The organism is Streptococcus suis YS56, from assembly GCF_000440115.1.
Lineage (GTDB): Bacteria > Bacillota > Bacilli > Lactobacillales > Streptococcaceae > Streptococcus > Streptococcus suis_L.
Genome location: NZ_ALMY01000029.1, coordinates 1 through 89,337 on the forward strand (window position 1 = coordinate 1; position 89,337 = coordinate 89,337).

An 89,337-nucleotide genomic window follows, 5' to 3' on the forward strand; every position below is an offset into this window, starting at 1 on the left:
GAAAAATACTTAAAAAATCCAATTCTATCAAGCGATTGAAGCGGATCGTGGAAAAATAAAGTGATAAAGTCGGGCTTGGAAGAATCCTGTGCTCAGATTATGCAAGATTTTTTCAGACAGAGGCGAGAAAAGCAAAAAGCTGAGAAAGAAGCCTTGAAGGCACAAGCCGCTTCGGATAGTTAGTTTGTAGTCCAAACTTGCACTTTCATCAATTTGTGTTATAATAATAAACGGAGCAACATTCGTGCGTGAAGCGGGTCAGGGGAGGAATCCAGCAGCCCTAAGCGAAGTCGGGTGTGTGCTCTTTTTGCGTGCAGTCTAAAAACCCTTTGGAATAAGGGAGCGTTTAGAAATAGGAGACAGCCTTTGTAGGTATTTTTGACTCCGTCTAGGGACTGATTTTTGAAATTTTCTATTGATTGATAGGAAAAAAAGAGTAAAATAGATTTCCACTTAAGAAAACTTTTTGTTAGCTCTGCTATTCTACTGAAGAAAAAGGAGGAAGGCCTATGTTTATATTTGCTTTTCCAGGTATGGGTAAAACGACACTTGCTAAGAAACATGCCAATGTAGTGGATTTAGAGCTGTCTGACATTAAGTACGATAATAGGAGCGTCAGCCATTTGACCAAGGAAGAACGGAAATCTACTCCTCGGCCTATTAAAGACAAGAATTATAAAAATATCTATGTAGACAAAGCCTATGCCTTGCATGAGGAGGGTAAGACTGTCCTTGTTGCAATGAATTTCCTACTGAGAATGTTATTGGTAATGCTTGTCCGTGGAGCTGTCCCGTTCCATATCTACATTCCGCATCCTCGTCTGAAAGCGGAGTACAGGCAGCGCTACATTCAACGTGGAAATAATGGTAAGTTTATTTTTGAAGTCATGACCATTTGGTATCCAACCCTTCTGCCTCTCTACCTACTGTCTAAGGTATGTCCCAGCTATATCAGCGTTACCCAGCAAGACGAGTATTTAGAAGACTATTATACAAGTGCGGTTTGCAAACAATTTTCAGAAAATAACATTCGAGCGAACTCCATTTCATGAAAATGAATGAAAATTGATAAATCCCTTGAAAAAAACATGATAAAGCGTTATCATATTATGGTACATAAATGGAGGAAAAACATGACACATATTACATTCGATTATTCAAAAGTCTTGGGCCAATTCGTTGGAGCTCAAGAAGTAGAATACATGCAACCACAAGTTACCCTAGCTGACCAAATGCTCCGTCAAGGAACTGGTCCTGGTAACGACTTTATCGGCTGGTTGGATTTGCCAGAAAACTACGACAAAGAAGAGTTTGCTCGTATCAAGGAAGCTGCAGCTAAAATCCAAAAGGAAAGTGAAGTTTTGGTGGTTATCGGTATCGGTGGTTCTTACCTTGGTGCTAAAGCAGCTATTGATTTCTTGAGCAATGCCTTTGTAAACTTGCAAACACGTGAAGAGCGTAAAGCTCCACAAATCCTTTACGCTGGAAACTCTATCTCATCAAGCTACCTTGCTGACTTGGTGGACTATGTGGCAGATAAGGATTTCTCAGTTAACGTGATTTCTAAATCAGGTACAACAACTGAGCCTGCGATTGCTTTCCGCGTCTTCAAAGAATTGCTTGTGAAGAAATACGGTCAAGAAGAAGCTAACAAACGTATCTATGCGACAACTGACAAGGCAAAAGGTGCTGTTAAGGTTGAAGCGGACGCAAATGGTTGGGAAACCTTTGTTGTTCCTGATGATGTCGGTGGCCGTTTCTCAGTCTTGACTGCAGTTGGTCTTTTGCCAATCGCAGCAGCTGGTGCAGACATTGATGCCCTTATGGAAGGTGCAAACGCAGCTCGTACGACTTACACTTCAGATAAAATTGCTGAAAACCAAGCATACCAATATGCAGCTGTTCGTAACATCCTTTACAGAAAAGGATATGTAACAGAAATCTTGGCTAACTACGAGCCATCACTGCAATACTTCAGCGAATGGTGGAAACAATTGGCAGGTGAGTCAGAAGGTAAAGACCAAAAAGGTATCAACCCAACATCTGCTAACTTCTCAACAGACTTGCACTCTCTTGGACAATTCATCCAAGAAGGAAACCGCAACATCTTTGAGACAGTGGTACGTGTTGACAAGCCAAGAAAAAATATCTTGATTCCTGAAATGGCAGAAGACCTTGACGGTCTAGGCTACTTGCAAGGTAAGGACGTTGACTTTGTAAACAAAAAAGCAACGGACGGCGTACTTCTTGCCCACACAGATGGTGGTGTACCAAACATGTTTGTGACCCTTCCACAACAAGATGAGTTCACACTTGGTTACACCTTCTACTTCTTTGAATTAGCGATTGCTATCTCTGGTTACCTCAATGCGATCAACCCATTTGACCAACCAGGTGTAGAAGCCTACAAGAAAAATATGTTCGCTCTTCTTGGCAAGCCAGGATTTGAAGAACTCGGTGCAGAATTGAACGCACGTTTGTAATAGAATGAAACTGAGGCTGGATTTAAGCCTGGCCCGCTTATCAGAGTTCGTGTTAACATCTCAGCGCAGTGGTTGATTGGGTTTAACAGTCCAGTGGACTGTTAAAGGTTGGAGATAAGATTTGCGAAGCAAATCTCAGCAGTTCGTGTTTCACACTCCAAATCTGACCTAACGACTGTTGCGAACAGAGTTCGCTTCATTTCCAACCTCAAAAGGTTCACTGAACCTTTTGAGCTGTGCGGGGGTGTGAGGACGAACTCTTTTCTATGTCTTGAGTTCTATCACACTCCCAGTTTTTCTTTCCTTTAGAAATGTGGTAGAATAGACTGTATGAAAAGAGAGTTTTTTGTAGTAGGAGATGTTCATGGTAAATTTGAACTCCTACTTGATATGTTGAAGAAATGGAATGAAGAGCGGCAACAACTGATTTTTCTAGGCGATTTGATTGACCGTGGAGAAAATTCAAAGGCCTGTCTAGAGTTGGTGCGACAGTTGGTCCGTGAAAAAGGTGCTATCTGTTTAACTGGTAATCATGAACGGATGTTTCTAGCTTGGTTACGCGATCCAGTTGATCGCTACGACCACTATCGGAGAAATGGTGGAGATACGACCATCAATTCCCTACTGGGGCGTCCCTTGGATGCACCGGTAGATGGCCTGGTAGATGCCAATGCGGTGATGGAACAATATGAGGACCTGATTGATTTTGTCAAATCTTGCCCCTATCACATAGAGACCGAGCACTATATCTTCGTCCATGCAGGGGTTGATTTGACCTTACCAGATTGGCGTGAAACCAATAATCATGATAAGGTTTGGTTACGCACCCCTTTCCATGAGGCTGACAATACCACAGGGAAAATGATTGTCTTTGGACACACCCCTGTTTACAATCTCTATCAGACCAAGCTCCGCATCAGTCAAATCTGGACTAGTCTGGATGGGAAAATGGGAATTGACGGAGGAGCTGTTTACGGCGGAGTTCTACACGGGATTGTGCTAGATGATACAGGTCTGGTGCAGGACTACATCGTCGGAGCTGTCAATCCGAGAAAAGAAATTGAAGATTAGATAATGATTGAAAATTAGGAGATAAAACTTCTAATTTTTTTAATTTTATACTTGACAACGCATATATATATATAATGGTAGTGTAAAACATTTTTTGGAGGTTTATATGAAAAAACTTACTTTCCTAACTTTGACTGCACTGTCAGTGTTTGCACTTGCTGCGTGTTCTACTACTGAACCAAGTAAAAAAGAAGCTACGGATACTTCTGGCAGTGTTTCGCAGTTTAGTTCTGAACAAGCAACTAGTACAAGCTACAAGGTAGGAGATACAATTGTATTTAAAGATGTAGCAGAAATTACAATTACGAATATTGCATGGACTGACGAACGAAATGAAGTGAGCGATATTGTTGCGAATAAAGTGCTTTTGGTAACCTATAATGTCACTAACTTGACTGATAAAGATTATGTTGTCGGTGAAGATATGGATTTGTATGTAAACAATAAAGTGACTGAAAGCTACCCAGTTGGAACAATACTCGAAACAATCGCACCTGGTAGAAGTATAGAAGGCGCAACAACCGCCTTTGCAGTAAACGAAGAGGGAACTTCTGAGTTAGAGGTTAAACCAGGGTTCCAGTTTAGTACAGATATAAAACCAGCAGTTGTAAAATTTGATTTACCACAATAACTTTAGGAGGCTAACTTAGCCTCTTTTTCAATTTTTTTATATTTCATCATCAAATTTTCAGAAAATTTTGATATAATAGAAAAAATATTATTTATAGATTGGAAAACATTATGACTGCACAAAAAATGACTGCCCAAGAAATCATTGCCTTTATCGGTAATGCTGTGAAGAAGACAACTGTTAAAGTCACTTTTGAAGGTGAATTGGCTGGCCCTGTTCCTGCTGAGGTGACAAAGCTTGGCAATGTCCTCTTCGGTGACTGGAAGGATGTCCAGCCACTTTTGGCAAACTTGACTGAAAATGTAGACTATGTGGTTGAGCAAGACGGCCGCAATTCGGCTGTGCCTTTGCTGGACAAACGTAATATCAATGCCCGTATCGAGCCAGGTGCCATTATCCGTGACCAAGTGACAATCGGTGATAATGCCGTTATCATGATGGGTGCGGTGATTAACATCGGTGCGGAAATTGGTCCAGGTACCATGATTGACATGGGTGCTATCCTTGGTGGTCGTGCAACGGTTGGTAAAAACAGCCACATCGGTGCAGGTGCGGTTCTTGCAGGTGTTATCGAGCCAGCTTCGGCTGAACCAGTGCGTGTTGGCGACAATGTTTTGGTCGGTGCCAATGCCGTTGTCATCGAGGGTGTACAAATCGGTAGCGGCTCTGTTGTCGCAGCGGGTGCTATTGTGACCCAAGATGTCCCTGAAAATGTTGTGGTAGCAGGTGTGCCAGCTCGCATCATCAAGGAAATCGACGCTCAAACCCAACAAAAAACAGCCTTGGAAGAGGCTTTGCGGACACTCTAAGAGGTAGTTATGCTAGATTTAATCGCGACACGCCGAGCCCTCCACCAGATTCCAGAGCTGGGCATGGAGGAGTTCAAGACCCACGCTTTTCTCATGGAGACCATTGAAGGTTTACTTCAAGACTGTTCTTTTGCTCAAGTGCGTACATGGAAGACAGGTATCTTGGTCTATCTGATAGGTTCTGCTCCTGAAAAGACCATCGGCTGGCGGGCAGATATTGACGGCCTGCCTATCGTGGAGGAAACGGACCTGGACTTCAAGTCCCTCCACCCAGACAGGATGCATGCCTGCGGACATGATTTCCACATGACCATTGCCTTGGGGCTTTTGGAGAAAATGGCAGAGCAGCAACCAAGAAACAATCTTCTCTTTTTGTTTCAGCCTGCGGAGGAAAATCTAGCAGGTGGTATGCTTATGTATGAAGCGGGTGCTTTTGGAGATTGGTTACCAGATGAATTTTATGGGCTCCATGTCCGACCAGACCTCAAAGTCGGTCAAATGGCCACCAACCGTGCGACCCTCTTTGCTGGGACCTGTGAAGTCAAGATACGGTTTACAGGAAAGGGTGGCCACGCAGCATTTCCCCATACCGCCAATGACGCCTTAGTGGCGGCCAGCTACTTTGTGACCCAGGTCCAGTCAGTGGTCAGCCGTAATGTCGACCCAATCGAGGGAGCGGTGGTGACCTTCGGCTCCATGCACGCAGGCACGACCAACAATGTCATTGCTGAAACGGCCTTTTTGCACGGCACCATTCGGGCCTTGACTCAAAATATGAGCCTCTTGGTGCAAAAGCGGGTGCGGGAAGTGGCAGAGGGAATCGCCCTGTCCTTTGGAGTGGACTTGGAGATCGAGCTCAATCCAAGCGGTTATCTGCCTGTGGAGAACAATCCCCAGCTGGCTGACGAGCTCATGACTTACTTTGATGGTGTTGACGGAGTGGAGATGATTGATTGTCCACCTGCCATGACGGGAGAGGACTTCGGTTACCTGCTTAACAAGGTGCCGGGTGTTATGTTCTGGCTGGGTGTGGATACGCCTTATCCCCTTCACAATCCTCGTCTCAGTCCCAAAGAGGAAGTGCTTCCCTTTGCTGTGGATAAGTTGAGCGATTTTTTGAAAATGAAAGCAAACTAGACTGGGGTTTCCAGTCTTTTTCTGAAAAGAAAGGAGTTCCTGTGGATAAAAAAGAAATTCGGCAAGAGGTCTTGCAGAGTTTGAAAGACCTAACTAGTAGTCAGCGAGCAAGATGGAGTCAGCAACTAACAGAAAGGCTCCTTTCATCTGACACCTATAAGTGCTCAAAGTCGCTTGGGACCTACCTTTCCATGCCCCATGAGTTTGACACTTCTTACCTGATTGAGCAGGCTCAAAAGGACGGCAAGCAGATTTTCATCCCTAAGACCTATTCACAAGGGCGTATGGATTTTGTAGAATATAATCCTGATGATTTGGTGAAATCTAGGTTTGGAGTTTGGGAACCTGGGACTTATTCACAACCTGTGGATAAGTCTGTGGTTAAGTTGATCCATGTTCCTGGTTTAGCTTGGAATCAAGCGGGTTTTCGAGTGGGCTATGGAGGCGGTTTTTATGATCGCTACCTAGCAGATTATCAGGGGGAGACGGTATCGACCTTGGCAGACTTTCAAGTCTATGATTTTGAACCAGATGTATTTGATATTCCAGTAAAGGAGTTGTTGATTTTTGAAGAACTTTTTTGATAAGCGCTATCCTGTGACCAATGCCTTGTTGGCAGTCACGGCTCTTGTTTTTCTTTTGATACAAGTGTTTCGATTTGGGCAGACCACCACAGCCTATACGATTTTTGAATTTGGTGGCATGTACGGTGAAATGGTACGATACGATCCGAGTCAGTTGTGGCGCTTGATTTCCCCTATCTTTGTCCACATTGGTTGGGAGCATTTTATCTTTAACAGCATTACCTTGCTTGGTTTGGGTTATCAATTAGAAGGACTGTTTGGGTCACGGCGCTTCTTTCTTCTCTATCTCTTGTCTGGGATAATGGGCAATCTTTTTGTTCTCTTCTTTACACCAGATGTAGTTGGTGCAGGTGCTTCGACCTCGCTCTTTGGTCTTTTTGCCGCTATGGCACTGTTGAGGAAATTTAGTCGTAGCCCTTATCTACAGGTTCTTGGTCAACGCTACATGGTCCTTGTGGGATTGAACTTGGTCTTGGGACTTTTCAATCCAACCATTAGCATGGCTGGGCATATTGGAGGCGCAGTAGGTGGTTGCTTGGTTGTGATTTTCCTTCCTCCACTTGTGGAAAAAAATCTCTTTACAGGGAAACAGATTTTTTACAGTTTCATTGGATATTTGGGCTTGCTTACCTTGCTATTAGGGATATTTTATTTGAGATAAGAAAAAAACTAGCATCATGCTAGTTTTTATTGTTATTCTGCGTCTTGGAATTGCTTAGCAAGATTGATGATGTAGCCTTTGACATCATCTTTGACCTGTGGATGGGTTAAAGCATAGTCGATGGACGTTTTCATAAAGCCGAATTTATCCCCAACATCGTAGCGTTTGCCTGTAAATTCACGGGCAAATACGCGTTGCGTTTTATTGAGAGTGTCAATGGCATCTGTCAACTGGATTTCATTTCCGGCACCAGGTTCTTGATTTTCCAAGATATTAAAGATTTCAGGAGTGAGCAAGTAGCGGCCGATGATGGCAAGATCAGATGGAGCATCTTCTGGTTTTGGTTTTTCCACAAAGGTTTCAACACTGTAAAGACCGTTGACTCCTTCACCATGAGGTGCGATGACACCATATGATGAAACTTCTTCATGTGGAACGGGCATCACTGCGATGGTAGAAGCATGCGTTGCTTCATAGTCTTCAATCAACTGTTTGGTGATTGGCTTAACAGACTCATCGGTGATATCCATGAGGTCATCGCCTAGCATCACGACAAAAGGTTCATTTCCAACAAAGGCTTTGGCTTGCAAGACGGCATCTCCCAATCCTTTTGGATAGCTTTGGCGGATGAAGTGAAGTCGGATGGCAGTTGCATCATCAACCAGTTTCAAGAGGTCATTTTTACCTTTTTCTTTTAGGTTGTATTCCAGTTCAAAATTCGAATCAAAATGGTCTTCAATGGAACGTTTTGATTTGTTAGTTACGACCAATATATCTTCGATGCCAGAACGAAGCGCTTCTTCGAAGATAAATTGGAGGGTTGGCTTGTCAACGATTGGCAACATTTCTTTGGCAAGGGCCTTAGTTGCTGGAAGGAAGCGTGTTCCCAAACCTGCTGCAGGGATAACGGCTTTTCTAACTTTTTTTGTCATGGTGCAATCTCCTTATTATTTTGTTAATGATTACTTTATTAAGACCATTCGTTTTCCTGGCGGAATTCACCAGACATGATTTCTTGGATTGCATCTTGGATGCTTGCCCCTTGGTAAATCACGCTGTAGATGGCTTGAGTGATAGGCATGTAAACATTCAATTCTTGAGCCAACTCATAGGCTGCTTTGGTAGTGGAAATCCCTTCGATAACCATGCCCATGTTGGCTTCGATGTCTTCGAGTTTCTCTCCCTTACCAAGCAAATCCCCTGCTCGCCAGTTACGAGAGTGAACAGACGTTCCTGTCACAATCAGGTCACCGACGCCAGAAAGTCCGCTGTAGGTCAGTGGGTTGGCTCCCATTTCCACACCAAGTCGGGTGATTTCAGTCAAACCGCGGGCAATAATCGCCGCCTTGGCATTGTCACCATAGCCCAGACCGTGAAGGGCACCCGCACCCACGGCGATAATATTTTTCAGAGCTCCAGCTGTTTCTACGCCGATGACATCGTTGTTGGTGTAAAGGCGGAAGTAGTTGTTGCTGAAGAGGTTTTGCACATAGGTGGCCGTTTCCAAGTCTTTAGAAGCAGCAGAAATCAAGGTCAAGTCACGGACAATGGTTTCTTCCGCATGGCTTGGACCAGAAACTACAACGATTTCCGAGCGGAGTTCCGCAGGAATCTCTTCTTCCAATACTTGAGAAAGACGCTTGTGGCTATCTGGCTCCAGACCTTTTGAGGCGTGCATGATAACCACCTTGTGCTTGAGGGCTTGGGCCACTTGTTTGGCAACTAATCGAGTAACCTTGGTTGGTACAACAAAAAGTACTGCGTCAACACCGTCAAGGGTTTCAGTCAAATCCTTGTAGCCTTTGATATTTTCATCTAGGATAACATTTTTGAAATAGCGTTTGTTAGTATGTTCTTTATTGATTTCGTCAATCTGTTCGGGAATATTTCCCCAAATACGGACAGTATGACCGTTATCGTTGAGAACTTGAGCCAATGCAGTCCCCCATGAGCCAGGTCCCAAGATAGCAATGGTTTGTTTGGTCATAGAAAATCCTTTCTAGTTGATTTGCTTTGCTTACATTATACCATAATCTATAGATAAAATCTTGTAAGTCATGTCAAATATTGCTGTAAGGAAGAAAAATATTAGCAGAATCTGTTTAAAAAAATTCATCCATTTTCAGAAAACAGGAGTTAAAATGATTGACAATAGTTCTTAGGGGAACTATAATAGTTCTCATGGTAATTATTTTCGCAGAAAGGAGCAATCATGGGACACACCATTGCGGATTTTCGGAATTTACTCAATCAAATTGAACAGATTAGTGAAGCCATTGCCAAGGAATACGATGTGGAGCACCTAGCAGGTCCACAGGGTTGGGCCTTGTGTTTCATAGCGGAACGGTCTGAAGTTGAAACCTTTGTCAAAGACATTGAAGCCGAGCTGAAGATTTCCAAATCCGTTACCAGTAATCTGGTCAAGCGAATGGAGAAAAACGGCTTTATTCAGGTTTTGCCATCTCAGGTTGACAGACGCTACAAGCAGGTGGTCTTGACAGAGAAAGGTCAGAGCAAGATTTGTCACCTAAAAGCCTTTCATGAGGAAATGCACCGCTCGCTTTTTCAGGGAATTCAGAAGGAAGAATTTCATCTGATCAAGCAGGTGGTGGATCAATTAAAAGAAAATATTCAACACTATAAGGAGAAGAATCATGTTTAAAGAAGCCATTTTACGTTACAAATGGTATGCCTTGGCATCAGTCTTGCTGACATCTATTGTTGTAGCGACGACTTTAATGCAGCCAAGTTATTTGCAGGATGTATTGACGGCTGTCTTGGCAAATGATAAGGATGAGATTGTCCGTGTGGGTAAGTTGCTCTTGGTGATTGCGGGAATTGGTCTTTTGGCTGGTCTGGTTAACACTATTGCTGCGGCGAAAATTTCACAAGGGGTGTCTGCGGATATTCGTGAGCAAACCTTCCGCAAGATTCAGAGCTTTTCTTATGCTAACGTCGAAGAGTTCAATGCGGGGAACTTGGTTGTTCGGATGACCAACGACGTGACCCAGATTCAAAACTTGACCATGATGCTCTTTACTATCTTGCTACGGGTTCCCCTCCTCTTTATCGGAGCCTTCATCATGGCGGTACGGACCATGCCAGAACTCTGGTGGATGATTATTCTCATGGTGGTCTTGATCATGGTCATCATGGCAGTTGTCATGGGGCAAATGGGGCCACGCTTTGGTAAATTCCAGTCCCTCATGGACAAGATGAACAGCATTGCCAAGGAAAATCTCCGTGGGATTCGTGTGGTTAAGTCCTTTGTCCAGGAGAAAAATCAATATGCTAAATTTAAAGAAGTATCCAATGAGCTTTTGGATCTCAACCTCTTTATTGGTTATGGTTTTTCTATCTTGCAACCTTTGATGATGTTTATCTCCTATATGGCGATTTTTGTGTCGCTTTATCTCGTTTCAGGGATGTTAGACACTAATATCGAAGCAGTTGGGGGCTTTACTTCCTTTATGAGCTACCTCATGCAAATCATGTTTGCCATTATCATGGCTAGCTTTATGGGGATGCAGGCTTCACGTGCTGCTATTTCCATTAAACGTTTGAGTGAGGTTTTAGATACAGAGCCAGCAATGACCTTTAAAGAAGGTGCAAAAGAGGACTTGGATGGACGGATTGTCTTTGACAATGTCAGCTTCACCTATCCGCATGACACTGAGCCAACTTTGAAAAATATCTCCTTTGAGATTGAGTCTGGTCAAATGGTCGGTGTGGTCGGTGCGACGGGTGCGGGTAAATCCACTCTTGCCCAGCTCATTCCGCGTTTGTTTGATCCACAAGAAGGGACTGTGTCAATTGGTGGACGTGATTTGAAAGACATCAGTCAGGAAACCTTGAGAGATACAGTGTCTATCGTTTTGCAAAAAGCTATTCTCTTCTCAGGGACCATTGCAGACAACCTGCGTCAAGGTGCACCTGGTGCAGATTTGAAACGTTTGGAGCGGGCCGCAGGTATTGCCCAAGCCAAAGAATTTATCGACCGCTTGGATGATACCTATGAGAGCCAAGTAGAAGAACGTGGAAATAACTTCTCAGGTGGTCAGAAACAGCGGATGTCCATTGCGCGTGGGGTGATTAGTGATCCTAAAGTCTTGGTGCTAGATGATTCGACCTCAGCTTTGGATGCTAAATCAGAGAAGTTGGTACAAGAAGCCCTCAACCATGATTTGAAGGGGACAACGACGGTCATCGTTGCTCAGAAGATTTCTTCTGTTGTCAAAGCTGATAAGATTTTGGTTCTTGATGAAGGTCGCTTGATTGGTCAAGGAACACACGCAGAATTGGTAGCGACAAATGATGTCTACCGCGAAATCTACGAAACACAGAAAGGGAAGGAAGAATAGATGAAAACACTTAGATTTTTCTGGTTTTATTTTAAACGCTATAAGCTGTCCTTTGCTGTGATTTTTCTAGCTATTGTGACGGCGACTTATTTGCAGGTTAAGACACCTGTTTTCCTTGGAGATGCGATTGCAGAGATGGGGAAAATTGGTCAGGCTTATTTTGCTTCGGTGCAAATGGGTCAGTCAGATTTCAAGCCTGACCTAGCTGATTTTAATGGGGTTATGCTCAATCTCTTGTTGGCCTATGTGGCGACGGTGGTATCAACCTTGATTTATACCCTGCTCTTTACACGCATCGTTGCTCATTCAACCAACCGCATGCGAAAAGGTTTGTTTGGCAAGTTGGAACGCTTGACAGTTGCCTTCTTTGACAGCCACAAGGATGGGGATATTCTTTCTCGTTTTACCAGTGATTTGGACAATATCCAAAATGCTTTTAACCAGTCCTTGACTCAGGTAGTGACCAATATCGCTCTTTACATCGGTATGGTTATCATGATGTTCCGTCAGGATACTCGTTTGGCTTTGGTAACTATCGCATCTACGCCAGTTGCCTTGATTGCCCTAGTGATTATCATTCGCCTGTCACGGAAATATACTGACAAGCAACAGGCTGCGGTGTCTAAACTCAATGCCTACATGGATGAGAAGATTTCAGGGCAAAAAGCGATTATTGTACAGGGTGTGCAGGAAGAGACGATTGATGGTTTCTTGGAGCTCAATGAAGAAGTTCGTCGCACAACTTTCAAGGGCCGTTTGTTTGGTGGGATTCTCTTTCCATTTATGAACGGAATGAGCTTGGTTAATACTGCCATTGTTATCTTTGCAGGCTCCAGCATTGTTCTCAACGATAGTTCACTGGAAACAGCTGCCGCACTTGGTCTGGTCGTGACTTTTGTTCAATATTCGCAACAGTATTACCAGCCAATCATGCAGATTGCATCTAGCTGGGCAGAATTGCAATTGGCTTTCACAGGTGCTCATCGTATTCAGGAAATGTTTGATGAGCCTGAGGAAGTCCGCCCGCAAAACGCTCCGCTATTTACCGAATTAAAAGAAGGTGTTGAAATTAAGGACATCGACTTTGGCTACCTGCCAGGTCAGAAGGTCTTGGACAAGGTGTCCATTTCAGCTCCTAAGGGCAAAATGGTGGCGGTCGTTGGTCCGACGGGGTCTGGTAAGACTACCATTATGAACTTGATTAACCGCTTCTACGATGTCAATGGTGGTAGCGTGGCCTTTGACGGTCGCGATATTCGGGAATATGATTTGGATAGTTTGCGGGATAAGGTCGGCATTGTCTTGCAGGAGTCAGTGCTCTTCTCTGGTACTATTGCGGACAATATCCGCTTTGGCGATGAGAGCATTTCGCAGGAAATGGTGGAAACCGCAGCTCGTGCCACCCATATCCACGACTTTATCATGAGCTTGCCAGAGGGTTATGAAACCTTTGTGACCGATGATGAGAATGTCTTTTCGACAGGTCAGAAACAACTGATTTCCATTGCCCGTACGCTCTTGACAGATCCACAGGTCTTGATTTTGGACGAAGCAACTTCAAACGTTGATACGGTGACGGAAGCCAAAATCCAAAAGGCCATGGAGGCTATTATCGCAGGACGGACCAGCTTCGTCATTGCCCACCGCCTCAAAACCATTCTTAATGCGGATGAAATCATCGTCCTCAAAGACGGAAAAGTGATCGAGCAGGGCAACCACAGCCAGCTCCTTAAACTCAATGGCTTCTACGCCGAACTCTACCACAACCAGTTTGTGTTTGAATAGTAAAAAATAACAGCCAAGATAAGCAGGCCACAATCCTTAAACTTTTAGGATGTGGTTTATCTTGGCTGTTTTTGTAGTATCATTACTGTTCAAGATGGTTGGTTTTGGTCTGATTGAGCCAAGCATAAGCAATTCCAATAAAGAGGCCGGCTCCAAGCCAATTTCCAAAGAAAACAACAATCCACTGACGAAGAATATTCACGGTGGTAAAGGTATCTACATTAGTACGAGCAGCATTAAAGGCTAAGAGCATGAATGATGCGAAATTAGCAACTAAGTGTTCGTTGATAAGGAAAACAAACATAAAAATAGCAGATACAATAACAAAGAATTTGGCGGATTGTTCCTTGAGTAGCATATACCCAAGGATAGCCATATTCACAAACATATTGGCAGTAATTCCCTCAAAGAAGTTACTCCAGTCGGATTTTCCTAGTTTGATGGTGACAGCGTTGACAACAAAACTTTCGTTAGATAAGTTAAGGTAGGAGAAGGACTGATTGAAAAGCCAAGCCAGAATGGTAGCACCTACAAAGTTGAAGAAGGTGCAGTAAAGTAACATCAGCGTTACTTTTTTCCAAGTAATTTGCTTATAATAGGCACCAGTCGTTAGATACATCATATTAGATGTAGCCAATTCGCCACCAAAAATAAGAACAAAAATCAGTCCGATAGCAAAGATAAAGGTAAAAACAAAACGCGATAGACTTGGGAATTGACTGGAGATGACATCAGCTCCAATAATACCAACAGCTGTTGACATGGTCAAATAAGCTCCTGCATACATGGAGCGTAAGGCATAACGGCTTAGACTTTCATCAAAAAGGGATTCTTTTTTTGAAACTGCAACCGAAATTTTTTCTTGAAATGGGGACATGGGGCCTCCTTGTGACATAATCATCAAAAATTTATTGAAAAATATAGTGGAAAGGGAGCCCCTTCCCACTAGTTTTTATTTGTTAGTGAGCAGATGCACCAGAATTGGCATCTGTCGGTGTGGAAGCTGTATGGGTACTACCTGTATCTGAAGCACCAGAGGTTGCATCAACATGGGCAGGAGATGCGGTGTTTCCTGTCCCCCCCACCAAGCGTTGTCCAGTGGTTTCAAGATACCAATCTAACCATGGCTTAAAATTAAAGATAATTTCATTGATGCCAGCGTAGGACCCGTCAGGATAGTACATAGCTTGGTAGTTATGAGTATTGATAATTTCAGGTGGTGTGCCTGGGACGATTGTTCGAACGTACTCTTGGTTACCATTACGTAAGGTTCCAACAACCCATTCGACATTCTTCATACGAGCAGGAGGTAGCGTACCGTGGACAGTTGACAGGCGATTTCCTACTTGAGCAAGTACCCGTTTACCCAACATGGTTTCAGGTTCTTGGTGGCTATTGTTGTAATAGAGGAACTGATTGTTATCATCTGCATAGGTCAACTCAAATGGCATGGCGTTGAGGAACATATTGAGTTGGTTAACTGTTAAAAGACCGTTATCTAATTTAACATACGTATCTCCCTCGACAGCGTTGACCAATTTAGAAGCCTTATCCAGCCAGTCTGGGTCATCTGGGTCCACACCTGTGATGGTCGTTGCGATTGGATGGGTACAGTCTAAATCTTCGGGTGCAATTGGCTTGGGTTGCTTCAATTTAGATACAACGCCGACATACTTGATAAAGTTGTCTAGACAGCTTTCCAAGAATTTCACAGTCCCTTCATTGATAATGTTCCCTTTATCATCAAAAGCTTCTTTCGCTTTACCAAGGAGGAATTCATTACCTGGTAACGTGTAGGCATTGACACCTGGAGCGTCCAAAATTTTTCTCAAGTGGACTTGAGCACGAGACGTTCCTTGGTCGTAGTAAGAAGCCCCGATAATCATAACTGGTTTATTTTCAAATGGATGTAAATTGAAACTGAGCCACTCTAGAGTACTCTTAAGAGCAGGTGTGATGGTGTGGTTGTGCTCAGGTGTAGCAATGATGACACCATCAGCACGTGTGATTTTGTTGTAAAGGTATTGGATCGCAAAACTATTAGACTGGTCTTCGTCCTGATTGAACATTGGGACATCTTTGATTTCCAAAAGCTCTAATTCAAATTTTACTTTAAAGTGGCGTTGAATAAATTGCAATAGCATGCGGTTATAAGATTGGTCTGCATTAGACCCGACAATTCCGACAAATTTCATGATTATTCCCCTCTCTTACAAGTTTTCCCAGTCAAAGTTTTCAGCTTCTTTTTGAAGTAACTCTTTGGCGCTAGACAGTTTACTTGTCATCTTGACAAAGAGACGGAAGTCATCAAAGATGGCATCCAGTTTTTGACTGATTTCTAAATCAATGAGCTCACCGTTTGTATCAAAGGCTTTCATGGAATGAGATAGTAAGAACTCATCTGGTAAAACAGTAGCTTTGAGTTCAGGAGCATTGAGAATTTGGCGCAGTTGCAATTGAGCACGGGAAGAACCGAGTGTTCCGTATGAGGCACCTGTAATCATAACCGGCTTGTTAAGCATAGGGTAGACTCCATATGATACCCAAGCTAGTGCATTCATAAGAACAGCGGGGATCGAGTGGTCATACTCAGGTGTTCCGATGATGACACCATCAGCACTTTCAATCTTCGCAACTAATTCTTTAACACTTTCTGGCAGTTCACGATTAGCCGGTTTATTGAAGACTGGAAGGTCCTTGATTTCAACCAATTCAATATCTGCCTTGTCAGCAAAATGCTGTTTGATGTACTGCAAGAGTTTGCGGTTGGTTGAGCGAGCGGAGTTGGTTCCGACAAGTCCTAGAAGTTTCATAGCATCTTCTCTCTTTTCTAAATGTAATATCCTTATCATACCAGTTTACAGGGTGGAAAGCAAGCGTTTTCCTAAACCATACAGAAAATGTTTAAACAATCACGAACTCTTTTGGTATAATAGTATTATGAAAAAAATTGTTTATCTAGTAGCTGGTTTTGTTAGTCTTGCTATTGGCATGATTGGGATTGTTCTACCTATCATTCCAACAACGCCTCTTTTACTTTTGGCTGGATTTTGTTTTGCTAGAAGCTCTAAAAATTTTGAAAAATGGCTACGCAATACAAAAATTTATCAATTTTACGTAGCGGATTATGCTGAAACCAAAGCCATTTCCCGTAAACGGAAAAAACAAATTATCTGGCAAATCTACATACTCATGGGGATTTCCATTTGGTTGGCTCCTGTACTATTTGTCAAAATTGGACTTGGCTTGCTGACAGTCTTTATTACTTACTATCTTTTTTGGGTTATACCAGAGAAATAGATCCAGACTTGCGGACGAAATCATCGTTCTCAAAGACGGAAAAGTCATCGAGCAAGGCAACCACAGCCAGCTTCTCAAGCTTAATGGTTTCTACGCCGAACTCTACCACAACCAGTTCGTGTTTGAATAATATCCTTCGAAAATCAGAGCCAGACTTTGTTGCTGGGACGGCTTCAATGAAGGTTTTCAGTCTGATTACTGGAAATTATAGTCATTTAGTTTATCTTTGATTACTTCGTTAACTCGCTTTGCCGTACTCCAGTACAGCCTGCAGCTCGTTGCCTTGTACTAAAAGCAAACTAAACGACTATATGTGAAGAACAGAGGTTTATTTACATCTGCGTCGCATAGTCCGATTTTGATTTTCATTGAGTAAGAACGTGAACAGCAAAAACCAGTCAATCTATTTCTGTGATTGACTGGTTTTTAAGTATGTGTTCTACAAGACTTCAAGTTTAAGATAGATAACTTGATGCATTCAGTCTTGTATAGATTTTCTTGGAATGTTTTCTTGTTCATCTGATGTAGTTTATTTGCAATTTCTTTGTATGACTAGGTGTCATTTTTGGTTACTAAGAGATAAGCAACTGAAAAACCGACACTAATCCCTAAGGTAATCCACCATTTGAAGGGTTGGTGCAAGATCCAAGAGCGAAGTCCACTAAGTAGGAAAACAACTAGGTGTAGACCAATCAGAGTGAAAACTGTCGATGTTTTATGAAAGAGCTTGGTTCGTTTCATAACTGTTTTCCTTTCCCCAATGCTCTATGTGGGATTAAAATAGAAAAGAAAGTGAACTTGCCAGAGCAATAAGTAGGAAAATCCCTTTCCAAATTGGGAAATCTTTCTGAATGAACTTGTCCCCGTACAATGCAAGGGCTAGAGAAATCCAGAGAATGATTATTTTCAAGTAAACCATGGTGAGCACCTCCTAAGAAAGGGGTTGAATTTATCTGTGAGATTAGTAGATAATCAAGATATTTATGTTGGTTATGTCCATTCCCATTTATTTAGTTTTTGGAACAAGAAAATTCAAAATCGCAGCAGCTCGTGTTGCTGGGTGCTGTCTGTTTATTTCAAGGAATAACTCTAAAACTTCTGGAGTCAATGAGTTGCTTATTGCGAGAGGCGAAAGTTCTTGTTTTAAGTAAGAGATGACCTTTAAAAGGTATTCGTCATGTTGAAAGGGCAGTTTGTGCATGTTGTAATATCGTAAGCTCTTGGACCGATAAGATTTGTGTGTTAAGGATAGTCTCAATTTGCCCTAATAAAGTTTTGTTCGTTTTGATATCCATTATTGTCTATCTTTACATATATATCACAAAATTCGAAGACTAAGTATTGATTCCCAGTACGACAACAAATGTTGCAAGATAGGCTATGAAAAGCAAAAATAGGCTATAGAGACCAATGATTCCCCATTTTTTTGCAGGAGATACTTGCTTTTTATTTAATGTTTTAACTAGTTTATAACCTAGGAATAAACAAGCAAGGAATAGAATGAGTGCTAATAGTTTTATGATTAAAAAAATGATGAATGTAGCAGCCATGGTTGCACCTCCTAGCTATGTTTTATGAAAGAGGGAGGAATAAGGCATAGGCAGCACGAGCATAAACTCCTTTATAAGTAGAAGTGTTAGTGCTTGCAATAATTGGTTTTAAACGATTAATGAATTCGCGATTACATTGTCTGTTATCTGCTCCAAAGCCTTTAAAACAAGCGTCGTGCCATAAGCAGGCGGAGTCTAAGTTATCAATTGGTTTAGTAAGCCAGCCATTATTTCCCATTCCACAGAAATTACCGTAGGAACCGATTGGGAAAATAGCTCTATCCATATTTTCTATGGCTATCTTTTCTCCGTTTTGTTCGACATCAGCAACAATATCATTGATTGCTATACCAACAGAGACTGCTTCATCACTAAGTTCTAATGAATAAGCTTTATCAATATCAATGACAGGTAGACCATTTTGATTGTAAGTTGTTACTTGTTGTAATTCATTAATAAAGCGGTAATCACTAACCTCTTCAGCAGAAACTGGTATAGTAAAAGCGATGATACCGATAATGAGAGCTATTATTCTTGTGAGATATATGATACATATTTTTGATAATTTACTTTTAAGCATAATTTTTCTCCTTGTAAAATTTGATAAGTAATGATGTTAATAAAGAAGTATTGTAATTTGTCATCTACTCCCACCCTCTCCACCCAACATATAGTTTCCGGTTATTATCCTCCTTTCCAGAGTGGTGAGATGGTAGTAGCTTATTTATTTGTTGATACCAGTGGCTATCCAAATCCATCCATCTCCTAAAAGTTGAGGGGCTAGTAGGATGGCTGAGTAAGTTAAAAGCAAGAGATAGTTTTTCCAAGTTTTCATAAGAATGCCTCCTATCATTTTGTTTGTTTTTCTTTACTATTATGGTATCATATAATGAATGATATTGATGAAAACGCAAACAATTCTCACATTTTTTGGAGGTCTTGTATGAAGTGGGATTTTGGGACAGTCTTAAAAGAGATTCGTAAGTCCAAAGGGCTTAGTCAGCAGGAAGTTTGTGGAGATGCCTTGTCACGAACAACCCTATCAAAAATTGAAAACAACAAAGAATATCCTACCATTGCCCACTTTTCCCATATCCTCCGTCAGCTGGATATGACCTTTGCAGAATTTGACTATATCTGCCATGCCTATCAGCCTTCGGAGCGTTCGTCTATCATCTATCGCTTCGAAAATATGAGAGGACAATTTTTTTCTGAATCAAACTGTTATGATTTTTTGTACCAAATAGAGCAGTATTTGAAGAAGCAAGAAGATATACGGGTTCAACGGATAGAACAACAGATACGGTTAGCCCTCTCTATTTGTCAGACAGGAGATGGGGAGCGAACCAGACAGTTGGGGCAAGCACTTAGGAAGGAATTGGAGAAGTCAGACACTTGGTATTTAGCGGATTTTCGTAAGTTGGGGTTGGTGCTTCCGATCATTCCTGTATCTCATTTGAAAGGCTTTGTAGATAAAATCTTGCTTTCCTTGGACAAGTATAAGGACTTCAGAGATGTACAGGTTAGCCAGTTTGCTTTTCTCTATAATCTATCGACCGTTTTACTGAAAAATGGGGAGTATCAACTTTGTGTTTCAGTAATGGAAAGAGTTTACACTATGGCTCAGGAAAGTATGCGGATTGATTATGTAGGTATGGCTAATGTCCGTATGGGTATCTTTCGGCAGGATAGAGGGATGGTGGACAAGGGGCTTGCTATTCTCCGAGCTGCAGACTTGCTGGAGCTGGTTGAACAGTTGGAGAAAGAAGTTGAGGAGCATTGGGAGATTTTTGGCTCGGAAGAGGTTTGAACTGCTTGAGCTAGTTTATAGTAGTAGCACCTGTTGGTCAGGTGTTTTTTGCTGAAAATCGCAGGCTTTGATGAATTAGTGTATAATAGACCTATGGTTGGGATATGAATTCGCCTTCCCTCGCAGTGTCTATCTTCGCAAGGTTGACCAAGACTTGTGGCTACGTGCAGCTCGCTTTGATGACGAGTATGCCTTTCCCTTAACCACACTTTTTGCATTTGTGACGAAAAATGCGAATGAATTTGTAGTGGGGAGTGAGCTCTAAATAATTAAAGAGGCAAATATGAAGGAATTACAATTTTTAATTTACCGAGCAGAAAATGACCAAGAAAAGGCTAGTGTTATTGTCAGTGACGAGACGATTTGGGCCAGTCAGAAGGAAATGGCAAGATTGTTTGATGTTGGTGTACCAGCTATCAGCAAACATTTGAAAAATATTTTTGAAGAAGGTGAGTTGGATGAGGGAGCAACTATTTCCAAAATGGAAACAGTTCAAATCGAGGGGACTCGCGAGGTCATCAGGCAGGTTGATTATTACAATCTCGATGCCATCATTTCCGTCGGGTATCGTGTCAATTCTCAAAAGGCTACTAAGTTTAGGCAGTGGGCAACAACTGTGCTTCGAGAATACATGATTAAAGGTTTTGCAATGGATGATGAGCGTTTGAAGCAAGGCGAAAACCTGTTGGAAAAAGATTATTTCCGTGAGCTCTTAGAACGAGTTCGTTCTATCCGTGCTAGTGAACGACGAATTTGGTTACAAATCACAGATATTTTTGCAGAGATTGCGATTGATTATGACGCTAATAGCTTGATGACTAAGCAATTCTATGCTCATGTGCAAAATAAATTTCATTATGCGATTACAGGTAAAACAGCTGCAGAAATTATTTATGAAAAGGCAGACCACACCAAAGCGAACATGGGGTTGGTAACCTGGAAGCACTCTCCTGACGGACGTATTTTGCAATCGGACGCTCTTGTGGCTAAAAATTATCTGAACGAAAAGGAAATTCGTTCGCTGGAACGTAGTATTTCGGGCTACTTTGACTATCTGGAGCGACAAATTGAGCAAGGAAAAACTCAGACCATGCAAGATTTGGCAGATAGCATTGATCGATTTTTAGCCTTTCAAGATTATGAACTTTTAGAGGGGGATGGTCAAATTACAAGGCAGTCAGCCAAGGAGAAAGCTCGGTCAGAATATGCAATTTTTAATAAAACCCAAAAGATAAATTCTGATTTTGAAAAATTACTAGAAGATTTATCCTCAAAATAAGCATTCGAAAGGAAAAATATGAAAATCCGTGGATTCGAACTGGTTAGCCAGTTTACTGATGAAAACTTATTGCCAAAACGTGAGACAGCCCATGCAGCAGGCTACGACTTGAAAGCTGCGGAGACGGTTAGCTTGGAGCCAGGTGAGATTAAGCTGGTTCCAACGGGTGTCAAGGCCTATATGCAGGCCAATGAGGTCCTCTATCTCTACGACCGTTCGTCCAACCCTCGCAAGAAAGGATTGGTCCTGATTAACTCAGTCGGAGTCATCGACGGCGACTACTACGGCAATCCAGCCAATGAAGGTCATATCTTTGCCCAGATGCGAAATATCACAGAGGAAACTGTCGTGGTGGAAACAGGCGAGCGAATCGTACAGGCTGTTTTTGCCCCCTTCCTCTTGGCTGACGGTGATCAGGCCGACGGCGTTCGGACGGGTGGATTTGGCTCGACAGGGAAATAGACTACTATGCAGATTCTCTTTGTGCGGCATTCCGAGCCTGACTACAGTATGTTTGACCAGCATGACAACCCTCGGCTGTACGCAGGTTTTGGACGGGATCTGGCTTCCCTGACTGAAAAGGGGAGGGCTTTGGCCCAGGAAGTTGCCAGCAGTCCTGTTTTTGCTCAGGCTCAGGTGGTTATCGCTTCAAGCGTCACGCGAGCCTTGGAGACTGCAACTTACATTGCTCATGCCCAGCAACTACCTCTTCTGGTCGAGCCCTTTTTTCATGAGTGGCGACCAGACCTACTGGGGCAAAATGCCAGTCAAGATGAGGCTGTCTTAGCTCATCGATTATTTTTGGAAAATAGCGGAGCGGTGCCCGAGTCTTCACCTGTTCGCTATGAGACTGCTGCGGAGATGAAAGAGCGATTTTTACAGGCCCTTGAAAAATACAAAGCCTATGACCGAATTGTTATCGTCTCTCACGGTATGCTGATACGCCAGTTTGTCCCCAAAGAAACCATAGCCTACTGCGAAATCCTAGAATATACTCTATAGGAGGAAATCATCATCGCTAAGAAAAAAACAACCTTTGTCTGTCAATCCTGCGAGTACCACTCACCCAAGTATCTGGGTCGCTGCCCCAACTGTGGATCCTGGTCTAGCTTTGTCGAGGAAGTGGAAGTCGCTGAAGTCAAGAACGAGCGGGTCAGCCTGACAGGAGAGAAAACCCGTCCCATGAAGCTCAATGAAGTTTCCTCCATTCAAGTGGCCCGCACCAAGACCAACATGGAGGAGTTCAACCGCGTCCTCGGTGGCGGTGTGGTGCCGGGCAGTCTGGTCCTGATCGGTGGCGATCCAGGAATCGGGAAATCCACCCTGCTCTTACAGGTTTCTACCCAGCTTTCGACCATTGGCACGGTCCTCTATGTGTCGGGGGAAGAGTCTGCCCAGCAGATTAAGTTGCGGGCCGAACGTTTGGGCGACATCGACAGTGAGTTCTATCTCTATGCGGAGACCAATATGCAGAGCATTCGGACAGAGATTGAGAAGATAAAACCAGATTTTTTGATTATCGACTCTATCCAGACCATTATGAGCCCTGACATCTCCAGCGTGCAAGGCTCTGTCAGTCAGGTCCGTGAAGTGACCAATGAACTCATGCAGATTGCCAAGACCAACAACATCGCAACCTTCATCGTCGGCCACATGACCAAGGAAGGCACCTTGGCTGGACCGCGGACCTTGGAGCACATGGTGGACACCGTTCTCTATTTTGAGGGCGAGCGGCAGCACACCTTCCGTATCTTGCGGGCGGTCAAAAACCGCTTTGGCTCCACCAACGAAATCGGCATTTTTGAAATGCAGTCGCAGGGTTTGGTCGAAGTCCTCAATCCTAGTGAAGTCTTTCTGGAAGAGCGTCTGGACGGGGCGACTGGCTCTGCTATTGTCGTGACCATGGAGGGCACCCGCCCTATCCTTGCCGAAGTGCAGGCTCTGGTGACGCCGACCATGTTTGGCAATGCCAAGCGGACCACGACAGGATTGGACTTCAACCGTGCCAGCTTGATTATGGCGGTTTTGGAAAAACGGGCAGGTCTGCTCCTCCAAAACCAAGATGCCTACCTCAAATCAGCAGGTGGTGTCAAACTGGATGAGCCAGCTATTGACCTAGCGGTCGCAGTTGCCCTTGCCTCCAGTTACAAGGATAAGCCGACCAACCCACAAGAGTGCTTTATAGGCGAAATTGGTCTGACAGGCGAAATCCGCCGCGTCAATCGGATTGAACAACGGATTAACGAAGCCGCCAAATTGGGCTTTACCAAGGTCTATGCCCCCAAAAATTCCCTGACAGGTATCAAGGTGCCCAAGGAAATCACCGTTATCGGCGTGACAACCATTGGCGAAGTCTTGCAGAAAGTATTCAACTGATGAAATCATTCGGGAGTGACAGTTAGTCGCTCCTCTTTTTGCGACAAATAGTCGGGAATGTGGTAAGCTAGGTCTAACCTATTTCTGAAACTTTCAGAAATTCTCATCAGACAAGGAGGTCCTATGTCTTATTTTCAAAACTTTATGAAGGCCAACAAGGCCTATGTTGACCTGCATGGTGATTACCATTTGCCTCTTCGTCCAAAGACCAAGGTGGCTATCGTGACCTGTATGGACTCACGGCTTCACGTGGCGCAGGCCTTGGGCCTGGCTCTGGGTGATGCCCACATTTTGCGGAATGCGGGTGGGCGCGTGACGGAGGACATGATTCGCTCGCTGGTTATCTCCCAGCAGCAGCTCGGCACAAGGGAAATCGTGGTGCTCCACCATACAGACTGCGGTGCCCAGACCTTTACCAATGAGGACTTTGCGGTCCAACTCAAGCGGGATTTAGGAGTGGATGTGGCTGGTCAGGACTTTCTTCCTTTTACAGACATTGAAGAAAGCGTGCGGGAGGATATTGCTATCTTAAAACAATCTCCGCTCATACCCGACGACGTTGAAATTTTCGGTGCGGTTTATGATGTGGATACGGGTCGTATGACAGAAGTTATCTAGTCTTTCAGTTTATCTTTTATTACGTCGACGTATGAGGAAACTCCGTTTCCTTATTTCCAGATTCAAATAATTTGTGATTATTTGAACTCGCTTTGCTGTACTCCAGTACAACCTGCAGCTCGTTGCCTAGTACTAAAAGCAAACTGAAAGACTATATAATAAAAATGGGGAACTGATAGTGCAGTTTCCCATATTTTTTATAAAAATACTTGACAGGGTTTTGTTTTAGTTGTAGAATTGTGTTATAAAAACAGTACAAAACAAGGAGACCTTCTCATGTCAGATAATCGGATGAAATATACTATCGATAGTAATATGCAGTTTCCTTTGGTGGAAATCGCCTTGGAAGCTGGGGAGTCAGCTTATATCCAGCAGGGAAGTATGGTTTATCATACACCTAGTGTTAGCTTAAATACTAAGCTCAATGCGCGTGGTGGTTCTGGTTTTGGCAAGCTCATGGGGGCCATTGGTCGTTCTATGGTGTCAGGTGAGTCTATGTTTATCACGCAAGCTATTTCCAATAGTGACGATGGCAAAATCGCGCTTGCACCCTCCACACCAGGCCAAGTCATTGCTCTTGAACTCGGTGCCAAGCAATATCGCCTCAATGACGGAGCCTTCTTGGCCTTAGATGGTTCTGCTCAATATAAGATGGAACGTCAGAGTGTTGGTCGTGCCTTCTTCGGTGGTCAGGGCGGACTTTTTGTCATGACAACTGAGGGTCATGGAACGCTTTTGGCCAATGCTTTTGGGTCTATAAAAAAATTAGAACTGACAGGTGGCAGTATCACTATTGACAACGCCCACGTGGTTGCTTGGAGCCGAGACCTCAACTATGATATTCATCTCGAAAATGGTTTCCTCCAGTCCATTGGTACAGGTGAAGGGATTGTCAATACCTTCTCAGGCTACGGGGAAATCTATGTGCAAAGCTTGAATATTGAAACCTTTGCACAAGTTATCGGCAATCATATCGTTGGCACAGGTGGTGATGGTGGTGGCGGTACTACGTCTCTGCTTGATGCGATTTTTTAAGATGGAACCAGCTTCGGCTGGTTTTTTATATGCCTGATGTTACCACTTACCCTTTCATTTTTACCACTTACTGAAATGCCCTTGTAATTGTGGTTGGAATTGGTATAATAGACCTATCAAAAAGGAGGGAGCTATGAAAGTTAGGATTGAATTTGATGACAGCTTGGATCAGGTTGAAGTGGTCATCCGAGCCAGTCAGTTAGGGCCAGAAGTAGAAGCGATTCAGCGGGCTCTGCAACAGGTTAGCCGTCCCTCGCTTGTTTTTTACAAGGGGAGCAGCGAGTATTTTCTTTCATTGGGTGACATACTTTTCTTTGAAACGGACGGAACCAAGATTTTTGCTCATACAGGCGATGATGCCTACGAGGTTAAGATGAAACTCTATGAACTTGAGGAGTATTTGCCCATCTACTTTTGTCGGGTAGCTAAGTCAACTATTGTCAATAGCAAGGTAGTCTATTCGCTAGATAAGTCCTTCTCGGGCACCAGTCGGATTTCCTTCTACAAGACTCACAAGGAAGTTCACGTGTCGCGACATTATTACCATTTATTAAAAGAAAAGTTACAGGAAATGAGGTAGGAAGATGAAAAAATATGGTTTAGGAATTGCTTTGCTGGTCTTGGCAGGCTTGGTCTTGTTTCAAGACTACTTGCCGGCTATTGAGCTTCCTCTTTGGAAATTAGTATTGGTAGTCGGTTGGAGTTATCTTCTCCTAAAGGCAATAATTAGAAGACAGTTAGTTACAAGCTTTGTGTGGGGAACTTTGGTCTTTATTATTTTGAACAATCACTTTGACTGGGTGGACATTGATACCTGGACAGTAATTCTGGGATCGATACTAGCTTGTGCAGGATTGAAGTTACTGATAAAACCTAGGAGGAACAGGGATATGATTGATACAAAAAGTTTTGGAACAGGGGTGATTGGCGACAAGGGGCGGGAAACAGCTTTTGGCTCTTCAACTCGCTATATTCACGACGATAATTTTCTCCATGATAGTGTGGAAGTAGCCTTCGGCTCTAGTACAGTTTACTTTGATCAGGCGGTTATTTTAGGCGATAAGGCTGAATTCCATATCGATGCTGCCTTCTCAAATGTTACACTCTATCTGCCGGCCAACTGGCGAGCAGTGGTGGAACTGGACAGTGCTATGTCAACAACCAATAACTATGCGACTGAGCAGGGAGAAAAGGCCCTCCTTGTTACAGGTGACCTAGCCTTCTCAAACCTAACGATTTATTCTGCATAAAGTGGCAAGAGGAAAGTCTATCCAGGCTCCTCTGCAGAATAAAAAGTCGGAATATTCTGGAAATTAAATAAAGAAAGGGATTATCATGAAAAAGATTTTGAAAAATGCGACTTACCTATGGGTACTGACTGCGGATATGCTGTCCAATTTTGGTGATGTGGTCTATTATCTGGCCTTGATGAACTATGTCTTGCTGGTGCCCAACAGCCGTCTGGCGCTGGCGATCGTGACCTTCTCAGAAATCTTTCCTAGCTTTATGGGGCTCTTTACGGGCTATCTGGCAGATAAGACGATCAACAAAATCAGCACTATTAAGTTGACCCTCCTCTTTCGCGTTGTACTCTATCTCATCCTCGGTTTCTGCATGGGCTTTGAGCCAGCCCTCTGGATTGTCGTGGTGGCTGCAACTTTCAATGTCTTTGCAGACTTCGCTGGCTTCTATGAAAACGGCCTCTATACACCTCTGGGATTGCGCGTAGCGCCCAAAGAAGAGCGGGAGCAGTACTCGGCCTTTCGCCAGACCGTTACCAGTCTCCTCAACATCGCCTTTCAGGCCCTCTCTGCCCTCTTGGTCGGCCTCCTCTCCTACCAAAACCTCGCCTTTCTCAACGCTGGCACCTTTTTGGCTGCTCTCCTCATCATGCAGCTGCTAACGCCGGCCTTTCGCAAACTCCTGACGGAGCAGCCTTTGAAAATAGCAGAGCAGCCGAGCCAGCCCGAGCAGGCAGCCAAGGGTCCAGGCATTCTAGCTTCTTTCAAGCAAGCAATCGTGGAGCTTCGCAAGATTCCCGAGTTCCGTCTGGTCCTGATTACCAGCCCCATTATCAACGCCTGCGGAGCGATTCTCTATCCTATTCTTGTCCTGCTGATTAGCGAAGACCCAGCCCTCGTTTTCCTCAATGTTGAAACAACCCTTGCCCTGACCATTCTGATTTTCTTTGTCGGCAACATCTTGGGCTCGACCTTGGTCTTTACTCTCTTCAAAAAGACCAGCATGGTGACGCTTGAAGTGGCTGCCACTTTCTCTCTACTGGGAGTATTTGTCGGAATGTTGCTTCACCAACTGCCAATTATTTTCTTCTTCCTTACTACAATGGGAATTAGTTCTGGAGCTAGTGGCCCTAAGTTTAACGCTAAGTTTGTCAACTCCATGCCAGAGGAGCAGCTGGCAACTATCGGCGGAGCGGTATCGACCTATTTTATGCTAGGTCAAGCTTTTACTCGACTACTGGTATCAGGTCTGGTCTTAGTATTGACTGTCAATCAGATTAGCGGACTTTTCCTAGCGGCAACTGGCTTGTTGGTCCTCTATGTCCTCTACTGGCTGGCACGGAATCAAAAAACACCTCAAAATCAGTCTGCGTAGGCTGATTTTTCTATCTTCTTATGCTTATCTATGCTATAATGTTCTTGATTGCTACTCTTCGAAAATCAAATTCAGACGTCGTTGACTTGACTTGATGAACTTCAGTTCTATCTTCGTCTGCATCGCCTAGTCTGATTTCGATTTTCATTGAGTATGAAAATTTTACAGGAGAGAAACATGACTAAACCAATTCGTGTGCGTTACGCACCAAGTCCGACAGGACTGTTGCATATCGGAAATGCCCGTACAGCATTGTTCAACTATCTTTTTGCCCGTCATCACGGCGGTACTTTCCTTATTCGTATCGAAGACACAGACCGCAAACGCCATGTGGAAGACGGCGAGCGTTCTCAGCTAGAAAACCTGCGTTGGTTGGGTATTGACTGGGATGAGAGTCCAGAAACTCATGAGCAATACCGTCAATCAGAGCGTTTGGATATTTACCAAAAGTATGTTGATCAACTTTTGGCAGAAGGTAAGGCCTACAAATCTTACGTGACAGAAGAAGAATTGGCGGCGGAGCGTGAGCGTCAGGAAGCTGCGGGTGAAACTCCTCGCTACATCAACGAATACCTTGGTATGTCTGAAGATGAAAAAGCAACCTACGTTGCAGAGCGTGAGGCAGCTGGCATTGTCCCAACTGTTCGCTTGGCTGTCAATGAAACTGGCATCTACAAGTGGAATGACATGGTTAAGGGCGAAATCGAGTTTGAAGGGGGCAACATCGGTGGCGACTGGGTTATCCAGAAACGCGATGGCTATCCAACCTACAACTTTGCCGTTGTGGTGGATGATCATCTCATGGAAATCTCGCACGTTATTCGTGGGGATGACCACATTGCCAATACACCCAAGCAGCTTATGGTCTATGAGGCATTGGGCTGGGAAGCACCAGAATTTGCCCACATGACCTTGATTATCAACTCTGCTACGGGTAAAAAGTTGTCCAAACGTGACACCAATACTCTGGCCTTTATCGAAGATTACCGCAAAAAAGGCTACTTGCCAGAAGCTGTTTTCAACTTTATCACGCTTTTGGGTTGGACACCTGGTGGCGAGGAAGAAATCTTCTCCAAAGAGGAGATTATCCAACTCTTTGACGAAAAACGCCTCAGCAAGTCACCAGCTTCCTTTGATCCGAAAAAGTTGGCTTGGATGGGCAATGAGTACATCAAAAAAGCTGATTTGGAGACCATTTTCAACCTTGCCAAACCATTCTTGGAAGAAGCTGGTCGTTTGACAGACAAGGCAGAAAAATTAGTGGAACTTTACAAACCACAAATGTCATCTGCGGATGAAATTGTTGGTTTGACAGACCTTTTCTTCTCTGATTTCCCAGAATTGACAGACGAGGAAAAAGAAGTCATGGCAGGCGAAACGGTACCGACTGTCCTCAATGCCCTCAAGGAAAAATTGGAAGCCATGACAGACGAAGATTTCCAACCAGATAACATCTTCCCACAAATCAAGGCCGTTCAAAAAGAAACAGGCATCAAGGGCAAAAACCTCTTCATGCCTATCCGTATCGCCGTTTCAGGTGAAATGCACGGACCAGAGTTGCCAAATACCATTTACCTACTCGGCCGTGAAAAATCCATCCAGCATATTGATAATATGTTGAAGAGTTTGTAAGATAAATAATCCCCGCTGTCCTGTGATAGCGGGGATTTTGCTAAAAGTTCTGTAATTTTTCCTCAATCTGCTGGAGTAGGTTTTCTAAATTTTCCCTCTGTTCTTGGAGCAGGAGGATTTGTTTTTCACGGTCGACAATTTCATCCAGTATGACCTGTTTGTTTTCTTCAAGCTGTTCGAGGCTACCGCATTTTGTGTCGTGAAGTTCTTTGATACGGATAATGGCTTTCACAGATAGGCCTAACTGGCGAAGTCCTAGGATATTTTCTAGGTTGTTGATTTCTTCTTCATTCCAGTAGTAGTTACCGTTAACCAGCTGAGGTTGTAGCAATCCTTGTTCGGTGTAGAAGCGAAGCGTATCACGTTTGATACCAAATTGTTGCATAACTTGTCCTGTTTTCATAATCTCCTCTTGACAGTGCCTTACCCCCTCATGATACATTGATGGGGAAAGGAGTTCTATATGCTTATTCTTAAATGCTTGATTGTGCTTTATTTGGGGCTGTTGCCGCTATCTGCTTGGGTATATCGCAAGCAACTTCCCAGCTGGTTACTGGTTTTATATGCTTGCCCAGTATTGCTCAGTTTGTTGGGCTGGCAGACAGTTTGGGGATTTATTCTCGGTTTATTTTTGGCTTGCGGTGTGCGTGTCTTAGGTGGTCGCATTCTTTTTGGGAGAAACCATCTCAGTCACTTTTTATCTCATGTTGTACTGAGTTTCATTCTCGCTCTTACCCTGTTCTTGTTCTAAAAACAAGCTCTCCACATAGTCCTTCTGTCTTGGGATAACCTGTTCATTTTCCAGGAACTCTTTCAACTTTTCTTGTGGGACCCAGATGTAGTTGCTGGTTTCTGCGGCTTGGAGTTGGATAGCAGATTTGTCCCAGTCGGTTTCAGCCCAGTAGCAGTGGAAGATACACTGGTCATCATGGGCAACAAAGTGTGTATGGTGGCGGAGTTGGGTCGCTGTCAGTTCAATGCCTGTTTCTTCGCGGACTTCGCGTAAAATGGCCTGCTCTGCTATTTCCCCAAACAAGGCCGAGCCTCCTGCTGTCGCTTCATAATAGTCAGGGTAGGAGGGCTTGGTGCTGTCGCGCTTCATGAAGAGGGTGCTGCCGTCGCGGTGGCGGATGATGCACTCGACGACCAGGTGGTAGAGACCATCGGGAATGGCTTCGCCGCGTGTGAGGGTATGGTCGGTCAGTTGGCCGTCGGCTGTGTAGGCGTTCCAAGTTTCCATGTTTTGCTCCTTTTTAGATTGGTTATTCATTATAGCAAATCTGGAAGTGTTAGACAAGCATCTTGCGGATGTTTGGACATCGCAAAAATTCAAGAATTATTGAGCTAAAAGCTGACTTCGGTCAGTTTTTTCTTTTGTTCCTTTTCAAATCAAGGTTGAAAATATACAAAAAATTTTTAAAAATGTGTATAATTATGTTGCAAAAAGTATAAATATACACTATAATAGTCACTAAGTTTTATAAAAAAACAATAGAAATGAGAATGCTTATGTCAAAAGAAAAATTAATCTTAGCTTATTCAGGTGGCCTTGATACTTCAGTTGCAATTGCTTGGTTGAAAAAAGACTATGATGTCATTGCGGTTTGTATGGATGTTGGAGAGGGTAAAGACCTCGACTTTATTCATGATAAGGCCTTGTCAATCGGTGCTATTGAGTCCCATGTATTGGATGTAAAAGAAGAATTCGCTCAAGAATATGTCCTACCTGCCTTACAAGCCCATGCCTATTATGAGCAAAAATATCCGCTGGTATCGGCTCTTAGTCGTCCCTTGATTTCTAAAAAGTTGGTGGAAATGGCTCATAAGACAGGAGCAACCACTATCGCCCACGGCTGTACTGGTAAGGGCAATGACCAGGTGCGGTTTGAGGTAGCCATTGCAGCCCTGGATCCAACTTTGAAAGTTGTAGCCCCTGTTCGGGAGTGGAAGTGGGCGCGTGAAGAGGAAATTATCTTCGCCAAGGAAAATGGTGTACCAGTCCCAGCTGACCTAGACAGTCCTTACTCAGTCGACCAAAACCTTTGGGGTCGTGCCAATGAGTGCGGAGTTTTAGAAAATCCATGGAATGAAGCGCCAGAAGATGCTTTTGGTATTACAACTGCACCAGAAAATGCACCAGATACTCCTGAGTATGTCGATATTGAGTTTAAAGCAGGGATTCCTGTTGCTGTAAATGGTGAAGAGTTAAGTCTGGCTAATCTCATTCAAAGACTCAATGTCATTGCTGGTAAGCATGGTGTGGGTCGGATTGACCACGTGGAAAATCGTTTAGTCGGAATCAAGTCACGTGAAATTTATGAGTGTCCAGGAGCCATTACCCTTCTGACAGCCCACAAGGAAATTGAAGATTTGACCCTGGTGCGGGAAGTATCGCATTTCAAACCAATTGTCTCTAATGAGCTATCTAATCTCATTTACAATGGTTTGTGGTTCAACCCTGCAACTCAGGCATTGAAAGCTTATTTGCAAGCAACTCAATCGGTCGTGAATGGTACAGCAAAAGTGAAATTGTATAAGGGGTCAGCCAAAGTAGTTGCTCGGAAATCTCCAAATTCCCTTTATGATGAAGATTTGGCAACCTATACCAGTGCAGATACCTTTGATCAAGATGCAGCAGTTGGTTTCATCAAGCTTTGGGGATTACCAACCAAGGTCAATGCGGAAATTCATAAAAAGAGCTAGAAAGTAGGAGCTTATGGAAGCAAAGAAATTATGGGGTGGTCGCTTTGAAGCCAGTCTTGAGGAATGGGTTGAAGAATTCGGAGCCTCCATTCGCTTTGACCAAAAATTGGCCAAGTATGATATTCAGGGGTCTTTAGCCCATGTCAAGATGCTTGGATCCACAGGGATTATCAAGCTTGAAGAAGCCCAGGCTATTCAAACTGGTCTGGAAGAATTGTTGGCAGACTACGAGGCTGGCAAGTTAGTGTTTGATATTCGAAACGAAGATATTCACATGAATATCGAAAGTCTATTGACGGAGAAAATAGGTCCAGTTGCAGGCAAACTCCACACAGCTCGTTCTCGTAACGATCAAGTAGCGACCGATATGCACCTCTATCTGAAGGATACCCTCTTTCAAGTGGTAGACAAATTGACCAACCTACGTCAGGTTTTACTAGACCTTGCACAGGAGCATGTGGAAACAATCATGCCTGGCTATACCCATTTGCAACATGCCCAACCTATCAGCTTTGCTCAGCACTTGTTGGCCTATTACAACATGTTCAGCCGAGACAGTGAGCGCTTTGCATTCAATATGTTGCATACAGATTTATCCCCACTTGGTGCGGCGGCCTTGGCAGGGACGACCTTTCCGATTGACCGTCAGATGACCTCTGATTTGATGGGCTTTGCCCAGCCCTATAGTAATTCTCTTGATGCTGTGTCTGACCGTGATTTTATCCTGGAATTTCTGTCAAATGCCAGTATCCTCATGATGCACATGTCGCGTTTGTGTGAAGAAATCATCAACTGGTGTTCACATGAATACCAATTTGTCACCCTATCCGATACCTTTTCAACAGGTTCTTCCATCATGCCTCAGAAGAAAAATCCAGATATGGCTGAGCTGATTCGGGGGAAAACAGGTAGAGTTTATGGGAACTTAGTTGGCCTACTGACAGTCATGAAATCCCTGCCTTTAACCTATAATAAGGACTTGCAGGAAGACAAGGAAGGCATGTTTGATACGACAGAAACGATTTTAGTATCTATTGATATTTTGGCAGGGATGTTGCAATCGATGACGGTCCATAAGGAAAGGATGGCTCAATCGACAGAGAAGGACTTTTCAAATGCAACTGAATTAGCGGATTACTTGGCTAGTAAAGGTTTGCCCTTCCGCCAAGCGCATGAGATTGTTGGAAAACTGGTCTTGGAATGTAGCAAGGCAGGCTATTATTTACAGGATGTTCCTTTGGAACGTTTTCAAGAGTTGTCGCCTGTCATTGGACCGGATATTTATACAGCTTTAGAATCGGAAACAGCAGTTTCGCGCAGAAATTCGCTAGGTGGAACTGGATTTGAATCCATTCGTTGGCAAATTCAGCAAGCAAAAGCACAAATAATCGCTTCAAAAGGCCTCTAAACGGTATGTTTATTGGCTTTTTTGAATTTTATGGTATAATAGAAGTAATTTTGAAAGATGGAGTGACGGTTTGAAGAAAAGCTATCGTGTCAAGCGTGAACGAGATTTTAATGACATTTTTACAAAAGGGAAAAATGTAGCCAATCGGAAGTTTGTTGTCTATCGATTGCCGAGAGAGCAGCATCACTTCCGGGTAGGTCTTTCTGTCAGTAAAAAATTGGGAAATGCTGTGATGCGAAATCGAATTAAACGAAGAATTCGCCATGTCTTACTTGAATGTCGCTCGGACTTGGTTGCGGATGACTTCGTTATTATTGCTCGTAAAGGTGTAGAAGAGTTGTCCTATCAAGAAATCAAGCAAAACCTAATCCATGTTTTAAAACTAGCAAAACTCTACCAGGAAGGTGTTGTGATTGAAAAAGAAAATTAAGTGGGCAGGTTTGCTCATTGCTTCTCTGTTTATTTTGACTGCTTGTGGTACCGGACCAGTAACCAGTCAATCAACAGAAGCTTGGGACCGATTGATTTATTGGTTTGCCAGCGTTATTCAATTTTTATCAATTAATGGTCAGATTGGAATCGGAATTATTCTCTTTACGATTTTAATTCGAACCCTTCTGTTGCCCTTGTTCCAAATACAGATGAATTCCTCACGGAAGATGCAGGAGCTTCAACCTCAGCTGAAAAAGTTGCAAGCGGAGTATCCAGGAACGGATATGGAAAGTCGCCAGCAGCTCTATGAAGCAACGCAAGCTCTCTACAAAGAGAATGGCGTCAGCATGAGAGCGTCCATGATTCCGCTCTTTATTCAAATGCCAATCCTTTTGGCCCTCTTTCAAGCTCTGACACGTGTTGAAGCCTTGAAAGTAGGTCACTTCCTTTGGTTAAATTTTGGGGAGCCGGATCCGTTCTTCATTTTGCCGATTCTGGCTGCAGTGTTTACATTCCTTAGCTCATGGTTGACCAATAAATCAGCAATTGAGAAGAATATGGCTATGACAATTATGACCTATGTCATGCCTGTGATGATCTTTTTCTTTGCTGTGGCAGCTGCTAGTGGGGTGGCTTTGTATTGGACAGTGTCAAATGCCTATCAGGTTGCTCAAACCTTGGTGTTCAATAATCCGTTTAAAATAATAGCAGAGCGTCAAGCGAAAATTGATGCGGAAAAAGAACGTCAGGCAAAAATTCGACGGGCACAGAAAAAAGCACAGAAAAAGAAATAGGAAAACTAGGAGAGAGAAAGATGAAATTTACAGGAGATACAGTTGAAGAAGCGATTCAAAATGGCTTGAATGAATTGAATATTCCTCGAAAGAAAGCTCACATTACAGTCATTGCAAGAGAGAAGAGAGGCTTCCTAGGTTTTGGTAAAAAACCTGCGACTGTTGATATCGATGTTATCAATGAAACAACCGTTGTAAAAGCTAATCAAAAGGCCGTTCGTGGCGTTCCAAGTGAGATCAATGAGCTCAATGAACCAGTAAAAAGTGTTTCAGAAGCTACGATTGATTTAGGTAAAGTTGTTGCGGCAGTGAAGGAATTTGAAAAATCTGGTCAAACGCTTGATGATGAAATTAAGGCTCAGATTTTGAAAAATGAAAAAGAAGCGACAACGATTTTGGAAGAAACAGGTCGGATTGAAATTCTTTCCGATGAATTATTAGCTAGTGTAGCACCTGATCCAGTTGTACAAGAAGTAGGTTCAGAACCGGCTACTGAAGCAGTTGCCAAGGACGAATTTACAGACCTGGATATCAAAATTGAGCAACAATATGATATTGAAACAGTTGTTGCAGAAGTAACAGCTTATGTCCAAGAAATTTTAGATGATATGGATGTTGAAGCCAGCATTGAAACGAGCCATAACCGCCGTACAATCAATATCCAAGTGGATACCAATGAACCAGGACGTGTCATCGGCTATCATGGTAAGGTCTTAAAAGCCTTGCAACTATTGGCTCAGAACTTCCTATACAACCGTTATGAGCGCAATTTCTACATCACTATCAATGTGAATGACTATGTAGAACACCGTGCAGAAGTGCTTCAAGGCTATGCACAAAAGTTGGCGGAGCGTGTCTTGGCTGAGCAAGAAGCCTACCATACAGACCCTATGTCAAGCAGTGAGCGTAAAATCATCCACCGTATCATTTCAAAAATGGACGGTCTGACAAGCTATTCAGAAGGTAGCGAACCAAACCGCTATGTCGTAGTGGATATTGAAGGAAATCGTGATTAAAAAGAGGCTGAGCCTCAATACCATTAAGTTAAGGACCCTACTCCAATATTTATTGGATAGGGTCTTTTTTCAATAAAGTGATAGGCTAAAGTCAAAAAGGAGTTTTCCCAAGGTCCAGTCTATTCAAACAATTTTAGAATCTTGTATCTCACAACTCTTCTTGTGTCGTTGAACCAGATAAAGATGTTGCCTGTTCCAGAATATCTTCCTTCCAACAAATGGTTTCCGCTATGCTTTCTTATTTTTAGTTATTGATTTGAAACAATCCCTCGGATTACTTGCCCAGTCAATGGACTGGGGAGATAAAAGAGTGGAACAAGTCACTTCTGCAAAATCAGGCAAGGGGAGTTCAAATAATGATGACACTATTTGAAGTTGGAAATAAGGAAACCAAGTAATCAACGATGGACGAAATGACTATCATTTGCTAGCCAGTTTCTTTGTGATAGGGAGCTGGCTTTTTCTTGTTCGTTTTTTACAAAAATTTTGGCTAGGTAGCCGATAATTTCTTGCATTTTCGGGGGGGTATATATAATAATAGATGAAAATACCTGTCCACTAGAAAGGAGTAGACGGGATAGGTGAAACCAAACAATAAAGAGGGAGCAATATATGAAAAGAAAAAAGAAATACAAGTATGCCTATAAACGTCAGCGAAAATTGATGTTGTTGATGGGGGCTGCGACGATGGCTGTAGGTACGGTGACGATGGGGCAGGTCTTGTCTGTCCACGCAGAAGAGACTGGTCCAGAACCTATTGTTACCGAACTTAAGGATAGCTCTGTAGTGACCGAAGCACCAACTGTAGGTGAAGAAGGACAAACAGGTTCTGACCAGACCGAACCTCCAACTCCTGTAGAAGTTGCACCACAGACGGAAGTCGAGGCAGGTCTTTCTGAACTAGAGGGAGAGCAAGCTGGGGTGCCAACAGAGAGAAGTGTGCCAGAGGAAAGAACACTGATCATAGAAACTTCCGAACAAGCTGCTCCAATCATAGCGGATATTGCTGTGAATGCAGAGGATGAGCAGGAGTACAGGAAGGCGAACGTCGGTCTGGAAATTACTTTCGAGCAAGTTGAGCAACCAGCAGTCGTTACTCATAAGCTAATCAATAAAGATAGTGGAGAGGCCTATGTTGAAACAGCAACGATTGAGAAGCGTCCACATTATCGGTCTAATGGTGATTTTATTGGTACTGAAATTGATACAAGCATCCCAGAAACTACCCAAATAGCCTATGCTTATTTTAGAGAAGTACCTGCTGGAACCTATCGCCTGGAAATCGGTTTGACAGATTTGGAAAGCAAACCCTACGAATTGGCTGCGGCTAGTCTTGAGAAAATAAACAATCTGTCAGATATTGTGATTAAACCTTATGCTGAAACGAATACGCAATTTGTAGAGCCAAATCTAGTAGAGGTTAAGGTTGATAAGACGACCGTGAAAAAAGGGGAAAATGTTGTTTATACCCTGATTTATGACAGCCTGCCGGAAGTTTCTTATGGGGTTATGCTACAAGACTTTTCTTATGGCTTTTTTGGTGCCGAGTATGATAAGTCGGGTAAAAAGACAGGACGTTCCATACTTCATATTGCAGAGAAGTTTTCTGAGGCTGGAGAGAAGAAGCTGGCATTTGATACCAGTTATGGTTATTTCTCTACAAAAGATTGGAAGAAACAGGTAGAAATTAGTGAAGCCAATAGGAATAAGTTGGCCCAACTGATGCCGACAGTGACAGTCCTAGATGAAGACTATAAGTACATTGAAATAACTTCCCTAACCCATATTGGTACCGACGGTAGCCGAAGTGAACTGGCTGCTCTTGACCCATCCTGGAGCCACTCCATCAACGCTCTTCCCGATGATTCGGGGCGCTTTTATCACAATAGGGTCTTGCACAAGCTCCAAGTGGGAGATCAGTTGGTCTATAAGGTGAAAATAAGTCCCGAGTACTTGGCAGAGCTGAAAAAGAAAAAGAGTGAGCAGAGTTATACAGAAACGGTTTCTTTGGAATTCGATAGGGTGTTCAATGTACAAGCTTTAGGTGGTACTGCCTTTGAATTTGATGAAAGAGATAGTTTGTATCTCAGTACAGACCAGTGGGAAACAGGTGAGGTAGATTTGACCTTTACGGTCAAAGATTATATGCATGGTTACCTGAACCTAAATCGTCTGGCTTCTGGAGCCTTTAATGAGTATTTCTTAGCTTTTGGAGGTTATTTATTCCAGATTGAGAATCCAGCCTATAGCCTGCCAAATTTATTGGAGCTAAAAAAATCCGACAAGATTTATGTTGGTGAAAATGGTGCTATAAAAGTAAAAACTTCAAATTCTAGTCTAATCTCGTCTGGAACAACTCAGTTGGACTTTGATATTCGACCAACTTTGGGAGATTTTGGAAATTCATTTGACTACCATTTATCTGTGGAACAGGACTATTCCGATTCATCAAATCCTGTTGTGACAGGTTGGCTTACAGGTTCTCTGTTTGATTCTGTGACAGAAAACCATATTGGTAGCTATTCTTTAAAACGTGCGGAAATTTATTTTGATGGCTGGAAAGAAGAGATTACCGATCTTCCAAATTGGACCTTGGAGATCAGTGGAGATAAGGTCTTCAAATCCAATTTCCTTCTATCAGGAGAGGAACGGACACAGATTGGTTCGATTGGGCGTAGTTGGGTATATGGATCATTAGGGCGGTTGCCAAAAGAGTTGCAAAACCGTCGTTTAGGTGTAAATAAAATTCAATTCTATGACCGTCAAGGAAATAATCTACCGACAGTAAATGCTGATTGGGTCTTATCAGAATATGAATTGAGAGAGGGAGATCGTCTTTATTACTACTTGCCTTCTACGGGAGAATTGACAGAATTAAAACCAGTCTTAGAAGATGGTCGTCGATTAGTGAAGGGAAGTAAGGACAGTAAGGGTCTCTATGTATTTGCGATGGCGCTAGAAGAAGATGGGGTTCAACCTACGGAGAATGCGGTTGGTACAACTAAGGTTCTATCTGGTCAAATTGAAGATGTTTATGTAAGCTTTTCAGAGGCAGATGTTAGTGCAGTAAGTAGTCTTCAAGTCGTTAAGGTAGAGGATGCTACTATTTTGGAAAAATTGCCTGATAGTTTCAAGCGTGAAGATGTGGATATGTTTGACATTAAGACACTTGATAAAGATGGTCAATTTGTCCAAATCCAGTCCAGTAAAGGTGCCTTTGTTACCCTACCTGTTTCACCAAATCGTAAGGTGACCAAGGTGATTTACTACTTACCACAAACAGGTGCAGTAGAAGAGTTGGAATACGAGTGGGATAAAACTTTCAATCTGGTATCTTTCAAAGTAAGCCATTTCTCTAACTATGCTATTGTCTATGAAGGAAATGATGAAAAGCCTCAACCAAGTGGCACAACTTCAGGAACAGGCAATAACACTAGTCCAGAAACTGGTGAAGGTAGCACAAGTGCCGGTGATACGGCTTCAGTTTCTGGTAATAACACTAGCCCAGTTGGCTCAGTTGATAGCGTCTTAGTTGGTAGCCTAGGTAATGGTGGGCAATTGGATGCAAATAGGAGAGAGGAAGCGTCTGCTCAACCAACTAATGCTACAGTTGAACAAACCAACCATGTTGATTCAAAAGTTACAAGAGCCAGAAAGGTGAATGCTTTGCCAAATACAGCTGCACAGACAGGCGTAGTAGCGACTGTGTTGGGATTGGCTTTGGCAACACTGGCGTCATTTGTACAGAAAAAAAGAGAAGAGTAAGTGCTTGAGATGCTTACAAGAGACTTAGATTTAATTTGGGGATTAAAAAATAATTATGAAGTAGCTTGACAAAACCCCAGAATTTATATAAAATAGTTTGGTATGTTTAGTAACTGATCAAAACTAGCCGGCTAAACGAGTACAAGAATCTAAGAGGAGGTATTCATCGTGAAACGTACTTTTCAACCAAGTAAAATCCGTCGCGCACGCAAACACGGTTTCCGTAGCCGTATGGCAACTAAAAACGGCCGTCGCGTGTTAGCAGCTCGTCGCCGTAAGGGACGTAAAGTTCTTACAGTAGCATAAGAATACAACGAAAACCAGCAGAAACTCGAGTCTGCTGGTTTTTTCGTTGGAAAAGAATGGCTTGAAATATGGTACAATAGAACCATGATACAGATATTTGATACACACACCCACCTCAACGTAGAGCAGTTTGACGGTCGGGTCCAAGAAGAATTAGACTTTGCCAAGGAAATGGGGGTCACCCTCCACAATGTGGTCGGTTTTGACCGAGCAACCATTGACAAGGCTATGGAACTGGCTGACCAGCATCCTGAAATTTATCTGACACTGGGCTGGCATCCGACAGAGGCTGGTTCTTATGATGACGAAGTGGAGAAATTTCTTCTCCAAGCTCTCCAACACCCTAAAGTAATTGCCCTGGGGGAGATTGGGCTGGACTACTACTGGATGACGGCTGATAAGGAAACCCAGGCACGCGTCTTTAAACGTCAGATGGAGTTGGCTAAACAGTTGGATTTACCCTTTGTGGTTCATACTCGCGATGCTTTGGAAGATACTTACCAGATCATCAAGGAAGTCGGCATCGGTCCGCGTGGAGGGATCATGCATTCCTTCTCTGGCACGTTGGAGGAGGCTCAAGCCTTCATGGATTTGGGTATGCACATTTCCTTCTCGGGAGTCGTGACCTTCAAAAAAGCCGTCGAACTTCAGGAAGCGGCGCAAGCATTGCCCCTAGAAAAAATCCTGGTCGAGACGGATGCGCCCTACCTGGCCCCAGTTCCTAAGCGTGGTCGGGAAAATCGCACCGGGTACACCAGATATGTGGTGGAAATGCTGGCCCAGCTTCGCAACCAGTCGGTCGAAGAAGTGGCGAAAGCGACCTACGAGAATGCAAGGAGCTTGTTCAGAATTGACTCAGAAAATTAAGATACAGGAAGTCCTCGTTGTTGAGGGAAAAGACGATACAGCAAACCTAAAACGATTTTACGAGGTGGATACCTACGAAACCAGAGGCTCTGCCATATCAGACGATGACTTGGAACGCATTGAGAAACTCCATGACCTGCGTGGCGTTATTGTCTTTACTGACCCAGACTACAATGGAGAGCGGATTCGGAAGATGATTATGCGGGCCATTCCCACGGTCAAACACGCCTTTTTACAGCGGGACGAGGCCAGACCCAAGTCCAAAACAAAAGGGCGGTCCTTGGGCATTGAGCACGCCAGCTTTGAGGACTTGGAAAAAGCCCTCGCAGGCGTGCGTGGTTACTACGATGATGAACATAACTTTGACATCACCAAGTCAGATTTAATGCGCCTAGGCTTGCTTATGGGTGGCGACAGTCGCAAGCGGAGGGAGCATCTGGGAGAACAGCTCCGCATCGGCTACTGCAACGGCAAGCAGTTGCTCAAACGCTTGGAACTGTTTGGGATAAGTCTGGCGGAAGTGGAGGAGGCAACGGAGAGCTATCATGGATAGGGTCTACGCTGTTAAGTGCTTGGTTAAAAACGAGTTTGAACCTTCTTATGAAGATTATTCATCTTATGAAGAAGTGATCTACTTGCTGCCGGCTAATGTCCTTGTTTGGGAGGATGAGCAGGTTGATAAGAACAAGCTAGCGGACCACTTGCGTAAATCAGTTGAAGATGGTTATGTCAATGCGGATGGGATTTGGAAGCAGAGCCGTTTGTTTCATATTGCCGGTGTGCAAGAAATGGACGACAGGGTAGAGTTTGATGGCCCAGCCGTGGAAGTTTATCGCTGGTTTTACAATTTTGACCGTCCAGTTACTGAGGAAGAATTTTTGAATCTCTATTATTTTGATGATTTGGGGAGGTAAACAATCTAGGGCGGAAATATTACTATTTCTGCTTTTTTGAAGATTGCTACTGACATCTATTCGTGTTACAATATAGAAAACTAGGAGGTGAACTAGGTTGCTAACTATAAAGAAAGATGCCCAAGTGAATTTCAAAACGGATTCCAGACTTTTGGAAAAAGCCAAGGAAGTATTTGCTATGAACAAGCTGGATTTAACAGCTGGGTTTAACCTCTTCTTGCAAAATATTGCTGTAAAAAATGAGTTGCCAATTCTGACAGAAGAAGAGTTGGAAAGAGAAGAGTTGTTTTTACAACTTCAAAAGGAAATTCAAGAAAACCAACAGGCGATTGAGGCAGGTCGCGGGATCAGCCTAGAAAGTGTCAAAGAGAAGTATGGAATTTGAGTCATATTCAGTGATACTTGCTCCTGCAGTGGAGCAGGAATTGGCAGAGATTTATGCCTATTTCTCGGAACAGTTCTCAGAAGAAATTGCCAAAAGACGAATTGGGATGATTGTTGAAGCTTTGGAGAGTTTGCAAATTTTTCCTGAACGTGGTTTTAACGCCGATAACCGTTTTGGTAAGCAGATAGACCCGCCACATCTAACCCGAGGTTACGTTATTGGAAAAGACTACATCGCCCTCTATCGCGTAGTGAAAAATGAAGTTCGAGTTGGTCACCTTCTTGCGACCAAGAGTGATTATGTCAAGTTGTTGAAGTGAGAGAGTATGAGTAGGACAGAACAAGTCATCCTAACCAATATGTGTATGATTACAGACGGTCAGCAGGTATTGGTCCAGGATAGGAAGTCTGAAAAGTGGCCTGGAGTGACTTTTCCAGGTGGTCATGTCGAACGTGGAGAGAGTATTATTTCCTCCGTCATTCGTGAAATCAGGGAAGAAACGGGCTTGACGGTGTCCAATATCGAACTCTGTGGCATTCAAAACTGGACGGACCCTACTGACCACTATCGTTATCTAGTATTTTGCTACAAAACCAGTCAGTTTTCAGGCTCTATCCAATCTTCAGATGAGGGCAAGGTCTTCTGGATTGACCGTGAGGATTTGAAGAATGTTCAGTTGGCAGATGGTTTTGAAACCATACTAGAAATCTTTGAACAGCCACAGCTGACGGAGAATTTTTACTGGTTTGAAGATGGCGAGTGGAAGGTGGAGAATCGCTAAAGAGTTGTACAATAAGTTTGACAACTCTTTTTTTCTGTGCTATAGTGAGGCTAGAATTGATAAGAGGTGTAGCTTATGGAAGCCATTATGTATTCCCATTTTCGAAATCACTTAAAGGACTATATGAAAAAGGTCAATGACGAGTTTGAGCCTTTGGTTGTGGTTAATAAAAATCCAGAGGAAGATATTGTTGTACTCTCAAAGAGTGAGTGGGATAGCTTACAAGAAACCCTTGCTGTTGCCCGGAACACTTATCTGTCTCAAAAAGTTTTGCGTGGTATGGCTCAAGTTAAAGCAGGACAAACCCAAGAACGAAACTTGATAGAGGCGGACTAATATGGGAATCCATTTTACAGACGACGCCTGGGAAGACTATCTTTATTGGCAAGGTCAGGATAAGAAAACACTGAAGAGAATCAATAATATTATCAAGGATATGCAACGACACCCGTTTGAAGGAATTGCTAAGCCAGAACATTTGAAGTATGACTATCAAGGTGCCTGGTCAAGAAGGATTGATGCGGAAAATCGGCTGATATACATGGTAGAAGCAGATAAGTTGTATATCCTGTCTTTAAAGGATCATTATAAGTAAAGATCGGAATGCCCTTTATCGTGTGGTGAACAACGAAGTTCGTGTCGGTCATCTCTTTGTGACTAAGAGTGACTATGTGAAGTTGTTGAAGTGAGGGGGAGAGATGTCGACGATTACATACATAATTTAATAAAACGAACCTAAATAGGAGGATGCTACTAATGAATTTCGTTAAGAGAGAAATTTTACCAGTTGGTCAAGGTGCTTTTTATTTAGAAACTTTGAGATTGAGAGGAAACGAATATAGAGTTATATATGATTGTGGTTCAGCTACTGATGTAACTTATGTGGAGACTCAAATAAAATCTAACTTAAATAAAGGAGAGACAATTCACGCTGTATTTATATCTCATCTAGATGATGACCATGTGAATGGTTTGAAATTTTTATTAGACTATTGTCGCGTTAAGAATCTATTCTTTCCTTTAATAACCAATCGAGCAAAGCAATTTTATAGGTTAAGAAACCTCATAAATCCTCAATCTCAATTTTTAACTCAATTTATAAATAGTGATGGGAATAGTATTCGAGAGTTAGAGGGGGGCATAGAGGTACAATTACATCCAATTTCTGAAGATGCAAATAGTGAAAATAGAGCAATAGAAGTATCTCAAGTAATACTTGGTAGTAATCACGGAACATTTGAATGGATTTATCTTCCGCATAATTTTCGCGAGGATATGAGAAAACAAATCCTGGATGCAGAGCTAAAAAGATTGAATCTAAGCATGAGTATTTTAGATTCAAAGGGAGAAGTTGACTTACAAAAATTAATAGATTTATGGCAGCTAGGAACAAATACAGATAGATCTGCGCTAAAAAAAGCTTATTATAAAGTTCCTGGAAGTTTAAATGTAAATTCAATGACGTTATATTCGGGAACAAGAGATAGTTCTTATTTTAGGTGTTGCTATAGACCTTATTGTAGGTACAATTGGAAATGTTTGATTTATCCGATAAATGAAAGAAGTTTAGCTCTCAATGGTTGTCTTTATACAGGTGACTATGAAGCTGGTAAATACAGTAAGAATAAAAATAAGTGGGTCAGTTGTAAACAAAAATGGAATTCTATTGAAGTTGTTTATTCTAAGTATTTTAGAAATATAAGCCTTGTTCAAATCCCTCATCACGGATCAAAATATAATTATAATGAGGGGTTTAGAAAGAAAATGAATCACGCAACTTACTTTGTATCAGCCGGAAAAAATAACAGATATCGGCATCCACACAAAGAAGTTGTAATTGATTTAATTTTAAATCAAAAATGTTTTAACATTATAACTGAGGACCCTAATTCAAAAATGATTTATTATTGCACTTGGTTATAAATGTAGTATAGAAAGAACACACATGAGAATCGCAGACAAAAACGTTACTCGTGCCGTCCTTGAACGCCACGGGTTTACCTTTAAGAAATCCTTCGGTCAGAACTTTTTGACCGATACCAATATTTTGCAGAAGATTGTGGACACGGCAGAGATTGACCAAGATGTCAATGTCATCGAGATTGGACCCGGCATCGGGGCCTTGACCGAGTTTTTGGCGGAAAATGCTGCCGAGGTCATGGCTTTTGAGATTGACGACCGCCTGATTCCGATTTTGGCGGACACCTTGGGTCGCTTTGATAATGTGACTGTGGTCAACCAAGACATCTTGAAGAGCGACCTACAGACCCAGATTCAGAATTTCAAAAATCCTGACCTGCCTATCAAGGTCGTGGCCAATCTGCCTTACTACATCACCACCCCAATCCTCATGCACCTGATTGAGAGCAAGATTCCCTTCAGCGAGTTCGTGGTCATGATGCAGCGGGAGGTGGCTGACCGCATTTCTGCCGAGCCCAACACCAAGGCCTACGGCAGCCTGTCCATTGCGGTCCAGTACTACATGACTGCCAAGGTGGCCTTTATCGTGCCTCGCACCGTCTTTGTGCCTGCACCAAACGTGGACTCCGCCATTCTCAAAATGGTCCGCCGCGAGCAACCCCTGGTGAGCGTCAAGGACGAAGATTTCTTCTTCCGGGTGTCCAAGGCTAGCTTTGTGCACCGCCGCAAGACCCTGTGGAACAACCTGACCAACCATTTCGGCAAGTCCGAAGAAGTCAAGGACAAGCTGACGCAGGCACTTGGCATGGCAGAGCTGGAAGCCAGTGTCCGTGGAGAAGCACTTTCCATGGCTGACTTCGCGCGTTTGTCTGACAGCCTTCAGGAAGTTGGCTTATAAAAAAGAATTGATTGTGGATAAATCTGCAATCAATCTTTATTTTCCCTAAAACAATTTTCTATCTATCTTGTTCGTTGACAGTGGGGAGAAAGCTTGCTATACTGAAATGTGACTAACTTTTGAAAAATATTGTCTGCAAATTGGCAGAATATTTACAAAAACAAGAGAGGGTTTCCCTCTTTTTTTATGAAGGTATCCTTATGTTCAAAAACATGTTAAAAAAGCATCCCCATCTAGTTGCTCTTGGCCTATTTGTGGGCTTTTCTTTATTATTATTGGTTCCCCACTTGCTAACTAAGGGCATGGTGACAGGTGCGGACTTGATTTTCCACTACAATCGTTTCTATGATGCAGCTATGCAGATGAAGGAGGGAAATTTCTCCTATATTATCAGTTTGTATGGCTATCAGCAGTCTGGACGGATTGTCAATGCTCTCTACGGGCCATACTTTGCCTATCTACAGGGAGTTTTGGTGCTCTTGAGTGGGACCTGGTTCCGCTATCAGATTTTGTCCAATCTTCTTTTGGGCACTCTGAGTGCGACCTCCCTCTATCTCCTCATGCGTGAGATCAAGGTCAAATATGCTCATTCCATTCTCTTGTCCATGTTCTTTGTAACGACCTACTCCATCCAGTATTGGTGGGCAACTCAAGGATTTACCAGCTGGGGAGTGGCCCTCTTTCCACTTTGTTTGATTCCAGCGGTTCGTTTCCTACAGACTAAAAAAGTACCGATATTCCTCATGGCAGGAGCGGTAGGGCTCATGTTGCAGGTTCATATGCTATCGACCTTGTTCTTGGTCATTGCCTATGGTGTTCTCTTCCTGATTGGTTGGTGGAAATCAGACCAAAAAATGAAGATTATTGGGCAAGTAGCCCTTTCGGTAGGCATTTTCTTGCTTCTGACCATCAATATCTGGCTGCCTCTTATTTATATCAACGCGACCAACACCTTGGTGCCACCGTTTGTTAATAAGAAATTTGTCCTCAATACCGTAACCTGGCTCAAAACAGCTTTCTTGTACTATCCCTATCCATTGCCAATTTTCTTTGGAATCTATCTCTATTTCTTGGTGAAAAATTGGAAGAAACAATCGCTGGTTCTGGGTGGTCTTGCTCTGACCTACGCAGTGTTTTTGCTCTTGTCAACCAACCTCTTCCCTTGGCAATTGTTTGCAGGGAAAGGAATTACACTTGTCGAATTGATTCAATTTCCCTTCCGCTTTTTCCTCTACGCCAATGCTCTTTTACTGGCAGTCGTAGGAGTCCAGGTGTCTGGCTTGTCCGACAAACTGCAGAAAATCTTTTCAGGAGTGGTCCTTGCCTCCTTGCTTGTTTCGGTCGGTTTCCTCTGGAATGAAAGTTTTAAGGAAATCAACGGGCATTACTATAGCGATACCTTCCTGCAAAAACGAATTCATACGACCTTGTACGGTACAACGGAAGAGTTACGAGCTTCTTTCCATTCTAAAGACTTGGGCGAATTTATCCACATTGCTCAGAAATCAACGCCAGACTACGTACCAGACTTGTCAGATAGCACAGGTCACATTACCAATGAAGAGTCGGATAATACCTACTTTACCTATCGTGACCAAGTGATTTTACCAAATCAAGACTTTACCAAAGAAGTTGATGGTGATCAGCTGGTGGTAACTTGGACGGCGTCTGAAGCAGAAGAAACAGCTGTGCCAATCATTGTCTACCAAGATAGTCAGCTGGTTTTGAATGACCAGGTCTTGAATAGAGAAGGGATGGAGCTTTCTACTATCGGTGTACCAACAGTTACCAGCAAAAAAGGGCAGAATACCCTTATCCTATCCTACAAGCAACAGTGGTGGATATGGCCAGTTATCATTATCAGTTTGACTGGATGGCTACTCTGGTTGATTTACTATGTCTTTGCCTACCGAAAATCAAATCTTTCCTAAGAGAGAAATGTTATGAAACAAATCAATCCCAAGGCATGCAAGCAATTCATTCTGGTCATGGTCATGACTGTTTTGCTGGCGATGGGACGGGCCCTCTTGCTAAGCGGTGTATCTTTTCCGCTCTGGTTTGTCCCTCTGACCTTACTTGCCTATCTTATTTTTACCTTTTATGTATTGGTCTTGCTTAATAAATATGAGAAGTTTGTAAAGACCAAAACCTTTGCCAAGTATGTCGGCTATTTTCTAGGTTTTCTATATCTTGTCAATCTGGTTTATCGGCTCAATGCCAAGAAGTATCAACTCTGGAATATTTTCCGTAATAATCTCTTTCAGTTTGAACTTCTATTGATGTTGCTTCTTCCAGTATTGCTGGCATTTTTGTGGCGGAAGAATGCAGGAATCAGAGAAAAATTAAGCAAGTGGTCGGCCAGTCATCTGGTGCCAGATAGCTACTTGCTCTTGACCAGCTTACTTTCTCTCAGTCCGTTGGCTATTTCTTACTGGAAAGATAGCCATTATGAGAGTTTGGTTGAAAATGGCTCCTATTTGGAATTCTTTAGTCAGACACCCTTGTTTGCCCCTATTCATTTTATAGGGACCTACATTTTTCTTCGCTATCTTCATAAGGCATTTGTAGAGTTTAAGGCCAATCGGACCAATGTTCACAGTATGCTCTTTATCAGCTTGGCACTGGCTACGCTATCGCATATTAGTTATCAGGCTTCTATGGCTGGGGGAACGGGCTCATATTTCACACGCCACCTCTTTCCAGGAGCTATTGTCTTCCAGATTGCCTGCCTCTTTTTCCTCAATGTCATCATTAGCTTGGTTATCAACCGTCAAATCTTATCGGTTGCCGTGATTGCTAGTCTAAATGTCATTTTGGTTACGGCCAATTTTCTCAAATTCCGCTACCGTTCGGAGCCAATGACCCCCAACGATTTCAAATGGATTGGAAACATGGGGATGATTCTCAGCTTTATCAGTCTGCGGGTTGTCTTGATATCGCTTGTGTTCTTGGTCATTCTAGTCTTTGTTTACAGGCGAATTCATAAGAAGTACTTCCAAGGACAGATTGTCAAATCCATCTGGAAAAGGCTGGCAGGAATTTCAGTCATCGTATCCTTGATTTTAGGAATGGGCTGGGCAATTCGCAATGAAAAAGACCATAAGATTGCTGGCTGGATTCCTATTCTTTCTCAGGTTAATAACTGGCGTAACGTGGACTGGAAGGGATATGCTTTTGTAGCTCGTTATCGCACTCTTTCATTCCTCTGGTTGCAGCAACTCAGCAAGACTAGTATGGAAATGCCTGAGAATTACTCTGAGAAGACCATGAAGGCTATTGTGAAGAAATATACCGCTCTGGCCGAGGAAATCAATGCGGAACGGACAGGTCAATTGACTGACCAGACGGTTATCTACATTCTTAGTGAGAGTTTGGCTGACCCGCGTCGGATTCCAGGCGTTACCCTTAGTCAAAATGTCCTTCCAAATATTGAGTACATCATGAGTCAGACTACCAGTGGCTTGATGAAGAGTGACCACTATGGCGGTGGTACGGCTAATATCGAGTTTCAGGTCTACAGTGGTTTGCCCTTCTACAATTACAACTCGTCCATTTCGTCCGTCTATCTGGATGTGGCGCCGAATATGAAGAAGTTGCCAAGTATCAGTGACCTCTATCCAGCAGATAATCGTATCGCCATCCACCCCTATTACGACACCAGTTATAATCGTAATTCAATCTATAAGCAGTTGGGGATTGAGCAGTTTTACACCCTGAATAGTGCCGCTTATCCTCTGACAGTGACGGCTGAAGATTATCAGGGGAATTTTGTCAGTGATAAAAAGACCTATGACTTGATTTTGGAGCAGGTTCGTTCTACAGACAATAAATTTGTGTCTGCCATTACCATGCAGAACCATGTGCAGTGGAATTCTCTAGAGCCTGCAGGTATAACAGCTTCGGGTGAGGGCTTCACGGCTGAGGAAAATGAAAACTTGACCAGCTATGTTCGCCTCCTATCCTTTACGGATCAGGCAACAAGGGATTTTCTAGACCAGCTTAAGACCTTGGATAAGAAAGTGACAGTTGTTTTTTACGGTGACCACCTACCAGGTTTGTATCCAGAGTCTGCTTTCGTGACGGATCCAAGTGCGCAGTACAAGACAGATTATTTCGTGTGGAGTAATTTTGAAACAGAAGACTACCATTATGATTTGGTCAATTCTAGCGACATGAATGCACTGATGCTGGAGACGACCAATAACAAGGTCAGTCCTTACTATGCTCTCTTGACAGAAGTGCTCCACAAGGACCGTGTAGGGCAGGCTGAACGGGATGCAACAGTCGCAGAAGAACTCAAACTGGTCCAATATGACCTATCCACAGGAAAAGGCTACCTTTTGAAATACAAAGACTTTTTCAAAGTAGCGACTGAAACAACAGAATAAAACTAGGACCAAGTCAGATAGCTGGCTTGGTTTGTTTTATGTGAAAAATCGCACAAAGATAGGAAGACGTGGTATAATAATTATGTTTACAAATGATTTTTTAATCGTGAGTGTAGAGGTAAAGATATGAATCGTTTTGGTAGGACATTAAAATTGATACGAGAGGGGAAGGGGAAGAGTCTGGCGGAGGTCGCCAAGGGACATATTTCGACTTCTCAACTTTCTCGGTTTGAAAATGGGGAATCCGACATTACTGTTAGTAAATTATTTGGTGTGTTGGCAGAAATGAATGTGGATGTGGACGAATTTGTGTATGCTAGTCAGGATTTCAAAAAAGATGAGCTGACTAGCATTTTGGAACAAATCAAAGAATCACTATATATTGGAAATGTAGCGAAATTAAAACAATTGTTGTCAGAACAAATGAGAAAATCTCAGGGGGGAGAACGGGAGGAGTTTCATCGGTTGAATGCTATTTTAATCGCTTATAAACTGAGAAACTTAGATAAGACAATAGTTGTTTCGAAAGAAGATACAGCCTTTTTAACGGATTACTTATTTCGAGTTGAGAATTGGAGCTACTATGAAATCTTACTATTTGCGAATACGATTGACAAATTGGGTCATCAAACAATGATGCTTTTTTGTAGAGAGTTACTTCATCGTACACAGTTTTACCGTGAAATGAAACAACATCGATTGGTAGTTTCTCAAATTTTACTTAGTGCCTATCTCGTCAGCGTTCAACATAAGGAGCTTACCGATGCAGTCTTTCTTGAAAAGACCATCAAAAGTCTGTTTTTCGATGAAACGGAAATTTTTGAACGGATTTTGTTTAAATTTGGTAAGGCTTTTTATGATTATCGAAAGACAGGAAGTGCCAATGCTATCTTAGAGATGAGAAAGTGTATCGAACTTTTACGAGCTGTTGATAGTCAAAATATAGCGGATTGGTATGAAACGATACTTGAAAAAATAGTGAACGAGAAATAGTTGCATATAGGGGACGTATGGAAACAGCTCGAATTCGTATTCTATAATGTAGATGAAAGTGACCAAATGTTTGCTTAGAAATCTATCAAACGGTGGAGGAGAAATGAAAAAGAGGAATTTTTGGCTAACCTTATCTTGTATTTTTGCAGTATCCCTGCTCAATGTTGGTTTTCTGTACCAATATCGCTATATTATTGATGCTATTGCGGCTGGAGATAGACAGGCCTTTGTGTCTTATTTTGTGCTGATGGGCATAACTGTCCTTGTCATGTTGGTCTTTGAATACATTCGCCAGATTGCCAACGTCACCTATCTCAATCAAGTAGGTTTCCAATTGCAGGCGACCTTTATTGGAAAAATTTTTGATTTGCCTTTTAGAGAGTTCGTTGAGCAGGGGGCAGGGGCCTATATTTCCCAGCTCAATAATGATTTGGAGACGGTGAAAGAAGATTATTACGATGCCTTCTTTACTATTTTTCAAGGTGTTTGTACCTTTGGCATTGCCAGTTTGGCCCTTCTTAGCTTGGATGGTCTGACTGCTATTTTCTTGATTCTGATTTCATTCTTGCCAGTTGTGATTCCCTATTTGTTTAAAAAGCGGAGAAGGCTCAATCAGGAGGCGATTTCGGACAGTCAGCAGGTCTATAATACAAGGGTTTCAGATGTCTTTCTAGGTTATTTGCAAGTGAAAAATAGCCGCCAAAGACAGCAGGTTTTAGATGGGCTGAGCGATCGCTATCAAGCAGTCAACGATAAGGTCAATCAAGCCACTCGAACGACAGTAACCATGCGGCTCTTAGTCGGTTTCGTCTTTTATCTGACCACTCTTTCGATTATCTTTATCGGTGGTTTTCAGGTCTTTTCTGGGGCCTTGACCATCGGTGGCTTGACAGCTATTCTGACCATTTCAGAGCAGTTGGTGGATCCCATTAACAGCATTGCGGCAGCTTTTTTGGATAGGCATGCCGTTAAGGAATTGAAGCAAGAGTTTGAGTTATCTACTTTGGGGCAAGAAACGAAGGGGCAGGAACTAACTTCAGCTTTCCAGAGCATGCAACTGGTCAAGGCTAGTTATGCTATCGGAGCGAAGCAGGTATTTGAAGACCTGACCGTGAGGTTTGAACGTGGCAAGAAGTATTTAATTCTTGGGGAAAGTGGTTCTGGCAAATCTTCCTTGGCTCTTATTTTGACCAAGAATAGCCAGCTGCAGGCAGGGGATATTTACTTTGATAAAACCTCTCTTTCAGACTTGTCCTACCAAGCTATTCAAGACAAGATTGCCTATCTGCCACAAGAGGGAGCCCTTTTCCATGATACGGTTCTCTACAACTTGACCATGGGACAGGAGGTTTCAGAAGATAGGATGATGTCCCTCATTAAGACCATGAACCTTGACAGTCGTTTCCCAAGTTATGCTTCTTTGAGCGAGGAAATTAGTGATGATAGCGGACTGTCTGGCGGTCAAAAGCAACGCCTGCTCTTGATTCGTGCCTTGTTGCAAGATAAGGACATCTTGTTGCTGGATGAAAGTCTGTCTGCCTTGGATCAGGAAACCTATGCAGTGATTGAAGATTACCTCATCTCACTAGCTGATAAGACGCTTATTCATATTTCCCACCGTGTGTCCGATGATGTCCTTTCTCGTTATGATGGGGTGGTACGGATTGGGGAGAGCAATTAATTCTTGTCAGATTGTTCCTATCTAGGAGGAGTTATGAAAAAAATCATCTATCAATTGCGGTTTGTTATTGCCATTCAGTTGGTTTTCCATATCTTATATAGTTTGACCAATGTCGTATTGCCCGAGTTAAATAAGTATCTTTTTGACCATATTTTTCAGATGGGCTGGACAGGGCTTGTCTGGCTCTTGTTGGCCTACGCTTTGACCATCATTACCAATTCAGTCTTTCAGTACATTTCTCAGGTTTATGAGTGGAAGGTGTCTCAGGGCTTCTATGTCAATGCTAAAAAAGGCCTGGCAAACCGCTTGTTATCACAGCCTTTATCCAAATTTTCAGAGAAGAATGTTTCTGCCTATTTGTCCATTTTTGATAACGATTTGGAAACCATTGAGGAGAGTTATCTGAGTCCTCTCATGGACATTATCCGTTCTAGCTTGAGCATGCTCATCTATGCGGCATCCCTCTTTCTCTTTGTTCATCCCCTGGTTGCGGTTGGGATTATTCTGTCGTCTGCCTTGGCGGTTTTCATTCCCAAGTGGATTTCTGGTCCTCTTTCTCAGCGGCAGCGGGCATTTTTACAGAGTTTGGAAAGTTATTTTCAGGTGGTGACTGACCTCTTTTCTGCTAAGAACCGTGTTAATACCGAAACTTTCGGCTCCATCAGCCATGTCCACCATCGGTCAGTAGAAGAAAGTGAGCAAGCCCGTTTTCGCTTTGGGCAATTCAAAACCCTGGCCAATGTTGTCAATGGATTTTCCATGTTTTTGGTGCAATTAACAGCTTTTGGCTTGGTCGGCTACCTCTTGCTGCAAAAAGAGTTGACCATCGGTGCTGCCATTGCGACTTTTAGCTATGTTGAAAATTTCATCTATCCTATGAAATACATCCTCTTGGATGTCAATTATATCCATTCGACCAAGGAAACGGTTGCCAACCTAGAAGACTATCTTGCTGGTCCGGTCTTGCCTGAGCAAGTGCCAAGCTATCCCAATATGACAGCCTTGGAAGTGAAAGATGTAGCTTATCATGTGGGAGAATTAGCGGTCACCGATTTTTCCTATCGGTTTGACAAGGGGAAAAAGTATGCCATCATTGGTCCGTCAGCCAGCGGAAAATCCACTTTTCTACGAGTGTTGGCAGGAGAACTAGCTCTGGACAAGGGAAGTGTTTCCTATCTGGAACATGATGTTTTGCATGAAATGGAAGCGGCTACCGCCTTCTATCTCAGCCAGTTTGAGCATCTTTACCATACCGATTTTGAAAACAATGTGTCTGTTTTTGGAACCTATGAGAAGGGAAGAGATGTCATGCTTGGCTTGTTAAGGAGCTTGCCAACGAGTTTACAGGACACCTTGCGTACAACAACAGACCCCAGTCTCTTGAGTGGTGGCGAGAAAAATGTCCTGTGTCTGCTCCGTGCCCTGATGAGTGGCAAGGACATCTTACTCTTGGATGAACCGACCGCCCATTTAGACCCTGCCCTGACCAAGCAGGTCTTGACCCACCTCTTGCAGTTGGAGGACAAACTCATCATCACCATCTTGCATGAATCAGACCCAGCTATCCTAGATATGTTTGACATAGTCTTGGAAATGCGTGACGGGAAATTGAGTGAGAAGATATAAAAATGACCCCAAGCCATCAACTTTGACTTGGGGGTATTTAGCGAATATCTTGACCAACTTCTGAAAAAGGGGTAAACTGTATGTACAAAATGTCTATACAAAGGAGTTGAGAATAATGGGAGCAACACAACAGGTAAACTTTAGGGCAGATTCATTTTATTATCAGCAGACAAAGGAGCTATTAGCAGGAGAAAGCATGACAGTTTCAGATGTGCTGAATGCGACCTTGAGAAAAATTGCGACAGGTACTATTGATGCCCAAGAATTTGTTACAAAAGACGATAGGGAGGATAGCAACAAGATTGCTTTTGAAGAGTTAAAGAAAGAAATCTTGTTAGGGCATCAGGATATTCTAGCAGGTAAGACAAGTTCTCTCGTGGCTGTCAGAGAGGAATTTGGCCTTGACTGATAAGAAAAAATATGAGCTTGTTATTTCTGATAGAGCCAAACAGGATTTGCAGGCTATATATGATTACATCCTGATCAATTTTTACAGCCAACAAGCAGCGGATAGCAAAATTGATTTGATATTGACGGCTTTGGAAATGTTAGAGCTATTCCCTGAAGTCTGTCCCTTGGTATCTAGCAGAGGATTTGGCAACCTAACTGCCGATGGAAAGTCCTACCGCTATATGCCGATAGAACATTATCTCGTTTTTTATTTCATAGAGGGCTATCAGGTTTTTGTAGCCCGTATCTTGCATTCAAAGCAAAACTGGATAACATTACTTAAATGATTTGAAGCCAAATAACTTGCATAAAGTATCACCCCAAGCTAGTAATTCTGACTTGGGGTTCTTCATTTATCGTCATTTAGTTTATCTTTTATTACGTCGTTAACTCACCTTGCCTAACTCCAGTTATGCCTGCGGCTCGTTGCCTAGTACTAAAAGTAAACTAAAAGACTATATCATGCGGAGGAAGGGATTTGAACCCTCACACCCGATGGGCACATGCGCCTGAAGCATGCGTGTCTGCCGTTCCACCACCTCCGCTTGCTTTTTATTATACTATTTTTACATTGAAATGACTAGAGTAAAGTGTAAAATCTCAGAGTCTGAGTAAAAGACCATCCTACTTCATAAGGTTAGTGTCAACATCTCAGCGCAGTGGTTGATTGCTCCAACAATCAGATTGATTGTTGGAGGTAGGAGATAAGATTTGCAAAGCAAATCTCAGCAGTTCGTGTTTTACACTCCAAATCTAACCATTACGACTGTTGCGAACAAAGTTCGCCTTATCTCCAACCTCAAACTGTCTCCCAGACAGTTTGAGCTGTGCGGGGGTGGGACTGAAACAGTCTGGGAATAGACTGTTTCAGCTCAACAACTTGAAACGTGAAATGGGTGACACACTCTTTTATTAAGGTTCGAGTTCTTTCCTGCTCCTTTTTTCCTAGGAAATTTGGTATAATAGGAACAAGTACACACAAAGGAGTCTTCATTGCAAGGAAGAATTATCAAGGCCTTGGCTGGTTTTTACTATGTCGAGGCGGATGGACAGATTTATCAAACCAGAGCCAGAGGAAATTTTCGTAAGAAGGGACAAACGCCCTATGTGGGTGATTTTGTGGACTTTTCTGCGGAGGAAAATTCAGAAGGCTATATATTAAAGATTCATGAGCGGAAAAATAGTCTGGTTCGCCCTCCTATCGTCAATATCGATCAGGCGGTGGTTATCATGTCGGCCAAGGAACCTGATTTTAATGCCAATCTACTGGATCGTTTCCTAGTTCTCCTTGAACAGAAGGATATGGATCCCATTATCTATATCTCTAAGATGGACTTGGTGGAAGATTGGGCGGAGATGGATGCCTTCAAGACTATCTATGAGAAAATTGGCTATCCATTTGTCTATAGTTTGGAGGAATTGACACCATTATTGCAGGATAAGGTGACGGTCTTTATGGGGCAGACAGGGGTTGGTAAGTCGACTCTTCTCAATCGGATTGCACCAGAATTAGCCTTGGAAACAGGGGCGATTTCAGATAGTCTGGGGCGGGGTCGCCATACCACTCGTGCGGTCAGTTTCTACAATGTCTTCGGTGGGAAAATTGCGGATACGCCAGGTTTTTCATCCCTAGACTATGAAGTCAAGGAGGCAGAGGCTCTGACAGATTGTTTCCCAGAAATTGCGGAAGCCAGCCAGGACTGCAAATTTAGGACCTGTACCCATACCCATGAGCCGGATTGTGCGGTCAAGGAAGCTGTTGCCAGCTCTGCCATTTCCCAAAGTCGCTTTGACAATTACCTGCAGTTCTTGAGCGAGATCCAGAACCTGCGGGAAACCTATACCAAAGTTAGTAAAAAATTCAAATAGAAAGTTGGTGCCCTATGTCACACTATAAGATTGCACCGTCCATTTTGGCGGCAGATTATGCGAATTTTGAAAGTGAGCTCAAGCGTCTGGAAGATGCGGGAGTGGACTACGTCCATATCGATGTCATGGACGGTCACTTTGTGCCAAATATCAGTTTTGGAGCGGATGTGGTAGCTGCCATGCGTCCGCATAGTAAGCTGGTCTTTGACTGTCACCTCATGGTGTCCAATCCTGAAAACCATATTGAGACCTTTGCCCGTGCAGGTGCAGATATCTTGACCATTCATGCGGAGGCGACCGTTCATCTGCATGGAACCTTGCAAAAAATCCGTGCTGCTGGCATGAAGGTTGGGGTGGTCATCAATCCGGGAACACCGCTTGTGACTATTGAGCCAGTGCTGAACTTGGTGGATCAGGTCCTTCTGATGACAGTCAACCCAGGTTTTGGTGGACAAGCCTATATTCCAGAAGTGGCTGAGAAGATTGCGGATTTGGTTAAATTGCGTGAGGCCAAGGGCTTGAACTTTGACATCGAAGTGGACGGCGGGATTGACGACAAGACCATTCATTCAGCCAAAAATGCGGGTGCCAATGTCTTTGTGGCTGGTTCCTACCTCTTCAAAGGAGACTTGGATGCCAACGTTGCCAAACTGAGAGCAGCCCTCAATGATTAAGATTGCTGTCATTGCAGGCGGTTCCTTTGACTGCCTTCCTGAGCCTGCCGACCTCTATGTGGGGGTAGATGCAGGCTCTCTTCGTCTTCTGGACCACTCCCTGCCTCTTGACTGGGCTATCGGTGATTTTGACTCGGTGACCTCTGAGGAGTTGGGGCAGATAAGGGAGATGGCAGAGTGGTTTCTGCGAGCTCCTGTTGAAAAAGATGATACAGATTTGGAGCTGGCTTTAAAGGAAATCTTCAAGGCCTATCCGCAGGCCCAGGTTCGCATATATGGAGCTTTGGGTGGCCGCATGGACCACATGATGGCCAATCTCTTTCTGGCTGCAGAGCCTGACTTGGCTGCCTTTATGGAGCAGATCGAATTGGTGGACAGTCAGAACATCGTCCGATTTCGACCTGCAGGTCAGCACCGTTTGTCACCGATTGCTGGTATGAAGTACATTTCCTTTATGCCGTCGGACCAGAGTCGCCTGACCATTCGTCATGCCAAGTACCCGCTGGATGCCAGCAATTATTTTTTCAAAAAATGCTATTCCTCTAACGAATTTATAGATAGAGATATAGACATTCAACTGGATCAGGGCTACGTGGTCCTGATCTACAGTAAGGACAAGGATTAGATGGATATTGTATTACTTATTTTGCTGATACTGGTCTTGCTTGCCTTGGTTTTTCTTTATGGAAAATGGCAGAGCTTGACCCTGCTTTTGCAAGATCAAGCCGAAGATACAGCAGACAACTTGTCTGACCAGCTCAGCTATCAACTAGAAAACGCAACTCTCAAACAGCAGCAGGCCATTCATCAGGAGGTGGAAAGACTCCGCACGGAGCTTTACCAACAGCTAACTGACATTCGCCAAGAGCTGAGTAAGAGCCACCTGGAAACGCGAGATGCTACCGACCGCCGTTTGCAGGCCATTCAGGAGTCAAATGAAAAACGCCTGGAAGAAATGCGGCAGACGGTTGAGGAAAAGCTGGAGAAAACCCTGCAAACCCGCCTACAAGCCTCCTTTGAAACGGTGTCCAAGCAGTTGGAATCGGTCAATCGTGGTCTGGGTGAAATGCAGACGGTGGCGCGTGATGTGGGCAGTCTTAACAAGGTTCTGTCTGGTACCAAAACCCGTGGCATCATGGGTGAGTTGCAGCTGGGACAGATTATCGAGGATATTTTAACACCTAGCCAATATGAGCGAGAGTTTGCCACGGTTTCAGGCTCTAGTGAGCGTGTGGAGTATGCGGTCAAGCTACCAGGACGGACCGAGGGAGACTATATCTATCTGCCGATTGACTCCAAGTTTCCGCTGGCGGATTACTACCGCTTGGAAGATGCTTATGAAAGTGGGGATAAGGACCAGATTGACCTCCATCGCAAAAATCTCTTGGCGGCTATCAAGCGCTTTGCCAAGGACATTCAGAGCAAGTACCTCAATCCGCCTGAAACCACCAACTTTGGTGTCTTGTTCTTGCCGACCGAAGGGCTGTATTCAGAAGTGGTCCGCAATCCGATTTTCTTTGATGAGCTTCGCCGTCAGGAAAATATCGTAGTAGCAGGACCGACCACCCTGTCTGCCTTGCTCAATTCCCTCTCCGTCGGCTTTAAGACCCTCAACATTCAACGGTCGGCCGATGATATTTCCAAAGTCTTGGGCAATGTCAAGCTGGAATTTGGCAAGTTTTCTGACCTCTTGCTTAAGGCTCAGAAACAACTCAATCAAGCCAGCAGCAATATTGACAAACTCCTAACAACTCGCACCAACGCTATCGAGCGTAGTCTTCGTACCATTGACCTGTACGAAGATGACCAAACCAAGGGACTGCTTGGCCTGTCCCCATTAGATGAGGAAGACAATGAAAATTAACCAAATGAAAAAAGATGAATTCTTCGAAGGATTCTATCTCATCAAGAATGCAGATGTCCGTCAAACACGAGCTGGCAAAGACTACCTTGCTCTGACCTTCCAGGATGATACGGGTGAGATTGAAGGCAAGGTCTGGGATGCCCAACCAGGGAAAATCAAGGATTTTACTGCTGGGACAGTTGTTCACGTGCAGGGACGCCGTGAGGTTTATAACAATACCCCGCAAGTCAATCAATTGATTCTCCGTTTGCCAAAAGCTGGCGAACCAAACGACCCTGCTGATTTCAAGGAAAAGCCACCTGTGGATGTTAAGGACACCAAGGACTATCTGAGTCAGATGATTTTCCGTATTGAAAATGCCACTTGGCAGCGGATTGTCCGTGCTCTTTACAGCAAGTACGACAAGGAGTTTTATTCCTATCCAGCTGCCAAGACCAATCACCATGCCTTCTATTCAGGCTTGTCCTTCCATACGGCGACCATGGTTCGTTTGGCTGATAAAATTGGTGACATCTATCCCCAGCTCAATAAGAGCCTGCTCTTTGCAGGGATTATGCTCCACGACCTAGCCAAGGTGATTGAGCTGACGGGTCCTGATAACACAGGCTACACTGTCCGTGGCAATCTGATTGGGCACATTTCCTTGATTGATGAAGAGATTACCAAGGTCTTGATGGAATTGGGCATCGATGACAGTCTTGAGGAAGTGACTGTTCTGCGTCACGTTATCCTCAGCCACCACGGCCTCTTGGAATATGGTAGCCCTGTCCGTCCGCAGATTATGGAGGCGGAAATCCTCCACATGATTGACAATATCGATGCGGAAATGATGATGATGCTATCGACCTTGGACAAGGTCGGCCCAGGCGAGATGACCAATCGTATCTTTGCCATGGACAACCGTGCCTTCTATAAGCCCAACATCGACTGATGGTAGTTAGGATAGTGTCTCGACAGCCCCTCACTAAAGGCTGGTCCACGGACCAAAAGTACAAGGTCCAGCTAGAAGATGGTCGTTTTGGTCTGTTGAGAATAGCAGAGCGGCCAGCCTATGAGGCTAAGCGATTAGAGTATCAGTTAGTTGAAAACCTGTTTGGTCTAGGTTTGCCTGTGGCAGAGCCACTAAGTTTTTGGGCGGATGACTTGTCAGTCTACACCCTCTATGAATGGGTGGAGGGTCAGGACATGAATGAAGTGGTTTCCAGCCTGTCTGAGTCAGTCTTATATGATTTGGGCTGCCAGTCAGGGCAGTTCTTACGAACCTTACATGCACTGCCGATTGATCAAGGTCAGCGAGACTGGAATAGCTTTTATCAGGACAAGATTGACAGCAAACTAGAAGCCTATCAAGCAGCCAGCCATTCCTATCCAAATGGTCAAGCCATGATAGACTTTGTCCACGCCAACCGTCACTTGCTTGAAGGACGACCGATTGCCTACCATCATGGTGATTTTCATACAGGGAATTTTCTACTGGGAAGAGATGGAAAACTAAAAATCTTAGACTTTGATCGCTACGATATAGGAGACCCCTGGGAAGAATTCAACCGTTCGATTTTCACGGCTGATTTGTCGCCAGCCTTTGCGCGTGGTCAGTTGGATGCCTACTTTGAAGGCGCTATTCCAGAGGAATTTTGGAGACTCATGGCTCTTTATGTAACAGTAAATAGTCTAGGCGCTCTTTCTTGGGCAGAGCGCGTAGATCCCCTACAAATCCCCTTGATGCAGGAACAGGCGGCCACCATCTCAGAATGGTATGCGGACTTTACTCGCTGGATTCCAACGTGGTATCTACAAGTTTATAGCTAAATACGAAAAAGCGAACTTTTTCAAGAAAAAAAGGTTCGCTTTTTGTGTTTTTATGTGCTATAATAGGAAAAAGCCAAAAAGGAGAACAATATGAAATTAAGAAGAAGTGAGCGTATGGTTGTCATTTCCAATTACCTCATCAACCACCCTTATGAATTAACTAGTTTGAATACCTTTGCGGAAAAGTATGAATCTGCCAAGTCATCTATCTCAGAGGATATTGCCATCATTAAAAAGGCTTTTGAGGAAAGCTCTATCGGGCATATTGAAACCATTACTGGTGCCAGTGGAGGAGTTGTTTTTACTCCATCGATCTCTAAGGCAGAGTCTATCGAGATCGCACAATCCCTTCGTGACCAAATGGCTGAAAGCAACCGTATCTTGCCAGGTGGCTATATCTACTCGTCTGATTTGTTATCTACCCCACATATTTTGAAAAATGTTGGTCGCATTATTGCCAATGCCTTCAAAGAAGAAAAAATCGATGCGGTCATGACGGTTGCGACTAAGGGTGTTCCGTTGGCCAATGCCGTTGCCAATGTCCTTAATGTTCCCTTTGTCATTGTGCGTCGTGATTTGAAAATCACAGAAGGTTCAACCGTTTCTGTCAACTATGTGTCAGGATCTAGCGACCGTATTGAAAAGATGTTCCTGTCTAAGCGTAGTTTGAAGGCAGGAAGCCGTGTCTTGATCGTCGATGACTTCTTGAAAAATGGTGGTACCATCAATGGTATGATTAGCCTCTTATCTGAGTTTGACTCAACATTGGTAGGCGTTGCTGTCTTTGCAGAAAACCAAAAAGGTGACCGCAACGTAGCTAACTACAAATCCCTGCTAGCTGTGACAGACATCAATGTCAAAGACAATAAGGTCGATGTGGAATTGGGAAATATTTTTGACTAGTATGAATGCCTCTCTAATGAGAGGTTTTTTGGTATTTGTCTGCTAGGACTTAAGCTGATATAATAAGTATAGATTGAATTCTGAGAGGTTGATATGAGAGTTTTACTAGCAACAAGATTAAAAAATAGAAGAAGAGAGTTGGGTTGGTCACAGAAGGAGTTGGCAGAAGGGGTCTGCGATCAAGGGCAGATTAGCCGCATCGAGAAGGGAACCTATATGCCTGGTGCAGACTTGCTTCATGCCCTTGCTAAAAAACTCCAAGTCAGAATGGACTATTTTTTTGACGAAGAGGAAAGCGAAATTGTCTCTGACCTGAAACACTTTAGAAAACTTGCCAAAAACTGCCTTATCCAAAGAGATTATGAGACCTTAGGTTTTCTATATGAAAGGGAAAAGGGCACCCTATCTCATCTGACCTTTCCAGACCAAGTTTATTTGGAATGGGTGGAGACTGTTTTAGCAGAGAATTTGGAAGCTAGGCGAGAATACGCTATTCAGAAATTGAGGGAGCTACTGGAACGAGTCGGGGAGAATAGGAGAGGCTATCTCTATCTATACAATAGTTTATTGATTCTATTGATTCGAGATGAGAAGAATGCTGAGGCAGAGCAATTCTATAATGAGGTAATTGAAAAGATTGATAAAAATAAGTTGGATTTATTGGTAGATATAGATGCTTACTTCAGTATCCAGTCCAACTATATCCGTTATCTATGGTTAACAAATCAGCTAGATAAGGGAATTGAGCTGGTTACAGCCTGCATTGAGGAATTCAAGTCAACCTACCCTATTCATTTCTTGGCAGATTTTTATTGTGACTTAGGAAATGTGACAGAAGACTTTGCGGATAAGAAACTGGTCAAAGAACGCTATGAACGCTCACGCCTTCTTTATCAGTTAGCAGGTATTGATGGTATTGCTCTGAAAATAGAAAAATACCTCAAAGAAACCGATGCAGATTGAGCTTGCTCCAAGGGAGCAGGCTTTTTTTACACCAAAAATATAACAATAATAAAATAAATTAAAAAAATATTAAAAAACATTGACAACAAGTAACGAAACAGTTATACTGTAGAAAAGAAAGGGGTTACAAAATGAAAAGAATAGTTAAGAGTGTTTTGGTGGTGGGTTTACTAGCGGTTATTTTAATTAGAGTTCCACAATTGCCGAGAGTTTTTGGTGTAGATAGAGAAGACATATATATCTATACAAAATAGTTAAGGTGGAGTATATATGTTTAAAAAATATGCTTGCACTTTGCAACATGACCAGTCGGATTGTGCAGCAGCTGTTGTCTCTACTGTATTATTGACCTATAAAAAAGAACTTTCAATAATGAAAATTCGGGAAATTATTGGAACAGATATGTACGGAACGACAGTTCATGGAATTGTTTCTGGTCTTGAAAAGTTAAATTTTACCGTAAAGGCAGTTCGAGTATCCTTAGATGAATTAACTGGAGATATTAGCTTTCCAGCTATACTACAAATACGGAATAGTCTGGGGCAGAATCATTTTATAGTGATTCATAAGATAAAGAAAGATGGTAACTATTTGGTAGCTGATCCAGTAAAAGGACTGGATATGCTCTCAATTACAGAACTTGAGGAAGTTTATCAAGGAATAGCCATTTTCATGGTTCCAAATAGCGAGTTTGAAAAAGGAAACATGAAAGGCAAAGGACTATTTGACTTATTTTCGGCTCTGATATTAACACAGAAAGGACTTGTGGGAACAATCATCTTAGCATCATTCTTGCTAAGTGTCGTTGGTATTTTGTCTAGTCTTTTTTCCAAAGTTATTATGGATGAGATTATTCCTTTTGGATTAAAGAACAGTTTATACTTATTCTTGATTGTTTTTGGCATCGTTTCATTAGTGCAGAGTCTCTTATCTGCTTTTAGGCAACATATTTTGCTATTTCTATCAAGAAAAATTGATATTCCTGTGCTCCTGGGCTATTATGACCATATTATTCACCTACCTTATAGTTTTTTCGGTAGCAGAAGGGTGGGTGATGTCTTGACACGGTTTCAAGATGCCATGACGATAAAGAATGTTTTTACATCGGTTTCTATTTCGTTAGTTATGGATATTAGCCTATCACTGATAAGTGCCTTTGTTTTATGGCACCTCAACTCCACTTTATTTCTAATATTAGTTATGATGGTGATTGCGAATATCGTGTTAATTTATTGCTTCAAGAAACCTTATAAGAAGATTAATAATGAGCAGATGGAAGCAAATTCTATGCTTAATTCGCAATTGATAGAATCGATTCGTAACATAGATACCATAAAATCACAGCATGATGAGCGACAACGTTTGGATAAACTGGAAGAGAATTTTGTTCACACCTTAGAAATTGGCTATAAAGAAGGTGTTTTACAAAATGTTCAATCTACAATTTCTTCTATAGCCGGAACTCTAGGGAATTTGATTTTTATGGGAATAGGTGCTTTATTTATTATTGATAACAAGATGACAATTGGTGATCTTCTTGTTTTTCAGACCTTGAGTCAGTATTTTACTGAGCCTGTTCAGAATTTGGTTGGTCTCCAACTTACTTTTCAGGAAGTTCAGGTTGCTGTTAGCCGACTTCAAGAATTGATGGATGTTGAGCGCGAAGATAGTCAAGTGGGGAATAGTATCCATAATTTTTCGCTATTGGAAGATATTGCTTTCAAAAATGTTACCTTTGCATATGGGTCTAGACCCCCTATTATTCGCGATTTTAGTTTGACTATCAACCAAGGTGAAAAAATCGCTTTTGTAGGTGAAAGCGGAGCAGGAAAGAGTACTCTTGTACGACTTCTTCTTCATTTCATTCAGCCTATTGAAGGTCAAATAAAGTTTGGTGAGTATGACTTAGGGGATTTAGATTATGGAGAATTACGGAAAAAAATAGCTTATATCCCTCAAACAGTCGAGCTCTTTTCAGGGACTATAATTGATAATTTAAAGATAGGAAATCCAGAAGCTAGCTATGAGGATATGATACGTGTATGCCGCATAGTAGGGATTCATGACACAATTCAAAAATTACAAAACCGATATGGTTCTTTTGTTGAAGAAGGTGGTCAGAATTTCTCAGGAGGAGAAAAACAACGTCTTGCTATTGCTCGTGCTCTTCTTAGTAAGGCAGATCTTTATATTTTTGATGAAGCGACCTCCAATCTTGATTCCTTTAGTGAACAGATTATCCAAAATTTAATATTTGAAAAAATTATTGGCAAGACGACAGTTGTAGTGGCCCACAGATTATCAACGATTCTACGTTGTGATAAAATCTGTTTTTTGGAAGACGGGAAAATTGTAGAATATGGGACGCATGATGAGTTGATGAAGTTGAGAGGTCGCTATGCAACAATGGTTGGCTTACAAAGCATTCAGCTAGATAAGCAAGAAAAAGTAGTTTCTACTAGCTGGGCAGAAGAGGTAGTATATGAGTAAGTTAGAAGTATTAGAAAATAAGAAATTAGTTTTAAAAAAAGTGATTTGTAAGAAGCTAAGTAGCCTTCAGTTTGAAAACTTGGAGCAAGAAATAGATAAGTTTTATCAGCACCTACAATTACTGAAAGTACAAATGTTTGGCCCATTGATTGTAAAAAATAGTGGAACTATTCTTCATGAAGATGGGACTATTACCGTAGACTATGATTTGTATGTCCAAGCTCATGATTTTCGCCAGTATGATAAGTTTTATACTGTTTATGAAGAAATTGTTTGTCCACATTGTGTCTATGTACGATTTGAAGATAGTCCAGAGTATTTGCAATATGCATATTCTAAACTAGATTTACATTTCTATGAAAATGAGTTGGAAACAAATGGCACTATTTACACCGTTTATGTCAATACAAATAATGAAACCATGACGGTGGATATTTTTAGACCGATTATTAGCTTATGAAACTATATAACAAATCTGAACTTCGTTATTCTAGAATCTTTTTCGATAAGCGTCCTCCAGCCTACGCGTTTATCCTAATCTTTAGTACACTAGCTACCTTGATTATAGCTTTTGCAGTATCTGCCTATTTGCCTAAAAATTATATAGTCAAAGCTAGAGGGACTTCCGTGATAACAGGAACAGAGTATGTATCTGCTCTGAGCAATGGAAAGATTGTGACGCTTCATAAAAAGGAAGGGGATAGTGTAAAAGCTGGTGAGATTATTCTTTCTTTATCTAGTGGACAAGAAGGACTTCAGACTGAATCTTTAACTAAACAATTGGACAAGCTCAAAGCTAAAGAGAGTCTCTTTCAAAAGTATGAACAGTCTCTGAATGAAAAAGTTAATTATATGGCAAATTCAGGTGAAGAGCAGGAGTATTACGGGAAAGTCGAATATTATCTATCTCAACTTAGCTCAGAAAACTATAATGATGGTAGTCAATATGCTAAGTTGCAGGAAGAGTACACTAAGTTGAATAAATTAGTGGCGGAGAAAAGTCAATTAGAAACGGACTTGTCTAGTTACCAATCACAACTTGCTAATCTAGAGGCAGAATTAGCAACTCTCTCCGTTCAAGAGACAGCAGAAACGACTTTCGATAGTGAGACCAGTTCATCATCCGCTGACACTTCACCTAATAACATTCAGTTGGAGCAGCTAAATACAAAAATATCAGAAGTCAAAACAAAAATTGAAACGACTACTTCTTCTATACAAGGAAAGGGGACGGAAATAGAGTCCCTACAGTCTAGTATTAGGGAGATGGAGCGTTCTTACAACGACCCTACTTCTCAAGCTTACAACACTTATGCTCAGTTAATCAGTGAGTTAGGTACAGCAAGGGCAGCCAATAATAAAAGTATAACAGAGTTAGAAGCCAACTTAGGGATTTCCACAGGTCAGGATAGAGGGCTAACTGTTTCTGCCTCTAGTGATGGAACCTTACATTATGTTACTCCGCTAAAGCAAGGTATGTCTGTCCAACAAAACCAGACTATTGCTGAAATTGCTGGTAGTGATAGAGAAGCCTATATAGAAGCTTTTGTTCTTGCGACAGATATTTCCCGTGTTACTGTTGGTGCAGAGGTAGACATAGCTATCACGGGTGTAAACAGTCAGAAATTTGGTACCTTAAAAGGTGCTGTAACTCAGATCGACTCTGGAACGATTACTCAGGAAACTCAAAATGGTAATGTTAGTCTTTACAAAGTAGTTGTTGCTCTTGAAGAATTAACTCTACAAAAAGATGAAGAAATTGTAGTTTTACAAAAAGATATGCCAGTGGAGGCTCGTATCGTTTATGATAAAGAAACCTATTTGGATTGGATTCTAGAATTGTTGAGTTTTAAACAATAATGGTTTTACATCTTTACAGTAGATAAATCCCAACAGTGTGGATGAAAGGTCCTTCTGCTATCTAGGTAAAGAATGAGAAACGTTGATTATATCCAGTTAGAGGATTGTGTCTAACCATGATTTTTAAAGGAGAATTTTTATGGAATTAGTAATGCCGAATAACTATGTAGTTCTTGAAGAAGAAGAAATGATGTATCTTGACGGGGGTGATTGGAATAATTTCAGAAAAAATATTCAGGGTCTGTGGGCAAGAACTACTGCCTTGAGATTTGCGTTAAGAGAGTCGGGATTGACCAATTATGCTGGTCAAGTAATTGTAGCAAGCTACCCTATTTTAATGGCTAAAGTTGCCTCAATTTCTACTACAGTTCTTGCGATAACTGGAATAGCTGGGTTGGTAGCAGCTGTTGGATTGGGGGCGGCACTTTACGGCTGGCGTCTGTTTTATTGATGATTGTAAATTAGAAAGTTTAGCGAGGGTAGACAAATGTTTAGCCTCGTTATTGCTCATAATGATATCAAACATTTAGAATGGAATTAAGAAGATGAAACTATGGCATTATTTCGTGCTATTAGTAGGAGTACTGATACTCTCTCTTGTTTGTATTCCGCCGATTTTTATCGGCAGATATGGGGACGGTTTGTTATTATTTACCCTAGTGTTTTTTCTAGTTGGTACGCCAATCTTTTTATTTATCAACCAACTCATTTCTACCTTATCTTTTATGCTGGCCTCATTGTTGACAAATCAGAAGATTATTTATAGCTATTTCTGCAACTATTTATCTTTTAATAATGTACATATCCCTTGTTTCTTGTTCTTACAATTTTTCGGTCTTTCTCCTGCCATTTATTTAGAAGACAGAGGTTCTACGAAATACAGGAGATATTTTCAAGTTTATACAACCATATTTTTTACTTTTCAGTTCTTCTTATTTATTTTAGGTATCCATCTTCTAGATTTTAGGGGAAGTTTACTCCCGTTACTTCCATATTCCCTCCTAACTTTCTTTCACACTGGATTTTTTTTGAAGGAGTATCGAAATTTCTATCGGTACAAATCAAGAATTTTGACAGCTTTAGTCAGAAAAGAAGATAAAATTCATCTGAAAGAATTTCGGTATGAAAGCGTTCTTGGTAACAAGGACTTGGTTTATCAGTTGCTTTGTTACCTGATTTTGATAAAAAGTAGGTTGAACAGGGAAGAAATTGAAGCGATAGAAAGTTTGGAAAAGTCTTATTTTGAAAACATAGAAAATAGTAGGGAACACTATAGTTTCTTAGATACCATCAAGATAAATCTATACATGCAGAGGGAAAATAAGGAAGAATATAGGATTTATAAAAAGATATTGGATTCGTGGACTGGGGATCGTCCGTATTATTATTTGCTGGTAGATGAAATATATAGGAACATCGAACTTGAGAATAAGTTGGATCTATCCTTGGCTATTTCGGAGATTCCAATTATCTTGGATGTATTGAAATGAGAATTGCTTTTCTATCCAGGCTCTTCCACGTTGTGAGGTAATGAAACGGTGAAAATTGAAAAAATCTTGGTACTTGTCTTTTTTGGCTGTCTACTAATCTCATCCATCACATTTTTAGCTTATGATCATGTTGGCGAAGAGGTAAAACAATGGATGATAGGAATAGGGCAGTAAGATGATTCAAAAAATAACTATTCTACAAATTCTGTTGATCGTTCTGATACTTATTTTAGGAGCTTTTTCTACTCTGCCGTTGGAACTATCAGACTTAGTCTTTGCTGGTCTGACTTTTGTATATATCCTGTCAACAGTACCGATTTATTACACAAAATCGAAACAGCTCCGCCTGTTGCTGATGGTCAATTCCCTCCTCCTTCTGGGCTTGTGTCTTAGTTTTAGGGAATTGCCTTTCTATCTAAGATTAGGAATCGTGTTTTCAGTCGGTGTATTGCAGTGCCTGCTTAGTTTCTTCTTAGCTAAGGAATCGTCCAGCGATTTACAAGAAGAATGGAGATATGTTCAGGCTTTTGAATCAAAAATAGATAAAAATCGTTCCTTATCAAGCCTGACAAAAATCAGTTATGGGCTTATGCTAGTCAGTCTCTTTGTTCAGAGTTTTGTCCCAACCTTGTTCTTGTTTTTTCTATTGGTTGTGAAATATCTAGTTGACTGCTACGCAAGGATTAAACTGGTTAAGCTAGTTAGAGGGAGCCTGCTACTTAACTACTTGGTTGGCTTGATTTTTCTGGAACAGTTGGTATATATAGGCTTATTTTGTCTGCTATGGACGGGCTCTCATTTGACTCTGTATGTAGGGGTTCTTGTTTTTTCCAATTTCCTGATTCCCTTATTAAAACAGAGGGAATACAGGCTAAGTAAGCAACTCATTGCTGGTAAAGGACAAGATTCTCTAGATTCATGATGCGACAATTTAGACTCTTGTTCTTGGAGGTGCTATGGCAAAAATAAAATTAAGTAAAAAAATAGGTTACGTGATTCTAGCTCTGATATTACTAGCAGCCTTTATCTACCGACTAGGCTTGTCCGATATCGGAAGGCTTGAATTGGTGATTTACGTCGTATTTTTCAACCTTGCCCTTGTGCAAGTATTAAAAAAGAAATAAGAATAAGTAGGAGGAAAATCCATGCCACTTCATTTAAGCCTTGTTACTCTTTCTCTGAATTTGATCCTTATCCACCAGCTCTATCTCCTTTACAAGAAAAAGGAAAAGTTGAATGCTACAGTTGCTTTTCTGGTCTGCTTACTTGTAACGGTTATGCCTAATGCAGAAGATTTCAATGCGATTATTGGCTTGATTACAGGAACTCTGGTTATCGTTTATTTGGGAAGTTTTGTCTATTCCAGATTGGCTCCTAAGAGAAGAACTGCTAAATAGATATTACTGACATATAAAAACTCACTATTCCAACTGCTGAAATAGTGAGTTTTTCTTACTTTCTCAACACCTTCTCAAAACTCTCTGACCATGCTTCTACGCTGATTTCTTCGAGTGTCAGCGGGTGGGTCAGGCTGAGTTTTTGGGCGTGGAGCATGAGGCGGGGGGCTGCGACTCGACTGTAAAGAGGGTCACCGATTAAGGCATGGCCATGATGAGCCAAATGCACCCGAATCTGATGGGTTCGCCCTGTTTGGAGACGACAAGAGACCAAGCTACTTTTGCCAAGGGTCTTCAAGAGGCGGACCTGGGTAAGAGCAGTCTGTCCCTTACGGTTATCGACCACCCGCTTTCTGCGGTCGTGTCGGTCCCGTCCGATTTTATCGGTAATAGTCCAATCTGTCTTTCTTAGCTGTCCTTGGCAGAGGGCCAGGTAGTCACGGTAGATGACCTTGTCCTCCAAAAGCCGATTGAGAATGGGCAGGATAAAAGGATTTTTGGCAAAGAGAATGGCTCCGCTGGTTTCCATATCCAGCCTGTGGACCACATAGCAGGTCTGACCGACATAGGCAGATACATGGTTGAGCAGGGCGATTTCCGTCGGCTCATTGCCGTGGGTTTTCATGCCTTCGGGCTTGTTGACGATAATCAAATGCTCATCTTGATAGAGTTCCTCCACCAAGTCTGCCTGTCCCAGAGGAATGCTTTTTTCAGGATAATCTTCCTGGTCAAAGGTCAATTCCAGCAGGTCACCTGCAGCAATCGGACTCTGCCAGTTTATCAGCTCTCCGTTGACACGGACATGCTTCTTGGTACGGAGGAAGTGGCGGATTTTTCTAGGAATAAGAAAATAATCTTCCAAGACTTCCTTGACAGTCAGTTGTGGAAAGGCTTGGGGAATGCGAATATCAATTTTCATCTTATAGGCTTGTTGAGTGCTTGGGTTGCACTTTTTCATTTGGATTGAGGTAGTTCATGGCATTGTTGACTGCGGTTGGGGCTTCGCCCAGTCCAGTCGCAATCAGGTCAACCTTGCCTTCGTAGAAGCAACAGTCACCGATAGCATAGATGCCAGGGACAGAGGTTTCTTGCTTGCTGTTGACCACGATGCGGTGGCGATTGAGTTCCAATCCCCATTCTTTCAGCGTACCGACAGATGATTTGAAACCGTAGTTGACAAAGAGGTGGTCGAAAGACAGGTTGAGCTTTTCCTCGCTCTTAACCTTGTCAAAATCAATGGCAGAGGCTCTGCCATTTTCCCCAGAAAGCCCTTTAGGGACAAATGGTGTGTGAATGGTGACGCTGGACTGCTTGAGCTCTTCCACGCTGTGTTCGAGAGCACGGAAGTTGTCGCGACGGTGGACGATGTGAGTGGTCTTGGCGATTTTTTCAAAGGCCAGGGACCAATCGACCGCAGAGTCACCGCCACCCAAGACGACGATGTCCTTGTCGGCATACTGCTGGATATTAGACACGTGGTAGTGGACGTTATCAAAGCTGTCAGCACCATCAATCTCCAGCGGGCGCGGCTTGAAGGCACCGCCACCCATAGCGATTATCAAGGTCTTGGTCTGGTGGCTGCCCTTGGTGGTCGTCAGGGTAATAACTTCTCCTGGCTCAATAGCAGTCAGGGTTTCATTGAGGCAGAATGTGGTGTCAAATGGAGCCAGTTGGGCGAGGAGGTTGTCGGTCAACTCCTGTCCTGTCAGGCTTGGAAAGGCCGGAATGTCCAAAATGGCCTTCTCAGGATAAAGAATGGCAGGTTGGCCACCCAGTTGGGGAAGGGAGTCAATGATTTTGACCTTAGCTTGACGGAGGTGGGCGTAGAAGGCAGCGAAGAGACCGACTGGTCCGCCACCGATGATGGTAATGTCATATACTTGTGTCATGGGAATCCTCTTCTTTGTTCAGAATGACCCTATTTTATCATATTTTTGGAAAAAATTCCCTGTCTGTTGTCACAAGTTATCGCAGGCTTTTTTCTGCTAGTTTTTACGAAATGGTGTATAATGGTACAAAATTCACTAGAAAGAGGTAAAGTATGGACGATTTGCAACATCAGCCGATTGAAGTTCCAGAAGATTTCCAAATTGATCATGAAGACCTACCTAGCCGTCGCCGCAGGGGAAATCGTGGCTCTGTTGATAAACCAAAGAAAAAATCACGTATTCCGGAGCCGATTCGTAAATTTTGGCGGCGTTACCAACTGACTAAAATTTTAATCATTTTAATGGTCCTGACAGTTCTTACAGTAGGTGGCTATCTATTTTTCCTTGCAAAGACAGCTAATGTTGGTGATTTACAGCAGGCGCTAAAAGCCACAACGATTATTTATGATAAAGATGGTGCGGAAGCTGGGACATTGTCAGGTCAGAAGGGGACCTATGTAGAGCTGGATGCTGTCTCCGATAATTTAGAGAATGCCGTCATCGCTACAGAAGATCGGAGCTTCTACAAAAATTCAGGCATTAATTACCAGCGTACAATTTTGGCTGCCTTGACGTTAGGTCGATCTGGAGGTGGTTCAACTATTACCCAGCAATTGGCAAAAAATGCCTTTCTAACTCAGGATCAGACCATCAGTCGAAAGGCTCGAGAATTCTTTTTGGCTCTGGAAATCAATAAAAAGTACAGCAAGCAAGAAATTTTGACCATGTATCTCAATAACGCCTATTTTGGGAATGGTGTTTGGGGAGTGGAAGATGCAAGCCAAAAGTACTTCGGTATTCCAGCCAGCGATCTTACTCTTGAGCAAGCGGCCGTCATTGCAGGTATGCTCAAGGGACCTGAGATTTATAATCCTTATTATTCCCTAGAAAATGCAGTTAATCGTCGGGATACAGTCCTGCAAAACATGGTCAATGCTGGTTATATTGATCAGGCGACTGCAGATGCAGGTTTCCAAGTAGACCTAGCCAGTCAGCTTTCAGATACCTATACAGGGAAACAAAGCAATTATTCCTATCCATCCTATTTTGATGCTGTGATTGCTGAGGCGATTGAGCGATACGGACTGAAAGAATCAGACATTATTAATAACGGCTATAGGATTTACACAGAGATGGATCAAAATTCTCAAGCCAGTATGCAGGTGATTTTTGATGATGAGACCATGTTCCCGACATCAAGTTTTGATGGTACCCATGCTCAGGCTGCCAGCGTAGCTCTTGATCCGACGACTGGTGGAGTTCGTGCCTTGGTTGGTCGAGTTAACAGTTCAGAGGATGCGGTCTTTCGGACCTTCAACTTTGCGACACAAGCCAAGCGCAGTCCTGGTTCAACAATCAAGCCTCTTGTTGCCTATGCTCCAGCAGTAGCGGCGGGCTGGTCGATTGATATGGCTCTGGATAACCATACAGAAACCTACGGCGATTACACCTTGCATAACTATGATTATTCGACTTCTGATACCATTCCAATGTATCAAGCTTTGGCTCTCTCTTACAATTTACCAGTAGCTTATATAGTGAACACCTTGGGGATTGACAAAGCCTTCGAGTATGGACAAAAGTTTGGACTTGATATGGAAAATGTCGAGAAAGTTTTGGGTGTTTCAATTGGTTCTGGAGTGGAGACTAATCCTCTGCAAATGGCCCAGGCCTACGCTACTTTTGCGAATAAGGGTGTGATGAAGGATGCCCACCTCATCACTCGTATTGAAACAGCTAGTGGAAAGGTTTTAGCAGAGCATCGAGAAACAAGTACCAAGGTGATTGACCGCTCTGTCGCAGATAAGATGACAGCAATGATGCTTGGAACCTATACCAATGGTACGGGAGTGACAGCAGATGCGGCCAATTATTATATTGCTGGGAAAACAGGAACAACTGAAACGAGTTTTGATGTCAATCTTGTCAATGATCAGTGGCATATTGCCTACACACCTGATTTGGTCATCAGTCAGTGGGTTGGTTTTGAGCAGACAGATGAAAATCATTATATAGATAGCAGTAGCTACTGGATGGCTCCATCGGTCTTCCAGACTGTAGCCAATTCAATCTTGCCATATACTGCAGGAACTCAGTTCGAAGTAGAAAATGCCTATGCACAAAATGGTATTGTAGAAGTAGCTCCAGATGAAGCTGCGCAAACTGAATCAAGCCTTGGTCAAGAACAGGTACAAGAAATTTCAGATCAGGCGAGAAACTTGATTGAGCAAACCAAACAAAATCTAATCGATGCCCAGTTACCAGAACGAGCAAAAACCTTGTGGGATAACATCACGTCTTGGTTTGGAGAGTTGTCAAATCCATAAAAACATGGTAGAATGAAAAAGATGGAGGGCTTTATGGCACTAAAAAAAGCAAGCCTAGCCTGTACTGTTTGTGGTTCTCGAAACTATTCAATCAGCCTTTCGAGCAATCCCAAGCCAACACGGTTAGAAGTAAATAAATTTTGTAAACACTGTGGACAATACACTGTTCACAAGGAAACCAGATAGGAGTCACGCATGAAATTTATCAAAGACATTATCCGCATTTTAAAAGATACGTCTTGGCCAACTCGTAAGCAGAGCTGGACGGATTTCGTGTCTGTAGTGGAATATACTGCCTTTTTCGTAGCGGTGGTTTACCTCTTTGACTTGATTTTGTCACGAGGAATCATGAGCTTGATCAATCTTTTCTAGAAAATACTTGCCATTTGTAAAATGGAAGTGATATAATAAGGAAAAGCGAAAGCCTTCGGGCTTTTTTTAGCGTCTAAAAATTCCGTGTTTCCAAAGAAAGGAAGTAACAATGTACGATAGTTTTGATAAAGGCTGGTTTGTTTTACAGACCTACTCAGGATATGAAAATAAAGTGAAGGAAAACTTGCTCCAACGTGCCCACACTTATAACATGTTGGAAAACATCCTTCGTGTAGAAATTCCAACTCAGACTGTTCAGGTTGAAAAGAACGGTGAGGTCAAGGAAGTAGAAGAAAACCGTTTCCCTGGTTATGTTTTGGTTGAGATGGTTATGACCGATGAAGCTTGGTTTGTGGTTCGTAACACGCCAAACGTTACAGGTTTCGTGGGTTCACACGGTAACCGTTCAAAACCAACTCCACTTTTGGAAGAAGAAATTCGTCAAATCTTGGTGTCTATGGGGCAAACCGTTCAAGAATTTGATATTGATGTCAAAGTTGGAGATGTTGTGCGGATTATCGAAGGTGCCTTCTCTGGTTACGAAGGAAAGGTGGCAGAGATTGACAACAACAAGGTGAAGATGGTTATCTCTATGTTTGGTAATGATACCATTGCTGAAGTTAATTTGAACCAGATTGCTGAGTTGTAATAAGTTGTTAAAGCGCAGGGAAACCTGTGCTTTTTCTTGTTTTTGAGGCTAACTCAAAAAAAACTTGCCAAAGATTTAAAAATTTTATAGAATTAGGTATACCTAACTTATAAATTAATTAATCTTAAAAAACGGAGGTTTTATGAAACAGAAGTGGTCTCAGATTGAGAATAAACAACGCTTTAGTATCAAGAAGTTAAGTGTCGGTGTGGCATCGGTATCAATAGGATTTTTTATCACAGGTATTCCGATGGTTCAAGCAGATACTAGTGGAGAAGGATTGGAGTCTACGGTTGCGGTCGCAACGGATATGGATAGTAGGCCAGATTCTGTGGCAGAGAAAAAAGAAGATGGACCATTATCAGATGAGCCAGTTAACACGGATCAGGTGGATGAACCAGTTGCTGAAGAGGGAGTGGTCGAAGAAGTTGTAGACACAGAGGCAGATGAAGAGCCGGGTCTTTCCGTAGATCGAGCTGCGACCGAGATAAAAACTACAGCTGGTAAGACAACAGATGAGTCAAGGGAAAAAGAAGACATTAGCGGAAAAGAAGCTAGTGCTCCTCAAACAAGCCCGCAGGGATCACAGCTTGAGCCAGAAGAGGTGACAAGAGGGCGCTATATTTTACAATTTTCCGACGAGAACCGAAATCTTGTATTGGATAAATTAAAGAAAATTGATGGCGTTAAAATTGTTCATGAGTATAAGGAGGTTTTAACGGGAGCATCTGTAGAGGTGGGGAAAGAAAGTTTGTCTGATGTGAAGGCAATTACCGAATTAACCTCTTTAGAAGAGAGTCGCCGTATCAGACCGACTCTTCATACTGCTAAACAGCTGGTTGGTGCCTTAAAAGCAAGTTCTAAATATCAGACAGATGGTCGCGGAATGGTGATTGCAGTCATTGACTCTGGTTTGGATATTAAGCACAAAGACATGAGGTTGGATGAAGGTGTCGTCCCTAAAATCAAGGAAATTACTCCATCTACGACAGGGACATACACACTGAAAGTTCCCCATGGCTATAATTATGTATCTGGTAACGATAATCTTTACGATGATACCCACGAACCACATGGTATGCACATAGCAGGAACTCTGGCTGGAAATGCAACAGACGAAGAAGTTGCGTCTAAAAAGGGAGTTGATGGGATTGCTCCCAACGCACAACTGCTAGTCTACAAGATTTTTTCAAATGACCCTAAAAATTATAAAGCTGAGACGGAGGATGCTGCCTATGCTGCCATTGAAGATGCTATCAAACACGGGGCAGATGTCATCAGCTTGAGTGTTGGTTATTATGATAGTGGGCTGCCAGGGAATGCTTACTACACGATTGCTAAGAGGGCAGCAGAAAAGGGGATTATCATTACAGCAGCTATTGGTAATGCTGGCGCCTCCTCTTCAGACACCTCCTTTGACCTGCATACAAATAATGCCTTGGGAGCTGTGGATACGGCAACAACAGTTGGCGTAGCAGCGACTCCTGCAGTTATCGCGGTTGGATCGGCGAGAAATACCCATCTTGTTCAACGCGAATTTATGCTGAATGGGCAGTCTTTTGGCTACTATCCTATTGGCTATACAACGCTTACAGAGGGAAAATATGAATTTGTAGATGCTGGAAATGGTCATTGGGAAGAAGTGCAGGGGCTTGATTTGGCTGGTAAAGTCGCGGTTATCAAAAAAGATAAGTTTGACTTGAAAGATGCTGTTCGTAATTTGAAATTCAAGGATGTTGCTGGAATTATTGTGATAAATACTGATCAGGGATGGAACAAGGATTATTATAGGACCCATCAGTTATTGGTAGATGATAAGACTTTGCTTTCCTACTCCTCTATCTGGGGCATCAGTCTTAGTGGGGAAGATGGAAGGCGATTATTAGAAGTTGCCAACCAATCGCAAGGGAACACTGGTTTGGTCCTCAGACCTACAATTGGAATGAAGAAGTTGATTGAAGTACCGACTGTCTCAGGCTTTTCTAGTTGGGGACCTACGGTCAACTTAGAATTGAAGCCAGAAATTGTAGCACCAGGAGAGGATGTTTATGCAACCTTGAATGACAATCGTTATGGCTCCATGTCAGGGACTTCGATGGCTTCGCCAATTGTGGCGGGGGCCAGTGCACTTTTATTGCCACGGATTCGCCAAATGACACCTCCAGAAGGCATGACTAGGATGGATTTGCTGAGAATCATTTTGATGAATACTGCTACCCCTTTGGTTGATGTTCTAGATTCATCTGGGCATGCTTTGGAAAATTCTCCTAGACAACAAGGTGCTGGTCTGTTGCAGATTGATAGTGCCTTTGAAACAGATGTGATTCTTCACCACCGTCTAAAAGGAGGGGTGGAATTAAAAGAAATAGGGCGTGAGACAGAATTTGAGGTAACCTTGGAAAATCTAGGAAACCAACAAAGAAGCTTTGCTATTTCAGCTGGGAAAGTATTGACTAGTCAAGATGTTCCTGTTGATAGAATAGGACGTTCTGGAAAAGTAGTTAAAGAGATTCATGCGGCAGAAATCAAGGGCTCAAGTATTCATCTTTCTGAGCAATCCATTCAACTGGGTCCGAAAGAGAAGAAAATCATTCGCCTAAGATTGGATGCAGGAGAAGCGAAAGACCAGTTTGCAGAAGGGTATATTTACTTCAAATCATTGACGGAAGGGCAGTCTGACATCAGCATTCCTTATTTTGGCTTTGTGGGTGACTGGTCAAAAGAAAGGATTGTCGATGCACCGGCTTGGGAAACTGGTTCTAAATTGAAACTGACCTCAGTTTTATCTAGCTATAAACACAATAAGTCTGGGCGCTATATTGAACTTGGGCGTGAAAAGATTCAAGATAATCAATCACCTATAAATCCAGAAGATATTGCAATTCAAAACCAACATTCAGATAGCCAAACAGGGAATGCCTTTGTTCGATTTGCGCTACTGAGGGATATTACCAACTATGATTTGGATATTGTAAAAGAAGCTACAGAAGATGCTCCTGTTTTGAGGCGGATTGATACAGGAACTATGCTGTCTCGTGTTCGCTATGTAGATTATTTTGAAAGTCTTTCGGAGTATTCCAAGCTTCGTACTCCGATAGAATTGCACCGTTGGGATGGGAAAGTGTACGATGCAAGCAAGGATGAAAATATACCAGCACCGGAAGGACAATATTTCTTTAGATTGCGGGTAAAAAATAAAGAAAATGGGGCCTATCAGTATACCTATCTGCCAGTCAAAATCGATAATCAAAAGCCAGAAATTGTCGCGATTGATACCAATCGTCTAACCAGCCATAGAGAACTGGTCGTCACAGCCAAGGATAATAATAAAGTTTGGGAGGTTCGAGCGAATCTAAATGGAGAAGATCTTCTTGTTGAAAAGGTTGTAGATGCTGCAGGTCAACTACATTACCATCTCAAAGAAGTGGAACTGCCACTCGATGCTAAAAATCATCTCCGTGTTGAGGTGATGGATATAGCGGGTAATGTGATTGCTGTTGAAAAAGATTTAGTGGCGCCTGTAATCCAGTTTAAAAATTTGGAAGATTTGATGGCAATTCGCAGTAAGAAAACTGTGGAAATTAAAGCGAACGTCTCAGCGCAAGTTTCCGATGTGCAGGCCAACTTGGACGCTCAGGCTGTGAATTACTCTCTGGAGAATGGTCAACTATCCCTCCAGATACCAGGGCAATCAGATGGACGCCATAGTTTTGAACTAATCTTGAAAGATAAGGATGGCAGCCTTATTTACACTAAAACCTTGAATTATTTGGTGGATAATGAAAAGCCGATGATTGATCTTGATATTGAAAAAGATGAAGAGGATGAAGAGGTTATCCAGATTGGTAAAAACGGACGCTTTACATTGAAGGGGAAAGTGAGTGATAATATTAGTCTTCCTAAGGACATCAAACTTTACTATTCCAATCTAGACATTGGTAAGGGAGAGCTGAAAATCATAGATGTAAAAGAAGACGGTAGTTTTGAGCAAGACTTCTTTAAATCTGATTTTCCTAGAGCCATCATGTTAACTGCGGTAGATGGGAAGGGTAATAAATTAAAGGACCTTCGTATCAATACAAGTCCAGAGAGTCTGGATGAGGAGGAGGAAACAGAAGTTCCGATTACTGTCAATAACTGGTTGATTGACCCGATTCGTTTCAATAAAGAAAGTCTTGGTCGTGAGCTAGATAGTGAGTTGGTCGACTTCAAAAAGCAAGAAGATGGGACTTATCTATTTACATTTGAAATAGAAACAGAAACCGAACAAGCTCATTCTGTGCGCATCAATGGTGGCGAAAAACGCTATTTTGAGGATGGCAAGTTGACCTATCCAGTTACCCTGATTGAAGAAGGAAATGTTGTGGATATAAGTGTGTACAATGAGGCAGATGAGTTGACTTACACGAAGAAATATCAGATGTTGGTTGATACAGAAAATCCTGTTTTACAGCTGGAAAATGAGGTGTTACCATTGGAAAGACAGGTAGTAGATAGTGAAGAAGATGAAGACGAGGGAAATCAGTATGCAGGAGTCCTCCTAGCAGATGCTGATGGGCACTTGACACTTACCGGAAGCGCCAAGGATAATGGAATTTATTGGTCCTTGAAGATCAACGAAGATTTTGTAGCTCGAGGAGGCTTCTGGAGGCAGTATGGAAATAATGAAAAAGCCTTTCGCTATGAGCTACATAGTCTGAAAGACGGGGATACAGTCAAACTTGATTTGAGTGACAGTTTTGGAAATACTCTTGTGAAGAAATATAAGGTACGGTTAAATGACAAGGAGGTATCTGAGCAGGTTCCTGAAAAAGACCTTCATGTGGAGCAATCAGATAAGAATCAAACCCCTAGCATTCCTATTCCGAAATCGGAAGTGCAGGTACCAATGCCAAAAGAAGAGGATTCACTTGCTCCGCAAACAGAATCCACTGAAATCGCGCTGTTAACTGGCGATACAAGAGAAGATGGTGTGGAGCATTTGGGGAGACTTACAAAACATGAGGAGGCATTAGGAATTTCTGACGAGAGAATAGAAGTGTCCGTACCTCACAGAGCATTCTTTGAAAGAAGCGGAAGAGGAGAGACAGGTGCACTAGCGGCGGATACTAGTGGGAAACTGCCTCAAACTGGGGATAGCCTTGGAAGTGTCTTTATAAGCGCCTTGTTAGGTCTATTTGGTGGAGCTATGGCCCTCGGAAATCTGAAACGAAAAGAATAGCAAAAAACCTAGGAAGATTCCTAGGTTTTTTCGAATATTAAAAGGCGGTAGACGGATTTGAACCGACGATCAAGCTTTTGCAGAGCCGTGCCTTACCACTTGGCTATACCGCCATAACAAAGAATATTGTATCTTAAATCCTGGAAATGGTCAAGTGGAAAAATAAAGATTTAGAGATAATCTAGTTCGAATTTGAAAATTCTCTTGCCGTGCCGAGCTGATTGAGGAGAAGTTGGTGATGCGTGGAGAGGTTATTTGTTTGAGGAGGGGAACTATTTTGAATAGGGGGAAGGGGAGAATTTGATGGCAGATTTTGGCAGATTTTCATGAATTTCTCTGCTATTTTACTTGAAAATATACAGGTATTCTGATATACTAATAGAGTTGCTGTGCAACAAATACTCATCTCGAACCAATTGTGGTCTTGTTGCCGAAAGGTTGGGCTGCAAGTCGAAGTTCGGGAGAGGAGAAAAAACAAAAAGGAGAAATACTCATGGCAGTAATTTCAATGAAACAACTTCTTGAGGCTGGTGTACACTTCGGTCACCAAACTCGTCGCTGGAATCCTAAGATGGCTAAATACATCTTCACAGAGCGTAACGGTATCCACGTTATCGACTTGCAACAAACTGTAAAATTGGCTGACCAAGCTTACGAATTCATCCGTGACGCTGCAGCAAACGACGCAGTTATCTTGTTCGTAGGTACTAAAAAACAAGCTGCTGAAGCTGTTAAAGACGAAGCTATCCGCGCTGGTCAATACTTCATCAACCACCGTTGGTTGGGTGGAACTCTTACAAACTGGGGTACAATCCAAAAACGTATCGCTCGTTTGAAAGAAATCAACCGCATGGAAGAAGATGGAACTTTCGACGTGCTTCCTAAGAAAGAAGTAGCATTGTTGAACAAACAACGTGCTCGTCTTGAAAAATTCTTGGGCGGTATCGCTGACATGCCACGCATTCCAGACGTAATGTTCGTTGTTGACCCACACAAAGAGCAAATCGCTGTTAAAGAAGCTAAAAAATTGGGTATCCCAGTTGTAGCGATGGTTGACACAAACACAGATCCAGATGATATCGATGTAATCATCCCAGCTAACGATGACGCTATCCGCGCTGTTAAATTGATCACAGCTAAAATGGCTGACGCTATCATCGAAGGTAACCAAGGTGAAGATAGCGTAGCAGCAGTTGAAGCTGAATTGGCGGCTGAGCCAGCATCTACAGAATCAATCGAAGAATTGGTTGAAGTAGTAGAAGGTAAATAATCTAAGTAACGAGGACGTTAAGAAAAGCGTTAGATTTTAGAAAATGGACGCAGCAGTTTGAGAACTGCAAGGAGATTTGTAAATCCTAGCTTTTTAGTCCGAGTACAATTAAGTAACGAAGGCGATTTAAAATCTATAGGATTTTAGCTCGTGTACAATTTCAAACATCAAAAAAACAATCCTAGAGGGGCAGGGCTGAGCCCGCTCCCTCTATTTTTATAAAAAACAAACAAGGAGAATAGACATGGCAGAAATTACAGCAGCTCTCGTTAAAGAATTGCGTGAAAAATCAGGTGCTGGCGTTATGGACGCGAAAAAAGCATTGGTTGAAGTAGAAGGCGATATCGAAAAAGCGATCGAATTGCTTCGTGAAAAAGGTATGGCTAAGGCAGCTAAGAAAGCTGACCGTGTAGCAGCTGAAGGTTTGACAGGTGTTTACGTTGATGGTAACGTAGCAGCAGTTGTTGAAGTTAACGCTGAAACAGACTTCGTTGCGAAAAATGCTCAATTCGTTGAATTGGTAAACACTACTGCTAAAGTAATTGCAGAAGGTAAACCAGCTGACAACGAAGCAGCTCTTAAATTGGTTATGCCTTCAGGTGAAACGCTTGAAGAAGCATACGTAAACGCAACTGCAACAATCGGTGAGAAAATCTCATTCCGTCGCTTTGCTTTGGTTGAAAAAACAGATGCTCAAGCATTTGGTGCATACCAACACAACGGCGGCCGTATCGGTGTTATCTCAGTTATCGACGGTGGAGATGAGACTCTTGCAAAACAAATCTCAATGCACATCGCTGCGATGAAACCAACTGTTCTTTCTTACACTGAATTGGATGAGCAATTCGTTAAAGATGAGTTGGCACAAATCAACCACAAGATCGAACAAGACAACGAAAGCCGTGCAATGGTTGACAAACCAGCATTGCCATTGTTGAAGTACGGTTCAAAAGCTCAATTAACTGACGAAGTGATTGCAGCAGCTGAAGAAGCTATCAAAGCGGAATTGGCAGCAGAAGGCAAACCAGAAAAAATCTGGGATAAAATCATCCCAGGTAAAATGGACCGCTTCATGCTTGACAATACTCAAGTTGACCAAGCTTACACACTTCTTGCACAAGTTTACATCATGGACGACAGCAAAACAGTTGAAGCTTACTTGAACTCAGTGAACGCTTCAGTTGTAGAATTTGCTCGTTTCGAAGTAGGTGAAGGTATCGAGAAAGCTTCAAACGACTTCGAAGCAGAAGTTGCAGCTACGATGGCAGCAGCTCTTGGTAAATAATTGGTAGTCTTCATTTTATCTTTTATTACTTCGACGAGCGAGGAAACGTTGTTTCCATATTTCCAACTTCAAATACTCCACTGGAGTATTTGAACTCGCCTTGCCGTACTTCAGTACAGCCTACGGCTCTTTTGAGGCGAACGTGGTTCGTACTATCTCCAGCCTTCAAAGGTTTCCCAAACCTTTGAAGCGAGTACTAAAAGCAAACTGAAAGACTACTCGACAACTCAAGAACTTCCGAAAGGGGGTTCTTTTTGTATTGAGGGTATTACTTCACGAATATGACTTACTTCGCAAGTTCGATCTCCAATCTTATACATGTACAAGCTGTACGGCTCTTTTGAGGCGAACTTGGTTCGCACTATCTCCAGCCTTCAAAGGTTCCCCAAACCTTTGAAGCGAGTACTAAAAGCAAACTGAAAGACTACTCGACAACTCAAGAACTTCCGAAAGGAGGTTCTTTTTTTGATAAATCGGTCTTAGGGCGGATGTCGGCTATGTTTGATTTGGTTATACTAGTATCAATCCTAAATATTTTTCATAATCTCCTTAAAAAGCACCGGCCACAAGGTCGGTGCTTTTTGCTAGCTTTCTAAAATATAAGTATATCCCAGCTAGGCTTGTTTGGATGTCGGAATTGGTCAGCCAAGCGCATGGCGATAGGATCGCAGTCATCAGCCTCAAAGCTAATTTGCTCATATTGTTCAAATAGGGAGCCAATAACTGCTTGGATGAAGGAATCAAAGCTTTGTACATCTTTTCCGCATACGTAGGCAATTTCATTGTTTTCTACGAAGGCCCAGTTTTCTGAGTCTGTATAAACTAGTTCAGGTAAATCCTTTTCGAATTCTTCTTGACTGGCAGTCCAAGGGTTGATGTCTTGATGAACTGTCTGATAGTGGTCAAAGAATCGCTGGCTAGCTCTTTGGTAGAGTGCGGTGCCTTTGCGAGCTGTGATGAGGTTGGTGGTGCCTGTCTGACTGAGATAGTCTTGTTTGGTCACTTGGAACTCGTAACATTTCCGTTTGCAGACAAAGCCAGCTGCGGTGAGGAAATGGATTCTTTCCTACTCTGCAGAGGAGAGCATAACCTGAAGAGTTTTTCTGTCTAAGGAAGTCTGTAGGGACTGGAAGAGCTGCTCTGCTATGGTACAATCGAAATCAACTAAATCCAGTCGCAGATAGGTATTGGTCTGGTGGTAGGGATTTTGGTAGCTGTGAATCTTGCCTACTGGTCTTCCTTGATAAGAGACGTGGAAGGTGTTGGCTTGGTAGGAAATGTCTAGCATTAGTCTTGTATAAAAGCTACAATTTCTTCTTCCGTCATGCTGGAGTCGCAGCGGACTTGGACCCCAGTCGATTTAGCGACCAAAAGACCAGGAACTGTAGGGACTTGGTAGTGGTCGCGGAGGGCCTGGAGTTCTGGACTGATTTGGCTGGAGTCGAGGAAGTGGACGGTCACTTGCTTGTCTTGGGCGACCTTATGGAGTTTTGGCGCAAAGCGGTTGCAGTAAGGGCAGGTTGCTCGTCCGATGAAAAGGATACCTCCGTCTTTGGCAGTTAGGAGGCCCTGTGCCTGCTCCACGGTTACGCTAGTAAAATCTTGAATGTAATCTTGGAAGTTCATAATGTTCTCCTTTTTTTCTTTTATTATAGAAAAAAACAGAGCAGATTTCAAAATTCTGCTACGGAAGGGACTGGGCTTTTGCTTTCAAAATTCGTCATTTTAGGGTATAATGGTCAAAGATAGTCAAAGAAAGAGGCGATACTATGGCGATGAAGAATACATCAGATTATATCGAAGAGCATATCAAAGCCATCTTGGACCAGGTTAATGTGGCAGAGCTGCGTCGGAGTGAATTGGCCAGTCGGTTTGAAGTGGTGCCAAGTCAGATTAACTACGTGATAAAAACCCGTTTTACAGCCAGCCGTGGTTATATTGTTGAGAGTAAGCGTGGTGGCGGTGGCTACATCCGCATTGGACGGATTACCTTTTCGGACAAGCACGAATTGGTTCATGATTTATTGAACAATATGGGCGAGCAGTTGTCTGCGACGGTCTATGCGGATATTCTACAGCTCCTTTTTGATGAAGGTTTGATGACAGAACGAGAAGGCAATCTCTTTTTGTCCACAGGCTCTGATGAAATATTAGGAAAAGATGCAAGTAGCATTAGGGCCCGTATGATGCGCCAGATATTACGGCGTTTAGATAGGAAAGAGGATTAATACATGAAAATTTCAACTGGTTTACAAAGAGTATTTGAAGATGCTCAGTTGGTCGCCCAACGTTATGCCTGTGATTACTTGGAAACCTGGCATGTTCTTTTGTCTTTCGTTATCAATCATGATACCGTTGCGGGAGCTGTCTTGGCAGAATATCCTGTTTCGATTTCGGATTATGAACATGCGACTTTTGTTGTGACAGATAAGGTTTACCGCGAAGAGTTGGATAGTTTCCGTATCTTGCCTTCTTCAAAACGTTTGGATGAAACGGCTAGTTTGGCCAAGAAAATTGCTGGAGTTGTCAAGGCCAAGGAGTTAGGTACAGAACATTTGTTCATGGCTATGCTCTTGGATAAACGTTCAACAGCTAGTCAGATTTTGGACAAGGTTGGTTTTCATTTTGAAGACTCAGATGATAAGATCCGTTTCTTGGATTTGCGTAAAAATTTGGAAGCCCGTGCAGGATTTACTAAGGAAGACTTAAAAGCAATCCGTAGTGTGATGAAGGGTGGGAAATCCAAGGCTACGAATATGGGACAGATGATGGGCATGCCTCCAGCTCCACAGACTGGTGGATTAGAGGACTATACTCGTGATTTGACCGCTTTGGCCCGTGAAGGCAAGATGGAGCCAGTTATTGGTCGTGATGCAGAAATCTCGCGGATGATTCAAATTTTATCTCGTAAAACCAAGAATAATCCTGTCTTGGTTGGGGATGCGGGTGTTGGTAAAACAGCACTTGCCTTGGGTCTGGCTCAGCGTGTGGCAGCTGGGGATGTCCCTGTCAGTTTGGCTAAGATGCGGGTTTTGGAACTTGACTTGATGAATGTGATTGCAGGGACCCGTTTTCGTGGTGATTTCGAAGAGCGGATGAATAATATCATCAACGACATTGAGGAAGATGGTCAAGTCATCCTTTTCATCGATGAGTTGCATACGATTATGGGTTCTGGGTCTGGGATTGATTCAACCCTGGATGCGGCCAATATTCTCAAACCAGCTCTGGCTCGTGGTACCCTACGTACAGTTGGTGCGACGACTCAAGATGAGTACCAAAAACATATTGAGAAAGACGCAGCCTTGGTACGCCGTTTTGCCAAAGTAACCATTGAAGAGCCGACGGTGGAAGATAGCATAACGATTTTAACTGGTTTAAAAGGAACTTTTGAGAAATACCACAGGGTCCGTATTGGACAAGCAGCTGTAGAGACTGCCGTGACCTACGCTAAGCGGTATTTGACCAGCAAAAACCTGCCAGATTCAGCCATTGACTTGCTGGATGAAGCCAGTGCAACTGTTCAAAATCGTGTGAAAGGGCAAGCTGAGGAAACAGGTCTGACAAGCATAGACAAGGCCTTGATGGCTAAAAAGTACAAGACCGTCAGCAAGCTCTTGCTTGAAGCGAAAGAAACAACGAAAGCTAGTCAAAACTATGACTTAGAAGTGACGGAAGAAGATATTTTAGAAACCCTTAGCCGCTTGTCAGGTATCCCAGTAGCCAAGCTTAGCCAATCAGATACTAAGAAGTATCTGAATCTGGAAGCAGAACTGCATAAACGTGTCATCGGGCAGGAAGAAGCCATTTCTGCAGTCAGCAGGGCCATTCGTCGGAATCAGTCAGGGATTCGTACAGGTCGCAGACCAATTGGCTCCTTTATGTTCTTAGGACCAACTGGTGTCGGGAAGACAGAGCTTGCTAAAGCCTTGGCAGAGGTTCTCTTTGATGACGAATCTGCTCTTATCCGTTTTGATATGTCTGAATACATGGAGAAATTCGCAGCCAGCCGTTTAAACGGTGCCCCTCCGGGTTATGTGGGCTATGAAGAGGGTGGCGAATTGACAGAAAAAGTTCGTAACAAACCTTATTCTGTTCTTCTTTTTGATGAGGTTGAAAAGGCTCATCCAGATATTTTCAATGTTCTCTTGCAGGTCTTGGATGATGGTGTTCTGACGGACAGTAAGGGACGTAAGGTTGATTTCTCAAATACCATTATTATCATGACGTCAAACCTGGGAGCAACAGCCCTTCGGGATGATAAGACCGTTGGTTTTGGTGCCCTTGATTTGTCTAAGGACCACAAGGAAGTGGAGAAACGCATTTTTGAGGAATTGAAAAAAGCCTATCGTCCAGAATTTATCAACCGTATTGACGAGAAAGTTGTCTTCCATAGCTTGACGGAAACTCATATGCAGGATGTTGTCAAGGTCATGGTTAAACCGTTGTTAGCTGTAACAGCTGAGAAAGGAATTAACCTTAAACTGCAACCGTCAGCCCTTAAGTTATTGGCTAAACAAGGTTATGACCCAGAAATGGGAGCTCGTCCTCTTCGTAGACTCTTGCAGACCAAATTGGAAGACCCATTGGCAGAAATGTTGCTCCGTGGTGACTTGTCTGCTGGTTCGACCTTGAAGGTTGGGGTCAAGGGCGAAGAACTCAAATTTGATGTGGTCAAATAGGAGGAAGAATGGTAGAACTAAGACCGCTTTTGGAAGAAGAGCGTGAGGAATTTATCCGACGCAATCAAGTGGTTTTTCGAGAAGCTTTGAAGGAAGAAATGCCAGAGGGGGAAGAGGTAATTAGCCGTGAGGAGATATTGGAAAGCCTGCTTGCCCCCTAAGGCTCAAGCCTTTCAGGTCTACTGGGAGACTGACTTGGTAGGCGGTGTCGTTGTGCAGATTGATTCAGCAACCAAGCGCAACTCCTTGGATTGAGCAATTGTTGACGTTTTCCAATCCTGAGCGGGATCCACGTGGCAGGATAATGACGCTTGCTCACTTGACCAGTCAGGTCTTGGACTTAGTCAAGCCAGGTCCAGATGGACGGGAGCCTATTATTATTGATGTGGATTTTAAAACATCGCAGTGCTTCTATGAAGGTCGAGCCTTGACGGCAGAGGATTTTGCCTTTGACCATTACGAGATTGTCACGACCTCCATTCAACGGATCCAGGGACGGATGAAGTGGAATCCTACTTTTCTAAATTTATTGTGTCAACCATTTAATATCTATACTGCAACGGAGTTGGTGAACGTCATTTCACCAGACAAAAAGATTGTCCACAATAATTTTTTGTCCAAATATGGAGAATTTGTTGAGGAAGTTGGGGAAGAGCGGTGGTCCAAACGCAAACCGCGAAGGTCTTACCCTAGTTTGTGAAATGAAAAAAGTCAACTCCTGATGGAATTGACACAAAGTTATCATACAGAATAGAACGGTTGTTACAAACTTAGGATGGTTTGAGGGAGTCTGGTAAAAACTTGATGACCTGAAACAGCTCCTGAGTTTTTCGTTTTCAAGCAATGTTTTGGAACTTTCATTTGGAACTTTTTGAACTAAAACGGTAAATTCTCAAAGTAAGTATAAAACAATCAAAAAACACGCCAAACACATGAAGAAAATTTTGTTTTCGGAAAACATACTTTCATATTTTATATAGTTTTTTAGCAAAAATTTATGCTATAATTAGTCTGAATTTGAGGAATTATTCATGACTAAATGTAAAAACTATGAAAATAAATTGAAAAAATGCATGTATCAAGAAAATGGTTACATGCATTTTCTTCATGCGTACGACGTGTAAAACAATCAAAAAAATGCTTGCACTTTCCAAACACTTATGCTATACTAAATTTGCAAGTTATGAAATCACCCTCCCCTCGATATTTAAGGGGGGGG

General features: G+C 42.7%; 91 protein-coding genes, 2 tRNA genes and 1 other RNA gene. 76 read left to right on the top strand and 18 right to left on the bottom strand.

The features are described 5' to 3' along the window. Positions 1-225: 225 nt before the first annotated feature. The 9 genes from ffs (at position 226) to SST62_RS0104125 (ending at position 7,376) form a co-directional block, all read left to right on the top strand. Positions 226-315, top strand: an RNA gene (gene ffs, locus SST62_RS1000000112050) — signal recognition particle sRNA small type. Positions 316-509: 194 nt separating this feature from the next. Further along, positions 510-1,052, top strand: coding sequence for a hypothetical protein (locus SST62_RS0104090; protein ID WP_029186393.1), 543 nt, complete (start codon positions 510-512; stop codon positions 1,050-1,052). Positions 1,053-1,133: 81 nt separating this feature from the next. After that, complete coding sequence (locus SST62_RS0104095) at positions 1,134-2,483, top strand: glucose-6-phosphate isomerase (RefSeq protein ID WP_029186394.1); 1,350 nt, start codon at positions 1,134-1,136, stop codon at positions 2,481-2,483. A gap of 330 nt (positions 2,484-2,813) precedes the next feature. Then, on the top strand, positions 2,814-3,554 hold the full coding sequence (locus SST62_RS0104100) for a metallophosphoesterase (protein ID WP_029179484.1): 741 nt from the start codon (positions 2,814-2,816) through the stop codon (positions 3,552-3,554). Between the two features lie 106 nt (positions 3,555-3,660). Continuing rightward, a complete protein-coding gene (locus tag SST62_RS0104105) occupies positions 3,661-4,185 on the top strand; it encodes a hypothetical protein (RefSeq protein ID WP_029186395.1) in 525 nt (174 codons plus the stop codon). Positions 4,186-4,295: 110 nt separating this feature from the next. Then, a complete protein-coding gene (gene dapD / locus SST62_RS0104110; RefSeq protein ID WP_029186396.1) occupies positions 4,296-4,994 on the top strand; it encodes a 2,3,4,5-tetrahydropyridine-2,6-dicarboxylate N-acetyltransferase in 699 nt (232 codons plus the stop codon). Between the two features lie 9 nt (positions 4,995-5,003). Beyond that, positions 5,004-6,131, top strand: coding sequence for an N-acetyldiaminopimelate deacetylase (locus tag SST62_RS0104115; RefSeq protein WP_029186397.1), 1,128 nt, complete (start codon positions 5,004-5,006; stop codon positions 6,129-6,131). Between the two features lie 41 nt (positions 6,132-6,172). Further along, positions 6,173-6,715, top strand: a complete 543-nt coding sequence (locus SST62_RS0104120; protein ID WP_029186398.1) for a 5-formyltetrahydrofolate cyclo-ligase — start codon at positions 6,173-6,175, stop codon at positions 6,713-6,715. Then, positions 6,699-7,376: a rhomboid family intramembrane serine protease gene (locus SST62_RS0104125; protein WP_029186399.1), complete on the top strand. Its 678-nt coding sequence runs from the start codon at positions 6,699-6,701 to the stop codon at positions 7,374-7,376. Before SST62_RS0104120 ends, SST62_RS0104125 begins: the two co-directional genes overlap by 17 nt. A 32-nt stretch (positions 7,377-7,408) precedes the next feature. Here the strand turns inward: SST62_RS0104125 and galU are convergent, their stop codons facing one another. Together galU and SST62_RS0104135 are read right to left on the bottom strand one after the other, a co-directional pair. Beyond that, on the bottom strand, positions 7,409-8,308 hold the full coding sequence (gene galU, locus SST62_RS0104130; RefSeq protein WP_029186400.1) for a UTP--glucose-1-phosphate uridylyltransferase GalU: 900 nt from the start codon (positions 8,306-8,308) through the stop codon (positions 7,409-7,411). Between the two features lie 38 nt (positions 8,309-8,346). Beyond that, entirely contained in the window at positions 8,347-9,363 is a 1,017-nt protein-coding gene (locus tag SST62_RS0104135) for an NAD(P)H-dependent glycerol-3-phosphate dehydrogenase (RefSeq protein ID WP_029186401.1), read from the bottom strand. A 225-nt stretch (positions 9,364-9,588) separates the two neighbouring features. Here SST62_RS0104135 and SST62_RS0104140 point away from each other — a divergent pair, with 225 nt between their 5' ends. From SST62_RS0104140 to SST62_RS0104150, 3 genes are read left to right on the top strand one after another with little or no spacing between them, the layout of a single operon-like run. Further along, the gene (locus tag SST62_RS0104140; protein ID WP_029186402.1) at positions 9,589-10,038 is read left to right on the top strand and encodes a MarR family winged helix-turn-helix transcriptional regulator; all 450 of its coding nucleotides are present in this window, start codon (positions 9,589-9,591) and stop codon (positions 10,036-10,038) included. Next, complete coding sequence (locus SST62_RS0104145) at positions 10,031-11,737, top strand: ABC transporter ATP-binding protein (protein ID WP_029186403.1); 1,707 nt, start codon at positions 10,031-10,033, stop codon at positions 11,735-11,737. The genes SST62_RS0104140 and SST62_RS0104145 overlap by 8 nt, the downstream gene beginning before the upstream one ends. After that, positions 11,738-13,522, top strand: a complete 1,785-nt coding sequence (locus SST62_RS0104150; RefSeq protein ID WP_024407656.1) for an ABC transporter ATP-binding protein — start codon at positions 11,738-11,740, stop codon at positions 13,520-13,522. 82 nt (positions 13,523-13,604) lie between these two features. Here the strand turns inward: SST62_RS0104150 and SST62_RS0104155 are convergent, their stop codons facing one another. The 3 genes from SST62_RS0104155 to SST62_RS0104165 form a co-directional block, all read right to left on the bottom strand. Beyond that, the gene (locus SST62_RS0104155; RefSeq protein WP_029186404.1) at positions 13,605-14,399 is read right to left on the bottom strand and encodes a formate/nitrite transporter family protein; all 795 of its coding nucleotides are present in this window, start codon (positions 14,397-14,399) and stop codon (positions 13,605-13,607) included. Between the two features lie 82 nt (positions 14,400-14,481). Next, positions 14,482-15,717, bottom strand: a complete 1,236-nt coding sequence (locus tag SST62_RS0104160; RefSeq protein ID WP_029186405.1) for an NAD(P)H-dependent oxidoreductase — start codon at positions 15,715-15,717, stop codon at positions 14,482-14,484. A 15-nt stretch (positions 15,718-15,732) separates the two neighbouring features. After that, a complete protein-coding gene (locus SST62_RS0104165) occupies positions 15,733-16,335 on the bottom strand; it encodes an NADPH-dependent FMN reductase (protein ID WP_024384178.1) in 603 nt (200 codons plus the stop codon). A gap of 127 nt (positions 16,336-16,462) precedes the next feature. Here SST62_RS0104165 and SST62_RS0104170 point away from each other — a divergent pair, with 127 nt between their 5' ends. After that, positions 16,463-16,822, top strand: coding sequence for a YbaN family protein (locus tag SST62_RS0104170; RefSeq protein WP_024384177.1), 360 nt, complete (start codon positions 16,463-16,465; stop codon positions 16,820-16,822). Between the two features lie 552 nt (positions 16,823-17,374). Here the strand turns inward: SST62_RS0104170 and SST62_RS0104175 are convergent. The 4 genes from SST62_RS0104175 to SST62_RS1000000112865 form a co-directional block, all read right to left on the bottom strand. Continuing rightward, entirely contained in the window at positions 17,375-17,563 is a 189-nt protein-coding gene (locus tag SST62_RS0104175) for a hypothetical protein (RefSeq protein ID WP_029186406.1), read from the bottom strand. Between the two features lie 34 nt (positions 17,564-17,597). Then, complete coding sequence (locus SST62_RS1000000112570) at positions 17,598-17,741, bottom strand: hypothetical protein (RefSeq protein ID WP_153309050.1); 144 nt, start codon at positions 17,739-17,741, stop codon at positions 17,598-17,600. Positions 17,742-18,156: 415 nt separating this feature from the next. Continuing rightward, positions 18,157-18,372 (bottom strand): hypothetical protein, encoded by a 216-nt coding sequence (locus tag SST62_RS0104185; protein ID WP_029186407.1) that lies wholly within the window; start codon positions 18,370-18,372, stop codon positions 18,157-18,159. Between the two features lie 22 nt (positions 18,373-18,394). Further along, entirely contained in the window at positions 18,395-18,952 is a 558-nt protein-coding gene (locus tag SST62_RS1000000112865) for a phospholipase A2 family protein (protein ID WP_153309596.1), read from the bottom strand. Positions 18,953-19,315: 363 nt separating this feature from the next. Between SST62_RS1000000112865 and SST62_RS0104200 the strand changes: the two genes are divergently transcribed. From SST62_RS0104200 to gltX, 12 genes are all read left to right on the top strand, one after another. Then, positions 19,316-20,182 carry a helix-turn-helix domain-containing protein gene (locus SST62_RS0104200; RefSeq protein WP_029186409.1) on the top strand — a complete coding sequence of 289 codons (867 nt, stop codon included), beginning with the start codon at positions 19,316-19,318 and terminating at the stop codon, positions 20,180-20,182. 97 nt (positions 20,183-20,279) lie between these two features. Next, positions 20,280-20,447, top strand: a complete 168-nt coding sequence (locus tag SST62_RS1000000112760; protein WP_180273186.1) for a hypothetical protein — start codon at positions 20,280-20,282, stop codon at positions 20,445-20,447. A gap of 18 nt (positions 20,448-20,465) precedes the next feature. After that, entirely contained in the window at positions 20,466-21,461 is a 996-nt protein-coding gene (locus SST62_RS0104210) for a virulence RhuM family protein (RefSeq protein WP_029186410.1), read from the top strand. An 18-nt stretch (positions 21,462-21,479) separates the two neighbouring features. After that, positions 21,480-21,923, top strand: a complete 444-nt coding sequence (locus tag SST62_RS0104215) for a dUTP diphosphatase (protein WP_029186411.1) — start codon at positions 21,480-21,482, stop codon at positions 21,921-21,923. Between the two features lie 6 nt (positions 21,924-21,929). Beyond that, a complete protein-coding gene (locus tag SST62_RS0104220; RefSeq protein ID WP_029186412.1) occupies positions 21,930-22,463 on the top strand; it encodes a histidine phosphatase family protein in 534 nt (177 codons plus the stop codon). 6 nt (positions 22,464-22,469) lie between these two features. Beyond that, complete coding sequence (radA, locus tag SST62_RS0104225) at positions 22,470-23,837, top strand: DNA repair protein RadA (RefSeq protein WP_024404944.1); 1,368 nt, start codon at positions 22,470-22,472, stop codon at positions 23,835-23,837. Positions 23,838-23,960: 123 nt separating this feature from the next. After that, positions 23,961-24,455, top strand: coding sequence for a beta-class carbonic anhydrase (locus tag SST62_RS0104230; protein WP_029186413.1), 495 nt, complete (start codon positions 23,961-23,963; stop codon positions 24,453-24,455). A gap of 276 nt (positions 24,456-24,731) precedes the next feature. Continuing rightward, entirely contained in the window at positions 24,732-25,490 is a 759-nt protein-coding gene (locus SST62_RS0104235; RefSeq protein WP_029186414.1) for a TIGR00266 family protein, read from the top strand. Positions 25,491-25,623: 133 nt separating this feature from the next. Continuing rightward, the gene (locus SST62_RS0104240) at positions 25,624-26,070 is read left to right on the top strand and encodes a LytTR family DNA-binding domain-containing protein (protein WP_029186415.1); all 447 of its coding nucleotides are present in this window, start codon (positions 25,624-25,626) and stop codon (positions 26,068-26,070) included. 4 nt (positions 26,071-26,074) lie between these two features. Beyond that, entirely contained in the window at positions 26,075-26,740 is a 666-nt protein-coding gene (locus SST62_RS0104245; RefSeq protein WP_029186416.1) for a hypothetical protein, read from the top strand. 85 nt (positions 26,741-26,825) lie between these two features. Beyond that, on the top strand, positions 26,826-28,106 hold the full coding sequence (locus tag SST62_RS0104250; protein ID WP_029186417.1) for an MFS transporter: 1,281 nt from the start codon (positions 26,826-26,828) through the stop codon (positions 28,104-28,106). Between the two features lie 177 nt (positions 28,107-28,283). Then, on the top strand, positions 28,284-29,738 hold the full coding sequence (gene gltX / locus SST62_RS0104255; RefSeq protein WP_029186418.1) for a glutamate--tRNA ligase: 1,455 nt from the start codon (positions 28,284-28,286) through the stop codon (positions 29,736-29,738). 40 nt (positions 29,739-29,778) lie between these two features. Here the strand turns inward: gltX and SST62_RS0104260 are convergent, their stop codons facing one another. Next, a complete protein-coding gene (locus SST62_RS0104260; protein ID WP_029186419.1) occupies positions 29,779-30,141 on the bottom strand; it encodes a MerR family transcriptional regulator in 363 nt (120 codons plus the stop codon). A 294-nt stretch (positions 30,142-30,435) separates the two neighbouring features. Continuing rightward, complete coding sequence (locus SST62_RS0104265; RefSeq protein WP_029186420.1) at positions 30,436-30,978, bottom strand: NUDIX hydrolase; 543 nt, start codon at positions 30,976-30,978, stop codon at positions 30,436-30,438. Positions 30,979-31,247: 269 nt separating this feature from the next. Here SST62_RS0104265 and SST62_RS0104270 point away from each other — a divergent pair, with 269 nt between their 5' ends. The 24 genes from SST62_RS0104270 (at position 31,248) to SST62_RS0104385 (ending at position 55,352) form a co-directional block, all read left to right on the top strand. Then, the gene (locus tag SST62_RS0104270; protein WP_029186421.1) at positions 31,248-32,441 is read left to right on the top strand and encodes an argininosuccinate synthase; all 1,194 of its coding nucleotides are present in this window, start codon (positions 31,248-31,250) and stop codon (positions 32,439-32,441) included. Positions 32,442-32,454: 13 nt separating this feature from the next. Further along, positions 32,455-33,849 (top strand): argininosuccinate lyase, encoded by a 1,395-nt coding sequence (gene argH / locus SST62_RS0104275; RefSeq protein ID WP_029186422.1) that lies wholly within the window; start codon positions 32,455-32,457, stop codon positions 33,847-33,849. 70 nt (positions 33,850-33,919) lie between these two features. Continuing rightward, positions 33,920-34,279: a ribonuclease P protein component gene (rnpA, locus tag SST62_RS0104280; protein ID WP_029186423.1), complete on the top strand. Its 360-nt coding sequence runs from the start codon at positions 33,920-33,922 to the stop codon at positions 34,277-34,279. Continuing rightward, positions 34,263-35,075: a YidC/Oxa1 family membrane protein insertase gene (locus tag SST62_RS0104285; RefSeq protein ID WP_029186424.1), complete on the top strand. Its 813-nt coding sequence runs from the start codon at positions 34,263-34,265 to the stop codon at positions 35,073-35,075. Before rnpA ends, SST62_RS0104285 begins: the two co-directional genes overlap by 17 nt. A gap of 20 nt (positions 35,076-35,095) precedes the next feature. Beyond that, positions 35,096-36,091: an RNA-binding cell elongation regulator Jag/EloR gene (gene jag, locus SST62_RS0104290; RefSeq protein ID WP_029186425.1), complete on the top strand. Its 996-nt coding sequence runs from the start codon at positions 35,096-35,098 to the stop codon at positions 36,089-36,091. Positions 36,092-36,703: 612 nt separating this feature from the next. Next, positions 36,704-39,856, top strand: a complete 3,153-nt coding sequence (locus SST62_RS0104295; protein ID WP_029186426.1) for an LPXTG cell wall anchor domain-containing protein — start codon at positions 36,704-36,706, stop codon at positions 39,854-39,856. Between the two features lie 168 nt (positions 39,857-40,024). After that, the gene (gene rpmH / locus SST62_RS0104300; RefSeq protein ID WP_002939016.1) at positions 40,025-40,162 is read left to right on the top strand and encodes a 50S ribosomal protein L34; all 138 of its coding nucleotides are present in this window, start codon (positions 40,025-40,027) and stop codon (positions 40,160-40,162) included. An 84-nt stretch (positions 40,163-40,246) separates the two neighbouring features. After that, complete coding sequence (locus SST62_RS0104305) at positions 40,247-41,029, top strand: TatD family hydrolase (RefSeq protein WP_029186427.1); 783 nt, start codon at positions 40,247-40,249, stop codon at positions 41,027-41,029. Then, complete coding sequence (rnmV, locus tag SST62_RS0104310; protein ID WP_194283584.1) at positions 40,992-41,582, top strand: ribonuclease M5; 591 nt, start codon at positions 40,992-40,994, stop codon at positions 41,580-41,582. Before SST62_RS0104305 ends, rnmV begins: the two co-directional genes overlap by 38 nt. After that, positions 41,575-41,943 carry a hypothetical protein gene (locus SST62_RS0104315; RefSeq protein WP_029186429.1) on the top strand — a complete coding sequence of 123 codons (369 nt, stop codon included), beginning with the start codon at positions 41,575-41,577 and terminating at the stop codon, positions 41,941-41,943. The genes rnmV and SST62_RS0104315 overlap by 8 nt, the downstream gene beginning before the upstream one ends. Before the next feature lie 97 nt (positions 41,944-42,040). Continuing rightward, a complete protein-coding gene (locus SST62_RS0104320; protein WP_029186430.1) occupies positions 42,041-42,328 on the top strand; it encodes a hypothetical protein in 288 nt (95 codons plus the stop codon). Next, positions 42,318-42,647 (top strand): type II toxin-antitoxin system RelE/ParE family toxin, encoded by a 330-nt coding sequence (locus tag SST62_RS0104325; RefSeq protein ID WP_029186431.1) that lies wholly within the window; start codon positions 42,318-42,320, stop codon positions 42,645-42,647. The genes SST62_RS0104320 and SST62_RS0104325 overlap by 11 nt, the downstream gene beginning before the upstream one ends. Positions 42,648-42,653: 6 nt before the next feature. Further along, positions 42,654-43,109, top strand: a complete 456-nt coding sequence (locus tag SST62_RS0104330; protein ID WP_029186432.1) for an 8-oxo-dGTP diphosphatase — start codon at positions 42,654-42,656, stop codon at positions 43,107-43,109. A gap of 75 nt (positions 43,110-43,184) precedes the next feature. Then, on the top strand, positions 43,185-43,445 hold the full coding sequence (locus SST62_RS0104335; protein WP_029186433.1) for a type II toxin-antitoxin system Phd/YefM family antitoxin: 261 nt from the start codon (positions 43,185-43,187) through the stop codon (positions 43,443-43,445). A 1-nt stretch (position 43,446) separates the two neighbouring features. Further along, complete coding sequence (locus SST62_RS0104340; protein ID WP_029186434.1) at positions 43,447-43,704, top strand: Txe/YoeB family addiction module toxin; 258 nt, start codon at positions 43,447-43,449, stop codon at positions 43,702-43,704. A gap of 161 nt (positions 43,705-43,865) precedes the next feature. Beyond that, the gene (locus SST62_RS0104345) at positions 43,866-45,032 is read left to right on the top strand and encodes an MBL fold metallo-hydrolase (protein ID WP_029186435.1); all 1,167 of its coding nucleotides are present in this window, start codon (positions 43,866-43,868) and stop codon (positions 45,030-45,032) included. 22 nt (positions 45,033-45,054) lie between these two features. Next, entirely contained in the window at positions 45,055-45,927 is an 873-nt protein-coding gene (gene rsmA, locus SST62_RS0104350; RefSeq protein WP_024399849.1) for a 16S rRNA (adenine(1518)-N(6)/adenine(1519)-N(6))-dimethyltransferase RsmA, read from the top strand. 200 nt (positions 45,928-46,127) lie between these two features. After that, positions 46,128-47,858 carry a membrane protein gene (locus SST62_RS0104355; RefSeq protein ID WP_029186436.1) on the top strand — a complete coding sequence of 577 codons (1,731 nt, stop codon included), beginning with the start codon at positions 46,128-46,130 and terminating at the stop codon, positions 47,856-47,858. A gap of 12 nt (positions 47,859-47,870) precedes the next feature. Next, on the top strand, positions 47,871-50,315 hold the full coding sequence (locus SST62_RS0104360) for an LTA synthase family protein (protein ID WP_029186437.1): 2,445 nt from the start codon (positions 47,871-47,873) through the stop codon (positions 50,313-50,315). Positions 50,316-50,441: 126 nt separating this feature from the next. Next, a complete protein-coding gene (locus tag SST62_RS0104365) occupies positions 50,442-51,308 on the top strand; it encodes a helix-turn-helix domain-containing protein (RefSeq protein ID WP_029186438.1) in 867 nt (288 codons plus the stop codon). Between the two features lie 103 nt (positions 51,309-51,411). Beyond that, positions 51,412-52,989, top strand: coding sequence for an ATP-binding cassette domain-containing protein (locus SST62_RS0104370; RefSeq protein WP_029186439.1), 1,578 nt, complete (start codon positions 51,412-51,414; stop codon positions 52,987-52,989). A 33-nt stretch (positions 52,990-53,022) separates the two neighbouring features. Continuing rightward, positions 53,023-54,615: an ATP-binding cassette domain-containing protein gene (locus tag SST62_RS0104375; RefSeq protein ID WP_029186440.1), complete on the top strand. Its 1,593-nt coding sequence runs from the start codon at positions 53,023-53,025 to the stop codon at positions 54,613-54,615. A gap of 115 nt (positions 54,616-54,730) precedes the next feature. Beyond that, on the top strand, positions 54,731-55,024 hold the full coding sequence (locus tag SST62_RS0104380) for an antitoxin (protein ID WP_029186441.1): 294 nt from the start codon (positions 54,731-54,733) through the stop codon (positions 55,022-55,024). Further along, positions 55,017-55,352 (top strand): type II toxin-antitoxin system RelE/ParE family toxin, encoded by a 336-nt coding sequence (locus SST62_RS0104385; RefSeq protein ID WP_024375774.1) that lies wholly within the window; start codon positions 55,017-55,019, stop codon positions 55,350-55,352. The genes SST62_RS0104380 and SST62_RS0104385 overlap by 8 nt, the downstream gene beginning before the upstream one ends. A gap of 176 nt (positions 55,353-55,528) precedes the next feature. On the opposite strand, the gene SST62_RS0104390 is transcribed toward SST62_RS0104385, so the two are convergent. Then, positions 55,529-55,610: transfer RNA gene (locus SST62_RS0104390), tRNA-Leu, on the bottom strand. A 448-nt stretch (positions 55,611-56,058) separates the two neighbouring features. Here SST62_RS0104390 and rsgA point away from each other — a divergent pair. The 16 genes from rsgA to SST62_RS0104470 all read left to right on the top strand — a co-directional run bounded on the left by rsgA (position 56,059) and on the right by SST62_RS0104470 (position 70,384). Further along, entirely contained in the window at positions 56,059-56,934 is an 876-nt protein-coding gene (rsgA, locus tag SST62_RS0104395) for a ribosome small subunit-dependent GTPase A (protein ID WP_029186442.1), read from the top strand. Between the two features lie 14 nt (positions 56,935-56,948). Continuing rightward, positions 56,949-57,608, top strand: a complete 660-nt coding sequence (gene rpe / locus SST62_RS0104400) for a ribulose-phosphate 3-epimerase (RefSeq protein WP_029186443.1) — start codon at positions 56,949-56,951, stop codon at positions 57,606-57,608. Then, positions 57,601-58,233 carry a thiamine diphosphokinase gene (locus SST62_RS0104405; RefSeq protein WP_029186444.1) on the top strand — a complete coding sequence of 211 codons (633 nt, stop codon included), beginning with the start codon at positions 57,601-57,603 and terminating at the stop codon, positions 58,231-58,233. Before rpe ends, SST62_RS0104405 begins: the two co-directional genes overlap by 8 nt. Further along, on the top strand, positions 58,234-59,472 hold the full coding sequence (locus tag SST62_RS0104410) for a DNA recombination protein RmuC (protein ID WP_029186445.1): 1,239 nt from the start codon (positions 58,234-58,236) through the stop codon (positions 59,470-59,472). Beyond that, positions 59,462-60,403 carry a 3'-5' exoribonuclease YhaM family protein gene (locus SST62_RS0104415; protein WP_029186446.1) on the top strand — a complete coding sequence of 314 codons (942 nt, stop codon included), beginning with the start codon at positions 59,462-59,464 and terminating at the stop codon, positions 60,401-60,403. The genes SST62_RS0104410 and SST62_RS0104415 overlap by 11 nt, the downstream gene beginning before the upstream one ends. A 14-nt stretch (positions 60,404-60,417) precedes the next feature. Then, positions 60,418-61,281 carry an aminoglycoside phosphotransferase family protein gene (locus tag SST62_RS0104420; RefSeq protein WP_228376839.1) on the top strand — a complete coding sequence of 288 codons (864 nt, stop codon included), beginning with the start codon at positions 60,418-60,420 and terminating at the stop codon, positions 61,279-61,281. A gap of 90 nt (positions 61,282-61,371) precedes the next feature. Continuing rightward, on the top strand, positions 61,372-62,184 hold the full coding sequence (gene purR, locus SST62_RS0104425; protein WP_029186448.1) for a pur operon repressor: 813 nt from the start codon (positions 61,372-61,374) through the stop codon (positions 62,182-62,184). A 93-nt stretch (positions 62,185-62,277) separates the two neighbouring features. Continuing rightward, positions 62,278-63,147, top strand: coding sequence for a helix-turn-helix domain-containing protein (locus tag SST62_RS0104430; RefSeq protein ID WP_029186449.1), 870 nt, complete (start codon positions 62,278-62,280; stop codon positions 63,145-63,147). A gap of 270 nt (positions 63,148-63,417) precedes the next feature. Then, on the top strand, positions 63,418-65,637 hold the full coding sequence (locus SST62_RS0104435) for a peptidase domain-containing ABC transporter (RefSeq protein WP_029186450.1): 2,220 nt from the start codon (positions 63,418-63,420) through the stop codon (positions 65,635-65,637). Further along, positions 65,630-66,097: a hypothetical protein gene (locus SST62_RS0104440; RefSeq protein ID WP_029186451.1), complete on the top strand. Its 468-nt coding sequence runs from the start codon at positions 65,630-65,632 to the stop codon at positions 66,095-66,097. Before SST62_RS0104435 ends, SST62_RS0104440 begins: the two co-directional genes overlap by 8 nt. A 167-nt stretch (positions 66,098-66,264) precedes the next feature. Beyond that, a complete protein-coding gene (locus SST62_RS0104445; RefSeq protein WP_153309597.1) occupies positions 66,265-67,497 on the top strand; it encodes an HlyD family efflux transporter periplasmic adaptor subunit in 1,233 nt (410 codons plus the stop codon). Between the two features lie 139 nt (positions 67,498-67,636). Then, complete coding sequence (locus SST62_RS0104450) at positions 67,637-67,948, top strand: hypothetical protein (protein WP_029186453.1); 312 nt, start codon at positions 67,637-67,639, stop codon at positions 67,946-67,948. 619 nt (positions 67,949-68,567) lie between these two features. Next, positions 68,568-68,987 carry a hypothetical protein gene (locus tag SST62_RS1000000112585; RefSeq protein WP_153309598.1) on the top strand — a complete coding sequence of 140 codons (420 nt, stop codon included), beginning with the start codon at positions 68,568-68,570 and terminating at the stop codon, positions 68,985-68,987. Between the two features lie 175 nt (positions 68,988-69,162). Beyond that, positions 69,163-69,909 carry a hypothetical protein gene (locus SST62_RS1000000112765; RefSeq protein WP_029186455.1) on the top strand — a complete coding sequence of 249 codons (747 nt, stop codon included), beginning with the start codon at positions 69,163-69,165 and terminating at the stop codon, positions 69,907-69,909. A 34-nt stretch (positions 69,910-69,943) separates the two neighbouring features. After that, positions 69,944-70,111 (top strand): hypothetical protein, encoded by a 168-nt coding sequence (locus tag SST62_RS1000000112590; RefSeq protein ID WP_153309599.1) that lies wholly within the window; start codon positions 69,944-69,946, stop codon positions 70,109-70,111. Between the two features lie 21 nt (positions 70,112-70,132). Beyond that, positions 70,133-70,384: a hypothetical protein gene (locus tag SST62_RS0104470; protein WP_029186456.1), complete on the top strand. Its 252-nt coding sequence runs from the start codon at positions 70,133-70,135 to the stop codon at positions 70,382-70,384. Between the two features lie 55 nt (positions 70,385-70,439). Here SST62_RS0104470 and SST62_RS0104475 read toward each other — a convergent pair whose 3' ends face one another. Together SST62_RS0104475 and SST62_RS0104480 are read right to left on the bottom strand one after the other, a co-directional pair. Beyond that, complete coding sequence (locus SST62_RS0104475) at positions 70,440-71,303, bottom strand: RluA family pseudouridine synthase (protein WP_029186457.1); 864 nt, start codon at positions 71,301-71,303, stop codon at positions 70,440-70,442. A 1-nt stretch (position 71,304) separates the two neighbouring features. Beyond that, positions 71,305-72,273 (bottom strand): NAD(P)/FAD-dependent oxidoreductase, encoded by a 969-nt coding sequence (locus SST62_RS0104480; RefSeq protein ID WP_029186458.1) that lies wholly within the window; start codon positions 72,271-72,273, stop codon positions 71,305-71,307. Positions 72,274-72,425: 152 nt separating this feature from the next. Here SST62_RS0104480 and pbp2a point away from each other — a divergent pair, with 152 nt between their 5' ends. From pbp2a to SST62_RS0104500, 5 genes are all read left to right on the top strand, one after another. After that, complete coding sequence (gene pbp2a, locus SST62_RS0104485) at positions 72,426-74,639, top strand: penicillin-binding protein PBP2A (protein ID WP_029186459.1); 2,214 nt, start codon at positions 72,426-72,428, stop codon at positions 74,637-74,639. A 33-nt stretch (positions 74,640-74,672) separates the two neighbouring features. After that, entirely contained in the window at positions 74,673-74,825 is a 153-nt protein-coding gene (gene rpmG / locus SST62_RS01000000111450; RefSeq protein WP_002940258.1) for a 50S ribosomal protein L33, read from the top strand. A 9-nt stretch (positions 74,826-74,834) separates the two neighbouring features. Then, on the top strand, positions 74,835-75,011 hold the full coding sequence (gene secE, locus SST62_RS0104490; RefSeq protein ID WP_002940255.1) for a preprotein translocase subunit SecE: 177 nt from the start codon (positions 74,835-74,837) through the stop codon (positions 75,009-75,011). Between the two features lie 109 nt (positions 75,012-75,120). Next, positions 75,121-75,660, top strand: a complete 540-nt coding sequence (gene nusG / locus SST62_RS0104495; protein WP_024397766.1) for a transcription termination/antitermination protein NusG — start codon at positions 75,121-75,123, stop codon at positions 75,658-75,660. A gap of 142 nt (positions 75,661-75,802) precedes the next feature. Beyond that, positions 75,803-80,881: a S8 family serine peptidase gene (locus SST62_RS0104500; protein ID WP_029186460.1), complete on the top strand. Its 5,079-nt coding sequence runs from the start codon at positions 75,803-75,805 to the stop codon at positions 80,879-80,881. 42 nt (positions 80,882-80,923) lie between these two features. Here the strand turns inward: SST62_RS0104500 and SST62_RS0104505 are convergent. Then, positions 80,924-80,994 (bottom strand) — tRNA-Cys (locus SST62_RS0104505). A gap of 380 nt (positions 80,995-81,374) precedes the next feature. Between SST62_RS0104505 and rpsB the strand changes: the two genes are divergently transcribed. Together rpsB and tsf are read left to right on the top strand one after the other, a co-directional pair. Continuing rightward, positions 81,375-82,151 carry a 30S ribosomal protein S2 gene (gene rpsB, locus SST62_RS0104510; protein WP_014637198.1) on the top strand — a complete coding sequence of 259 codons (777 nt, stop codon included), beginning with the start codon at positions 81,375-81,377 and terminating at the stop codon, positions 82,149-82,151. Positions 82,152-82,395: 244 nt separating this feature from the next. Continuing rightward, entirely contained in the window at positions 82,396-83,436 is a 1,041-nt protein-coding gene (tsf, locus tag SST62_RS0104515) for a translation elongation factor Ts (protein ID WP_029186461.1), read from the top strand. A 592-nt stretch (positions 83,437-84,028) separates the two neighbouring features. On the opposite strand, the gene SST62_RS1000000112870 is transcribed toward tsf, so the two are convergent. From SST62_RS1000000112870 to SST62_RS0104525, 3 genes are all read right to left on the bottom strand, one after another. After that, positions 84,029-84,439: a hypothetical protein gene (locus SST62_RS1000000112870; protein ID WP_228376840.1), complete on the bottom strand. Its 411-nt coding sequence runs from the start codon at positions 84,437-84,439 to the stop codon at positions 84,029-84,031. 63 nt (positions 84,440-84,502) lie between these two features. Beyond that, positions 84,503-84,724, bottom strand: coding sequence for a hypothetical protein (locus SST62_RS1000000112875; protein WP_228376841.1), 222 nt, complete (start codon positions 84,722-84,724; stop codon positions 84,503-84,505). Further along, positions 84,724-85,062 carry a thioredoxin domain-containing protein gene (locus SST62_RS0104525; RefSeq protein ID WP_029186462.1) on the bottom strand — a complete coding sequence of 113 codons (339 nt, stop codon included), beginning with the start codon at positions 85,060-85,062 and terminating at the stop codon, positions 84,724-84,726. Before SST62_RS0104525 ends, SST62_RS1000000112875 begins: the two co-directional genes overlap by 1 nt. Before the next feature lie 143 nt (positions 85,063-85,205). Here SST62_RS0104525 and SST62_RS0104530 point away from each other — a divergent pair, with 143 nt between their 5' ends. From SST62_RS0104530 to SST62_RS0104545, 4 genes are read left to right on the top strand one after another with little or no spacing between them, the layout of a single operon-like run. Continuing rightward, positions 85,206-85,664: a CtsR family transcriptional regulator gene (locus SST62_RS0104530; protein WP_029186463.1), complete on the top strand. Its 459-nt coding sequence runs from the start codon at positions 85,206-85,208 to the stop codon at positions 85,662-85,664. Between the two features lie 3 nt (positions 85,665-85,667). After that, on the top strand, positions 85,668-88,118 hold the full coding sequence (locus SST62_RS0104535; RefSeq protein ID WP_029186464.1) for an ATP-dependent Clp protease ATP-binding subunit: 2,451 nt from the start codon (positions 85,668-85,670) through the stop codon (positions 88,116-88,118). An 8-nt stretch (positions 88,119-88,126) separates the two neighbouring features. Then, a complete protein-coding gene (locus SST62_RS1000000112595) occupies positions 88,127-88,279 on the top strand; it encodes a hypothetical protein (RefSeq protein WP_153309600.1) in 153 nt (50 codons plus the stop codon). 50 nt (positions 88,280-88,329) lie between these two features. Next, positions 88,330-88,818, top strand: a complete 489-nt coding sequence (locus SST62_RS0104545; RefSeq protein WP_228376842.1) for a hypothetical protein — start codon at positions 88,330-88,332, stop codon at positions 88,816-88,818. The last annotated feature ends 519 nt before the right edge of the window (positions 88,819-89,337 follow it).

Coding starts and splice junctions, on each gene's coding strand:
- SST62_RS0104220 (WP_029186412.1), top strand. CDS start 21,930: ATGCAGATTCTCTTTGTGCGGCATTCCGAGCCTGACTACAGTATGTTT.
- jag (WP_029186425.1), top strand. CDS start 35,096: ATGAAATTTACAGGAGATACAGTTGAAGAAGCGATTCAAAATGGCTTG.
- SST62_RS0104105 (WP_029186395.1), top strand. CDS start 3,661: ATGAAAAAACTTACTTTCCTAACTTTGACTGCACTGTCAGTGTTTGCA.
- SST62_RS0104140 (WP_029186402.1), top strand. CDS start 9,589: ATGGGACACACCATTGCGGATTTTCGGAATTTACTCAATCAAATTGAA.
- SST62_RS1000000112590 (WP_153309599.1), top strand. CDS start 69,944: ATGGCAAAAATAAAATTAAGTAAAAAAATAGGTTACGTGATTCTAGCT.
- rnmV (WP_194283584.1), top strand. CDS start 40,992: ATGCAAGGAGCTTGTTCAGAATTGACTCAGAAAATTAAGATACAGGAA.
- SST62_RS0104230 (WP_029186413.1), top strand. CDS start 23,961: ATGTCTTATTTTCAAAACTTTATGAAGGCCAACAAGGCCTATGTTGAC.
- SST62_RS0104250 (WP_029186417.1), top strand. CDS start 26,826: ATGAAAAAGATTTTGAAAAATGCGACTTACCTATGGGTACTGACTGCG.
- SST62_RS0104475 (WP_029186457.1), bottom strand. CDS start 71,303: ATGAAAATTGATATTCGCATTCCCCAAGCCTTTCCACAACTGACTGTC.
- SST62_RS0104370 (WP_029186439.1), top strand. CDS start 51,412: ATGAAAAAGAGGAATTTTTGGCTAACCTTATCTTGTATTTTTGCAGTA.
- SST62_RS0104325 (WP_029186431.1), top strand. CDS start 42,318: ATGGAATTTGAGTCATATTCAGTGATACTTGCTCCTGCAGTGGAGCAG.
- SST62_RS0104165 (WP_024384178.1), bottom strand. CDS start 16,335: ATGAAACTTCTAGGACTTGTCGGAACCAACTCCGCTCGCTCAACCAAC.
- SST62_RS0104405 (WP_029186444.1), top strand. CDS start 57,601: ATGATTAAGATTGCTGTCATTGCAGGCGGTTCCTTTGACTGCCTTCCT.
- SST62_RS0104530 (WP_029186463.1), top strand. CDS start 85,206: ATGGCGATGAAGAATACATCAGATTATATCGAAGAGCATATCAAAGCC.
- SST62_RS1000000112570 (WP_153309050.1), bottom strand. CDS start 17,741: ATGGTTTACTTGAAAATAATCATTCTCTGGATTTCTCTAGCCCTTGCA.
- galU (WP_029186400.1), bottom strand. CDS start 8,308: ATGACAAAAAAAGTTAGAAAAGCCGTTATCCCTGCAGCAGGTTTGGGA.
- SST62_RS0104380 (WP_029186441.1), top strand. CDS start 54,731: ATGGGAGCAACACAACAGGTAAACTTTAGGGCAGATTCATTTTATTAT.
- SST62_RS0104115 (WP_029186397.1), top strand. CDS start 5,004: ATGCTAGATTTAATCGCGACACGCCGAGCCCTCCACCAGATTCCAGAG.
- SST62_RS0104410 (WP_029186445.1), top strand. CDS start 58,234: ATGGATATTGTATTACTTATTTTGCTGATACTGGTCTTGCTTGCCTTG.
- SST62_RS0104355 (WP_029186436.1), top strand. CDS start 46,128: ATGTTCAAAAACATGTTAAAAAAGCATCCCCATCTAGTTGCTCTTGGC.
- SST62_RS0104095 (WP_029186394.1), top strand. CDS start 1,134: ATGACACATATTACATTCGATTATTCAAAAGTCTTGGGCCAATTCGTT.
- rpsB (WP_014637198.1), top strand. CDS start 81,375: ATGGCAGTAATTTCAATGAAACAACTTCTTGAGGCTGGTGTACACTTC.
- SST62_RS0104200 (WP_029186409.1), top strand. CDS start 19,316: ATGAAGTGGGATTTTGGGACAGTCTTAAAAGAGATTCGTAAGTCCAAA.
- SST62_RS0104360 (WP_029186437.1), top strand. CDS start 47,871: ATGAAACAAATCAATCCCAAGGCATGCAAGCAATTCATTCTGGTCATG.
- purR (WP_029186448.1), top strand. CDS start 61,372: ATGAAATTAAGAAGAAGTGAGCGTATGGTTGTCATTTCCAATTACCTC.
- SST62_RS0104440 (WP_029186451.1), top strand. CDS start 65,630: ATGAGTAAGTTAGAAGTATTAGAAAATAAGAAATTAGTTTTAAAAAAA.
- SST62_RS0104145 (WP_029186403.1), top strand. CDS start 10,031: ATGTTTAAAGAAGCCATTTTACGTTACAAATGGTATGCCTTGGCATCA.
- SST62_RS0104245 (WP_029186416.1), top strand. CDS start 26,075: ATGAAAAAATATGGTTTAGGAATTGCTTTGCTGGTCTTGGCAGGCTTG.
- SST62_RS0104470 (WP_029186456.1), top strand. CDS start 70,133: ATGCCACTTCATTTAAGCCTTGTTACTCTTTCTCTGAATTTGATCCTT.
- rpe (WP_029186443.1), top strand. CDS start 56,949: ATGTCACACTATAAGATTGCACCGTCCATTTTGGCGGCAGATTATGCG.
- SST62_RS0104150 (WP_024407656.1), top strand. CDS start 11,738: ATGAAAACACTTAGATTTTTCTGGTTTTATTTTAAACGCTATAAGCTG.
- SST62_RS0104135 (WP_029186401.1), bottom strand. CDS start 9,363: ATGACCAAACAAACCATTGCTATCTTGGGACCTGGCTCATGGGGGACT.
- SST62_RS0104100 (WP_029179484.1), top strand. CDS start 2,814: ATGAAAAGAGAGTTTTTTGTAGTAGGAGATGTTCATGGTAAATTTGAA.
- SST62_RS0104295 (WP_029186426.1), top strand. CDS start 36,704: ATGAAAAGAAAAAAGAAATACAAGTATGCCTATAAACGTCAGCGAAAA.
- SST62_RS0104155 (WP_029186404.1), bottom strand. CDS start 14,399: ATGTCCCCATTTCAAGAAAAAATTTCGGTTGCAGTTTCAAAAAAAGAA.
- SST62_RS0104315 (WP_029186429.1), top strand. CDS start 41,575: ATGGATAGGGTCTACGCTGTTAAGTGCTTGGTTAAAAACGAGTTTGAA.
- SST62_RS0104525 (WP_029186462.1), bottom strand. CDS start 85,062: ATGAACTTCCAAGATTACATTCAAGATTTTACTAGCGTAACCGTGGAG.
- SST62_RS0104175 (WP_029186406.1), bottom strand. CDS start 17,563: ATGAAACGAACCAAGCTCTTTCATAAAACATCGACAGTTTTCACTCTG.
- SST62_RS0104335 (WP_029186433.1), top strand. CDS start 43,185: ATGGAAGCCATTATGTATTCCCATTTTCGAAATCACTTAAAGGACTAT.
- SST62_RS0104415 (WP_029186446.1), top strand. CDS start 59,462: ATGAAAATTAACCAAATGAAAAAAGATGAATTCTTCGAAGGATTCTAT.
- dapD (WP_029186396.1), top strand. CDS start 4,296: ATGACTGCACAAAAAATGACTGCCCAAGAAATCATTGCCTTTATCGGT.
- SST62_RS0104480 (WP_029186458.1), bottom strand. CDS start 72,273: ATGACACAAGTATATGACATTACCATCATCGGTGGCGGACCAGTCGGT.
- rpmG (WP_002940258.1), top strand. CDS start 74,673: ATGGCACTAAAAAAAGCAAGCCTAGCCTGTACTGTTTGTGGTTCTCGA.
- SST62_RS0104345 (WP_029186435.1), top strand. CDS start 43,866: ATGAATTTCGTTAAGAGAGAAATTTTACCAGTTGGTCAAGGTGCTTTT.
- SST62_RS0104365 (WP_029186438.1), top strand. CDS start 50,442: ATGAATCGTTTTGGTAGGACATTAAAATTGATACGAGAGGGGAAGGGG.
- SST62_RS1000000112765 (WP_029186455.1), top strand. CDS start 69,163: ATGATTCAAAAAATAACTATTCTACAAATTCTGTTGATCGTTCTGATA.
- gltX (WP_029186418.1), top strand. CDS start 28,284: ATGACTAAACCAATTCGTGTGCGTTACGCACCAAGTCCGACAGGACTG.
- secE (WP_002940255.1), top strand. CDS start 74,835: ATGAAATTTATCAAAGACATTATCCGCATTTTAAAAGATACGTCTTGG.
- SST62_RS0104535 (WP_029186464.1), top strand. CDS start 85,668: ATGAAAATTTCAACTGGTTTACAAAGAGTATTTGAAGATGCTCAGTTG.
- SST62_RS0104235 (WP_029186414.1), top strand. CDS start 24,732: ATGTCAGATAATCGGATGAAATATACTATCGATAGTAATATGCAGTTT.
- SST62_RS0104375 (WP_029186440.1), top strand. CDS start 53,023: ATGAAAAAAATCATCTATCAATTGCGGTTTGTTATTGCCATTCAGTTG.
- SST62_RS0104260 (WP_029186419.1), bottom strand. CDS start 30,141: ATGAAAACAGGACAAGTTATGCAACAATTTGGTATCAAACGTGATACG.
- argH (WP_029186422.1), top strand. CDS start 32,455: ATGGAAGCAAAGAAATTATGGGGTGGTCGCTTTGAAGCCAGTCTTGAG.
- SST62_RS0104500 (WP_029186460.1), top strand. CDS start 75,803: ATGAAACAGAAGTGGTCTCAGATTGAGAATAAACAACGCTTTAGTATC.
- SST62_RS1000000112595 (WP_153309600.1), top strand. CDS start 88,127: ATGGTAGAACTAAGACCGCTTTTGGAAGAAGAGCGTGAGGAATTTATC.
- tsf (WP_029186461.1), top strand. CDS start 82,396: ATGGCAGAAATTACAGCAGCTCTCGTTAAAGAATTGCGTGAAAAATCA.
- SST62_RS0104215 (WP_029186411.1), top strand. CDS start 21,480: ATGAAAATCCGTGGATTCGAACTGGTTAGCCAGTTTACTGATGAAAAC.
- SST62_RS0104340 (WP_029186434.1), top strand. CDS start 43,447: ATGGGAATCCATTTTACAGACGACGCCTGGGAAGACTATCTTTATTGG.
- SST62_RS0104210 (WP_029186410.1), top strand. CDS start 20,466: ATGAAGGAATTACAATTTTTAATTTACCGAGCAGAAAATGACCAAGAA.
- rsmA (WP_024399849.1), top strand. CDS start 45,055: ATGAGAATCGCAGACAAAAACGTTACTCGTGCCGTCCTTGAACGCCAC.
- SST62_RS0104185 (WP_029186407.1), bottom strand. CDS start 18,372: ATGGCTGCTACATTCATCATTTTTTTAATCATAAAACTATTAGCACTC.
- SST62_RS0104450 (WP_029186453.1), top strand. CDS start 67,637: ATGGAATTAGTAATGCCGAATAACTATGTAGTTCTTGAAGAAGAAGAA.
- SST62_RS0104090 (WP_029186393.1), top strand. CDS start 510: ATGTTTATATTTGCTTTTCCAGGTATGGGTAAAACGACACTTGCTAAG.
- SST62_RS0104305 (WP_029186427.1), top strand. CDS start 40,247: ATGATACAGATATTTGATACACACACCCACCTCAACGTAGAGCAGTTT.
- SST62_RS1000000112865 (WP_153309596.1), bottom strand. CDS start 18,952: ATGCTTAAAAGTAAATTATCAAAAATATGTATCATATATCTCACAAGA.
- SST62_RS0104270 (WP_029186421.1), top strand. CDS start 31,248: ATGTCAAAAGAAAAATTAATCTTAGCTTATTCAGGTGGCCTTGATACT.
- SST62_RS0104435 (WP_029186450.1), top strand. CDS start 63,418: ATGTTTAAAAAATATGCTTGCACTTTGCAACATGACCAGTCGGATTGT.
- SST62_RS0104240 (WP_029186415.1), top strand. CDS start 25,624: ATGAAAGTTAGGATTGAATTTGATGACAGCTTGGATCAGGTTGAAGTG.
- SST62_RS0104160 (WP_029186405.1), bottom strand. CDS start 15,717: ATGAAATTTGTCGGAATTGTCGGGTCTAATGCAGACCAATCTTATAAC.
- SST62_RS0104170 (WP_024384177.1), top strand. CDS start 16,463: ATGAAAAAAATTGTTTATCTAGTAGCTGGTTTTGTTAGTCTTGCTATT.
- SST62_RS0104330 (WP_029186432.1), top strand. CDS start 42,654: ATGAGTAGGACAGAACAAGTCATCCTAACCAATATGTGTATGATTACA.
- SST62_RS1000000112875 (WP_228376841.1), bottom strand. CDS start 84,724: ATGCTAGACATTTCCTACCAAGCCAACACCTTCCACGTCTCTTATCAA.
- SST62_RS0104265 (WP_029186420.1), bottom strand. CDS start 30,978: ATGGAAACTTGGAACGCCTACACAGCCGACGGCCAACTGACCGACCAT.
- SST62_RS0104430 (WP_029186449.1), top strand. CDS start 62,278: ATGAGAGTTTTACTAGCAACAAGATTAAAAAATAGAAGAAGAGAGTTG.
- nusG (WP_024397766.1), top strand. CDS start 75,121: ATGTACGATAGTTTTGATAAAGGCTGGTTTGTTTTACAGACCTACTCA.
- pbp2a (WP_029186459.1), top strand. CDS start 72,426: ATGGACGATTTGCAACATCAGCCGATTGAAGTTCCAGAAGATTTCCAA.